General features: G+C 62.9%; 116 protein-coding genes and 1 tRNA gene (1 of these 117 only partly in view). 46 read left to right on the forward strand and 71 right to left on the reverse strand.

The features are described 5' to 3' along the window. Both dctP and GOX53_RS16485 read right to left on the reverse strand, forming a co-directional pair. On the reverse strand, positions 1 to 829 hold an 829-nt coding region (gene dctP / locus GOX53_RS16480), incomplete at its 3' end, for a TRAP transporter substrate-binding protein DctP (RefSeq protein ID WP_171178211.1). 100 nt (positions 830 to 929) lie between these two features. Continuing rightward, a complete protein-coding gene (locus GOX53_RS16485; RefSeq protein WP_171178213.1) occupies positions 930 to 2012 on the reverse strand; it encodes a Gfo/Idh/MocA family protein in 1083 nt (360 codons plus the stop codon). Positions 2013 to 2205: 193 nt separating this feature from the next. Here GOX53_RS16485 and GOX53_RS16490 point away from each other — a divergent pair, with 193 nt between their 5' ends. Beyond that, the gene (locus GOX53_RS16490) at positions 2206 to 2859 is read left to right on the forward strand and encodes a GntR family transcriptional regulator (protein ID WP_171178215.1); all 654 of its coding nucleotides are present in this window, start codon (positions 2206 to 2208) and stop codon (positions 2857 to 2859) included. Between the two features lie 53 nt (positions 2860 to 2912). On the opposite strand, the gene GOX53_RS16495 is transcribed toward GOX53_RS16490, so the two are convergent. Then, positions 2913 to 3722: a helix-turn-helix transcriptional regulator gene (locus GOX53_RS16495; protein WP_171178216.1), complete on the reverse strand. Its 810-nt coding sequence runs from the start codon at positions 3720 to 3722 to the stop codon at positions 2913 to 2915. A gap of 116 nt (positions 3723 to 3838) precedes the next feature. Between GOX53_RS16495 and GOX53_RS16500 the strand changes: the two genes are divergently transcribed. Both GOX53_RS16500 and GOX53_RS16505 read left to right on the forward strand, forming a co-directional pair. Next, a complete protein-coding gene (locus GOX53_RS16500) occupies positions 3839 to 4087 on the forward strand; it encodes a hypothetical protein (protein ID WP_174867711.1) in 249 nt (82 codons plus the stop codon). A 19-nt stretch (positions 4088 to 4106) separates the two neighbouring features. Beyond that, positions 4107 to 5228 carry an aminotransferase gene (locus tag GOX53_RS16505; RefSeq protein ID WP_171178218.1) on the forward strand — a complete coding sequence of 374 codons (1122 nt, stop codon included), beginning with the start codon at positions 4107 to 4109 and terminating at the stop codon, positions 5226 to 5228. A 104-nt stretch (positions 5229 to 5332) separates the two neighbouring features. Here GOX53_RS16505 and GOX53_RS16510 read toward each other — a convergent pair. Next, positions 5333 to 5422 (reverse strand) — tRNA-Ser (locus GOX53_RS16510). Between the two features lie 203 nt (positions 5423 to 5625). On the opposite strand from GOX53_RS16510, the gene GOX53_RS16515 reads away from it, so the two are divergent. The 8 genes from GOX53_RS16515 to GOX53_RS16550 all read left to right on the forward strand — a co-directional run bounded on the left by GOX53_RS16515 (position 5626) and on the right by GOX53_RS16550 (position 12883). After that, positions 5626 to 6516, forward strand: a complete 891-nt coding sequence (locus tag GOX53_RS16515; RefSeq protein WP_171178219.1) for an SPOR domain-containing protein — start codon at positions 5626 to 5628, stop codon at positions 6514 to 6516. 13 nt (positions 6517 to 6529) lie between these two features. Then, positions 6530 to 7696 carry a D-alanyl-D-alanine carboxypeptidase family protein gene (locus tag GOX53_RS16520; RefSeq protein WP_171178221.1) on the forward strand — a complete coding sequence of 389 codons (1167 nt, stop codon included), beginning with the start codon at positions 6530 to 6532 and terminating at the stop codon, positions 7694 to 7696. Further along, complete coding sequence (tmk, locus tag GOX53_RS16525) at positions 7693 to 8319, forward strand: dTMP kinase (protein WP_171178223.1); 627 nt, start codon at positions 7693 to 7695, stop codon at positions 8317 to 8319. The genes GOX53_RS16520 and tmk overlap by 4 nt, the downstream gene beginning before the upstream one ends. A 5-nt stretch (positions 8320 to 8324) precedes the next feature. Beyond that, positions 8325 to 9446, forward strand: coding sequence for a DNA polymerase III subunit delta' (locus tag GOX53_RS16530; RefSeq protein ID WP_171178225.1), 1122 nt, complete (start codon positions 8325 to 8327; stop codon positions 9444 to 9446). Beyond that, positions 9443 to 10258 carry a TatD family hydrolase gene (locus GOX53_RS16535; protein WP_171178227.1) on the forward strand — a complete coding sequence of 272 codons (816 nt, stop codon included), beginning with the start codon at positions 9443 to 9445 and terminating at the stop codon, positions 10256 to 10258. Before GOX53_RS16530 ends, GOX53_RS16535 begins: the two co-directional genes overlap by 4 nt. After that, the gene (locus GOX53_RS16540) at positions 10255 to 11055 is read left to right on the forward strand and encodes an MBL fold metallo-hydrolase (RefSeq protein WP_171178229.1); all 801 of its coding nucleotides are present in this window, start codon (positions 10255 to 10257) and stop codon (positions 11053 to 11055) included. Before GOX53_RS16535 ends, GOX53_RS16540 begins: the two co-directional genes overlap by 4 nt. A 64-nt stretch (positions 11056 to 11119) precedes the next feature. Continuing rightward, positions 11120 to 12052, forward strand: a complete 933-nt coding sequence (locus GOX53_RS16545) for an AEC family transporter (RefSeq protein WP_171178231.1) — start codon at positions 11120 to 11122, stop codon at positions 12050 to 12052. Between the two features lie 129 nt (positions 12053 to 12181). Then, the gene (locus tag GOX53_RS16550) at positions 12182 to 12883 is read left to right on the forward strand and encodes a CbiX/SirB N-terminal domain-containing protein (RefSeq protein WP_171178233.1); all 702 of its coding nucleotides are present in this window, start codon (positions 12182 to 12184) and stop codon (positions 12881 to 12883) included. A gap of 83 nt (positions 12884 to 12966) precedes the next feature. On the opposite strand, the gene GOX53_RS16555 is transcribed toward GOX53_RS16550, so the two are convergent. The 6 genes from GOX53_RS16555 to GOX53_RS16580 all read right to left on the reverse strand — a co-directional run bounded on the left by GOX53_RS16555 (position 12967) and on the right by GOX53_RS16580 (position 18964). Next, positions 12967 to 14250: a peptidoglycan-binding domain-containing protein gene (locus GOX53_RS16555; protein WP_171178235.1), complete on the reverse strand. Its 1284-nt coding sequence runs from the start codon at positions 14248 to 14250 to the stop codon at positions 12967 to 12969. A gap of 199 nt (positions 14251 to 14449) precedes the next feature. Further along, entirely contained in the window at positions 14450 to 15487 is a 1038-nt protein-coding gene (locus GOX53_RS16560; RefSeq protein WP_171178237.1) for a GGDEF domain-containing protein, read from the reverse strand. After that, positions 15484 to 16071, reverse strand: a complete 588-nt coding sequence (locus GOX53_RS16565) for a heme NO-binding domain-containing protein (protein ID WP_171178239.1) — start codon at positions 16069 to 16071, stop codon at positions 15484 to 15486. Before GOX53_RS16565 ends, GOX53_RS16560 begins: the two co-directional genes overlap by 4 nt. Positions 16072 to 16280: 209 nt before the next feature. Further along, complete coding sequence (locus tag GOX53_RS16570; protein ID WP_171178241.1) at positions 16281 to 17840, reverse strand: trimethylamine methyltransferase family protein; 1560 nt, start codon at positions 17838 to 17840, stop codon at positions 16281 to 16283. A 121-nt stretch (positions 17841 to 17961) separates the two neighbouring features. Then, complete coding sequence (locus GOX53_RS16575; RefSeq protein ID WP_171178244.1) at positions 17962 to 18651, reverse strand: HAD family hydrolase; 690 nt, start codon at positions 18649 to 18651, stop codon at positions 17962 to 17964. Between the two features lie 28 nt (positions 18652 to 18679). Next, on the reverse strand, positions 18680 to 18964 hold the full coding sequence (locus GOX53_RS16580; RefSeq protein ID WP_171178245.1) for a DUF3572 domain-containing protein: 285 nt from the start codon (positions 18962 to 18964) through the stop codon (positions 18680 to 18682). 95 nt (positions 18965 to 19059) lie between these two features. Between GOX53_RS16580 and GOX53_RS16585 the strand changes: the two genes are divergently transcribed. Beyond that, positions 19060 to 20451: a diguanylate cyclase domain-containing protein gene (locus GOX53_RS16585; RefSeq protein ID WP_171178246.1), complete on the forward strand. Its 1392-nt coding sequence runs from the start codon at positions 19060 to 19062 to the stop codon at positions 20449 to 20451. Between the two features lie 5 nt (positions 20452 to 20456). Here GOX53_RS16585 and GOX53_RS16590 read toward each other — a convergent pair whose 3' ends face one another. The 4 genes from GOX53_RS16590 to GOX53_RS16605 are packed head-to-tail and all read right to left on the reverse strand — an operon-like array spanning position 20457 to position 22368. Beyond that, positions 20457 to 20924: a periplasmic heavy metal sensor gene (locus GOX53_RS16590; protein WP_171178247.1), complete on the reverse strand. Its 468-nt coding sequence runs from the start codon at positions 20922 to 20924 to the stop codon at positions 20457 to 20459. After that, positions 20925 to 21287, reverse strand: coding sequence for a hypothetical protein (locus tag GOX53_RS16595; RefSeq protein WP_171178248.1), 363 nt, complete (start codon positions 21285 to 21287; stop codon positions 20925 to 20927). Further along, positions 21280 to 21843 (reverse strand): RNA polymerase sigma factor, encoded by a 564-nt coding sequence (locus GOX53_RS16600; RefSeq protein ID WP_171178510.1) that lies wholly within the window; start codon positions 21841 to 21843, stop codon positions 21280 to 21282. The genes GOX53_RS16595 and GOX53_RS16600 overlap by 8 nt, the downstream gene beginning before the upstream one ends. A 57-nt stretch (positions 21844 to 21900) precedes the next feature. Beyond that, a complete protein-coding gene (locus tag GOX53_RS16605; RefSeq protein ID WP_171178249.1) occupies positions 21901 to 22368 on the reverse strand; it encodes an EF-hand domain-containing protein in 468 nt (155 codons plus the stop codon). Positions 22369 to 22605: 237 nt separating this feature from the next. Between GOX53_RS16605 and GOX53_RS16610 the strand changes: the two genes are divergently transcribed. Both GOX53_RS16610 and GOX53_RS16615 read left to right on the forward strand, forming a co-directional pair. Then, the gene (locus tag GOX53_RS16610; protein ID WP_171178511.1) at positions 22606 to 22998 is read left to right on the forward strand and encodes a DUF983 domain-containing protein; all 393 of its coding nucleotides are present in this window, start codon (positions 22606 to 22608) and stop codon (positions 22996 to 22998) included. Positions 22999 to 23023: 25 nt separating this feature from the next. Further along, on the forward strand, positions 23024 to 23725 hold the full coding sequence (locus tag GOX53_RS16615; RefSeq protein WP_171178251.1) for an NUDIX hydrolase: 702 nt from the start codon (positions 23024 to 23026) through the stop codon (positions 23723 to 23725). A 102-nt stretch (positions 23726 to 23827) separates the two neighbouring features. On the opposite strand, the gene GOX53_RS16620 is transcribed toward GOX53_RS16615, so the two are convergent. From GOX53_RS16620 to GOX53_RS16795, 36 genes are all read right to left on the reverse strand, one after another. Continuing rightward, a complete protein-coding gene (locus GOX53_RS16620) occupies positions 23828 to 25495 on the reverse strand; it encodes a ribonuclease J (RefSeq protein ID WP_171178254.1) in 1668 nt (555 codons plus the stop codon). Further along, a complete protein-coding gene (locus tag GOX53_RS16625) occupies positions 25492 to 26271 on the reverse strand; it encodes a type III pantothenate kinase (protein WP_171178256.1) in 780 nt (259 codons plus the stop codon). The genes GOX53_RS16620 and GOX53_RS16625 overlap by 4 nt, the downstream gene beginning before the upstream one ends. A 10-nt stretch (positions 26272 to 26281) precedes the next feature. Further along, positions 26282 to 27031, reverse strand: a complete 750-nt coding sequence (locus GOX53_RS16630) for a biotin--[acetyl-CoA-carboxylase] ligase (protein WP_171178258.1) — start codon at positions 27029 to 27031, stop codon at positions 26282 to 26284. A 54-nt stretch (positions 27032 to 27085) separates the two neighbouring features. After that, positions 27086 to 28528, reverse strand: coding sequence for an NADH-quinone oxidoreductase subunit NuoN (nuoN, locus tag GOX53_RS16635; RefSeq protein WP_171178260.1), 1443 nt, complete (start codon positions 28526 to 28528; stop codon positions 27086 to 27088). 15 nt (positions 28529 to 28543) lie between these two features. Further along, positions 28544 to 30085: an NADH-quinone oxidoreductase subunit M gene (locus GOX53_RS16640; protein ID WP_171178262.1), complete on the reverse strand. Its 1542-nt coding sequence runs from the start codon at positions 30083 to 30085 to the stop codon at positions 28544 to 28546. Next, positions 30085 to 32283 (reverse strand): NADH-quinone oxidoreductase subunit L, encoded by a 2199-nt coding sequence (gene nuoL, locus GOX53_RS16645; protein WP_171178264.1) that lies wholly within the window; start codon positions 32281 to 32283, stop codon positions 30085 to 30087. Before nuoL ends, GOX53_RS16640 begins: the two co-directional genes overlap by 1 nt. 6 nt (positions 32284 to 32289) lie before the next feature. Continuing rightward, the gene (gene nuoK / locus GOX53_RS16650; protein ID WP_171178267.1) at positions 32290 to 32595 is read right to left on the reverse strand and encodes an NADH-quinone oxidoreductase subunit NuoK; all 306 of its coding nucleotides are present in this window, start codon (positions 32593 to 32595) and stop codon (positions 32290 to 32292) included. A 4-nt stretch (positions 32596 to 32599) separates the two neighbouring features. Next, on the reverse strand, positions 32600 to 33202 hold the full coding sequence (locus tag GOX53_RS16655) for an NADH-quinone oxidoreductase subunit J (protein WP_171178269.1): 603 nt from the start codon (positions 33200 to 33202) through the stop codon (positions 32600 to 32602). Next, positions 33199 to 33609, reverse strand: coding sequence for a carboxymuconolactone decarboxylase family protein (locus tag GOX53_RS16660; protein WP_171178271.1), 411 nt, complete (start codon positions 33607 to 33609; stop codon positions 33199 to 33201). Before GOX53_RS16660 ends, GOX53_RS16655 begins: the two co-directional genes overlap by 4 nt. Beyond that, a complete protein-coding gene (gene nuoI, locus GOX53_RS16665) occupies positions 33606 to 34100 on the reverse strand; it encodes an NADH-quinone oxidoreductase subunit NuoI (RefSeq protein ID WP_171178273.1) in 495 nt (164 codons plus the stop codon). The genes GOX53_RS16660 and nuoI overlap by 4 nt, the downstream gene beginning before the upstream one ends. A gap of 2 nt (positions 34101 to 34102) precedes the next feature. Continuing rightward, positions 34103 to 35140: an NADH-quinone oxidoreductase subunit NuoH gene (gene nuoH, locus GOX53_RS16670; protein WP_171178275.1), complete on the reverse strand. Its 1038-nt coding sequence runs from the start codon at positions 35138 to 35140 to the stop codon at positions 34103 to 34105. A 6-nt stretch (positions 35141 to 35146) separates the two neighbouring features. Beyond that, the gene (locus GOX53_RS16675; protein WP_171178277.1) at positions 35147 to 35533 is read right to left on the reverse strand and encodes a hypothetical protein; all 387 of its coding nucleotides are present in this window, start codon (positions 35531 to 35533) and stop codon (positions 35147 to 35149) included. Beyond that, positions 35530 to 37551: an NADH-quinone oxidoreductase subunit NuoG gene (nuoG, locus tag GOX53_RS16680; protein WP_171178279.1), complete on the reverse strand. Its 2022-nt coding sequence runs from the start codon at positions 37549 to 37551 to the stop codon at positions 35530 to 35532. The genes GOX53_RS16675 and nuoG overlap by 4 nt, the downstream gene beginning before the upstream one ends. Before the next feature lie 5 nt (positions 37552 to 37556). Next, on the reverse strand, positions 37557 to 37961 hold the full coding sequence (locus GOX53_RS16685; protein WP_171178281.1) for a DUF5333 domain-containing protein: 405 nt from the start codon (positions 37959 to 37961) through the stop codon (positions 37557 to 37559). Between the two features lie 98 nt (positions 37962 to 38059). Beyond that, positions 38060 to 38407 carry a hypothetical protein gene (locus GOX53_RS16690; protein WP_171178283.1) on the reverse strand — a complete coding sequence of 116 codons (348 nt, stop codon included), beginning with the start codon at positions 38405 to 38407 and terminating at the stop codon, positions 38060 to 38062. Between the two features lie 56 nt (positions 38408 to 38463). Further along, positions 38464 to 38967, reverse strand: a complete 504-nt coding sequence (locus GOX53_RS16695; protein ID WP_254446594.1) for a DUF3291 domain-containing protein — start codon at positions 38965 to 38967, stop codon at positions 38464 to 38466. Beyond that, positions 38964 to 39380: an MAPEG family protein gene (locus GOX53_RS16700; protein ID WP_171178287.1), complete on the reverse strand. Its 417-nt coding sequence runs from the start codon at positions 39378 to 39380 to the stop codon at positions 38964 to 38966. The genes GOX53_RS16695 and GOX53_RS16700 overlap by 4 nt, the downstream gene beginning before the upstream one ends. Positions 39381 to 39384: 4 nt before the next feature. Next, positions 39385 to 39792: a DUF5333 family protein gene (locus tag GOX53_RS16705; RefSeq protein ID WP_171178289.1), complete on the reverse strand. Its 408-nt coding sequence runs from the start codon at positions 39790 to 39792 to the stop codon at positions 39385 to 39387. Beyond that, positions 39789 to 41087, reverse strand: a complete 1299-nt coding sequence (nuoF, locus tag GOX53_RS16710; protein WP_171178291.1) for an NADH-quinone oxidoreductase subunit NuoF — start codon at positions 41085 to 41087, stop codon at positions 39789 to 39791. Before nuoF ends, GOX53_RS16705 begins: the two co-directional genes overlap by 4 nt. Positions 41088 to 41095: 8 nt before the next feature. After that, positions 41096 to 41323: a DUF5337 domain-containing protein gene (locus GOX53_RS16715; RefSeq protein WP_171178512.1), complete on the reverse strand. Its 228-nt coding sequence runs from the start codon at positions 41321 to 41323 to the stop codon at positions 41096 to 41098. A 60-nt stretch (positions 41324 to 41383) separates the two neighbouring features. After that, the gene (nuoE, locus tag GOX53_RS16720; protein ID WP_171178293.1) at positions 41384 to 42523 is read right to left on the reverse strand and encodes an NADH-quinone oxidoreductase subunit NuoE; all 1140 of its coding nucleotides are present in this window, start codon (positions 42521 to 42523) and stop codon (positions 41384 to 41386) included. After that, entirely contained in the window at positions 42524 to 42796 is a 273-nt protein-coding gene (locus GOX53_RS16725) for a hypothetical protein (RefSeq protein WP_171178295.1), read from the reverse strand. After that, on the reverse strand, positions 42793 to 44007 hold the full coding sequence (locus tag GOX53_RS16730; RefSeq protein WP_171178513.1) for an NADH-quinone oxidoreductase subunit D: 1215 nt from the start codon (positions 44005 to 44007) through the stop codon (positions 42793 to 42795). Before GOX53_RS16730 ends, GOX53_RS16725 begins: the two co-directional genes overlap by 4 nt. 78 nt (positions 44008 to 44085) lie before the next feature. After that, positions 44086 to 44223 (reverse strand): hypothetical protein, encoded by a 138-nt coding sequence (locus GOX53_RS16735; RefSeq protein ID WP_171178296.1) that lies wholly within the window; start codon positions 44221 to 44223, stop codon positions 44086 to 44088. A gap of 1 nt (position 44224) precedes the next feature. After that, positions 44225 to 44398 carry a hypothetical protein gene (locus GOX53_RS16740; protein WP_171178298.1) on the reverse strand — a complete coding sequence of 58 codons (174 nt, stop codon included), beginning with the start codon at positions 44396 to 44398 and terminating at the stop codon, positions 44225 to 44227. Beyond that, positions 44398 to 45003 carry an NADH-quinone oxidoreductase subunit C gene (locus GOX53_RS16745; RefSeq protein ID WP_171178300.1) on the reverse strand — a complete coding sequence of 202 codons (606 nt, stop codon included), beginning with the start codon at positions 45001 to 45003 and terminating at the stop codon, positions 44398 to 44400. Before GOX53_RS16745 ends, GOX53_RS16740 begins: the two co-directional genes overlap by 1 nt. Next, positions 45000 to 45533 (reverse strand): NADH-quinone oxidoreductase subunit B family protein, encoded by a 534-nt coding sequence (locus GOX53_RS16750; RefSeq protein WP_170494185.1) that lies wholly within the window; start codon positions 45531 to 45533, stop codon positions 45000 to 45002. Before GOX53_RS16750 ends, GOX53_RS16745 begins: the two co-directional genes overlap by 4 nt. Further along, entirely contained in the window at positions 45524 to 45889 is a 366-nt protein-coding gene (locus GOX53_RS16755) for an NADH-quinone oxidoreductase subunit A (protein WP_171178302.1), read from the reverse strand. The genes GOX53_RS16750 and GOX53_RS16755 overlap by 10 nt, the downstream gene beginning before the upstream one ends. Before the next feature lie 185 nt (positions 45890 to 46074). Continuing rightward, a complete protein-coding gene (locus tag GOX53_RS16760; RefSeq protein ID WP_171178304.1) occupies positions 46075 to 46863 on the reverse strand; it encodes a crotonase/enoyl-CoA hydratase family protein in 789 nt (262 codons plus the stop codon). Then, positions 46856 to 47386, reverse strand: a complete 531-nt coding sequence (locus GOX53_RS16765) for an AAA family ATPase (RefSeq protein WP_171178306.1) — start codon at positions 47384 to 47386, stop codon at positions 46856 to 46858. The genes GOX53_RS16760 and GOX53_RS16765 overlap by 8 nt, the downstream gene beginning before the upstream one ends. Beyond that, a complete protein-coding gene (locus GOX53_RS16770) occupies positions 47387 to 48241 on the reverse strand; it encodes a hydroxymethylglutaryl-CoA lyase (RefSeq protein WP_171178308.1) in 855 nt (284 codons plus the stop codon). A gap of 85 nt (positions 48242 to 48326) precedes the next feature. Beyond that, entirely contained in the window at positions 48327 to 50258 is a 1932-nt protein-coding gene (locus GOX53_RS16775) for an acetyl/propionyl/methylcrotonyl-CoA carboxylase subunit alpha (protein ID WP_171178310.1), read from the reverse strand. Positions 50259 to 50276: 18 nt separating this feature from the next. Beyond that, positions 50277 to 50747: a thermonuclease family protein gene (locus tag GOX53_RS16780; protein ID WP_171178312.1), complete on the reverse strand. Its 471-nt coding sequence runs from the start codon at positions 50745 to 50747 to the stop codon at positions 50277 to 50279. Positions 50748 to 50941: 194 nt separating this feature from the next. Further along, a complete protein-coding gene (locus GOX53_RS16785) occupies positions 50942 to 52549 on the reverse strand; it encodes a carboxyl transferase domain-containing protein (protein ID WP_171178314.1) in 1608 nt (535 codons plus the stop codon). Beyond that, entirely contained in the window at positions 52546 to 53022 is a 477-nt protein-coding gene (locus GOX53_RS16790; RefSeq protein ID WP_171178316.1) for a hypothetical protein, read from the reverse strand. Before GOX53_RS16790 ends, GOX53_RS16785 begins: the two co-directional genes overlap by 4 nt. Further along, positions 53019 to 54536: an AMP-binding protein gene (locus GOX53_RS16795; RefSeq protein ID WP_171178318.1), complete on the reverse strand. Its 1518-nt coding sequence runs from the start codon at positions 54534 to 54536 to the stop codon at positions 53019 to 53021. The genes GOX53_RS16790 and GOX53_RS16795 overlap by 4 nt, the downstream gene beginning before the upstream one ends. 188 nt (positions 54537 to 54724) lie before the next feature. Between GOX53_RS16795 and GOX53_RS16800 the strand changes: the two genes are divergently transcribed. Further along, complete coding sequence (locus GOX53_RS16800; RefSeq protein ID WP_171178320.1) at positions 54725 to 55330, forward strand: OmpW family protein; 606 nt, start codon at positions 54725 to 54727, stop codon at positions 55328 to 55330. Between the two features lie 65 nt (positions 55331 to 55395). On the opposite strand, the gene GOX53_RS16805 is transcribed toward GOX53_RS16800, so the two are convergent. From GOX53_RS16805 to GOX53_RS16820, 4 genes are all read right to left on the reverse strand, one after another. Then, a complete protein-coding gene (locus GOX53_RS16805; protein ID WP_171178322.1) occupies positions 55396 to 55926 on the reverse strand; it encodes a lysozyme inhibitor LprI family protein in 531 nt (176 codons plus the stop codon). A gap of 2 nt (positions 55927 to 55928) precedes the next feature. Then, positions 55929 to 57095 (reverse strand): isovaleryl-CoA dehydrogenase, encoded by a 1167-nt coding sequence (locus GOX53_RS16810; protein WP_171178324.1) that lies wholly within the window; start codon positions 57093 to 57095, stop codon positions 55929 to 55931. A gap of 190 nt (positions 57096 to 57285) precedes the next feature. Next, positions 57286 to 58476, reverse strand: coding sequence for a DegT/DnrJ/EryC1/StrS aminotransferase family protein (locus tag GOX53_RS16815; RefSeq protein ID WP_171178326.1), 1191 nt, complete (start codon positions 58474 to 58476; stop codon positions 57286 to 57288). Between the two features lie 61 nt (positions 58477 to 58537). Continuing rightward, on the reverse strand, positions 58538 to 59209 hold the full coding sequence (locus GOX53_RS16820) for an HAD-IA family hydrolase (protein WP_171178327.1): 672 nt from the start codon (positions 59207 to 59209) through the stop codon (positions 58538 to 58540). Positions 59210 to 59342: 133 nt separating this feature from the next. On the opposite strand from GOX53_RS16820, the gene glmU reads away from it, so the two are divergent. From glmU to GOX53_RS16840, 4 genes are read left to right on the forward strand one after another with little or no spacing between them, the layout of a single operon-like run. Next, the gene (glmU, locus tag GOX53_RS16825) at positions 59343 to 60695 is read left to right on the forward strand and encodes a bifunctional UDP-N-acetylglucosamine diphosphorylase/glucosamine-1-phosphate N-acetyltransferase GlmU (protein ID WP_171178329.1); all 1353 of its coding nucleotides are present in this window, start codon (positions 59343 to 59345) and stop codon (positions 60693 to 60695) included. 4 nt (positions 60696 to 60699) lie between these two features. Next, positions 60700 to 62523: a glutamine--fructose-6-phosphate transaminase (isomerizing) gene (glmS, locus tag GOX53_RS16830; RefSeq protein WP_171178331.1), complete on the forward strand. Its 1824-nt coding sequence runs from the start codon at positions 60700 to 60702 to the stop codon at positions 62521 to 62523. 3 nt (positions 62524 to 62526) lie between these two features. Next, entirely contained in the window at positions 62527 to 63069 is a 543-nt protein-coding gene (locus tag GOX53_RS16835; protein ID WP_171178333.1) for a pyridoxamine 5'-phosphate oxidase family protein, read from the forward strand. Between the two features lie 9 nt (positions 63070 to 63078). Then, on the forward strand, positions 63079 to 63765 hold the full coding sequence (locus tag GOX53_RS16840; protein WP_171178335.1) for a DNA alkylation repair protein: 687 nt from the start codon (positions 63079 to 63081) through the stop codon (positions 63763 to 63765). On the opposite strand, the gene GOX53_RS16845 is transcribed toward GOX53_RS16840, so the two are convergent. Continuing rightward, positions 63753 to 64187 (reverse strand): hypothetical protein, encoded by a 435-nt coding sequence (locus tag GOX53_RS16845; RefSeq protein WP_171178337.1) that lies wholly within the window; start codon positions 64185 to 64187, stop codon positions 63753 to 63755. The genes GOX53_RS16840 and GOX53_RS16845 overlap by 13 nt on opposite strands. Positions 64188 to 64277: 90 nt before the next feature. On the opposite strand from GOX53_RS16845, the gene moaA reads away from it, so the two are divergent. Continuing rightward, on the forward strand, positions 64278 to 65285 hold the full coding sequence (gene moaA / locus GOX53_RS16850; protein WP_171178339.1) for a GTP 3',8-cyclase MoaA: 1008 nt from the start codon (positions 64278 to 64280) through the stop codon (positions 65283 to 65285). A gap of 1 nt (position 65286) precedes the next feature. Then, positions 65287 to 66585 (forward strand): 3-deoxy-D-manno-octulosonic acid transferase, encoded by a 1299-nt coding sequence (locus GOX53_RS16855; RefSeq protein WP_171178342.1) that lies wholly within the window; start codon positions 65287 to 65289, stop codon positions 66583 to 66585. A gap of 72 nt (positions 66586 to 66657) precedes the next feature. Here the strand turns inward: GOX53_RS16855 and GOX53_RS16860 are convergent, their stop codons facing one another. The 6 genes from GOX53_RS16860 to GOX53_RS16885 are packed head-to-tail and all read right to left on the reverse strand — an operon-like array spanning position 66658 to position 73600. After that, positions 66658 to 67821: a M20 aminoacylase family protein gene (locus GOX53_RS16860; protein WP_171178344.1), complete on the reverse strand. Its 1164-nt coding sequence runs from the start codon at positions 67819 to 67821 to the stop codon at positions 66658 to 66660. Between the two features lie 22 nt (positions 67822 to 67843). Continuing rightward, the gene (locus GOX53_RS16865) at positions 67844 to 69007 is read right to left on the reverse strand and encodes a M20 aminoacylase family protein (RefSeq protein ID WP_171178346.1); all 1164 of its coding nucleotides are present in this window, start codon (positions 69005 to 69007) and stop codon (positions 67844 to 67846) included. A 15-nt stretch (positions 69008 to 69022) separates the two neighbouring features. After that, a complete protein-coding gene (locus tag GOX53_RS16870) occupies positions 69023 to 70189 on the reverse strand; it encodes a M20 aminoacylase family protein (protein ID WP_171178348.1) in 1167 nt (388 codons plus the stop codon). A gap of 20 nt (positions 70190 to 70209) precedes the next feature. After that, entirely contained in the window at positions 70210 to 70605 is a 396-nt protein-coding gene (locus GOX53_RS16875; RefSeq protein WP_171178349.1) for a nuclear transport factor 2 family protein, read from the reverse strand. A 3-nt stretch (positions 70606 to 70608) separates the two neighbouring features. Further along, a complete protein-coding gene (gene argE / locus GOX53_RS16880) occupies positions 70609 to 71775 on the reverse strand; it encodes an acetylornithine deacetylase (protein WP_171178351.1) in 1167 nt (388 codons plus the stop codon). A gap of 4 nt (positions 71776 to 71779) precedes the next feature. Next, on the reverse strand, positions 71780 to 73600 hold the full coding sequence (locus GOX53_RS16885) for an ABC transporter ATP-binding protein (protein WP_171178354.1): 1821 nt from the start codon (positions 73598 to 73600) through the stop codon (positions 71780 to 71782). Between the two features lie 285 nt (positions 73601 to 73885). Here GOX53_RS16885 and GOX53_RS16890 point away from each other — a divergent pair, with 285 nt between their 5' ends. The 3 genes from GOX53_RS16890 (at position 73886) to GOX53_RS16900 (ending at position 77668) form a co-directional block, all read left to right on the forward strand. Then, complete coding sequence (locus GOX53_RS16890; protein WP_171178356.1) at positions 73886 to 75592, forward strand: peptide ABC transporter substrate-binding protein; 1707 nt, start codon at positions 73886 to 73888, stop codon at positions 75590 to 75592. 95 nt (positions 75593 to 75687) lie between these two features. Further along, entirely contained in the window at positions 75688 to 76695 is a 1008-nt protein-coding gene (locus GOX53_RS16895; protein ID WP_171178358.1) for an ABC transporter permease, read from the forward strand. Further along, entirely contained in the window at positions 76688 to 77668 is a 981-nt protein-coding gene (locus tag GOX53_RS16900; protein ID WP_171178360.1) for an ABC transporter permease, read from the forward strand. The genes GOX53_RS16895 and GOX53_RS16900 overlap by 8 nt, the downstream gene beginning before the upstream one ends. Positions 77669 to 77766: 98 nt before the next feature. Here the strand turns inward: GOX53_RS16900 and GOX53_RS16905 are convergent, their stop codons facing one another. From GOX53_RS16905 to GOX53_RS16925, 5 genes are all read right to left on the reverse strand, one after another. Next, positions 77767 to 79056 (reverse strand): DUF3422 family protein, encoded by a 1290-nt coding sequence (locus GOX53_RS16905; RefSeq protein ID WP_171178362.1) that lies wholly within the window; start codon positions 79054 to 79056, stop codon positions 77767 to 77769. Positions 79057 to 79250: 194 nt separating this feature from the next. Then, entirely contained in the window at positions 79251 to 80684 is a 1434-nt protein-coding gene (locus GOX53_RS16910; protein WP_171178364.1) for an NAD(P)(+) transhydrogenase (Re/Si-specific) subunit beta, read from the reverse strand. A gap of 13 nt (positions 80685 to 80697) precedes the next feature. Next, the gene (locus GOX53_RS16915) at positions 80698 to 82269 is read right to left on the reverse strand and encodes a Re/Si-specific NAD(P)(+) transhydrogenase subunit alpha (protein ID WP_171178366.1); all 1572 of its coding nucleotides are present in this window, start codon (positions 82267 to 82269) and stop codon (positions 80698 to 80700) included. Positions 82270 to 82400: 131 nt separating this feature from the next. Continuing rightward, entirely contained in the window at positions 82401 to 82850 is a 450-nt protein-coding gene (locus GOX53_RS16920) for an isoprenylcysteine carboxylmethyltransferase family protein (RefSeq protein WP_171178368.1), read from the reverse strand. 193 nt (positions 82851 to 83043) lie between these two features. Further along, positions 83044 to 83994: an MBL fold metallo-hydrolase gene (locus GOX53_RS16925; protein WP_171178370.1), complete on the reverse strand. Its 951-nt coding sequence runs from the start codon at positions 83992 to 83994 to the stop codon at positions 83044 to 83046. 123 nt (positions 83995 to 84117) lie between these two features. Between GOX53_RS16925 and GOX53_RS16930 the strand changes: the two genes are divergently transcribed. The 3 genes from GOX53_RS16930 to kynU all read left to right on the forward strand — a co-directional run bounded on the left by GOX53_RS16930 (position 84118) and on the right by kynU (position 86777). Beyond that, the gene (locus GOX53_RS16930; protein ID WP_171178372.1) at positions 84118 to 84870 is read left to right on the forward strand and encodes an SDR family NAD(P)-dependent oxidoreductase; all 753 of its coding nucleotides are present in this window, start codon (positions 84118 to 84120) and stop codon (positions 84868 to 84870) included. After that, positions 84870 to 85502, forward strand: a complete 633-nt coding sequence (locus GOX53_RS16935) for a LysE family translocator (RefSeq protein ID WP_171178374.1) — start codon at positions 84870 to 84872, stop codon at positions 85500 to 85502. Before GOX53_RS16930 ends, GOX53_RS16935 begins: the two co-directional genes overlap by 1 nt. A gap of 81 nt (positions 85503 to 85583) precedes the next feature. Further along, the gene (gene kynU / locus GOX53_RS16940) at positions 85584 to 86777 is read left to right on the forward strand and encodes a kynureninase (RefSeq protein ID WP_171178376.1); all 1194 of its coding nucleotides are present in this window, start codon (positions 85584 to 85586) and stop codon (positions 86775 to 86777) included. Here kynU and GOX53_RS16945 read toward each other — a convergent pair. After that, positions 86770 to 87351 (reverse strand): TetR/AcrR family transcriptional regulator, encoded by a 582-nt coding sequence (locus tag GOX53_RS16945; protein WP_171178377.1) that lies wholly within the window; start codon positions 87349 to 87351, stop codon positions 86770 to 86772. The genes kynU and GOX53_RS16945 overlap by 8 nt on opposite strands. Before the next feature lie 101 nt (positions 87352 to 87452). Between GOX53_RS16945 and GOX53_RS16950 the strand changes: the two genes are divergently transcribed. The 3 genes from GOX53_RS16950 (at position 87453) to GOX53_RS16960 (ending at position 91175) form a co-directional block, all read left to right on the forward strand. Then, positions 87453 to 87917, forward strand: coding sequence for a (2Fe-2S)-binding protein (locus GOX53_RS16950; protein WP_171178379.1), 465 nt, complete (start codon positions 87453 to 87455; stop codon positions 87915 to 87917). Between the two features lie 3 nt (positions 87918 to 87920). After that, a complete protein-coding gene (locus GOX53_RS16955; protein WP_171178381.1) occupies positions 87921 to 90161 on the forward strand; it encodes a xanthine dehydrogenase family protein molybdopterin-binding subunit in 2241 nt (746 codons plus the stop codon). Between the two features lie 231 nt (positions 90162 to 90392). Then, positions 90393 to 91175, forward strand: coding sequence for a prephenate dehydrogenase (locus GOX53_RS16960; protein ID WP_171178383.1), 783 nt, complete (start codon positions 90393 to 90395; stop codon positions 91173 to 91175). A gap of 64 nt (positions 91176 to 91239) precedes the next feature. Here the strand turns inward: GOX53_RS16960 and GOX53_RS16965 are convergent, their stop codons facing one another. Further along, positions 91240 to 92019, reverse strand: a complete 780-nt coding sequence (locus GOX53_RS16965) for a gamma-glutamyl-gamma-aminobutyrate hydrolase family protein (RefSeq protein ID WP_171178385.1) — start codon at positions 92017 to 92019, stop codon at positions 91240 to 91242. 172 nt (positions 92020 to 92191) lie between these two features. Between GOX53_RS16965 and GOX53_RS16970 the strand changes: the two genes are divergently transcribed. Next, a complete protein-coding gene (locus GOX53_RS16970; protein ID WP_171178387.1) occupies positions 92192 to 93148 on the forward strand; it encodes a phosphatase PAP2 family protein in 957 nt (318 codons plus the stop codon). A 3-nt stretch (positions 93149 to 93151) separates the two neighbouring features. Here GOX53_RS16970 and GOX53_RS16975 read toward each other — a convergent pair whose 3' ends face one another. Both GOX53_RS16975 and GOX53_RS16980 read right to left on the reverse strand, forming a co-directional pair. Continuing rightward, positions 93152 to 93577: a heme-binding protein gene (locus GOX53_RS16975; RefSeq protein ID WP_171178389.1), complete on the reverse strand. Its 426-nt coding sequence runs from the start codon at positions 93575 to 93577 to the stop codon at positions 93152 to 93154. 82 nt (positions 93578 to 93659) lie between these two features. Continuing rightward, positions 93660 to 95807 (reverse strand): malate synthase G, encoded by a 2148-nt coding sequence (locus GOX53_RS16980; RefSeq protein WP_171178391.1) that lies wholly within the window; start codon positions 95805 to 95807, stop codon positions 93660 to 93662. A gap of 197 nt (positions 95808 to 96004) precedes the next feature. Here GOX53_RS16980 and pepN point away from each other — a divergent pair, with 197 nt between their 5' ends. The 8 genes from pepN (at position 96005) to GOX53_RS17020 (ending at position 104668) form a co-directional block, all read left to right on the forward strand. Then, on the forward strand, positions 96005 to 98557 hold the full coding sequence (gene pepN, locus GOX53_RS16985) for an aminopeptidase N (protein WP_171178393.1): 2553 nt from the start codon (positions 96005 to 96007) through the stop codon (positions 98555 to 98557). A gap of 50 nt (positions 98558 to 98607) precedes the next feature. After that, positions 98608 to 99132: a hypothetical protein gene (locus GOX53_RS16990; protein WP_171178395.1), complete on the forward strand. Its 525-nt coding sequence runs from the start codon at positions 98608 to 98610 to the stop codon at positions 99130 to 99132. A 132-nt stretch (positions 99133 to 99264) separates the two neighbouring features. Then, a complete protein-coding gene (locus GOX53_RS16995) occupies positions 99265 to 99696 on the forward strand; it encodes a hypothetical protein (protein WP_171178397.1) in 432 nt (143 codons plus the stop codon). 113 nt (positions 99697 to 99809) lie between these two features. Next, complete coding sequence (locus GOX53_RS17000) at positions 99810 to 101045, forward strand: hypothetical protein (RefSeq protein ID WP_171178399.1); 1236 nt, start codon at positions 99810 to 99812, stop codon at positions 101043 to 101045. Between the two features lie 108 nt (positions 101046 to 101153). Continuing rightward, positions 101154 to 102665 (forward strand): Asp-tRNA(Asn)/Glu-tRNA(Gln) amidotransferase subunit GatB, encoded by a 1512-nt coding sequence (gatB, locus tag GOX53_RS17005; protein WP_171178400.1) that lies wholly within the window; start codon positions 101154 to 101156, stop codon positions 102663 to 102665. A gap of 292 nt (positions 102666 to 102957) precedes the next feature. Continuing rightward, on the forward strand, positions 102958 to 103626 hold the full coding sequence (locus GOX53_RS17010; protein WP_171178402.1) for a hypothetical protein: 669 nt from the start codon (positions 102958 to 102960) through the stop codon (positions 103624 to 103626). Further along, positions 103623 to 104021, forward strand: coding sequence for a hypothetical protein (locus GOX53_RS17015; RefSeq protein WP_171178404.1), 399 nt, complete (start codon positions 103623 to 103625; stop codon positions 104019 to 104021). Before GOX53_RS17010 ends, GOX53_RS17015 begins: the two co-directional genes overlap by 4 nt. Positions 104022 to 104218: 197 nt before the next feature. Next, positions 104219 to 104668: a DUF4177 domain-containing protein gene (locus GOX53_RS17020; RefSeq protein WP_171178406.1), complete on the forward strand. Its 450-nt coding sequence runs from the start codon at positions 104219 to 104221 to the stop codon at positions 104666 to 104668. 223 nt (positions 104669 to 104891) lie between these two features. Here GOX53_RS17020 and GOX53_RS17025 read toward each other — a convergent pair whose 3' ends face one another. Then, positions 104892 to 105146, reverse strand: coding sequence for a BolA family transcriptional regulator (locus tag GOX53_RS17025; protein WP_171178407.1), 255 nt, complete (start codon positions 105144 to 105146; stop codon positions 104892 to 104894). Between the two features lie 106 nt (positions 105147 to 105252). On the opposite strand from GOX53_RS17025, the gene GOX53_RS17030 reads away from it, so the two are divergent. The 7 genes from GOX53_RS17030 to GOX53_RS17060 form a co-directional block, all read left to right on the forward strand. Next, positions 105253 to 105876: a DnaJ domain-containing protein gene (locus GOX53_RS17030; RefSeq protein ID WP_171178409.1), complete on the forward strand. Its 624-nt coding sequence runs from the start codon at positions 105253 to 105255 to the stop codon at positions 105874 to 105876. Positions 105877 to 106159: 283 nt separating this feature from the next. Then, the gene (locus GOX53_RS17035) at positions 106160 to 106600 is read left to right on the forward strand and encodes a hypothetical protein (RefSeq protein WP_254446595.1); all 441 of its coding nucleotides are present in this window, start codon (positions 106160 to 106162) and stop codon (positions 106598 to 106600) included. A 199-nt stretch (positions 106601 to 106799) separates the two neighbouring features. Then, positions 106800 to 107786: a cobaltochelatase subunit CobS gene (gene cobS / locus GOX53_RS17040; protein ID WP_171178413.1), complete on the forward strand. Its 987-nt coding sequence runs from the start codon at positions 106800 to 106802 to the stop codon at positions 107784 to 107786. Beyond that, on the forward strand, positions 107783 to 108181 hold the full coding sequence (locus tag GOX53_RS17045; RefSeq protein WP_217351812.1) for a hypothetical protein: 399 nt from the start codon (positions 107783 to 107785) through the stop codon (positions 108179 to 108181). The genes cobS and GOX53_RS17045 overlap by 4 nt, the downstream gene beginning before the upstream one ends. 46 nt (positions 108182 to 108227) lie before the next feature. Continuing rightward, entirely contained in the window at positions 108228 to 108929 is a 702-nt protein-coding gene (locus tag GOX53_RS17050; RefSeq protein WP_171178417.1) for an aspartate/glutamate racemase family protein, read from the forward strand. Further along, positions 108926 to 110803, forward strand: coding sequence for a cobaltochelatase subunit CobT (gene cobT, locus GOX53_RS17055; RefSeq protein ID WP_171178418.1), 1878 nt, complete (start codon positions 108926 to 108928; stop codon positions 110801 to 110803). Before GOX53_RS17050 ends, cobT begins: the two co-directional genes overlap by 4 nt. Before the next feature lie 303 nt (positions 110804 to 111106). Continuing rightward, positions 111107 to 112074 carry the 5' portion of a winged helix-turn-helix domain-containing protein gene (locus GOX53_RS17060; RefSeq protein WP_171178420.1) on the forward strand. It continues 199 nt past the right edge of the window, so only the first 968 of its 1167 coding nucleotides appear in the window; its start codon is at positions 111107 to 111109; its stop codon lies beyond the right edge, outside the window.

The following is a 112074-nucleotide window of genomic DNA, read 5'->3' on the forward strand; positions in this document are numbered from 1 at the left end:
GACCGGATTCGGCTGCAGCATCGGCGGCTTCCTGAACCTTCGCCTGCTGCTCTTCGGTCAGACTGTCCCAGACGCCCTTGCCGATCGCGATATAGTTGAGGTCGACCAGATGCGAGGTCAAAACGATCTGCTTGGTGACCTCGTAGAACTTGGCGTCCACGACAGTCGGAAGCGGGTTGTCCTGACCGTCAACCGCGCCGGTCGACAGGGCCGTGTAAACCTCGGAAAACGACATCGGCGTGGGGGCTGCACCAAGGGCACTGCCTAGGAACTGCCACGCATCCGTTCCGGGCATCCGCAGATTCACCCCTGCCAGATCCGCCGGAGTGCTTACGGTCAGCTCATCCTTGGGCTGGCGCAGGTTCACCTGACGGCGGCCCAGATACATGACCGACAGCAGTTTCACGCCCAAGTCGTTTTCAACGGTCGCTTTGAACGCATCCATCAGCGGATCGTTGAACACCGCCACCTGATGCGCCGCGTCCTGATGCACGTAGCCGGCGGTGAAGATCGAGAACTCGGGGAAGAACTGCGCCAGTTCCTGCGCCGAAGTGATCGACATCTCCAGATTGCCCCGGCTGATTGCATCAAGCTCGGTGCCCTGTGCAAAGATCGTGCCGTTGTAGCTCGGCTGGTAGTCGACGAAGTCAGCCACCATCGGGGCAAAGACCTCGGCCATCGCCACCGAGCGCTGATCCGTCTCCGACCCCGAGGTCGCCATCCGTAGTGTGACTTTGTCTGCGGCAAAAGTCGCGCCTGAGGCGGACACAAGAATACTTATTGCCGCGAGAACCGACATTGCGGCTCGCCGTGTGAATTTGATCGTCATGGTGTTCCTCCCTGCGACGTCACGTCTTGTTCTTGTTGCGATTCCAATCTTTGGCATATTACGTCGATTTTGCAATATTTTTTGCAAAATATCAGATATTTTAACCAGCAGCCTGTTTAGAACCACCCAGGCCATTCAGCGGTGAAATCCGAACAGCACGCCCGGATTTGCATGAGTTTTGAATGGCTTCTATAACCTGGAGCGTCCTCAGCCCCTCCCATCCGGACACAATCGGCGCAACGCCGTTACGTACGACGTCGGCAAAGTGCCTGAGCTGATTGACCAGCGGATCGGATGCGCCGCATTTCATCGCGGTCGCCGAAATGGGCGTCCACCAATCGCGTTGCCCATCCTGATGCGTCCACAGCCGCAGATCCGGAACTGACAGCGAACCATGCGATCCGCCAATCATATAGCTGCTTTCCGACGTCGGCGGATAAACCGGGTTCTCGCGTGAGGTCATTTCCCAGCTCCACGGCGCCACGATACTGTCCGACACGCTGATGGTCCCGATGGCCCCGGTCTCGAACGTCAGCAGCGCCGCCGCCACATCCTCGTTCTCAAACCCGCGTTCGGACCGCACGGATTGCGCCTGAACGCTGACGACCTCTCCGGCCAGATGCCGCATCAGATCGATGTCGTGCACCAGATTGACCGAGATCGGACCCGCCCCAACCTTCTTGCGCCACGGGGCCGCGTCGAAATACTCATCCGGTTTGTAAAACCAGCAATTGACGTGAACGGCCCTGACGTTTCCGATCTCGCCTGTTTCGATCGCGTCCTTTGCCGCCCGGATGATGGGATTGTGCCGCCTGTGATGGCCCACCAGCAACGGCACGCCAAGGCGATCCGCCTCTCTCACTAGGCTCAGCGCATCCGAGGCCTCAACCGCAATCGGCTTTTCGACCAACACCGGACAGCCGCGGCGGATACATTCGATCCCCTGCTCAACATGCAGCGTTGTGGGCGTCGCCAGAATGATACCGTCCGGTGTCTGGTTTGCGAACAGCTCATCCAGAGTGTCATAGCACGGCACACCGTTCTCGGTGGCAAAGGCGTGGCCCTGTGCGCTCGGGTCAACGGCTGCGATCAGATCGACATCGCGCAGGGTTCTGCTTGCGACCACATGGCGCCGCCCCACCAGACCTGCCCCAACGATCGCGATTGCAAAGTTCTTAGACACGTCTTCCCTTTCGAAATGCCTTGTCCGCGCGTCCGGCAACCGCGACTCGGTGACTTTCCCGGATCGTAGGCAGGTTTTTCAGCTTTCGCAATAATATCTGATATTTTTTGTTATGCCATATACACATCAAGATTGCTGACACCCCAAAAAAGTGTTACTCGGGGTGTTCAGGTCAAAAATATCGGACAAACCTATGGCCAAGGCCCCCTCGACCGTCGGCGCAAGCACATACCAGCGAATAAAAAAAGACATCATCTTCGGCAAACTTGAGCCGGGATCGAAGCTGAAGCTCGACACCCTCAAGGATCGCTATGCCGCCAGCCTGTCGACGCTGCGCGAAACCCTGAACCGGCTTGCCAGCGAAGGTTTCGTCGAGGCGCCCGAGCAGCGCGGCTTTCTGGTGACACCGGTGTCGCGAGAGGATCTGATCGAGATCGCCGAACTGAGGGTCCTGCTGGAATGCTACGCGCTTGAGCTGTCGGTCCGGAACGGAGATACCGACTGGGAAGGCAATCTGGTCGCCGCACATCACAAGCTGCACCTGACCGAACAACAATTGCTGCGCGGCGACGAGTCGGAAAAGGAAACCTGGAAACGCTATGACTGGGAGTTCCACCAGGCGATGATTTCCGCCTGCAACTCCCGAAATCTTTTGTCCGCACACTCGCTCATCTATGACAAGTACCTGCGGTATCAGATGTTGGTTCTGACCTATCGCGGCGCCGAGGCGGTGCAGGAACACAAGGACATGTTCGACGCCGCCCTCGCCCGCGACGCCCGCAAGGCCAAGAGCCTACTGGAGGCCCACATCCGCAATGGCCTGGAACACACGCTGAACGCCATGTAGAGCACTGCGCTAAGCGCTGTGACACTCTCCGCAGGGTGCCACCAGCCTGGACTCTATACAGCGGCCCCCTGCCATTTGAGGAAAGCGCTGAACAGCTGCTGCTGGGTGCTGATCCCAAGCTTGGCATAGGCGTTCTTGCGGTGGGTTTTGACCGTCGGCAGCGCGATACCCAAGGTCAGACTGATCGACAGGCTTGAATGGCCCTTCAGGATCAACTGCACAATCTCCGCCTCACGCGGGGACAGGGTGGCACGCGCGAAATCCTGCAGTTTCCGCTCGGACTCGGTTGGGATCTGGGCATCGCCCTGCCGGGCCCAGAACTGCCGAAACGCGGTAGCGAACAGCGGCAGGAAGGGGCGCAACCGGGTCAGAAGTTCCTCGGGAAATCCACCCGCATCTGCAGGCCGGGCAAAGCTGATCTCGCCCATCGCACCCCGCGGCAGATCCACTAGCAACGCCAGTTCCTGCAGACCGGCGGGCCAGCCAGGGGTGCGATAGCCGATCTCTTCTTGGTTCTCGACCAGAATTCCCAAGGGTTCTGGGACCGGGTTCCAGTTATCGGGCGCCAGGGCCGCCATCCGGTGCAGCCCTGACGGCACCCCATCGAGAATGGCGTTGTAGATCGGATTCAGCAGGTAGGTGCTGTTTACATAGAGTTGCACCGCGTCCTTGGCCGGGCCTTCGGGATAGGTGTCGGCCAGATAATGCGGGCGCTGTCCCTTGCGGTTCACCACGCAGAAGGCGGCGGTGAAGGGCAGCAGATGGCGGGCGGCGGCGATCATCTCCAGCGCGCCGCTGCGGCCTTCGATGACGTCTGCCAGCGCGGTGCTTACTGCTTCGATGTCAGGACCTTTGTCGCCCATTTCACCCTCCAGATCGTGCCGCAATACCACGCACATGCGGGCAGTGCATCATCCTTGGGGATGATGGAAAGACCCGTTGCGCTCTACTAAAACTCGCAATCAACGAGGAAAAACCCATGATGACCACCCCCCTTGTTCTTGATTGCGACTATCGTGAGACCACGCCCGCAACAGCCGGTGAGATGGCGCTGGCGGCGCAGCATCACGGCTGGAGCGCAGAGCAGGTCCGGGGTGATCTGGCCGGGCTGTCCGTCAGGGCGTGTCCACTTCCAGAGCCTGACCGCCCGGTCTTTTTCCGTTCGGTCGGGCTGGGGCTGGAAGACATCGCCATCGCCAATGCCATCTACCGCGCTGCCAGCGCCTGAAGACGAAGGAGAAACCCTCATGCATATCGAACCTTTCGGCGTCGAAATCTGGATGAATGAGTGGGAGACCAGGTGCGAATGGAACCTGGCCGAGACCTGCGTCGAAAGCCTGACGATTGAGGAACTGCTGCGGCTGGCGGGCAGGAACGAGAACAGCCTGTCGGAATTGCTGGGCATGAAGATGACCTATGGCGCCATCGAGGGCTCGGACCGGCTGCGCCGCGCGATTGCCTCGCTCTATGACCGGCAGGAGGTTGAGAACACCGTCGTCACCCATGGCACCATTGGCGCGAACATGCTGGTGCACAAGGCCCTGGTATCGCGCGGGGACCGGGTGGTGGCCGTGGTGCCGACCTATCAGCAGCACTATTCGATCCCCGTCAGCATCGGGGCGGATGTGCTCCAGCTCAGCCTGCGTGAGGAGAACGGGTTTCTGCCGGATCTCGACGAGTTGCGCGCGCTGGCGGTCCCGGGCACCAAGCTGATCGCCATCAACAACCCGAACAACCCGACAGGCGCGCTGATGGATCGGGCGATGCTGGAGGAGATCGCGGCCATTGCCCGCGAGGCGGGCGCTTGGATCCTGTGTGACGAGGTCTATCGCGGCACCGATCAGGAAGGGGCGGGCATGACCGCTTCGATTGCCGATATCTATGAAAAGGGCATTTCGACTGCCGGCATGTCCAAGGCCTATTCTCTGGCCGGGCTCCGGCTCGGGTGGATCGCGGGCCCGACGGAGGTGATAGAGGCGGTTTCGATCCACCGCGACTATGACACCATCTCGGTCGGGATGGTAGACGATCACTTTGCCGCGTTGGCACTGGAAAACCGTGAACAGGTGCTGGCGCGCAGCCAGCGAATTACCCGTGGCAATCTGGGGATTCTGGACGACTGGGTGGAGCGGGAGCCGCTTATCTCCTGGGTGAAGCCGCGCTCGGGCACCACCGCCTTGCTGAAATACGACCTACCGATGCCTTCGCGGGATTTCTGCGTGGCGCTGTTGAAAGAGACCGGGGTGATGTTCACCCCCGGCTCGGCCCTGGGTATGGAGGGCTATGTCCGCATCGGCTATGCCAACGGTCCGGAGATATTGAAAGAAGGCCTCGCGCGGGTGTCAGAGTTTCTTTCAGGAAAGCCGTAGGCTGAAAAGGTTCACTCAATTCAGCCATTCGCCAAAGCACCAATGGAGGCCTTATCGGCGTCTTGAAAGGTCCCATCTCCCGCTTGGCGGTGACCTATTCTGAGTGGCGGGGAGACAGGGATTCGAACCCTGGGAACGCTCTCACGTTCAACGGTTTTCAAGACCGCCGCATTCGACCACTCTGCCACCTCCCCGGCGCAGGCAGGGTCTAAGGCCAAGCTGCGGCGGTGGCAAGCCAAAAGAGGGAAATCTTGCCGAGCCTTCCGCAGCGGGCTTTCATTAGTAAGGGCTGCGCGCTATCATCTGCGCGGCGGGCCTGCAAAGGCCTATCAGACAACGTCGGTCAACCGGCGGCAGGGCGCGGAAAGTGGCCCGGGTTCAGGCAAGGGACAAGAAGATGAAGCGAGCGACAGCGACACGCAACAGGCCGTATCGTCTGGTGATGCTGGCCGTGGCATTTGGCGCATTGGCGGGCTGTGAAGAAGGATCACCGATGTCCTTTTTGAAACCCAAGGAAGAGCCTGCGACCGAGACCCCCGAAAGCAGCGAAAGCGAAAGTGGGAATGTGATCGAACGCGACGTCGAAAAGCCCGACGTGTTCGAGACCACCGAAAAAGGTCTGTGGGACGGGCGCCCGTCGCTGGGTGGCATCTGGGTTGCGCATCCGGACGCAGAAACGCCCGAGCGGGTGATCATCCGGAATACCTCCAACGGCAAATCGGTGAACGGCGCCCTGTTCCGGCGCGAACGCGATATTCCAGGGCCGAGCTTGCAGGTTTCATCCGAGGCCGCCGAAGAGCTTGGGATGCTGGCCGGCGCTCCGACCGAACTGTATGTGATCGTGTTGCGCCGCGAAAAAGTCGAAGTGGCACCGCCGCCTGAGCCCGCCCCTGCACCGGCAGATGCTGCCGCACCTGTCGAGGCGGCAGCGGTGGAAACAAGTGGTGAAATCACCGAGACCCCGCTTGATCCGATCGTCGGCGCAGCCGCCGCGATCGAGGCGGCGGAGCCAGAGGTTGCCGCAGCACCGGCTGCTCCGGCAAAAACCTCGTCGCTGATGAAGCCCTATGTCCAGATCGGGACCTATGGCGTGGAAGAAAACGCCAATCGCGCCGCGGAACAACTGCAGGCTGCCGGGCTGACCGCGACCGTGCGTGAAGGAACCCGGAGAGACAAACCACTCTGGCGCGTTCTGGCCGGACCGGTCCAGACCCGGGCCGAGCGCAAGGAGTTGCAGAAAAAGGTGGCGGAACTCGGGTTCTCGGACGCCTATATCGTAAGAAAATAAGGAGGAAGCCGCCGTGCTGTCTTCGCTTCGCTCAACTGCCCTTGCCTTAAGCCTTGCGCTGCTCGCGCTGCCGGCGCAGGCATTCGACACCTCGGCCAACGCGGCCTATGTGCTGGATCAGACCACCGGCACGGTGCTGTTGTCGAAAGAGCCGGATCAGCCCCTGCCGCCAGCATCGATGTCCAAGCTGATGACGCTCTATGTGGCGTTCGAGGCGCTGCGCGACGGGCGGCTGACACTGGATGAACGCCTGCCGGTATCGGAGCATGCGATGAGCTATGGCGGCTCGACCATGTTCCTGAACACGCAGGACCGGGTGCGGGTCGAGGATCTGTTGCGCGGCATCATCGTGCTGTCGGGCAACGACGCCTGCGCCGTGATCGCCGAGGCGCTCAGCCCCGACGGGACCGAAGCCGGGTTCTCCCGCTACATGACCCAGCGGGCGCAACAGATGGGCATGAACAATTCGACCTTCGCCAATTCCAACGGCTGGCCGGCAGCGGGACATATGATGTCGGTCCGGGACCTAGCGACACTGGCGGACCGGCTGATCGCGGATTTCCCGGAGTATTATCCGCTCTTTGCCGAGGAAGAGTATGAATTTGATGGCCGCGCGCCCTCGAACACACGCAACCGCAACCCGCTGCTCAAACTCGGGATCGGGGCCGACGGGCTCAAGACCGGGCACACGGTCGAGGCGGGCTACGGTCTGGTCGGATCGGCCAAACAGGGCGACCGCCGGGTGATCTTCGTGCTGACCGGGCTGGAAAGCACCGGCCGCCGCGCAGAGGAGGCCGAGGCCATCGTTAACTGGTCGTTTCGCCATTTTGTCGAGAAAACCATTGCCAAAGCGGACACGCCCGTCGCGCAAGCGGACGTCTGGATGGGGGCAGAGCGATCGGTAGGGCTGGTGCCCGCGCAGGATCTGAGCCTGCTGTTGCCCATTCTTTCGGGCAAGAGCGTCGAGGCCGAGGTGGTCTATGAAGGGCCGGTGAACGCGCCGGTGACCAAGGGCCAGCAACTTGCCGAACTGGTCATCAAGCCCGAAGGTCTACCCGAGATCCGCCGACCTCTGGTCGCCTCGCAAGACGTGCCGCTGGGCGGGTTCGTGATCCGCATGATGACCGTCGCCGGGATCGTGCTTGACGACATCATCAACGGTCCGCTGGAGGCGATGTGACGCAAAAAGGGCTGTTCCTGACCTTCGAGGGGATCGACGGATCGGGAAAATCCACTCAGGCGCGGCGTCTGGCAGATGTCTTGTGCGCGCAGGGCCGCGAGGTGGTGCTGACGCGCGAGCCCGGCGGCTCACCCGGGGCCGAGGAAATCCGGCGGCTGGTGCTGGAAGGCAACCCTGACCGCTGGTCCGCCGAGACCGAGATTCTGCTGTTCACCGCCGCCCGCCGCGATCATCTGGAGCGCACCATCCAGCCCGCGCTGGAGGCGGGCAAGGTGGTGATCTGCGACCGTTTTGCGGACAGCACGCGGATGTATCAGGGCCTCTCGCGCGGCGAGTTACGCCCGGTGGTGGACCAGTTGCATACGCTGATGATCGGGCGTGAGCCGGATCTGACCCTGCTGATCGACATGGACCCCGACACCGGGCTGTCCCGCGCCAAGGGGCGGCAGGGCACGGAAGAGCGGTTCGAGGATTTTGGCCCCGATCTGCAGCACCGCATGCGGGCGGGTTTTCTGGCGCTGGCCGAGGAATTCCTGGATCGGTTCCGCATCATCGACGGCAATCGTGACGTGGACAGCGTGGCGGCGGATGTGACAGATATCGTGATGCAGACATTGCGATAAATCTGATGAGCGACAACACACCGACCCCGGATCAGGCCCCCGGCGCCCCCCACCCGCGTGAGACAGCGCAGCTTTTCGGCCAGTCAGCGGCGGAAGAGGCGTTTCTGGGCGCCTACACCTCGGACCGACTGCACCATGGTTGGCTGCTGACCGGACCGCAGGGTGTGGGCAAGGCCACGCTGGCCTGGCGCATCGCGCGGTTTCTGCTGGCCACACCTCAGGCGGACGAGGGCGGGTTGTTCGGCGCACCGCCGCCTCCGACCTCGCTGGAGTTCGACCCGGAGCATCCGGTCTCGCACCGCATTCTGGCCGGAGCCGAGCCGGGTCTGGCCACGATCACCCGCTCGCTCAACGATCAGGGACGGCTGCGGGCCGAGATCGTGGTCGATGATATCCGCAAGCTGGGCCGGTTCTTCGGCCTGTCCTCCACTGATGGCGGGCGGCGGGTGGTGATCGTCGATTCGGCGGATGAGATGAATGTCAGCGCGGCCAATGCGCTGCTGAAGATGCTGGAAGAGCCCCCGGCGCGCACCACGCTGTTGCTGATCTCGCACCAGCCCTCGCGCCTGTTGCCCACCATCCGCTCACGCTGTCGCACCTTGCGCCTGTCGCCGCTGGGCGCCTCTGATATGCAGGCCGCCCTTGCGCAGGCCGGAACCGAGTTGCCCGACAATACCGATCACCTCGCGGCGCTGGCTTCCGGCTCGGTCGGTGCGGCGCTGCGGCTGATCAATCTGGGCGGGCTGGAACTCTATGCCGAACTGATCGGAATTCTGGGCACCCTGCCGCGCCTAGACCGCCAGCGGGCATTGCGGCTGGCCGAGTCCGCGGCGCAACGTGGCGCCGCCGACCGGTTCGAACTGCTCCTGACCCTGATCGACGTGGCGCTCGCCCGCCTTGCCCGTACCGGCGCCACCGGCCAGCCGCCGACGCCCGAGGCCGCCGACGGTGAGGCGCAGACCCTCGCCCGTCTTGCCTCGGACCCGCAGCGTGGCCGCAAATGGGCCGAGGTTGCAGCCACCATCACCGCCCGCGCCCGCCACGGGCAGGCGGTGAACCTTGACCCCGCCGCCCTTGTCCTAGATACGGTTTTCAAGATGCAGGAAACCGCCAGTTGGGGCACATGAGCGACGCCGTTCACACACCGGAAATCACCGACAGCCATTGCCACCTCGACTTCCCCGATTTCGAAGGGCAGTTGGGCGATATCGTCACCCGCGCCGCCGAGGCCGGCGTGACCCGCATGGTCACAATCTGCACCCGCCCGCGCAACGAACCGAACGTGCGCGCGATCGCCGAGGCGCACGCGCCCGTGTTCTACGCGGCAGGCACCCACCCGATGAGCGCCGCCGAGGAACCGATGACCACGGCAGACGAGTTGGTGACGCTGGCGCAGCATCCGAAATTCGTCGGCATCGGCGAGACCGGGCTGGATTACCACTACACGAGCGACAGCGCCGAGGTGCAGAAACAATCGCTGCGCATCCATATCGAGGCTGCCCAGCGCACCGGCCTGCCGCTGATTATCCATGCCCGCGCTGCCGATGACGACATGGCCCGCATTCTGACCGAAGAACATCGCAACGCGCCCTATTCCTGCGTGATGCACTGCTTTTCCTCCTCGGCGGAACTGGCCCGCGCCGCGCTGGATCTGGGATTCTACCTGTCGATGTCCGGCATCGCCGCGTTTCCCAAAAGCCAGGAGCTGCGCGATATCTTCGCCGCCGCCCCTGTGGAGCGCGTCCTGATCGAAACCGACGCGCCCTATCTGGCCCCGCCGCCCCATCGCGGCAAGCGCAACGAACCGGCCTATACCGCCCACACCGCCCGCAAGGGGGCCGAGGTGTTCGGCATGGACTATGCCGAGTTCGCCGCTCAGACGCAGACGAATTTTGACCGGCTGTTCTCCAAGGTCGCGGCCTACAAGGCGGCTGCATGACCAACGAACTGCGTTTCACCATCCTCGGCTGCGGCTCGTCGGGCGGGGTGCCCCGGCTGGGCGGCCATTGGGGAGATTGCGATCCGCAGAACCCGAAAAACCGCCGCCGCCGCTGCTCGATGCTGGTGGAGCGTGAGGGTCGGGACGGCACGACCTCGATCCTGATTGACACCACGCCGGACATGCGCAGCCAGTTGCTGGACACCGGCACCGGGCGGCTCGACGGCGTGGTCTATACCCATTCCCACGCCGATCATGTCCACGGCATCGACGACCTGCGCATGATCGTCTTCAACATGCGCTCGCGCATTCCAGTCTGGGCCGACGGCGACACCCAGAATGCGCTGCTGGGACGGTTCGGTTACGCCTTCATCCAGCCCGAAGGCTCGCCTTATCCGCCGATCCTCGACCTCAAGACCATCGACGGGCCCTTCGAAATCGACGGCCCCGGAGGCCCGATCCCGCTGCGGCCCTTTCGGGTCAATCACGGCTCGATCGACTCGCTGGGGTTTCGCATTCACGACCTGGCCTATCTGCCGGACGTGGCCGAGATCTATGACGACGCCTGGCCCGAGCTGCAAGACCTCGACTGCTGGGTACTGGACGCGCTGCGGCGCAGCCCACACCCGACCCACACGCATCTTGAGAAATCGCTGGGCTGGATCGACCAGATGCGACCGAAACGCGCCATCCTGACCAACATGCATATCGACCTCGACTATGCGGCGCTCGACGGCGAAACCCCGGATTACATCACGCCTGCCTATGACGGCATGGTGATCCGCTACCCGCTCTAGACCTCTTGCCAGGCCGACCGAGCATATCCCCGCCCAAGGCGTCCACCAACCCGAGGCGCGGGTCATGTTTCAAAGCCTGATCGACGTCATCCTGCCGGTCTTTCTGGTGATCGGCGCAGGGTATGCCGCGACGCGGGCGGGGTATTTCCGCACCGATCATATCGACGGGCTGATGCGGTTCACCCAGAGTTTCGCTATCCCCTGCCTGCTGTTTCACGCCATTGCAGGTCTGGACCTTGAGGCCAGCTTCGACCCCCGCCTGCTGGCCAGTTTTTACACCGGCGCTGCTCTGTGTTTCACCGCCGGTCTGTTCGGCGCCCGACTGATCTTTGACCGCGATTGGGAGGATTGCGTCGCCATCGGCTTTTGCTGCCTGTTCTCGAACTCGGTCCTGCTGGGGTTGCCGATTACCGAGCGCGCCTACGGCGCGGGCAACCTGACCGGCAACTACGCCATCATCGCCTTCCATTCGCCGTTCTGCTACGGCGTCGGCATCACGATGATGGAGATCATCCGCAACCGCGGCGATGGCGGGCGGCGCATGGCGCGCTCGGTGCTGACGGCGATGTTCAAGAACGCGCTGATCCTTGGAATCGCTCTGGGCTTTGTCGTCAACCTCTCAGGGCTTGCGGTGCCGCTGGTGGTGGACGAGGCACTGGGCCTGATCACCCGCGCTGCCCTGCCCGGGGCGCTGTTTGCACTCGGTGGCGTGCTGGTGCAGTACCGGCCCGAGGGCGATCTGCGCACCATCCTGTTCGTCTGCTGCATCTCTCTGATCCTGCACCCGACGTTGGTTTGGTTGTTCGGCAAGGCACTGTCACTACCACAAGACCTGTTCCGCTCGGCGGTGCTGAACGCCTCGATGGCAACGGGGTTCAACGGCTATATCTTCGCGAGCATGTATGGGCGGGCCAAACGGGTCGCGGCCTCGTCGGTGCTGATTGCCACCGGGGCGTCGATCCTGACGGTCTGGGTGTGGCTGACCATGTTGGAGTAATTTTCATGCATATTTATCATAATATTACGCGCCGGTCTTCATACAAAAAGCCACACGATTTCGATGTGTTTCAATTGACATGATAAGCTGTGGACGCATCTTTGCGGCAGACAAACAGGAACCCCAAGAATGCCACACGCTTTGATCGTCGCACATGGCCAACCCTCGGACCCGGCCCCTGCTGAGGCCGCCCTGTCCAGCTTTGCCCGCCGCGTGCAGGCAGCGACATCCGGTGTCACTGTCCATTCGGCCACGCTGGCCGCTCCGGGGCGGTTCGAGGCTGCTTTGGCAGACCTGCCCGAAGACGCGGTGATCTATCCGCTGTTCATGGCCAAAGGCTGGTTTGTCACCAGCGCCCTGCCCAAACGACTTGGAGACCGCCCGCTGGCCATTTTGGACCCGCTGGGAGTGGACACCGCCCTGCCAGATCTGGCAGCAGCCTCTCTTAAGGATGAGATCGCTGGACTGGAATGGACGCCCGAACAGACGCAACTGGTTCTGGCCGCGCACGGCTCGGGCCGCAGCCGCAACCCATCGCAGGTCGCCCGCAGATTTGCGGCAGAGCTGGAACAGCGGCTGCCGCTTGCGGGGCTTCATGTCGGTTTTGTCGAGGAAACGCCGTCAATCACCGATGCCGCGCATGGAACCGGGGAAACCGCCCTGTGCCTGCCCTTCTTCGCTTGTCAGGGCGGGCATGCGCAGGAAGACGTGCCCGAGGCGCTTGAGGCGGCTGGGTTTCAGGGCCGCACGCTGCCGGTTCTGGGTGAACTGCCGCCAATCCCGGCGCATATCGGTCAACGGCTGTCGGAGCACTTCGAGAGCGTCACCTGATGTCTATCGCCTTAGCTGGACAATACAAAACCCCCGCGAACGCAACGCCCGCGGGGGGTTCGCTGATTAAGCGTGTTTCAGGATCAGTTCCCTGACGAGGTCGAGAACACCGGCAGCGAGCCGCCGCCCGCGCCACCGCTTGCCTCGCTCAGCACCGCGATGCGGTCAGGTGTCTGTCCCAGTACTGTATTGCCGCTTTGGGCCGCGCCCAGTGCAAGCCGCATCCAGTCGCCGGGCTGCGAGCCGGTCGATTTGTTCACCCCAAGCCCTTCGCGCAGATGGTGGCTGACGACCTCGCCATAGCCGGACTGACCGGCAGCGGCGAGCAGCACGCCCGAGGCGAGCGCCATGTCGGCATCATCGAGACGATAACCGACGCCCAGACACACCTTGCCGCCCGAGACCAGTTGGTCCATCGGCTGACCTGAATTGCGCAGGAAGCCCGAGGTCTTGTCGATCACTTCACCCATGGCGGTGTATTCGATCCCCGAGACCTGCGGCTCCAGCGCCTCGGTCAGGCGCAGGCATTGATCCTCGATCTGCGGGGCAGTCATGTTGGGGATTGCCTCCTCCAACTGGCTGGCCTCGGCCATGGCTTGTACCCGCGCATGGCAGAACTGTTCGTTCAGCGCCAGCGCGGGATTGGTCACCGAACCGGGCTGTGCCGAACCGCCATTCGAAGCAGTCGCCACATTGGTCTCGTTGCAGAGCGCATTGGGCGATTTGCCGGTCGAGGCGAACCCGAAGGACGGCAGCTGACCGCCGGTATCCGCGCGCGCCGTCACGGTGCCCTGCGGGGCCGTGCCCTGCTGCTGGGTCTGCGGAACCACCGCGAGCTGGGATTGCGGCTGCGCGGGGGTGGCGATGCCCAGTTGCTCGTTCCGGTAGGTTCTGAGCAACCCGGCCTGCCCCTGGCTGGCCAGAATCTGGTTGTACGGCGCCACATGGGCACTGGACAGCGCGCGCTGATGCGAGGTCAGCAGGAAATTGCGCTCATGCGCGTCGAGATAGCCGTCGATGTTGTAGCCCATGTCAGCCTGGTAGCGGGAAATACCTGCCCGGCTGCGGCGCCCGAGCTGGCCGTCGACCACGCCGACATTATAGCCGAAGTAGTTCAGCGCGGACTGTACCTCGCGGTTTTGCTGGCGCTGCGCGGCGGTTGTACCGGAATAACCGGTTGCGCGTCTGGTCGACTGGCGCGCGGCCCGCTGCTGACGCTGCTTGTTCTTGTGAACCTCATTGACGATCAGACCCCCAACCAGCGCTCCGCCCAGAAATGCGGCGCCTTCGTCGGCTTGTGATTCTGTTGCGGGGGCGAGGACAAGGCCAGCGGCCACAGCGGTGGCGCACAGATACTTTGCAATCATAACAACAACCTCTCAGATTTCGGGACCCGCCGGCGGGCGGAATCCAGCATTACTTATTAATTCAAATGATAGCTCAAGCCCAACAAACCGCCCGCTGTTTGTCAAGTTTGCGCCCCTCTGCGCGGATGTGGTTCAGAAAAAGGAGATCAGCTTTGCGAAAAACCGCCGCGCCAAATCGGCCGGGTTTCCGTCGGCAGATTCACGCCTCGGGTTCGGCATTTGCGCGCGAAGGCACCCTGTTTTGATCCACGTTCTGATCAAGATCTTGGGAATAGAAGCAGTGGCAGGCGCGGCCCGCGCGTTTGGCAGCGTAGAGCGCCAGGTCGGCAGATTGCAGCAATGTTCCGGGATCTGGCTGTGTGACCTGTGACGACAGAACGGTGCCGATGCTGGCGGAAATCCGGCAGAGGTCACCGCCGAACGGCATTGGTTCCTCCAGGCGGGTGATCAGGCGGCGGGCGATGCTGTCCAGCCGCTCGCGGTCCTGAAGCAGCTTGAAGATCAGCACGAACTCGTCCCCGCCAATCCGCGCCACGGTGTCATCGCCACGGGTCTCTTCGACCATGATGCGGGCCACCTGCTGCAGGACATGATCCCCGGCTGCGTGGCCCAATGTGTCATTGATGGATTTGAAGAAGTCGAGATCCAGATGCATCAGCGCAAAGGGGGTGCCCGCCCTCAGCAGCCGTTCAAGTATGTGGTCCATTGCCCGGCGGTTCTTGAGGCCGGTCAACGTGTCGGTAAAGGCCTGCTCCTCTGCCGCGATCATCGCGCCCTGCAGGCGCAGGTTCAGGGTGCGCGATGCCTCCATGGCAGCGGATTTCGCCTCGACCAGGTAGAGCAGTTCGATGGCCAGATCGGTGCCGGAAAAATCGGCGCTGGTCAGGGCATAGTCGCGCACCGCATCCAGGATCGAGATACCGAAGGACAGGTTCACCACCGCGCCCTGCCGCCCGGGCAGAGGCACGATCAGGCCTTTCAGAGCGGTCTGCGGCTGATCTCGAAACCGCAGATGCAGCTTGGCGCCCGCCGAGGCCAACAGAGCCGGCATCGTCGTCACGGTGCGCGGTCGCAGCAGTTCGAACAGGTCCAAAAAGCGCTGCCCGGGCATCTCCTGATCCGTGCGCAGCTTTTGTAGGGTCGGTCCGACATTTTTGATATGCCCGGTTTCGTCCAACAACACGAACATCGGGCAGAGCCGTTCGAGCAACGCGGCGATGTCGCTGTCGCCAATCATACCGCCCGAGCCCCCAATTCGAACCGGCGCCCTTCGGCGAAGGCGGTTTCGATCAACTTGATCGAAATTGTCTCGGTTTGTTCCTGACTGTCATTGTGGTGCAGCATCACCAGGGCGCCGTAATCGTCTGCCATCGCGCGCAAGACACCGATCATCACATTGGCGTATCCCGGCAGACCCGGATAGCAGGTCAGAGTGAATTCGGCCGGGTTATGTTCATGTAACTCCAGCTCCGGCAGATGCAGGTCCGAAACCGCCAGAAGCGCACGGTCAGCTAAGTCGTCCAGCGAGTGCAGGAACTCGACATAGCTTACGCCGCCAAAGCGCAGCAACCGGCGCAGGGCCTCGGTGTTCGGGTTCGAGACTAGGTAGGTTCCAAGATCTTCGAGTATCTCATCGCGTGGGCGGCCCAGTTCGGCGCAAAGCTCGTGCAAAACCCTCTGAGAAGTTTCGTCGTCATAGACCAGCATCGCTTCAAACTCGACGAATCCCAGATGAGCGGCCTCGGTCACGCGAATCCACCGGCTTTGTCCATACGTGTTGCAGACAAAGGATTGGATGGCCCTGTTGATCAGCCCATGCATGCACGGTCCCCGAATTACTCTGCGGGCAGTTTCGCTTGGGAGTGCTTAACAAAACCCCAAGATTTGCTTCGTTAAATCGCTCCAATTCCGGCTAATCTCGGAATGAGGCCACTCAACGTCGATTGCTTGCGATGCGCACAACCGGCAGCAAAAGATGGAGGCCAGAATATTCAACACCGAGTTGTGTCGGACATTTGCTTAACGGGGGGTCAGAAATCGGTGGGCGCGCCGCCTTCGGCCTTGCGGCGGGCAACAAAATCGGCCAGCTCATCGCGGATCGCCTCATCCATCGGCGGTGCTTCGAAACTGCCGATGATCTCCTTGAACAGGTGGTGGGCGCGCTCGGGGGTCCAGATGCCTCCGGCGGCCTCCCACCCTTCAAAGTTCTTCCAGTCGCTGAGGAAGGGTTGGTAGAAGGCGGTGGTGTAGCGGTCCTGGGTGTGCTGGATGCCGAAGAAATGGCCGTCATTGCCGACGGATTTGATGGCATTGAGCGCGATCTCATCCGGCCCGGTGGCGGTCACTTCGGGCTGCATGTAGCGCTGAATCTGCTGCAGAATCTCGCAATCCATGATGAATTTCTCAGGGGACGCGATCAGCCCGCCCTCAAGCCAGCCCGCCGCGTGGTAGACCATGTTGGTGCCCGACTGCACCGCGGCCCAGAGCGAATTCGACGTCTCCCACATCGCCTGTCCGTCCGGCACGTTGGCGGCGCAGACACCGGACGAACGCATCGGCAGGCCGTAGAACCGGGCCATCTGGCCGGTCATCTGGGTCGAGCGCATATACTCGGGCGTCCCAAAGGCGGGCGCGCCGGATTTCATGTCAACATTGGACGTGAAGGTCCCGATAACACAGGGAATTCCGGGCCGGACATACTGGAACAGAGCGATGGCACAGAGCGCCTCGGCCAGCGATTGCGCCACCGCTCCGGCCATGGTCACCGGCGCCATGGCACCGGCCAGCGTGAACGGCGTCACCACGATGGCCTGCCCGCGCCGGGCCAGCCGCAGGCAGCCGTCGATCATCGGGTGGTCGTGCTTCAGCGGCGAGGTCGAGTTGATGTTGGAGTACATCCGCGGCGTGGCCTCGAATTCGTCATGGCTCAGGCCGCCCGCGATGCGGACCATCTCCATCACGTCCTCGACCCGCTCCTTGCCCAGGCAATAGGCGTGCATGGCCTTGTCGCTGAGCGTCAGCTTGTCGTAGAGCACGTCCAGATGCCGGATGCTGGCGTGGATATCCACCGGCTCCACCGGGTAACCACCGGCGAAGTGGATGCAGTTGAAATATTGGGTCAATTTCAGCAGGTTGCGGCACATCTCGCGATTACCCGGGACCTTCCTGCCGATCTCCATGTCCCAGTAGTTGGGGGGCGAGGAGACGTTGCCGAACAGGATCGTCTTGCCGCCAATCTCGATGGTGCGTTCCGGATTGCGCGGAGTGATGGTGAACTTATCCGGCGCCTTGCCAATCATCTCCATGACAAAGTCGCGGCCCAGGCGCACGACGTCGCCATCGACCGAGCATCCCGCTTCCTTGAAGAGGCCGAGCGCCTCTTCGTTATAAAAGGCGATGCCGATCTCTTCGAGGATGCGCATCGCGCCCTCGTGAATGGCCTCGATCCCCTCCTGATCCAGCGGTTCGGTCGGACGATCCGTGTTGATCGGAGGTGCCCAGGGCATCTGGTCGATGACGGCAGCGCCCCGGCGAGCTGCAGCTCCGGCGCGGCCGCCGCCGCGGCGTCTACGAGTCGCACTGTCTGCCATGGGAACCTCTTTAACTTGCTTCGCCATAAGCAAGCCTTGATGGACGGGCCGTGGCCGCTCTGTCCGCGACAGGTTTTGTCGTTTTTCGCCGACGGACCGGCGAATTCGGCGCGTTGGTGGTTTATGCAGCCAGCCAGCCCGGGATGTGGCCGATATCCGGCAGCACCACATCTGCCAGCGGCGACAGATCCTCAGGCCCCGCCAGACCGGTCAGAACGCCGATAGTGACCATCCCGGCGGCACGCCCGGCCTTCAGGTCGTGGGTACTGTCGCCCACCATCGCCACGCGCGAGGGATCGACCCCGACATGAGCGGCAAAGGCCAGCAATTGCCCCGGCCCCGGCTTGGCCCCGTGGCCGCTGTCGAAGCCGGCGATGAAGTCAAACCGATCTTCAATACCCGCTGCACCCAGATGCGCCAGCGCGGGAGACTCGGCGTCATTGGTCGCCACCCCCAGCTTGATCCCCCGCTGCCGCAACCCGTCGAGGAACGGGATCAGTGGCACCGCCTCGGCCTGCGGCGCGCGGGCGGCCTCTTCGTTGATCAGATCGACGATGGCGGCATGCTCCATCTCGGGCAGGCTCGGCATCAGCGCGTCGGCGATTTCGGACGGAGTGCCCGCGATCACGATGCTGTCCGGGGAGAACCGGTTTTCGATCATGCCAAAGCCGATGGTCCGGCCCACTACGGTCGCGCGGTCCAGATCGTTTTGCGTGATCCGCAGCAGGAAGGCGCGGGCAAAGGCCTCCCACGTGGCGGCGAAATCGAAAAGCGTGCCGTCCTTGTCGAACAGAAGGGCGTCGATGGGCATCCCGGTACTCCAGAGAATGGGCGTCGTTTCAGGTCCAGTGCATCCCGGCCGCCCCGGCAAGCATGGCCTGCGCTTGAACCGGCTGGTCGTAGGGCACCGAGTGAGCGTCACAAAACGCCACCACCCAGGCGTCGTCAAGCATCAGAAAGTCGAGAACCGAGGCCAGAAACTCCGACTCACCGGCGCGTACCCACAAATCGGCCTCGGACGCGCCGGTCGATCCCAGAAACACCGGCAGCAATTCGTCATTTCCAACCAGCCAGGTCAGGGCCCTGAGGGCCAGAGTCTCGGCTGCATCGGCGGAAATCGGCATATGCGGACCTCGGATCGGGCGTTGGAAAGGGTTTGTTAACCAGACTCATAAACACTTCGGAAAGGAATGGAAACAAATGCCGAAAGGTCAGGGCTGTGCAGGGAACGATACTGGTTCTCGACGGGGTGTCGACCAACCGCATCATGCTGAAGGTGCAGTTGACGTCGGCCTGGTACCGTGTCGCGCAAGGCGACCGGGTCGACGGCCTGTTGCCTCTGCTGCGACGGGTGCGGCCCGATCTGGTGCTAACGGCGATGTTCCTGCCCGATGGCAGCGCGCTGGACGTGCGTGCGCTGATGCAGACCGACGAGACGCTGGCGGATATCCCCGTCGTCGCCGTCGCCCCGCAGAACGACCGCGCAGCACGGCTTCGGGCGCTGGCCGCCGGGCTGGACGAGGTTCTGGTGCAGCCCTATGACGACGTGCTGCTGCTGGCGCGCATCCGCAGCCTGATCCGCTCCCATGCCAATACCGAGGAATTGCGGGCACAGGGCGGCCCCCAGGCGCTGGGCTTTGCCGAACCGGCAGCAGGGCTGCTGGCCCCTGCCCCTGCCGCTTCGGTGGCGCTGGTCACCCGCAAGTCGGGCACGGGGGCGGTGTGGCGGTCCAAGCTGCGCACACTGACGCGGCACCGGCTGAACATTCACCGGCTGGACGATATCCATTCGCTGCTGACCGAGCCTGTGCCGGATGCCATCGTGATGGAGCTGGGCGCGGGCGGCAAGGGGCTGAACCTGCTGGCCGATCTGCGCGCCCGCAGCGCCACCCGGCATGCCGCCGTGATCGCGGTGCCCGAGCCGTGCAATCCCAATCTGGCCGCCGAGGCGCTGGACCGGGGCGCGGACGACGTGATGCCCGCCGGGTTCTGTGCCGATGAGCTGGCGCTGCGGCTGGACACCCAGCTGGCCCGTAAGGTCCGTAGCGACGGTTACCGCGCCTCGGTCCGTGATGGGTGGCGCGCGGCGCTAACCGATCCGATGACCGGGTTGCACAATCGCCGCTACGCCATGCCTGCCCTGCAGCGAATCGCCGCCTCGGCCCGGGACCGGGGCGCAAGCTTTGCGGTGATGCTGGCGGATCTGGACCACTTCAAACGGATCAATGACCAATATGGCCATCCAGCAGGAGATGCAGTGCTGATCGAGACCGCCCGGCGCCTGCGCACCGCCCTGCGCCCGTCGGACATCGTGGCACGCGTTGGTGGTGAAGAGTTCATGATCGTGCTGCCTGATACCGGGCGCCGCAAGGCGCAGCACATGGCCGACGATCTGTGCCAGCGGATCAACGGGCAGAGCTTTACCCTGCCCGGATGTGGAAAGCCGATCCCGGTCACCACCAGCATCGGCCTGCTGGTCAGCGAACCGGGTGCCATCACTCTGCAAGGGGCGGAGGACGTGTCCGGCCTGATCGAACAGGCGGACCGGGCGCTCTATGTCGCCAAGGGCGCGGGCCGCAATCAGGTCTCGATGATCCAGAGCGCGGCCTGAGCCGGTCAGTCCCGATGGCGTCTGCGGCGATCGCCCTTGCGCACCACTTCCTCCAGACGGTCCGCATAGTCCGCGCGTTCGGTATCGCTCATGTCGGACACGCGCGCCAGCCAGGCCTGGTTGAGAGATTTGTGCACCTCGGCCCGGGCCTGTGCCTGCGCCTCGATGACCGCTTCGACGGCGCCCGGTTCGAACGGCACCGCCCGCAGCGCCTCAGCCAGCGCGCGGAAATCTTCACCCCGCGACTTTGAGCCGCCGTCGTGCCGGCCGCGCAATTCCCCGTGAAGCGCCTTGCGGTCGGCATCGGGCAGCGCGCGGTAGAGTGCCGGGCCAAAAGCGGGCGGATGCCGACCGTCGCCCCGGAACCGCAGTACAGTGCCGGCAACCAACCCGATCACCAGCAGGTTCAGCGCGAGAGACACCCCCAGCAAAATGCGCGGCCACCGCCGCTTTTTCGGGTTTGCGTCGCTCATCTACCCTTCCTCCGCATTCAGGTCCGACAGGCTCAGGTCGGCGAACAGGTCCGTATCGCTCTGCGGATACAGCAGCTCTGCCGGGTCCGGCAGAAAGGCGGGCGGCGCCAGCCCAATCCAAACCCCCGCCGCGCAGGCCGTTGCCAGACCGCCGATACCCCGCCAGCCGCCCAATGCGCTGCCGAGTTGCGACCACAAGCCGGGCCTCTTTGCCTGCTCAGGCGCGGTCTCGGATGCGGCACGCACGGCTTGCACCGCCTGCGCATCGGCCAGCATCCTGGCCGCCAGATCCTCGGGGAGAAAATCGCGTTCCTGCCGCGCCGCCGCGAACAGGGCGTCAAGGTCGGTGTCGTTCTCAGCCATCGTCATATCCCAGTTCTGTGCGCCGACCGGCCAAAGCCTTGGCCAGCGCCCGTTTGCCCCGGGCGGTCAGACTTTCGACCGCCTCGACGCTGATGTCCATGATCCCCGCGATCTCGGGGTTGGACAGCTCCTCGATGTGGCGCAGGATCACCGCTTGCCGCTGCCGCTCGGGCAGTTGCATCAGCGCCGCCTGCAGCGCATCGATCCGCGCCGCCTCCTGCAGCCGCTCCGGCGCGCTGAGGCTGTCGTCCTGCGGTTCAGGCACCGCATCCAGGTCTTCGGTCCGCCGCCGCCGTTTGAGATCGAGGCACAGGTTCAGCGTGACCCGGTATAGCCAGGTCGAGACCTTGGCCCGCCCCGGCTGCCAGTCCGGCGCCATCTGCCAGAGCCGCATCATCGCCTCTTGCGCCACATCCTCGGCCTCGGCCCGATTTCCCAACACGCGCAGCGCCACCGAATAGGCCCGAGGGCCCAGCCGCCCGGTCAGATCGCGCGCTGCCTGCCCGTCGCCATTGGCAAAAAGCACCAGCAACGCGTCGTCACCGGGGTCACCCATGGCGGCATCCCCGCCATGGGTCGTAGCGGATATGGAGGTCAAATCCTCCACCCCGGGTCAGTTCTGCTTGTGCCAGCGGTGGCCACGTTTGCCGCGATGCTCCTTCATCCGCTCCTGTGCCTCGGCGAATTCCTGTTCCGAGATGGCACCATTGCCATCCGCATCCATGCGGTCAAAGAACCGGCCTTCCCGGCGCGGTTTCGGCAACTCGTCCTCGGTCAGGAAGCCGTCCTTGTTGGCATCGTGCCGCTCAAGCATCTGCGAGGCGCGGTCCTTGGCCCGCTCCTGCGCGCTGGCCTGAACTTCCTCAAGGCTCAGCTTGCCATCATTGTCCGTGTCAGCCTTGGTGAACCGGGCAGCGCGATGCGCGTCCATCTCGGCCTTGCTCACCTCGCCATTGCCGTCGGTGTCAAGCTCCTGGAAGGTGACGTCCGCGCCCCGGCCCGGCCCCATGGCCAGTGCCGATGTGCCGGTCACGGCCAGAGCTGCCACGACGATCCCTGCGATAAAGCCTGCATGTTTCATATCGGGTGTTCCCTTGCTCTCAAGCGGCCCCATGCCGCCGATCATAGTTCTCAAACGCGGGCCCGCACGCTTTCCGTCGCGCTTTTTGGAACTTTTTTCACCCGGCCTCGGCGCCGGGGTTTGAAGCTGACTCGAAAACGCCTATTTTTGCGACATCGCGACGCAAAGGCCCCGCACCCCCTTTCGGCCCGGTGGAAAGCCCAGCTAAATGGCGGGCGGAAACGCATGAGTGACAAGATGACAGATCAGACCATCGAGACCACGCCGGACCGTCCCACCTGGCCCGCGATCGTCAGCGGCTTTCGCTGCAAATGCCCCAATTGCGGCAAGGGCCGGCTGCTGCACAGCTATCTCAAGGTGAACGATGCCTGCTCGGAGTGCGGCGAGGAGTTTCTGCATCACCGCGCCGACGACGGCCCGGCCTATCTGACCATCCTGATCGTAGGTCACTTGATGGCACCGCTGCTGCACATCGCCTATGTGCAATGGCGCCCCACGCCGCTGATGCTGTTCCTCATCTTTGCGCTTGGTTGTCTGGCGCTCTCGCTCTACCTTCTGCCCAGGCTGAAGGGTGTGGTCGTCGCCTACCAATGGGCGCGCCGGATGCATGGGTTCGACAAACCCCGCTGACCCCTTCCATCGGGCAGGAGGGGACATGACCGCAGACAAGACCGCAATTCGCAACGCCGCCACGGTGATCGTCCTGCGCGACCGCATGAGCGATCCGGCGATCCTGATGGGCCAGCGCGGCGCCAAGGCTGCGTTCATGCCCAACAAGTTCGTCTTTCCCGGCGGCGCGGTGGATGCGGGAGACGCGGATATCCCGCTGGCCAGCCCGCTGCCCCAAGTCTGCCTCGACCGGTTGTACGAAAACGCCCCAAAAGGTCTGCAAAACGCGCTCGCCGTGGCCGCCATCCGCGAACTGTGGGAGGAAACCGGCCTGATCCTCGGCACGCCCGGCACATGGTCCGGAGACATCCCCGCCGACTGGCAGAGCTTTGCAGCAACCGGCCACTGCCCCGCCGCCCATGCGCTGCAATTCGTGTTTCGCGCCCTGACCCCGCCGGGCCGTCCGCGCCGGTTCGACGCGCGCTTTTTTCTGGTGGATGCCGACGAGATTCAGGGCGACCTCGACGATTTCACCCATGCCTCGGACGAGTTGTCGCACCTGCAATGGATCAAGCTGAGCGAGGCGCGCCGGTTCGACCTGCCTTTCATAACCGAGGTCGTCCTCGCCGAGGTCGAAGGCCGCGTCACCGACCCCACACCGCCCGCCTCGGTGCCCTATTTCCACAACAACGACGAGGCCAGCCTGTTCCTGCGCCTGCGCGGCTACCCGATGCCCGAGGTGGACTAGACCACACGGCGGCCTCGGATAGAGCACCCCCATTCAAAGACGCCCCTCTTCCTCTTGCCAAAAAATATCCCCGCCGGAGGCACGCGCCGAGAGGCGCGTATCTCAGCGCATCCGGCTGACCACCACCGTAACCTCGGGCTTCTTGCCGATCTCGCCCTGCGCCGTCTGCCGCACGATCCGGCGCAGCGATTCCTCAAGCCGGTCGTCGTCACGCAGGGTCTTCGCCTCGGCCCGCATCAGGAACTGGTTCAGATCCTCTTCCAGCACCTCGACCAGCGCCGCGCGCGAAGTGCCGGTCTCGGGCAGACCCATCGTGTCGCACCAGGGCTCGCCCAGCGGCTCGTCCTCTTCATCGAGAATGACCGTCACCGTCACATGCCCGTTCAGCGCCATACGGATGCGGTCGCGCACGACGCCATCCATCGCACCGACCTTGACCGAGCCATCCAGATATGTGCGCCCGGTCTCGATATACTTGGCGACGCTTGGTGCATTGCCAGACAGATCCAGCATCATGCCGTTCACCGCCACGATGCCCGGGCGGCCCCCGGCCTCGGCCAGCTTGGCATGTTCACGCAGATGCCGGTGCTCACCATGCATCGGGATCACCATCTGCGGATCGACGACCTGATGCACCCGCTCCAGATCGGGACGGTTGGCATGGCCCGAGACGTGATAGAGGCCCGAGCTGTCATCCACCACATCCACGCCCTTTTCGCTGAACTGGTTGATGATGCGGATCACACCGCGTTCGTTTCCGGGAATGGTCTTGGAGGAAAACAGGAACAGATCGCCCTCTTTCACTTCAAGCCCACGATACTTGCCACGCGCGAGTTGGGCACTTGCGGCCCGGCGTTCGCCCTGACTGCCGGTCACGATCAGCATCAGGTTCTCGCGCGGTATATGCGCCGCCTCTTCCGGGCTGATCACCTTGGGGAAATCCCCCAGCACACCGGTCTCGATCGACGCCTCGATCATCCGGCGCATGGCCCGGCCCAGCAGCACGACCGAGCGGCCCGCCCGTTCGCCCGCCTCGGCCAGCGTTTTCACCCGCGCCACGTTCGAGGCAAAGGTGGTTGCGACCACCATGCCCGAGGCCCCTGCCACCAGTTTGGTGATCTCAGGCCCCACCTCGGATTCCGAGCGGCCCGGATGGGACGAGAACACGTTGGTGCTGTCGCAGACCAGTGCCCGCACACCAGGCTTGGCCACCTCGGCCCACAGGTCGGGGTCGAAGGCCTCGCCCACCACCGGATCGGGGTCAAGCTTGAAATCACCGGAATGCACCACCCGGCCTGCAGGCGTGTCGATCACCAGTCCCGCGCTTTCGGGGATCGAGTGTGACACCGGCAGGAAGCCCACCTTAAAGGGGCCCGCCGAGATCTGCTCGGGCCAGGACGAGGCGGTCATCACCGCATCCTCGGGGTGGCCATGTTCCTCCATCTTCCGCCGCGCGATATTGGCGGTGAAGGCACGGGCATAAACCGGCGCACCGAGCGCTTCGTAGCAATGCGCCACCGCGCCCACGTGATCCTCGTGGGCGTGGGTGACAAAGATCGCCTCCAACCGGTCGACGCGCTCTTTCAGCCAGGTGATGTCGGCAAAGATCAGGTCGACCCCGGGGGTGGTGTCCATGTCGGGAAAGGCCACGCCCAGATCGACCAGGATCAGCCGCTCCTCATCCGGTTTGCCGTAGCCGTAGACATAGGCGTTCATGCCAATTTCGCCCGCCCCGCCGAGGGGCAGGTAAATCAATCTCTCACTGCTCATGCGGAGCCGTTATCCTTGTTATAGCGATGGATCACGGTCAGGCCGTGCATCGTCAGATCGTCTTCGAATGCGTCGAACAGGTCGGCGGTCTGCTGAAACAGCGGCGCCAGCCCGCCCGTCGAAATCACTTTCATCGGCACCCCGGCCTCGCTCTTGATGCGCTCGCAAATCTCGCGCACGAGGCCGACATAGCCCCAGAACACACCGGATTGCATGCATTCGACCGTGTTGGTGCCGATCACCTTCTGTGGTTTCGAAATGTCCACATGGGGAAGTGCCGCCGCCGCCAGATGCAGCGCCTCTAGGCTCAGGTTCACGCCGGGTGCGATCACACCGCCGACATAGGCGCCATCATGGGCCACCACGTCAAAGGTTGTGGCTGTGCCGAAATCCACCACAATCAGATCGCCGCCGTATCGGTCAAAGGCGCCAGCGGTGTTGACCAGGCGGTCAGGCCCCACCTGCGTCCCCTCATCCACGCGCGGCTTGAACGGCAGCAGCGTTTCGGGCTTGCCCACCACCAGCGGGCGGCAGCCAAAGAAGCGGTCGGCAAAGACCCGCAGGTTGAACACCACGCGCGGCACAGTGGACGAAATGATCACATCGGTAATGTTCGCCTCAATCCCATAATGCTTCACCAGCGTCGAGTACCAGGTGAAATAGGCATCCGCCGTGCGCGCGTGATGGGTCGAGGTGCGCAGGGTGCACAGGAATTTCTCCCCGTCCCAGATCGAGAACACCGTGTTGGTGTTGCCGCAGTCGATGGCCAGAAGCATCCGCGCCCCCTCAGAAATACACATCCGCCGCGGGAATGCCGACGCGGCCTTTGGCGGTGTTTAAGACAAGGTTGCCGCCCGCGTCCACCGTTTCGAAGGTGCCGACGGTCTCGGACGCTGCGGTACGGGCGGTAATCACCTCGCCCAATCGCGCCGCACGGGCCAGCCAGGCGGTGCGGATCGGTTCGAACCCGTAGGTGGTGAATTGGGTCTCGTAGCGGGCGTAGGCCGTGGCCAGTTCGGTCAGGAAATCCTCCGGCCCCACTTGCGCGCCGGTTTCCGAGAGCAGCGAGACCGGGCGTACCGCCCCGGGTTCAACCGCGTCCGCCCCCGGCGCCTCGGCCAGATTGACGCCGATGCCGATGGCCAGATGCGTCACGCCATTCCCCTGCCCGGTGCTTTCCAGCAGGATGCCCGCCAGCTTGCCGCCGTTCAGCAACACGTCGTTTGGCCATTTCAACGCCAACCCCGCAGCTCGGCCCGTGACCGCAACGCAGGCATCGAACAGCGCCAGCGCGGCCACGAAACTGCGCAGCGCCGCCTGTTCTGGCGACCCCTCGGGACGCAGCAGCAGCGTGGCCGCCAGATTGCCTTTGGGATGCGCCCAGGCCCGGCCCCGGCGCCCGCGCGCCGCTGTCTGGCGACGCGCCATGATCCAGAGCGGCCCCGGCGCGGTGGGCGCGATCCGGGCGGCCTCGTTCAGGGTGCTGTCCACCTCTTGCAGGACCTGCAGCCCGTATCCGTGCGGCCATTCTCTCATGGCAAAAAGGCCCGGTCCTGCGACCGAGCCCTCCGGTATTTCCTGTGTCCGCGGTCAGTTGACAAGCGTTGCCGCCGCAGCTGCCGCCGCGCCTTCGACACCGAACTGATAGAACACGCCGATCAGCATCAGCGCGGCCGAGCCCATCAGCGCGCCCCACAGAACGGGGGAGGAGCGGGTCTCGATCGGGTCCTCGTTCTCTTCCCCGAAATACATGTAGAACACGATCCGCAGATAATAGAACGCGCCGATGGCCGAGGCGATGGCCGACGCGACGACCAAGCCGGTCAGGCCCGCATCCACGCCCGCCTGCCAGACGCCGAACTTGGCGAAGAACCCCAGCATCGGCGGCACGCCCGCAAGGCTGAACATCAGGATCAGCACCGCCAGCGCCTTGCCCGGATCGCGACGGGAATACTGGCGGAGCGCGTCGATATCAGTGACTGGCTGGCCATCCCGCTCCATCATCAGGATAAAGGCGAAGGTGCCCACATTCATGGTCACGTAGATCGCCAGATACATCAGCATCGACTTGACGCCCAGCTCGGTGCCCGCGGCAAGGCCGATCAGGGCATAGCCCATGTGCGCAATCGACGAAAACGCCATTAGCCGCTTGATGTCGCGCTGCCCGATGGCGGCGATGGCGCCGAGGAACATCGACAGCACCGACAGCAGCACGATGACCTGCTGCCAGTCAGCCACGGCGGCGCCGAAGGCATCATGCAACACCCGGGCGAACAGGCCCATGGCAGCCACTTTCGGCGCGGTGGCGAAGAAAGCGGTGATCGGCGTGGGCGAGCCTTCGTAGACGTCGGGCGTCCACATGTGGAACGGCACCGCCGAGACCTTGAACGCAAGACCCGAGATCAGGAAGATCAGGCCAAAGAGCAGACCCAGAGAGACCTCGCCCGCCTGCGCGGTCTGGATGATGCCGGAAAACAGCGTGGTGCCCGAGAAGCCATAGATCAGCGAGGCGCCATAGAGCAGCAGGCCCGAGCTGAGCGCGCCGAGTACGAAATACTTAAGACCCGCCTCGGTCGATTTCGCGCTGTCGCGACGCAGCGCCGCCACGACATAGAGCGCCAGCGATTGCAGTTCGAGCCCCATGTAAAGCGACATCAGGTCGCCGGCGCTGACCATCATCATCATACCGACGGCAGACAGTGCCACTAGCAGAGGATACTCGAACCGCAGCAGACCCCGGCGGGCCATGTAGTCCTGGCTCATCAGCAGCACGGACGCCGCCGAGAGCAGGATCGCCACTTTAGCGAAGCGGGCAAATCCGTCATCGACGAACATGCCGCCGAACGCCTCGCGCGTGCCGCCGCCCTGCGTGGCAATGCCGAAGGCCAGCAGTGCCATCAGCCCCGCCGTGGTCCAGACCAACAGAGGCCCCAACCCGTCCTTCGAGGTGTAGACCGCCCCGATCAGCGCCACCATCGCATAGATCGCCAGAATGATTTCCGGCAGGATTACAGTCAGATCAGCCTGGATCATGTCTCCAAAGCTCCCTTAATGCGAGGCGACCTGGGTCGCGGCCTCAGCCGCGGCCAGAGCCATGTCGTAATTCGAAATCAGCGCGGCGGTCGAGTTGCCGATCACATCCGTGACCAGCGACGGGTAGACGCCCAACAGGATGGTCATCACGACCAGCGGGGCAAAGATCGCGCGTTCCCGGCTGCTCATGTCGGTGATCGACTTCAGGCTTTCCTTGATCAGGTCGCCAAAGACCACGCGGCGGTAAAGCCACAGCGCATAGGCCGCCGAGAAGATCACGCCTGAGGCCGCCACCGCAGTCACCCAGGTGTTGACCTGGAACGCGCCCATCAGGGTCAGGAATTCCCCGACAAAGCCCGAGGTGCCGGGCAGACCGACATTGGCCATAGTGAACAGCATGAAGACCAGCGCATAGGCGGGCATCCGGTTCACCAGACCGCCATAGGCCTCGATATCGCGGGTGTGCATCCGGTCATAGATCACACCGACGATAAGGAAGAGTGCCGCCGAGATGAAACCGTGGCTGAGCATCTGGAAGATAGCGCCGTCGATCCCCTGCTGGTTCGCCGCAAAGATGCCCATGGTGACAAAGCCCATGTGAGCCACCGAGGAATAGGCGATCAGCTTTTTCATATCCTCCTGCACCAGCGCCACCAGTGAGGTGTAGACCACCGCAATCGCGGACATCCACAACACCAGATCGGTCATCACCGCCGAGCCAACCGGGAACATCGGCAGCGAGAAGCGCAGGAAGCCATAGCCGCCCATCTTTAGCAGGATCGCGGCCAGTACCACCGACCCGGCGGTCGGCGCCTGGACGTGCGCGTCCGGCAGCCAGGTGTGGACCGGCCACATCGGCATCTTGACGGCAAAGCTGGCGAAGAAGGCCAGGAACATCAGCGTCTGCATGCCACCGACGATATAGATGCCCAGCACACTGAAGCTCTCGGACGAGAACTGATGGGTCATCAGCGCCTCGATATCGGTGGTGCCCGCATCCGCATACATCGCCACCATCGCCACCAGCATCAGTACCGACCCGAGGAAGGTGTAAAGGAAGAACTTAAAGCTCGCGTAGATCCGGTCCTTGCCGCCCCAGATGCCGATGATCAGGAACATCGGGATCAGGCCGGCCTCGAAGAACAAGTAGAACAGCACCAGATCTAGCGCCATGAAGACGCCCAGCATCAGCGTTTCCAGAAGCAGGAAGGCGATCATGTAGTCCTTGACGCGATCCGTGACCTGCCAGCTGGCCAGAATGGTCAACGGCATGATGAAGGTGGTCAGCAGGATGAACAGGATGCTGATGCCGTCCACGCCCATCTTGTATTTCAGGCCCATCAGCCACTCACCTTCTTCCACCATCTGGAAGCCGGTGTTCGAGGGGTCAAAGCCGGTATAGATGCCAATCGAGACCAGGAAGGTCACCGTGGTCGCAAACAGCGCCACCCATTTGGCGTTGCGCTGTGCGGCGGCATCCTCACCCCGCAGGAACAGCGCCAGGATCAGCGCGGCCAGTGCGGGGATGAAGGTGACAATGGAGAGGATATTATCCATTACTGTGCGCCTCCGCCGATCGACATCCAGGTGACCAGGGCAGCGATCCCCAGAACCATCCAGAAGGCGTAAGTGAAGATGTAGCCCGACTGCGCCTTGCCTGCGAGACGGGTGAAATAGGGAACGATGCCCATCGCTACTCCGTTCAGGAAGCCGTCGATTGTGTTGCCGTCGCCGTGTTTCCACAGGAACCGGCCAAGGGCCACGAAGGGTTTGACGAGAATCGCGTCATAGATCTCGTCAAAGTACCACTTGTTCTTGAGGAACAGGTAGAGGGGCCGCTGGTTCGCCGCCAGCCGCACCGGCAGAGACGGGTTCACGATGTAGAAGAGATAGGCCAGTGCAAAGCCCAGCACCATGGCGACGAAGGGTGAAACTTTGACCCATTTGGGTGCGGCATGCGCGTCATCCAGCACGGTGTTGTCGGGGCCCATATAGATGCCGCCCTCGCCCGGCTTGCCGGCAAACACATAGTGATGCTCGCCCTCGGCCATGGCCTCATCATGGCTGTCCTCAGCGGCGGCCTCACCATGACCATCATCGGCGGTTGCGGCGGCGGTGTTCTCGCCATGCGCGCTGTCCTGCGCCTCATCGTGATGTTCGGCGGCGGTGCCGTCGGCGACATGTTCGGCATGGGTATCGGCGTCGTGCCCCTCGGCATGTGCTTCGGCAACCGGGATGCCGTAGAACTTGCCCACCTTGTCAGTGTGGCCGAAGAACTGGCCATACCAGATCATGCCCGCAAAGATCGCGCCCAGCGACAGCACGCCCAACGGCACCAGCATGGACATCGGGCTTTCATGCGCATGCTCATGCGTGTGCTTGTCGCCCCGCTCTTCGCCGTAGAAGGTCAGGAAGATCAGGCGCCAGGAATAGAACGAGGTCATGGCAGCGGCGATAACCAGCAGCCAGAAGCCATAGCTCGATCCGCCCGCGTAGGCGCTTTCGATGATGGCGTCCTTGCTGAGGAACCCGGCAAAGCCGATTGTGGTCAGCGGGATGCCGACGCCGGTGATGGCCAGTGTGCCGATCATCATCGCCCAGAAGGTATAGGGGATCTTTTTCCGCAGATTGCCATAGTTCATCATGTCCTGCTCATGGTGCATCGCATGGATGACCGAGCCGGCGCCAAGAAACAGCAGCGCCTTGAAGAAGGCGTGCGTGAACAGGTGGAACATCGCCGCCGAATACATGCCCACACCGGCGGCCACGAACATATAGCCCAGCTGCGAACAGGTCGAATAGGCGATGACGCGCTTGATGTCGGTCTGCACCAGACCAACGGTCGCGGCGAAGAACGCGGTTGAGGCGCCCAACACGGTCACGAAGCCAGCAGCGCCCGGCGCGAATTCATAAAGCGGCGACATGCGGCAGACCAGGAACACGCCAGCGGTCACCATGGTCGCAGCGTGGATCAGTGCCGAGACCGGCGTCGGGCCTTCCATCGCGTCCGGCAGCCAAGTGTGCAGGATCAGCTGCGCAGACTTGCCCATGGCACCGATGAAGAGCAGCACGCAAACCAGCTCGATTGAGCTCCACTCGCCCCACAGGAAGGTCAGCTGGCTTTCGGCCAGCGAGGGCGCGGCCTCAAACACGTCCGACAGGTTGATGCTGTCGGTCAGGAAGAACAGCGCGAAGATCCCCAGCGCAAAGCCGAAATCGCCCACGCGGTTGACGATGAACGCCTTGATCGCTGCGGCATTGGCCGAAGGTTTGCGATAGTAGAAGCCGATCAGCAGGTACGAGGCGACGCCGACACCCTCCCAGCCAAAGAACATCTGCACCAGGTTGTCCGAGGTCACCAGCATCAGCATCGCGAAGGTGAAGAAGCTGAGATAGGCGAAGAAACGCGGCTTATAGCTCTCGCCCTCGCGCCATTGCGGGTCGTGACCCATGTAGCCAAAGCTGTAGAGATGTACGAAAGCCGAAACGGTCGTCACCACGATCAGCATGATGGCGGTCAGCCGGTCCAGACGGATCGCCCATGAGGTCGACAGCGAACCGCTTTCGATCCAGCGCAGGATCTCAATCTGCTGGGTATGGCCGTCAAAGACGAAGAACACGATCCAGCTGAGCAGACAGGCGAGGAACAGCAGGCCCGTGGCGGTCCACATGGCAGCCTTTTCGCCGATGAATTTCCAGCCGAACCCGCACAGGATGGCGCCCACCAGCGGGGCAAAGAGGATGGTTGTTTCCATGATCTCTTACCCCTTCATCATGTTGACGTCTTCCACCGCGATGGAGCCGCGGTTGCGGAAGAAGCAAACCAGAATGGCGAGCCCGATGGCAGCCTCGGCAGCGGCAACGGTCAGCACGAAAAGCGTGAAGACCTGCCCCACCAGATCGTCAAGGAAGCTGGAGAACGCCACGAGGTTGATGTTCACCGCCAGCAGCATCAGTTCGATGCTCATCAGCAGGATGATGACGTTCTTGCGGTTCAGGAAGAGACCGAAGATGCCGATGACGAACAGCGTCGCCGCGACCGTAAGATAGTGTTCAAGTCCGATCATCGTCTTATAGTCCCTGCCCCGGTTTCACGTCCTTGAGTTCCATCGCCTGCGCCGGGTCGCGCATCATCTGGCCGATGATATCCTGACGCTTGATGTCCTGACGGTGGCGCAGTGTCAGAACGATGGCGCCGATCATGGCCACCAGCAGGATCAGGCCCGCCAGTTGGAACAGAAGGAAGTATTGATCATAGAGGATAAGCCCCAACGCCTCGGTGTTGTGGCGGTCCGTCGGGATCGGCTGGGCCAGTTGCCCCGCCGCGCCTTCAGCGGTTTCCCAGGCTCCGAAGGCCATGACGAACTGCATCAGGATCACCAGCCCGATCAGCAGCGCCAGCGGCATGTAGCGTGCCATCTCGGCCTTGAGCTCGGCAAAGTCCACGTCCAGCATCATCACCACGAACAGGAACAGCACCGCGACCGCGCCCACATAGACGATGATCAGCAGCATCGCGACGAACTCGGCCCCCAGGAGCACGAACAGCCCCGCCGACGAGATGAAGGACAGGATCAGCCACAGCACCGAATGCACCGGCTGGCGGCTGATCACGGTGAACAGCCCCCCGGTGATGGCGCTGATGGCAAAGAGGTAAAAGGCAAATACGCTCATTGGTCATCGTCCCCTTGTTCGCCCATGGCCTCCTGCGCCAGTTCCAGCGCGCGGGTCATGGCCGGGATGCCAGCGAATACCGACATCTGACCGATCGTTTCCACGATCTCCTGTTTCTTGGCGCCCGCCTCGACGGCGTGGCGCACGGTCTGGCGCACGGCGGTGTCGGCTTGCGCGCCTTGGCAGGTCAGCCCGGCCAGCGTCAGCAGCAACCGGGTCTTGGCATCCAGACCGTCGGTGTTGACGGCATTGCCGAACATCATCTCCATGACCTCTTTGGGCATGGTCGGCCACAGCGCCTCGAACCCCTTGGGCGAGAAGTTCTCGAGCCCCGGGTTGAACGCCCTGGCCATGTCCTGGGCCTGCTTGAGCATCTGCTCGAATGGGTTTTTGGCCGTCTCACTCATCTGTACGGCGCGTCCAGTTCGAGGTTGCGGGCGATCTCAGCCTCCCAGCGCTCGCCATTCTCAAGCAGTTTGGCCTTGTCATAGAACAGCTCTTCGCGGGTCTCCGTGGCGAATTCGAAATTGGGGCCTTCGACGATGGCATCGACCGGACAGGCCTCTTGGCAGAAACCACAATAGATGCACTTGGTCATGTCGATGTCATAGCGCGTGGTGCGGCGGCTTCCATCCTCACGCGGTTCGGCGTCGATGGTGATGGCCTGCGCCGGGCAGATCGCCTCGCAGAGTTTGCAGGCGATGCAGCGTTCCTCTCCGTTCGGGTAACGGCGCAGCGCGTGTTCACCACGAAAGCGCGGGCTGAGCGGGCCTTTTTCATGCGGGTAGTTCACGGTGGCCTTGGGCGCGAAGAAATACTTCAGACCCAACTTCATGCCGACCCAGAAGTCCTGAAGCAGGAAGTATTTGGCCGCGCGGGTGTAGTCGATATTTGCCATTGTCAGCCTCCCACGCTCCAGCGGGCAAAGGCGCCCCAGAACCAGTCGAATTTCGCCGCGAAGGCCACGAAGACCACCCAGGCCAGCGAGAAGGGCAGGAAGACCTTCCAGCCCAGCCGCATAAGCTGGTCATAGCGGTAGCGGGGGGTGATGGCCTTCACCATCGCGAAGATGAAGAAGAAGAACGCCATCTTGGCGACCATCCACAGCACGCCGTCGGGCAGGCCCGGGATCGGCGACAGCCAGCCACCGAAGAACAGCAGCGACGTCAGCGCGCACATCAGGAAGATGGCGATGTATTCACCTGCCATGAACAGCAAGAACGGCGTGGCCGAGTATTCCACCTGATAACCCGCAACCAGTTCCGATTCCGCTTCCGGAAGGTCAAACGGAGGCCGGTTAGTCTCGGCGAGCGCCGAGATGAAGAACAGGAAGACCATCGGGAAATGCGGCAGCCAGTACCAGCTGAAGAAGCCGAAACGGCCATCCTGCGCCTGAACGATGTCGCCGAAATTCATCGATCCAGTTGAGATGATCACACCGATGATGATCAGACCGATGGAGACCTCGTAGGAAATCATTTGCGCGGCCGAGCGCAGTGAACCAAGAAACGGGTACTTTGAGTTCGACGCCCAACCGCCCATGATCACGCCATAAACCTCCAATGAGGAGACGGCGAAGACGTAGAGAATGGCGACGTTGATATCGGACAGCACCCAGCCGTCATTGAATGGGATCACCGCCCAGGCGATCATGGCCAATACGAAGCTGGTCAGGGGCGCGAGGATGAATACGGTGCGGTCGGCCCCGGCGGGAATGACCACTTCCTTGACCACGTATTTCAGCGCATCCGCCACCGATTGCAGCAGGCCGTAGACGCCCACCACGTTGGGGCCCCGGCGCATCTGGACAGCGGCCCAGATCTTGCGGTCGCCATAGACGAGGAAAAGCAGCGAGATCATCACAAAGGCAACAACTGCAAGCACTTGCGCCAGGATGATGATGGCTATGCCGCCTGGGGTGTCAAAGAATTCAGCCATTGGTCCTCACACCGTGGGTATTCCGTTTTCCGCGCAGGCTTCGACCTCGACGCGCGCGTCGATGATCTTCAACCCCTGCGGCTGGGCGGGCGAGATGGTGTAAACAGCATCTGCCGTCCATACGCCACCCTTTTCGTTCACATTCGTCCGCAAATGCCGGGCATAGCCAAAGCCATTGTCCAGCGCATATTGCGCGACCGCGCATTGGGCGTAGGCCACCACATCCTCACCCTGATCGGTCCCCGAGACCGAGACATCCATCTGCACCAGATCGTCGTCCAGCGGCACCGCCTGGGCCCCCAGATATTCCGGGGGCTCCCGCGTCTCGTCCGCGCCGGGTTGCTCGGCGCAGGCCGCCAGAGCCAAGGGAGATATGAGCGCCAGCCGGATCATTCTGCCGCGATCTTCTCGGCGCCGCGTGCCTTGGCCTGAGCCGACAGCTCGGCCATGAGTTGCGAGGCGCGCGCGATCGGGTTGGTCAGGTAGAAATCCTTGACCGCGTTGCGGAAGGTGGCCTGACCCAGCGGCGCGGCGTCGAGCGCCTGCACCTCGTTCTCGATGACCTGATCGATCTTGGCCAGATGCGGCACCACCTCAACCAATTTCTGGCGCAGTTGCGCCAGCGAGTCATAGGGCAGTGCTTCACCCAGCTCAGCAGAGAGAGCGCGCAGGATGGCCCAGTTCTCCTTGGCGTCGCCTGGGGCAAAACCGGCGCGCATGGCCAGTTGCGGGCGGCCTTCGGTGTTCACGAACAGGCCGTTTTCCTCGGTATAGGCCGCGCCCGGCATGATCACATCGGCACGGTGAGCACCACGGTCGCCATGGCTGCCCTGATAGATCACGAAGGCGCCCACGCCGATCTCGATCTCATCGGCGCCGAGATTGTAGATCACGTCCGCCTCGCTGACCGCGCCCATGCCGCGTTCGTTGGTGGCGTCCACATCCATCGCGCCCACGCGGGACGCGGCAGTGTGCAGGATCAGCAGGCCGCTTTCGGTGTTGGCGGCAATGGTCTGCGCAGCGGCCAGAACAGCGGCACCGTCAGCCTCTTGCAGGGCGCCCTGCCCCACGATGACCAGTGAGCGCTTGGCCCTGATCTCATCATCGCCGCCCATGTCCACGACTTGGTTCAGCGCGGCTCGGTCGTTGCCCACATGGTAGTAGTCATAGGTCAGATCGGCGGCAGGCCCGACCAGCGCCACCTCGGCACCATGCGCCCAGGCCTTGCGGATGCGAGCGTTCAGCACCGGCGCCTCGTCGCGCGGGTTGGTGCCGATCAGCAGGATGCGTTCGGCGCTGTCGATATCCTCGATGGCGGCGGTCCCGGCATAAGCGCCGCGATTGCCCGTAGGCAGTTTGGCACCATCGGTGCGGCATTCCACGACACCGCCCTTGCCCTCGACCATCTGCTTCAGCGCAAAGGTGGCCTCGACCGGTGCCAGATCGCCGACGATCCCGGCCAGCTTTTTCGCACCGTTGATCGCCTTTGCCGTTGCCGCCAGCGCCTCAGGCCAGGTGGCCGGTTTCAGCTTGCCGTCGACGCGCACATAGGGCTTGTCCAACCGCTGGCGGCGCAGGCCGTCCCAGACAAAGCGGGTCTTGTCGCTGATCCATTCCTCGTTCACGCCGTCATGGTTGCGCGGCAGAAAGCGCATCACTTCGCGACCCTTGGTATCCACGCGAATGTTCGAACCCAGAGCATCCATCACGTCGATGCTCTCGGTCTTGGTCAGTTCCCATGGGCGGGCAGTGAAGGCATACGGCTTGGAGGTCAGCGCCCCCACCGGGCACAGGTCGATGATATTGCCCTGCAGGTTCGAATCTAGCGTCTGGTTCAGATAGGACGTGATCTCGGCGTCTTCACCGCGCCCGGTCTGGCCCATCTGAGTGATCCCGGCCACTTCGGTCGTAAAGCGCACGCAGCGGGTACAGCTAATGCAGCGCGTCATCGCAGTACCAACTAGCGGGCCGAGGTCGAGATCATCAACCGCCCGCTTGGCTTCCCGGAAGCGCGTGCCGGACAGACCATAGGCCATTGCCTGGTCCTGCAGATCACACTCCCCACCCTGATCGCAGATCGGGCAGTCGAGCGGATGGTTAATGAGTAGGAACTCCATCACCCCCTCGCGGGCCTTCTTCACCATGGGTGAGTTGGTCTTGACCACCGGCGGCTGACCTTCCGGTCCCGGGCGCAAATCGCGCACCTGCATGGCGCAGGAGGCCGCCGGTTTCGGCGGGCCGCCCACGACCTCGACCAGGCACATGCGGCAATTGCCCGCAATCGACAGACGCTCGTGATAGCAGAAGCGCGGCACCTCGACCCCGGCCTGTTCACAGGCCTGGATCAGAGTCATCGCCCCGTCCACTTCGATCTCTTGTCCGTCGATATTGATCTTGCGAAGGTCAGACATGGCTTTCAGTTCGCCCTCAAATACACGCCGATCGCGCTGTTTCTTTTGATCTCCGCGCGTCCCAGCGCGCAGAAAGTTTCCGGTCTTTCGTAAGTGACGCCTTTCTGCGCCAGATACGCCTCACCCTTGGCCCGCATCCGCGCCTTTTCCGCGTCCGATTCGACATAGGCACGGATCTCGGAATCCGAGTAGCCCAGCGAATTTGCCTTGGACCGCAACCTCCACATCACCCCGATCGCTTTCATGCGCCGTCCCGCGATCGCGTCGCATTGCTTGGAAATCTCGTTTGCGATGGCGATGTAGTAGAGCTCGTTGTCGATCTCCTTGACTTCGCGCAAGGACGGTTTGGCCTGAGCCAGCGTGGGCGCAGTCAGCAGGAGCGACAGGGCAACGGTTTTGAGAACTGACATGACATATCCCTTCGATCTGGAAGCACCAGATCGAGGCGTTGCGGGCGCGTTATTCAATAACGAGAGGCCCGAAAGGCGGGGATATGCCGTAACAGATCTCATGGCCGCTGACAGGTTCCCGCAAAGGTCATCTTGTCATCGACGACACGCAGTTGCTCGGTGTCGGGTCCGGTTTTCCAGTCGATCTTGGACGTACCGTAGTTTTCGATGCAGTATCGGGTGCCGGCATAACGCCCGGCCTCGCGCGCACCGTCGAGCGAGGCCGAAACCCCGTTGATCGACACAGTGAAGTCGGCGCGGCTGACCTTCTTGTCCACCACCTTGGCCTTGGTGCGGAAGGCGTGGCCATCAAAAAGAACCCGGTCCTTCTTGCGCTGAATAGAGCAGCCGGCGGTCACAGCCAATGCGCCAATCAGCCCGAGCATTATCGCGTGCTTGCGTGTCATTCCGTGCCCTCCCGCTCCGGCGGCCTGTTGGATATGCGAATCCTGCGTCATCGCGTTCACTCCGCCGCTACCGGCGCGCAGCCATGGCTGCGCCACATGGTGGCTTCTTTCACTTCGTTCCAGCCGAATGCATGGTCGCTGGGACCATGGGCCCGCAGGTGCTTCAGGCGTTCCAATGCCTCGCTCAACGTTGGCTTATGGCCCTTCGGCACCCACCACATGACGAAATGCATCTCGCCCAGAAGTTCGAACCACTCCTGCCGACGCTCATAGAATTGCCGGTGGATGGTTCCCCAGACGAACCGTTCCAGGCTGGGCGTATCCTCCCAGACCGTAAGATTGGCAACGAATTGCGGATCGTCCCCGATATTGTTTTCGGTGTTGCCGGTCCCCGGCTCGCCCGAGCCTTCCATCATCCAGACGAAACCCGGCATGCGCTTGCCCAGCCCGTTCACACGGTCGAGCGCCTCCATGAACTCGGTCACGCGCGGATCGTCCGTCGGGGCCAGCAGGCGACCGACGTTCAGTTCGGCCAGGTGATATCCGTCCGGCTGAATCAAAACGCCGCCACCAATGCCATGAGGCCCAGAACCGCCATACAGGCCCATCCCGCCACGTAAAAGATCGAGCGCACCCCGCCATGCGGATTGCCTGTGCCGCGCAGATGAATGATCAGCATCAAGATCCGCGCCAGCAGCGCGAGCGAGGCCAGAAGGTTCACCCAGAACGGGCTGGCGCCGGCAAGGATCGCCGCCACGGTCACCGTCAGGAATGCCGGCAGCGTTTCGGTGCCGTTCAGATAGGCCCGGTTCAGGCGATAGGCCTTGTCCGCATAGTCCTGTTCAGGCGTAGCTCCAGGGGCCAACCCCTTGCCCTGTTTGGCCAGCGCCGAGAATGGCGACATGGCCAAAACGATCAGCGTGAAGATCACCAGTGAGGCAATCGCGTGGGAATATGCGTCAAAGCCTTCCATCAACTCACTCCTTGATCAGAAATCGCCCGATCGTGTCATTCTTGCCCGCCACTTCCTGCGCAAAGGCACACATCTTGCCGGTATTTCCGGGATCGACGCCCCGAGCACTCAGAACCGCTGCCGCCTGTTGTTCCAGCCAGGCTGTCTTTCCGTAAATCAAAAGCCGCCGCATCATGCGCTTGTTCAGCCCCTGTTCTGCCGCCATGTCGGACGCAGCGTGAACGAACTGCTGATAGTCCGAGCCACCGATCCGGCCGATCCCCTGGCATGAGCTGCTGATCATGTCCGCCGCGAAAATCTGGCCGACAGCCTGGTCAAGCGCGGCGGTGCTGTCGGCAGACGCAGAGCCTGCACCCGCCGTGGCAGCGACTGCGGCAAGAGACCGGAGGGTATTTCTGGGACCATTGGTCATTCGGCTGCCATCGCTCCCATGCGGCCAGATTTCTGCGCCTTGATGCGGTCCTCGATCTCTTCGCGGAAGTTGCGGATCAGGCCCTGGATCGGCCAAGCCGCAGCGTCGCCAAGCGCGCAGATGGTGTGGCCCTCGACCTGTTTGGTGACATCGAACAGCATGTCGATCTCTTCCAGTTCGGCTTCGCCGCGCACCAGACGGTCCATCACGCGCATCATCCAGCCGGTGCCTTCCCGGCAGGGTGTGCACTGACCACAGCTTTCATGCTTGTAGAATTTCGACAGACGCCAGATCGCCTTGATGATATCGGTGGATTTGTCCATCACGATCACCGCAGCCGTGCCAAGGCCCGAGCCCAGCTCGCCGCGCAGATAGTCGAAATCCATGAGCGCGTCGCGCATGTTCTCGCCGCGCACGCATGGCACGGACGAGCCGCCAGGGATCACCGCCAACAGGTTGTCCCAGCCGCCGCGAATGCCGCCGCAATGGGTCTCGATCAGGTCTTCGAATGAGATCGACATCGCCTCTTCGACTACGCAGGGATTGTTCACATGACCCGAGACGGCGAACAGCTTGGTACCCGCATTGTTGGGGCGGCCAAAGCCTACGAACCAATCAGCGCCGCGCCGTAGGATGGTGGGTACCACGGCGATGGATTCGACGTTGTTCACCGTGGTCGGACAGCCATAAAGGCCCGCGCCCGCCGGAAACGGGGGCTTCATGCGCGGCATGCCCTTTTTGCCTTCCAGGCTTTCGATCAGGGCGGTTTCCTCGCCGCAGATATAGGCGCCTGCGCCGTGGTGCAGGAACAGGTCGAAATCCCATCCCGAACCGGCAGCGTTCTTGCCCAGCAGCCCTGCATCATAGGCTTCGTCAATCGCGGCCTGAAGCGCCTCGCGCTCGCGGATGTATTCACCGCGGATGTAAATGTAGCAGGCATGCGCGTTCATCGCGAAGGACGCAATCAGGCAACCCTCGATCAGCGTGTGCGGATCATGACGCATGATCTCGCGGTCCTTGCAGGTGCCGGGCTCGGATTCGTCCGCGTTCACAACAAGATAGGCCGGACGCCCGTCGCTTTCCTTGGGCATGAACGACCATTTCAGACCAGTGGGAAAGCCGGCGCCGCCGCGCCCGCGCAGACCTGAGTCCTTCATCGTCTGAATGATCCAGTCACGCCCCTTTTCGATCAGGCCAGCGGTGCCGTCCCAATGCCCCCGGGCCTGCGCGCCTTTCAGCGTGCGCTCGTGCATCCCGTAGATGTTGGTAAAGATCCGGTCCTGATCCTTCAGCATCGCTCGACTTACCTTTGGCTATCCTGACGCATGCGCCAGAGTTGAAAAATGTTGACCCCCGCATAGATAAACCCCGCCAGCGCGGCGAAGTCGAACAGCAGGGCATACCGGCCCGGCAGGCCGATGGCGGGACCGATGAACAGGGTCAGCGCAAGCCAAGCCAGCATGGTCACCGCGATGACCAGTCCGATGTAGCGGCCCTTGCGGGCTATGGCGTGTTCCTTGTCCGTGCTCATCGCTTCCGGTTCATCCCGGCGCCCATCGGATGAGGACGCCCATTGTCTCATTCCCGGCCCCTATTTCTCGTAGGTGCCTTCATCCTTGGCGCGTTTGGCGAAATCGGTCTCTTCGCCCGCTGCCAGTTGTGCCGCCTGTTCGATCCAGCCATCACGCTCGATCCGGCCCTTGAACTTGAGCCGGGCATCGACCCAGGCCACATGCGCCGGGGTCCAGGCCGCGATCTGGTCGAAATGGTAAAAGCCCAGTTCGTTCAGCGTCTGCTCCAGCTTGGGGCCCACGCCCTTGAGCAGTTTCAGATCGTCCGCCCCGCCTTCACGCGCGGCTTGCAGGGTGTGGGGCTGCTCCTCGGCGGTTGCATCCGCCTTTTCGGCCGGTTTCGCGGCAGGCTTGGCCGCCTTGGCTTCTTCGGCCTGTTTCACGGCGGGTTTCGGCGCCGCTGGCGCTGCTGGCGGTTTTTCCGACGCCTTCGTGCTAGCGGTTTTGCCATCCTCGCCCAGCCAAGGGGTCAACAGCGGCACTTCGGTCCCGTCGATCCGTTTGACGCTGTCGCCAATATCGGCGGCCAGTTGCACCGAGGCGTTGTATTGTGTCCGGCCGCTTTCATACTCGGTCAAGCTGGTCAGCCCCTTGAGCGGTTCCGCGCCGTAGCGGCCATTCTGCGGACCCGGTACCGGCACCTTGCCTGCGGTCAGATCGTCAATGATCCGGGCAAAACTCTCGGAGGTCAGATCCTCGTAGTAGTCCTTACCGATCTGCGCCATCGGCGCGTTGGTGCAGGAGCCGAGGCATTCCACCTCTTCCCAGCTCAGCTTGCCATCGGGGGACACCACATGCGGCTTGTCGGCGATTTTCTCGCGGCAGACCGCGATCAGATCCTCGGCGCCGCAGATCATGCAGGACGTGGTACCGCAGACCTGAATATGTGCAACGGAGCCAACCGGTTGCAACTGAAACATGAAGTAAAAGGAAGCAACCTCAAGCACGCGGATATAGGCCATGCCCAGCATGTCGGCGACGGATTCAATCGCCGGGCGGCTCAGCCAGCCCTCCTGCTCCTGCGCACGCCACAAGAGCGGGATGACCGCGCTGGCCTGACGGCCCTCGGGGTATTTGGTGATCTGCGCTTCGGCCCAAGCCTGATTGGCGGAGGTAAAGGCAAAGCTGTCGGGTTGTTCGGGATGCAGACGGCGCAGCATTTACTTTTCAAGCTCCTCAATCGGAATGCAGACCACGCGGTCTGCGGCCTGCTTCAGCTCGCCGCTCGCGGCAAAAGCCTGAAAGTCCTCGTCGCTGACATCGAAGCGGCAGATGAATGTCCCCATGGATTCCCCTTCCAGCAAAACCACACCGGGCCGGATCGTCGTGTACCCGATCGTATCGGTCACCAGATCGCTGATATCAGGCTGCGTGCCCGCAAAGGCGGGAAGCCCCGCAACGGAGAGAGCACTCAGAGTAAGAAGGCGGTTCATCGGTCGATCTCTCCAAAAACGACGTCCATGGTGCCGATGATGGCGGCAACGTCGGCCAGTTGGTGGCCCTTGGCAACGTGGTCCATGGCTTGCAGGTGCAGATACCCCGGCGCGCGCAGCTTGGCGCGGTAGGGTTTGTTGGTGCCGTCGGCGACCAGATAGACGCCGAACTCGCCCTTGGGCGCCTCGACAGCGGCATAGACCTCGCCCGCGGGCACGTGGAAGCCCTCGGTGTACAGCTTGAAGTGATGGATCAGGCTTTCCATCGAGGTTTTCATGTCCGAACGGCTCGGCGGGGTGATCTTGCCGCGTGCCAGCACGTCGCCGGGGCAATCGCGCAGCTTGGCGATGGCCTGCTGGATGATCGAGAGCGACTGACGCATTTCCTCCATGCGGACGAGATAGCGGTCGTAGCAGTCGCCGTTCTTGCCGACGGGGATCTGGAACTCGAACTCATCATAGCATTCATAGGGTTGCGCCCGGCGCAGGTCCCAGGCCAGACCCGAGCCGCGCACCATGACGCCCGAGAAGCCGTAGTTCAGGATGTCTTCCTCGGTCACCACGCCGATATCGGCGTTGCGCTGTTTGAAGATGCGGTTCTCGGTCAGCAGCCCGTCGATGTCGTCCAGAACAGCCGGGAATTCGTGGCTCCACGCTTCGATATCGTCCAGCAGTTCCGGTGGCAGGTCCTGATGCACACCGCCGGGACGGAAATAAGCCGCGTGCAGGCGGGCGCCGCAGGCGCGTTCGTAGAAGACCATCAGCTTTTCGCGCTCTTCGAAGCCCCACAGAGGCGGGGTCAGCGCGCCGACGTCCATCGCCTGCGTGGTCACATTCAGCAGGTGGTTCAGGATGCGCCCGATCTCGGAATAGAGCACCCGGATCAGAGAGGCCCGGCGCGGCACCTCGACCCCGGTCAGTTTTTCGATGGCCAGACACCAGGCATGTTCCTGATTCATCGGCGCCACATAGTCGAGCCGGTCGAAATAGGGCAGGTTCTGCAGGTAGGTGCGGCTTTCCATCAGCTTTTCGGTGCCACGGTGCAGCAGGCCGATATGCGGGTCGCAGCGCTCGACGATCTCTCCGTCCAGTTCCAGCACCAGACGCAACACGCCGTGGGCCGCAGGGTGCTGCGGGCCGAAGTTGATGTTGAAGTTGCGGATCTTCTGCTCGCCCGTCAGAGCGTCTTCGAAGCCCTTGCCGCCATCCATCATCGTGTCTCTCCTGTCCGAGCGCAGTGCCCGGCTTGTCATTCGGTCCGGCCCCGGAGGCCGGTGCTCAGGGTCGGCTCAGCGCCGCCCCCGCTTGTTCTTTTTCGCCTCGGCCGGGACGCGGGCCTTTTCCGCCTGCGCGGCCTTGGCAGCCGCCCCCGCCAGCAACAACCCCAACGCGCCGAGGGCCGCTAGTTCTCCAAGCAATGTCAGCATGTCAGCGGCGCTCCAGCTCCTGCAGTTTCATCCCCATCCACCACAACAGCGCAATTGTGCCGAACGGGATCAGACAGACCAGACACCAGTATTTGTTGATCCCGAAGAACGGCAGCAGCTTGACCATCGGAATGATAGTCAGCGCAGAAAGGATCAGCCACCAGATGCTTCCCATCACGTGTTCTCCTGTTTCTCATCTCCCGGCAGAATGTAGTTCGCACCGTCCCACGGGCTCATGAAGTCGAATTGGCGGTATTCCTGCACCAGGTTGACCGGCTCATAGACGACGCGCTTTTGCGCCTCGTCATAGCGCACCTCGGTGTAACCGGTGGTCGGGAAATCCTTGCGCAGCGGATAGCCGCGGAAACCATAGTCGGTGAGGATGCGCCGCAGGTCCGGATGGCCCGAGAACAGGATGCCGAACATGTCGAACACCTCACGCTCGAACCAGTTGGCCGAGGGGTGCACATCGATGATCGACGGCACCATGTCATCCTCGCGGATCGACACCCGCAGGCGGATGCGCTGGTTCTGATACATCGACAGGAAGTGATAGACCACGTCGAACCGCTTGGCCCGCTCCGGATAATCCACACCTGTGATGTCCACCAGGCTCGAGAACTGGCAGTTCCGGTCGGATTTCAGATACTCGACGAATTCCACAAGGTTGGATGGCGCCACGTCGATGTTCAACTCGCCATACGTCACATCCCAGGCCAGCACGCAATTGGGGCGCTTGAGTTCGATATGCTGCCCGAGTTCGTTCAGTGCTTCGCTCATCGTACAATCGTCCCCGTGCGGCGGATCTTGCGTTGCAGCTGCATCAGGCCATAGAGCAGCGCCTCGGCGGTCGGCGGGCAGCCGGGGACGTAGATGTCCACCGGAACGATGCGGTCACAGCCGCGCACCACTGAATAGGAATAGTGATAGTAACCACCGCCATTGGCGCAGGAGCCCATCGACACCACGTAACGCGGCTCGGGCATCTGATCATAGACCTTGCGCAGCGCCGGGGCCATCTTGTTGGTGAGCGTCCCAGCCACGATCATCACGTCAGACTGGCGCGGGGAGGCGCGCGGCGCGATGCCGAACCGTTCCGCATCGTAGCGCGGCATCGAGGTGTGCATCATCTCGACCGCGCAGCAAGCCAGACCGAATGTCATCCAGTGCAACGAACCGGTGCGCGCCCAGTTGATGATGTCTTCGGTCGAGGTCAGCAGGAAGCCCTTGTCCTGCAGTTCTGCATTCAGGGCCTGGGTGGCGACTTCCTTGTCGACGCCGGCGGTGTTTGCACCCGTCATCACTCCCATTCCAGGGCCCCTTTCTTCCATTCATAGGCAAAGCCGATCGTCAGCACCGCCAGGAACACCATCATCGACCAGAAGCCGACATCCGAAATGTCGCGGAACCCGACGGCCCAGGGGAACAGCATGGCAATCTCGAGGTCGAAGATGATGAAGAGGATCGACACCAGGTAGAACCGGACATCGAATTTCATCCGCGCATCGTCGAAGGCGTTGAAGCCGCATTCATAGGCGCTGACCTTTTCGGGATCGGGGTTGCGGACGGCCAGAACCACCGCCGCGAGAATCAGGACAATTCCAAGGCCGACGGCGACGACCAGAAACACCAGGATGGGGAGATACTCCCGCAACAGCTCTTCCACGAGTGGCTCCTTTCCTGCGCGCGGCTCTTAAGCGCGCCGTCAATTGGCGTGTTGACTGGACATTCTCTACCTGCGCGGGGTCAGAGGGTCAACCAAGCGAAAACGCGCAGCGGCGGTTTAGTCGCGGCGCTAGCCGCCCGGAATTTCGGATGATTTCGCAAACGGCGCCCGCTGCGCAACAGACGTCAAACCTGACTGTTCCATGAAGGTTTTCTCTTGCCGAAAAACGCCGCGATCCCCTCGCGCGCCTCGTCGGTCTTCCACCGGTCCACCAGCGCCTGAATCGTCCGGTCGATCACGTCTTCGTCGATCCGGGGGCCAAGGTCGCGGGCCAGTTGCTTGGCGGACGCCACCGCGCCCGGAGCGCAGGCGAGATAGGGGGCCACCTCGGCCTCGACCGCCTCGGCCAGCTGGTCGGCAGGCACGGATTTGGCCAGCAAGCCCAGTCCCACCGCCTCGGCGACGTCAAAGAGCCGCGCCGACATGAACACCCGCCGTGCCCGCGCCTCGCCCATCCGGGCGATGACATAGGGCCCGATGGTGGCCGGGATCAGACCCAGCCGCGTCTCGGTCAGGCCCATCTTCAGACTGTCCACCCCAATGGCGATGTCACAGACCGAGGCCAGCCCCACCCCACCGCCAAAGGCATTGCCCTGCAAGGCCCCGATCACCGGCTTGGGCAGTGTGTTGAGCGCCTGCAACATCTCGGCCAGCTTGCGCGCTTCGACAAAACGCGTCTCCGGATCCGCAGCCATCTGGTCCTGCATCCAGCCCAGATCGCCGCCGGCGCAGAACGTCTTACCTGCACCGGTCAGCACCACCACCCGCACAGCGTTATCCGCAGCCAGCTGGCCCGCCGCCGCGCTCAGATCGGCCAGCATCTGCGCTGACATGGCGTTGTGTTTTTCGGGACGGTTGAGGGTCAGCGTCGCGACGCCACGCGCGTCGGTGGAAACATCAATGGTTTCAAACATCACCATTCTCCTGAGTTTCATTCCGGATGGCCGTCCCAAGAAGGGCGACAGCCTCCCGCAGAGTTGTCCTGGCCGTGTCGATGCGGAAATCGGGGGCCGGAAAAGGCTCGTATCGGCGCGCCTGCACCGCCTGCCAATCAGGACCAACCCGGCCCGAAAGATCGACCGAGCGCGTCTCGACACGCTTGCGGTGTTCCACCTCATCAGAGCACCAGATCTCCACGTCCAGATGCCGCGCGCCGATTTTCCGAGAAACCTCCCGCCATGCATCACGCGACAGGCCAATCGGGTTCACGCAATCGGCAATGACGTCAAATCCCTGCTCCAGAGCGCCCTGTGCCACCGCCTGCGCCGCCGCATAACCGCCATCGGCAAGATCGTTGGTCTGCATATGCGAGGCCTTTATCGCGGTTTCGATCTGATCGATCCAAAGCCACAGCGCGCCCGTCTGCCGCGCAACCTGGCGGGCAATGGTGGTCTTGCCGACGCCCGGCAAGCCGGACAGGCACATCAGCACCGGCACCTAAGCCCCACGCATTGCCCGGGCCATCCCGGCGGCTTCTTCCAGCACCTCCGCATTCAGCCCGGTTTCATAGCCCAGCCGCTCCAGATGCGCCGCCACCGCCTCGGTCGCCACATTGCCCGCCGCTCCCGGAGCGTAGGGACATCCGCCCAAGCCCCCGACGGCGGCATCAAACACCCGCACGCCCAGCGCCAGTGAAGCGTCGATATTGTCAATGGCTCGCCCGGCAGTGTCATGATAATGCCCCGCCAGCCGCGTCATCGGTACGCGCTCGCGCACCGCCAGCAGCATCTGGGCAATCGAGGCCGGCGTTGCCTGCCCGATGGTGTCGCCCAGCGAAATCTCGTAGCAACCCAGTGCAAACAACCGGTCCGCCACTTCGGCCACTTTTTCCGGCGGCGTCGGTCCGTCATAAGGGCAATCGGTCACGCAGGAGACATAGCCCCGCACCGGCAGATCGATATGCCGCGCGGCCTCGAGGATCGGCACGAAGCGCTCAATCGATTCGTCGATGCTGGCGTTGATATTCGCCTTGGAAAACCCCTCGGAGGCTGAGGCAAACACCGCGATCTCATCCGCCTTCGCTGCTAGCGCATCCTCATAGCCACGCATGTTTGGCGCCAGCGCTGCATAGCGGATGCCGTCCGCCCGGGAAATCCCCGCCAGCACCTCAGCCGAGCCGGCCATCTGCGGCACCCATTTCGGAGACACGAAACTGGCCACCTCGATCCGGTTGAACCCGACCCGGCTCAGACAATCGACCAGCGCCACTTTCTCGGTCACCGGGATCTCGCGCGCCTCGTTCTGCAGCCCGTCGCGCGGCCCCACTTCGAATATCTCGACCCGTTCGCTCATCCCGGCGCCCTTCCCTGCTTCTTCTTGCTGCAAATACGCAAATCCCACCGCCGCAGCCTGCGCCGCCGCCGGAGGGGAAGCAACCTCATTCCTCTTCCAGCCGCACCAGCGCCGCCCCGGCCTCGACCTGAGCCCCTGCCCCGGCCAACACCTCGGCCACCACCCCGTCGCGGGCGGCCAGGAGGGAATGCTCCATCTTCATCGCTTCCAGAATGGCCAGCCGGTCACCTTCCTTCACGGCCTGCCCGGCCTCGGCAAACACCGCCTTCACCAGCCCCGGCATCGGCGCCTCGATCACGTTGGTATCGCCGCCTGCGGAGGCATCCCGGTCCAGCGGGTCGATCACGTCAAAGGCCAGTCCATATCCGTCGAACACGGTCACAACCGAACCGGCCACGGCCACATCCGGCATCGCCTGCCCGGCGATCCGCCAGCCTCCGTCGCGACGCTCGGCAAGCACTTGATCCTCGCCCCACTGCCAGAGCTGCCGGTCCGGCCCGGCAACTTGCACATCCATCGGGAAAACCTCACCCTGCCAGGCCAGATCCACAGCTCGGTGTAGCGGCGCCCAGAGCGAGAAACCGGTTTCCTCACCGGTCTCGAACAGCCCCAAAGCCGTCATCGCTGCCGCCACCTTGTGCCGGGGCTCGGGCGCGGGCTCCCGCACCAACGTGTCCAGATCACGCGCGATCAGGCCGGTATCCACGTCGCCCGCCGCAAATCCCGCATGCCGGGTCAGCGCGCCAAGGAAGGCCAAATTGGTGACGGTGCCGCCTACCTGCGTGCCGCTCAGCGCCCGGTCCAGTTTCGCCAGCGCCACCTCGCGCGTGGCCCCGTGCACGATAACCTTCGAGATCATCGGGTCATACCACGGGCTGATCGTGTCGCCCGCCCGCACGCCGCTATCAGCGCGGCAGCCCGCCGGGAACCGCAGATGGGTCAGTGTACCTGTGGCGGGCAGAAAGCCCTTGGGCACGTCCTCGGCATAAAGCCGGGCTTCGAAAGCGTGGCCGGTGATGGTCAGGTCTTCCTGCCGCTTTGGCAGGCTTTCCCCGGCAGCGACGCGCAGTTGCCATTCCACCAGATCGACGCCAGTGATGGCCTCGGTCACGGGATGTTCCACTTGCAAACGCGTGTTCATCTCCATGAACCAGAACCGGTCGGGCCGCAGCCCGTCCGAGGCATCGACGATGAATTCCACCGTGCCCGCGCCCTTGTAGCCGATGACCTCGGCGGCGCGCACGCCCGCCTGCCCCATCGCCTCGCGCATCTCAGCCGTCATACCCGGCGCCGGAGCCTCTTCGATCACCTTCTGGTGCCGCCGCTGCAACGAGCAGTCGCGTTCGAAAAGGTGCACCGCATGGGTGCCGTCGCCAAAGACCTGCACCTCGATATGGCGGGGCTTGGCGACGTATTTCTCGACCAGCACCGCGTCGTTGCCGAAAGCCGTCCGCGCCTCGCCCCGGGCGCTGTCCAGCGCGGCAGCAAAGTCCTGCGGACGCTCGACCAGCCGCATCCCTTTGCCGCCACCGCCCGCTACGGCCTTGATCAGCACCGGATAACCGATGGCGTCCGCCGCGCCGGACAGATGTTCCGGATCTTGATTATCTCCATGATAACCCGGCACCACGGGCACACCTGCCTGCTCCATCAGCACCTTGGCCGCGTCCTTAAGCCCCATCTTGCGGATCGCATCCGCCGAAGGGCCAATGAAGACCAACCCCGCCGCCTCGACGGCACCGACGAATTCGGGGTTCTCAGAAAGGAAACCATAACCGGGATGGATCGCCTGCGCGCCATTATCGAGCGCCGCCTGAATGATCACCTCGCCCCTCAGGTAACTCTCCGCCGGAGCCGCACCGCCGATGCGGACGGCCTCATCGGCCATCTGTACATGCTTGGCCGAGGTGTCGGCGTCCGAGTACACCGCTACACAAGCCACCCCCATGGATTGAGCCGTTTCGATGACGCGGCACGTAATCTCACCCCGATTGGCGATCAGGATCTTGTCAAACATTGCTTTTCTCCTGCTGCGTCAGTGACACCAACTCGGCCAACCCCGACCGGAATGCGGCCGGGCGTGGCCCGTTTCCACCATGAGACTGGCGAGAGATCGACCATCCAACCACACCTTGATCAGGGCCCGTTTGTCCACGTCCTTTCCTTCCCGGACGATTGTCACGTCCTTGGCCCCCATGACGGCCAGACGTAGCGCCCGACGCGCGGCAAAGGCCTCGAGAAACTCCGACTTGCATCTGGCATAGTACAATTTTGGCGCGCTGAACCCTTGCAGCCGCCCGACTTCGACACCGCGCGCCGGACACCAGGTACGCACGGTGTTGCCATCGACAACCGACACGATCCGGCATCGGTCGTCCTGATCGGCGTCCTTCGACCACAAAAACAAGTCCGGCAGTATCTGAAACAGAACGAACGACACAACTATCGCGGCCAATACTGCCCTGAGATAAAGTCGCGGGTTCAGGATGCTTGGCAGCAAAGGCATGTTCGCCGCCCGAGGGTCTGCATCCGGGCGCCCTTGAACGTCGCCATTTCGGCCTGATGTACGCCCGGCGAACAGTCTTGTCTTCATCGCAATCGCTTAAGTTAAAAGTTGAACCCCGGCACCCCTGATCAAACAGGAGTTGTGTCAGGGCAGAGTGCGGTGCCTTTCGTTTCGATGCAAGCATGTCGAGCCCCTTACATCCGGAACACGCCAAAACGTGTCTCCTCGATCGGCGCGTTCAGCGCCGCACTCAGGGAAAGCGCCAGCACGTCACGGCTCTTGCGCGGGTCGATGATGCCGTCATCCCAGAGCCGCGCCGAGGCGTAAAGCGGGTGGGACTGGTGTTCGAACATCTCCAGCGTGGGGCGTTTGAATTCGGCCTCCTCCTCGGCAGACCAGGTGCCGCCCGTACGTTCGATCCCGTCGCGTTTGACGGTGGCGAGAACCCCGGCCGCCTGCTCGCCCCCCATGACCGAGATGCGCGAGTTGGGCCAGGTCCACAGGAAACGCGGCTGATAGGCGCGGCCCGCCATGCCGTAATTGCCCGCCCCGAACGAGCCGCCGACCAGCATGGTAATTTTGGGCACATTCGTGGTAGCCACGGCAGTCACCATCTTGGCGCCGTGCCGGGCGATGCCTTCGTTTTCATATTTGCGGCCGACCATAAAGCCGGTGATGTTCTGCAAGAACACCAGCGGGGTTTTCCGCTGCGAGCACAGCTCCACGAAATGCGCCCCCTTCTGGGCGGATTCCGAGAACAGCACACCATTGTTGGCGATGATGCCGATGGGGCAGCCCTTGAGATGAGCAAAACCGGTCACAAGCGTCTCGCCAAACCGCGGTTTGAACTCGTCAAAGCGCGAGCCGTCAACCAGCCGTGCGATCACCTCGCGGATGTCGTAAGGCGTGCGCAGGTCGGCGGGAACGACCCCCAGAATTTCCTCGGGATCATACGCCGGGTCCTCCGGCGCCTCCAACCGTAGGCCGGGCTTCAGCCCGGCACCCCCGAAAGACCCAACCGCCCGCCGCGCCAGTGCCAGCGCATGGGCGTCATCCTCGGCCAGGTAGTCGGCCACGCCGGATAGACGCGTGTGGACGTCGCCGCCGCCGAGGTCTTCGGCGCTGACCACCTCGCCCGTCGCTGCCTTCACCAGCGGCGGACCGGCGAGGAAGATGGTGCCCTGTTCCTTGACGATGATCGTGACGTCGGACATGGCCGGAACATAGGCGCCACCGGCAGTGCACGAGCCCATGACGACCGCGACCTGCGGGATGCCCTTGGCGCTCATCCGCGCCTGATTGTAGAAGATGCGGCCAAAGTGGTCGCGGTCGGGAAAGACCTCGTCCTGATTGGGCAGGTTCGCGCCACCCGAGTCCACGAGGTAGATGCAGGGCAGATGGTTTTCCTCGGCAATCTCCTGCGCGCGCAGGTGTTTCTTGACCGTCATCGGATAGTAGGTGCCGCCCTTCACGGTGGCGTCGTTGCAGACCACCATGACCTCCTGCCCCGCGACCCGGCCAATGCCCGCGACGACACCGGCGCAGGGCGCGGCTCTGTCATACATGTCATGCGCCGCTGTCGCGCCGATTTCGAGAAAGGGGGAGCCCGGGTCCAGCAGGTTCGCCACCCGCCTGCGCGGCAGCATCTTGCCGCGGGATTCATGCCGCGCGCGGGATTTCTCGCCGCCTCCCATGCGTGCGTCCTCGGCAGCGGCAGAGATCTGAGCCAGCGCGTCGAGATGCGCGGCGCGGTTTGCCTTGAAACCTTCAGAGGCGGGCATGGCTTTGGATGTGAGTTTCATTCCTTAACCTCCAAGGCAAGTCGCTGCAAATAACGCCATTGTACCCAATCACCAGTTTTCAGATAAATGTCGCACCACGTTTCTATTGGGATTTCGTCAATGGGCGATGCGTCACAGACATCAAACACGTCTTCGACTAACTGCCGGTATTTACGTTCATAGTTACGCGCGGTCCAAGTCGATCCTTCAATTCTTTGAGGTATTCTGTCTTTGATCGCGAGAGAAACCGAAACCACATGATCGCCAAAATCAGTAAGGCACTGTAGTTGTTTATCTTTAGTGCGACCGGCCACACAGTATTGGACGGCCAGATCTGCGCAGTTGATGTCCATGACCATCCCATTGCCTATCTGCGTAAGTTGGGCGCAGCCGTCGAACCAATCAATAACGTCGATTGGCAATGGATCGGTTTCCGCATTAGCTTTGCAGACGAAGGACATAGAAAACGAAATGGCAACCAGAAAGTACTTCATTCAGCAGTCTCCTCCGCCGCCAAACGTTTTAGTTCCTTCCGAATAACCTTCCCCGTCATCGTCATCGGTAGTTCCTCCAAAAACGCGATCTCGCGCGGGTAGGAATACTGCGCCAGACGGTCCTTGACCCAGCCCTGCAACTCCTCCACCGAGGCTTCAGCCCTCGGTTTCAGCACGACATAAGCCTTCACGATCTCGGTCCGCAAAGGATCGGGTTTACCAACCACTCCAACTGTCGCGACCGCCGGATGGGTCAGCAGGCAATCCTCAATCTCCGCCGGACCGATGCGGTAGCCGGATGAGGTGATCACGTCGTCCTCGCGGCCCACGAAGCGCAGATAATCGCCTTCCCATACACCCCGGTCACCGGTGATCAGCCAGTCTCCACGGAATTTCTCGGCAGTCGCATCAAGCCGATCCCAATATTCCAGCAGCATCGAGGCCGAACCCCGGCGGATGGCCACGTCGCCCTCATCCGTCGTCGGGGTGCCGTCCTCGTCGATCACCGCCACCTCGTGCCCCGGCACCGGCTTGCCGATGCAGCCCGGGCGCACCGGGAAGTCCTCGGCACAGGAGGACACCACCATGTTGCACTCGGTCTGGCCGTAGAACTCGTTGATCGTCAGGCCGAACGCCTGTTCGCCCCAAGCCAGCATCTCGGCGCCCAGCGGCTCGCCGCCCGAAGCGACCGAGCGCAGCCCCGGAATCGCCTTATCCGCCGCCTTGAGCATCCTGAGCGCCGTGGGCGGGAAGAACACGTTGCGCACTCCGCCGCGTGCGATCACGTCGGCGCAGGCCTGCGGGTCGAACTTGTCAAGCCGGGACGCGACCACCGGGATGCCCAGCGCCAGACCCGGCATCAGCACGTCGAACAGCCCGCCGATCCAGGCCCAGTCGGCCGGGGTCCACAGGCAATCGCCCTCGCGCAGGTGATTGTGGCTGATCGACACGCCGGGCAGATGACCCGTCAGCACCCGGTGGCCATGCAGCGCGCCCTTGGGGCTGCCGGTGGTGCCGGAGGTATAGATCAGCACCGCCGGGTCCTCGGGGCCGGTATCCGCGAAATGCACCGGCCCGCCCTCCTCGCCGATTTCATCAACCATCAGCGGGGTGGCCAGATCGCCCAGCACCTGCGCCCCCTCGGCGTCGGTCAGAACGATCCGCGCCCCGGCATCGCCCACACGGGAGTGCAGCGCGTCCCTTTTGAACAGCTTGAATAGCGGCACCGAGATCGTGCCGGTCTTCCAGATCGCTAGATGCGCGGCGGCGCACCAGGGGGACTGGCTGAGCAGCACGCCAACCCGGTCACCCGGCGCAACCTCGCGCAGCAGGCGGCGTGACAAGCGGTCGACCATCTGGCGAAGCTGCGTGTAGGAGACATCCACCCGCTCCGGACCGGTCAGGTCGATGATCGCCGTTTGGCCATCCCCGCCCCGCAGGCATTGCTGTGCCATGTTGAGGCGTTCGGGGATGTCCCAGCCTCCCGCTTGATGCAGACCCGGTATGCGCCTCATGGATAGCCCCTCGCGCACTCACAAAAATGTTTTTTACTTTCAAAGCCTTGCCAAAGTTTCCCCAACCGCCTCGGCCGCAAGTACGGCTTCTGGCCACTCGGCACTTGATCCAGATCAGAGCCGCAGTCCGGTCCGGTGTCCAGAACGGGACCGGCACCAATTAATGCAGTATGAGAATAGGAGTTCCCATGAAACGCACAGCCGCCGCTCTGGTTCTGACCACGGCCCTGACCGCCCTTGCCGCCCCTGTCGCGGCGCAATCGCAGGGCGACTGGACGGTTGGCGTCGGGTTTGGTTACCTGGATCCGAAATCCGACAACGGCACGCTGGCGGGCGCGGCTGCGTCCATCGACGACGACACCCGCCCGATCTTCACTATGGAGTATTTCATCCGCGACAATATCGGGATCGAACTGCTGGCCGCGACGCCGTTCGAACATGACGTCACGCTGGCGGGTCTCGGCAATGCCGGTTCGGTCAAGCACCTGCCGCCCACCCTGTCGGTCAACTACCACTTCGCCACCCAAAGCGCGTGGAAGCCTTATGTCGGGCTGGGACTGAACTACACCACCTTCTTCGACGAGCAATCGCCGCTCGGAAACCTTGAGGCGGACGATTCCTTTGGCATCTCGGTGCAGGCCGGCTTGGACTATCAGATCACCGACAGGGGCGCACTGCGCCTGAACGTGCGCTGGTTCGACATCGAAAGCGACGTTACCCTGAACGGCGCGCCCATCGGCACCGCCGATATCGACCCCATTCTGGTGGGCATTTCCTACGTCCACAGCTTCTGATCCCTCGGTACCGGCGGCCCCGCGCCGCCGGCGAACGGCCCGCTTGCCATCTGGCGCGCGGGCCGTCATTTCACCAACCCCAGATTGCGCAAATCCGAAACCCGCTCGGCCCGCAGGCGGATTCTGCATACGTATTGCGTGCTGCTGGCAGCCGTTCCGGCACCCCGATGGGCGCTTTCCAGAAAACACTGCTCTTGCGCATAGGTCAGCCATGCGGCTTCGGTTCGCAGAAACAACTCCAGCCTGTCGTCGGCTGCACTCTCAAACCGGATTGAGTCCGCATCAAAGGCAATAGCCGCGTCGACAACCCCGGACACGGTCTCGCTGTAAAGCTGGTCCCAGATGCGCATCTCCGCCACCAGGCACTGCTCCATATCCAGGCGCGAGTAAGGTTCGATCAGCCTGTCCCGGCAGTCCTGGACCGTGATCTCTGAACAGGCCGAACCGGCCTTGGTGAATGCGTCTGTCTGCATGCAGTCGCGGATCGCGGCGATGTCCCGCTCAAACTGCGCGCGCTTCCTGTCCAACTCCGGATCAGCCGCCAAAGCGGGCCACGCAACGGAAGCCACCAGAGCCAATGCAAGCGCCGCGCGCATGGTCAGACTCCCATGGTGCCCATCATCTCGCGCCCGATCAGCATCCGGCGGATTTCCGAGGTGCCCGCGCCGATCTCCATCAGCTTGGCGTCGCGGAAAATGCGGCTCACGGCGGCATCGGACAGGAAACCGGCCCCACCCATCGCCTGCACCGCCTGATGCGCCTGCGCCATCCCCTGCTCCGAGGCATAGAGACAGCAGGCCGCCGCGTCCTGGCGGGTCACATCGCCCCGATCGCAGGCCTTGGCGACCTCGTAGACATAGGCTCGGGCCGAGTTCATCGCCGTGTACATATCCGCGATCTTGCCCTGCATCAGTTGGAAGGTCCCGATCGGCTTTCCGAACTGCTTGCGCTCGGCCAGATAGGGCATGACCTCATCCAGACAGGCCGCCATGATACCGGTGCCGATCCCGGCCAGCACCACACGCTCATAGTCGAGGCCCGACATCAGCACTGCCACGCCCTTGCCTTCTTCGCCCAGCACGTTCTCGAAGGGCACCTCGACGTCTTCGAAGATCAACTCAGCCGTGTTCGACCCGCGCATCCCCAGCTTGTCGAAATGGGGCGAGGTTGAGAAACCTTTCATCTCCTTCTCGATCAGAAATGCGGTGATCCCCTTCGACCGGGCCTCCGGATCGGTCTTGGCGTAAACCACCAGAGTGTCCGCGTCCGGCCCGTTGGTAATCCAGTACTTGTTGCCGTTCAGCCGGTAATGATCATTCCGCTTCTCGGCCCGCAGCTTCATCGACACCACATCCGACCCGGCCCCCGGCTCGGACATCGCCAGCGCGCCCACATGCTCACCCGAAATAAGGCGCGGCAGATACTTCTTCTTCTGCTCGTCATTGCCGTTCAGCTTGATCTGGTTCACGCAGAGGTTGGAATGTGCACCATAGGACAGCGACACCGACGCCGAAGCCCGCGCGACCTCTTCCACCGCAACCGTGTGGGCAAGATAAGACATCCCCGCGCCGCCATATTCCTCGGGAACGGTGATGCCCAGAAGGCCAAGCTCGCCCATCTCCTTCCACAGATCGTTCGGGAATGCGTTGGTCCGGTCGATCTCGGCGGCCATGGGCTTGACCCGCTCCTGTGCCCAGCGATGCACCACCTCACGCAGGGCGTTCACATCCTCGCCAAGGTCGAATTGCATGGTTGCGGTGAACATCGCGGCCTCCTCTCACGTTAATGAACACTTGTTCAATAACCGGGATAACAGCGAATCCGCCACCGGTCAACGCCAAGCCTTTCACACGACCCGGCGTTTCCGCACACGCCAACGGAAAATGGCGCCGCTCCGCTGGGGAAGGGCGCCAATCCAAAGACTCGAGCGTGCGCTGCAGGCGCACTCAATCTGGTTATGATTGATAGACCGCGCCGACCTCGGCCCGGATGATGCGAGCGATCAGCTGGCAATCGGCAAGGCTGAAGGTCAGCGGCACCCGCATGTCGATGATCCCGGCCAGAACGCGATCGCTTGCAGGCATTCGCTTGCTTTCCACGTAACGCCAGCTGTCATAGCGCGAGGTGAAACCGGTGGGCTCGGCGCCGCCGAACCATTTCAACTCAACCCCCCGCGCACCACAGCGCCGGATCACCTCGTTCACTCGCTCCGTTGCCCAGTCGAGCAGCAGGAACTGGATCGACGAGCCCACATAGGTCTCGGCTTCGGGCCGTTCGACAACAGTCAAGCCCGGCGTGCCGCGCAGGCCCTCCTCCAGCACCCGGTAACGTTCGTTCCAGCGCGTCACCTGCGCGTCCAGATCGCAAAGCTGAGGCCGCAGGATCGCCGCGCGCAGATTGTCCATCCGGCCCGAGACATTGGGGGTGTGATACTTGATCCGCTCGAACACCTCCGGCGACGGCGCCGCAAGATGGCGTTCGTAGAGCATATACGACCCCGACAGCATCACCGCCTTTGCCGCCAGCTTCTCATCATCGGTGATGAGAAGCCCGCCCTCGCCGGAATTCACATGCTTGTAGGTCTGGCAGGAATAGCAGCCGATGGCCCCTTGCCGCCCCGAGGCGACGCCGTTCCACGCGGCCCCCATCGTGTGGGCGCAATCCTCGATCACCGTGATGCCCGCCGTATCGCAGATCTGCATCAGCCGGTCCATGTCACACAGATGCCCGCGCATGTGGCTGAGCATCAGCACCTTCGCCTGATCCGCCTTGGCCGCGAGATCGTCCAGATCGATTGTCAGGCCCTCAGTCACACCGACAAAAATCGGCTGCGCCCCCACGGACGCAATCGAGCCCGGCACCGGCGCCAGCGTAAACGCATTGGTCAGAACCGGATCGCCCGGCACCACGCCCACCGCGCGCAACGCCGTGGCCAGCGCATAGCCACCCGAGGCAACGGCGAGGCAGTATTTCACCCCCATCCACGCAGCGAATTCCTGTTCCAGCAACGCAGTTTCGCCCAGCTCTCCGGGCGCCACATTGTAGCGGTGCAACCGGCCATGGCGCAGGACCGAGACCGCCGCCTCGATCGCCTCGTCCGGAATGGGTTCCTGCTGGGTGAAGCTGCCAGAAAATATCTCAGTCATGCGCCGTTTGTGCGGCGCGCTGTGCAGGTGGTCAAGGGGCGCGATGCAGAAATCGCCCGCCTCACGCGGCCTGACCGATGAGCCCCGGCACCAGCCCGGGCAGGTCGTCGAAATGATCCAATAGCGCCTCGGGCTGCAACGCGGCCATATCGGCGCCCGAGGGCCCGAAGGTCACCAGCACCGAGGGCACCCCCGCCGCACGTGCCGTGTTTCGGTCAGTATCGGAATCCCCGATCAGCACGCAGAGTGCCGGATCGCCTCCGGCCCGCCGTGCCGCCTCCCGCAGTGGCTCGGGGTCGGGCTTTCGCACTGGCAACGTGTCCGCACCGATCAGCGAGGCAAAGGCGCCGCGCACGCCGAGCCGTGTCAGCAGCAAATCGGCGAGCCTTTCGGGCTTGTTGGTGCAGATGCCGACGCCATAACCGGCGGCCTTCAGCGTCTCGACCGCTTCCAGCGCGCCGGGATAGAACTCTGTGTGATGGTCGATGGCCTGCGCATAGGCGTCGAGCAGCACCGGATAATACTGATCGACGGTCGCCGCCTCATAGGCATCCACCCGTTTCAGCCCATGGGTCAGCATCATTCGCCCACCCCGCAGGGCCACGGCGGCGTCATCCCCATGCACCAGCACATCGCCATGCCCCATGTCCCGAAAACAGTGATTGGCCGCGGCCAAAAGGTCGCCCGACGTGTCCGCCAGCGTGCCGTCCAGATCGAAGATTACTGTGCGCATCCTGCCCTCATGTTCGGCGGGTTTCCGCCACGCCTTGTTGCAAACGGCAACCTTGTTTGATCGCTCAACCGCTTGCGCCTTTGCCCTCAGCGGATAAAACGGACCGCAGCAAAACAAAAGAGAAATCATTTTCATGACCACTGCCCTTGTCATCCTCGCCGCTGGAAAAGGCACCAGGATGAAGTCGGATTTACCAAAGGTTCTCCATCCCATCGCCCACGCTCCGATGCTGGTGCATGCCATGCGCGCGGGCGCCGTTTTGTCGCCCGAGCGTACCGTGGTGGTCGCGGGGCACGGCGCCGATGACGTGCGCAAGGCGGTCGCGGTTGAGGATGAGACCGCGCAGGTCGTGCTGCAGGAGGAACAGCTCGGCACCGCCCATGCCGTGGATCAGGCGCGCGAGGCGCTGACCGGGTTCAGCGGCGATGTGGTGGTTCTCTATGGCGACACCCCGTTTCTACAACCCGATACGCTGGAACGTATGGTGGCGGCGCGGGCGACCCATGATCTGGTAATCCTCGGGTTCGAAGCGGCGGACCCCGCGCGCTATGGCCGCCTGGTGATGCAGGGCGACACGCTGGAGCGGATCGTCGAGTTCAAGGACGCATCAGATGAGGAACGCGCCATAACCTTCTGTAACTCAGGCCTTATGGCTTGCGATTCAAAAACGCTGTTCTCTCTGATCTCCGAGGTCGGCAACGGAAATGCTGCGGGCGAATACTACCTGACGGATATCGTCGAGATCGCTCGCAGTCGCGGCCTCAAGGTCACCGCCGTGGCCTGTGACGAGGAGCAGACGCTGGGCGTCAACTCCCGCGCCGATCTGGCAGCCGCGGATGCGGTGTTTCAGACCCGCGCACGAGTCGAGCTGCTGGATTTGGGCGTGACCCTGATGGCGCCCGAGACCGTCTATCTGGCCGCCGACACCGTGATTGGCCGCGACACGGTGATCGAACCCAACGTGGTCTTCGGCCCTGGCGTCACCGTCGAAAGCGGCGCCACGATCCGCGCCTTTTCCCATCTCGAAGGCTGCCATGTCAGCCAAGGCGCCGTGGTCGGCCCCTATGCCCGCCTCCGCCCCGGTGCGGAACTGGCCGAGAACGCCAAGATCGGCAATTTTGTTGAGATCAAGAACGCCGAGATCGGCGAAGGTGCCAAGGTCAATCACCTGAGCTATGTGGGCGATGCCTCGGTCGGAGCGGCGACAAATATCGGCGCGGGCACCATCACCTGCAACTATGATGGCGTGATGAAACACCGTACCGAGATCGGTGAGAAAGTGTTCATCGGCTCGAACACGATGCTGGTGGCGCCGGTCACGCTGGGCGACGGCGCCATGACCGCCACCGGCACGGTCGTCACCAAGAATGTGGACCCCGATGCCCTGGCCGTGGCGCGCGCCAGGCAGGAAAACAAACCGGGTTATGCGCGCAAATTGTTTGATATGTTGAAGGCGAAAAAGGCTCGCCAGAATAAAGGGGCCTGAATTTATGTGTGGAATTGTTGGAGTTCTGGGGAGCCACGAAGCGGCCCCCATTCTTGTCGAGGCGCTGAAGCGGCTGGAATATCGCGGCTATGACAGCGCCGGGATCGCGACCGTGAATGACGGCGCATTGGGCCGCCGCCGTGCGGTGGGCAAGCTGGTCAATCTCAGTGACCTGCTTGTGCATGACCCGCTGCCGGGCAAGGCCGGGATCGGCCATACCCGCTGGGCGACCCATGGCGCGCCCTCGGTGACCAATGCGCACCCCCACCGCGCCGGACCGGTGGCCGTGGTCCATAACGGCATCGTCGAAAACTACCGTGAGCTGCGGACGGAACTGGCCGAGAACGGCATCGCGTTCCAGACCGAGACCGACACCGAGACCGTCGCCCTGCTGACCGAGCATTACCTGCAATCCGGCCTCGCGCCGGTTGAGGCCGCGTTCAAGACCATCGACCGGCTCGACGGCGCCTTTGCGCTGGCCTTCCTGTTCGACGGGCAGGAGGATCTGATCGTTGCTGCCCGCAAGGGCTCGCCTTTGGCCATCGGGCATGGGGATGGCGAGATGTATGTGGGCTCGGACGCCATCGCGCTGGCGCCACTGACGAACAGGATCACCTATCTGGAAGAGGGCGACCGTGCCGTGGTCACCCGAACCTCGCTTGAGATCCGCACCGAGCAGGGTGAGCTTGCCAATCGCGAAATGCGCAAGATCAAGCTGGATCAGGCGCGCACCGACAAGGGCGAGCACAAGCACTACATGTCCAAGGAAATCGCCGAGCAGCCGGTGGTGGTGGCCGAAGCGGTACGCTCCTACCTGCCCACCGGCAGCGACCGGGTGCGCCTGCCCGGAGAAGGGCTGGATTTCACCAAGATCGACCGGCTGACCATGGTCGCCTGCGGCACCGCCTTTTACGCCTGTCTCACCGCCAAATACTGGTTTGAGCAACTGGCGAAACTGCCGGTTGAGGTCGATATCGCCAGCGAGTTCCGCTACCGCGAACCGCCCGTCACCGACCGCACGCTGGCGCTGTTCGTCAGCCAGTCGGGCGAGACCGCCGACACGCTGGCAGCCCTGCGTTATTGCGAGGGCAAGGCGGACAAGATCGTCTCGGTGGTCAACGTGCCGGAAAGCTCGATTGCGCGGGAGAGCGACATTGCGCTGCCCATTCATGCGGGGGTTGAGATCGGCGTGGCCTCGACCAAGGCGTTCACCTGCCAGCTGAGCGTGCTGCTGATGCTGGCGCTCAAGGCTGCTGCCGACCGCGGCACGCTGAGCGATGAGGAACTGTCAGATCACGCCGCCGCTCTGCGTGGGCTGCCCTCCGTGCTGAACGCCGCCCTCGATCAGAATCGCCCGATCCGCAAGGCCTCACAACGGCTGAGCGAGGCGCGGGATGTGCTGTTCCTGGGCCGCGGCTTGATGTATCCGCTGGCGCTGGAAGGGGCGCTGAAACTCAAGGAAATCAGCTATATCCACGCCGAAGGTTATGCGTCGGGCGAACTGAAGCATGGGCCCATCGCGCTGATCGACAAGCACATGCCGGTCGTGGTGATGGCGCCCCGCGATGCGCTGTTCGACAAGACCGTGTCAAACATGCAGGAGGTGATGGCGCGCAAGGGCAAGGTCATCCTCATCTCGGATGACGAAGGCATCGCCGAGGCCGAGGATGGCGTCTGGTCCACCATCCGTATGCCGCATATCCACCCCAGCCTCACCCCGGTCCTCTACGCGGTTCCGGCGCAGCTGCTGGCCTATCACACGGCGGTGGCCAAAGGGACGGATGTGGATCAGCCGCGCAATCTGGCGAAATCCGTGACGGTGGAGTGAACCATGGCCAAGCAGTTTCCTGCCCTCGATGACGCCCATCGCAAGTTCATCGAAGAGCAGCACATGTTCTTTGTCGGGACAGCCGGGACCGACGGGCGGGTGAATATCTCGCCCAAGGGCATGGACTCGCTGCGGGTGATGGGGCCGAGCCGGATCTTGTGGATGAACCTGACCGGCAGCGGCAACGAAACCGCCGGGCACCTCCTTGAGGTCAATCGCATGACGCTGATGTGGTGCTCATTCACAACGCGCCCGATGATCCTGCGCGCCTATGGCACCGCCCGCACCGTGCAGGCGGGTGACGCCGACTGGGAAAAGCTCGCACAGCACTTCCCGCCCCATCGCAGCGCGCGGCAGATTTTCGACGTGGAACTGGAAATGGTTCAGACATCCTGCGGCTATGCGGTGCCGTTCATGGACTACCGCGCGGACCGCGACACCATGCAGAAATGGGTGGACAACAAGTCCGACGCCGATATCCGCGCCTATTGGGTCGAAAAGAACCAGACCACCATCGACGGCAAACCCACCGGCGTCCCTGTCTGAGGCGGCACGATGCTCACCGCCTATTTTGACCAAATTAAAGCTCACGCCGACCCTGAACGCGCAACGCAGGTCGCCGCCTATCACAAGGCCGAGCGCTCCTATCTGGGTGTGCCGGTACCGGTCCTGAACGACCTGACCAAGGCGTGGCGGCGGGAGCTGTCGGTGGAGGATCGGGTGACGCTGGCCGACGCACTCTGGCAGACCAACATTCACGAAGCCCGTGTCGCCGCCTCCAAACTGCTGACGCAGGCGCGCATCCGCCCCGATGACGCCGTTTGGGATTTGCTGCAAGGCTGGGTGCCCGATTTCGACGGCTGGGCGGTGGCCGATCACGCGTGTTCAGCAATCCAGAAGCGGCTAATGGCCGATCCCGCGCGGCTGGATCAGGTCGAACTCTGGACCCAGTCGGATCACATGTGGACCCGCCGCGCGGCGCTGGTGGCCACCCTGCCCTGGACCAAACAGAACCACCCCAAGCCCGAGGATCTGGACCGCCGCGACCGCATCCTGGGCTGGGCGGCGGGCTATGTGCCTGACCGCGACTGGTTCATCCAAAAGGCCATCGCCTGGTGGCTGCGGGATCTGTCAAAACACGACGCCCTGCGGGTTCACGCCTTTCTGAAGGAACATGGGGATCAGATGAAGGCCTTTGCCCGCAAGGAAGCAGGCAAATACCTGAAGGTTCAGTTGGCGTAGACGTCCAACTCGACCAGTTGGTCGATCGGCTCCAACAGCGCCCGCATCGCATCCAGCGACAGCCTGCTGCCGGCGCCCGGATCACCCGGGACCGGGATCAGCGTCACATAAGCCTGCGCGCCAGTTTTCCGCGACACCACCCGGCCATTACGCTCAACCTGAACCAGCGGCGTCTCCATCCAGCGGCCCGGCTTGGTGGGGTCGCCAAGCCCGGCGATGGTCTGGCGTGCCCCGGTCCATCCGGGGCCTGCTGCGACTTGCTCAATGCCCCCGGCATCATCCACTTCGACAGCATCAACCGGCGCTTCGGCCACAACCGGTTCGGGCTGCGCGCCCGCACCGCCAAACAAACGATCAGAGGTCGCGCGGATGCTGTCGCAACCGGTCATCAGAACCAAAGAAACCAAAGCAACATATCTCATGCAACGGAGCCTAGCTGTGCCGTTGCCAATGTGCCAGCCAAATTGCGGTTGGCCCTTGCCGCAGGCATCCGCCCGCTTTACCTATGGCGCATGACTGCCCCACTGATCGATCCCTTCGCCCGCGCCATCACCTATCTCCGTGTCTCGGTCACGGACCGGTGCGATTTCCGCTGCGTCTATTGCATGTCGGAAAACATGACCTTTCTGCCCAAGAAAGACCTTCTGACACTGGAAGAATTGGACCGCATGTGTTCGACCTTCATCGGCATGGGGGTGGAAAAGCTGCGCATCACCGGCGGCGAACCTTTGGTGCGGCGGGATATCATGACCTTTTTCCAATCGATGACCCGGCATCTGGACAGCGGCGCGCTGAAAGAGCTGACGCTGACCACCAATGGATCACAGCTCCACCGCTTTGCCGATCAGCTTTATGCGGCGGGCGTGCGGCGGGTGAATGTCTCGCTTGACACGCTGGATGAGAAGAAATTCAGCGATGTGACCCGTTGGGGCCGCCTAAAACAGGTGCTGGGCGGCATCGACGCGGCGCAGAAGGCGGGGCTGAGGATCAAGATCAACGCGGTCGCGCTCAAGGGCTTCAACGAGGATGAGTTGCCCTCCATCACCGAATGGTGCGCCGAGCGGGGCATGGACCTGACCTGGATCGAGGTCATGCCGATGGGCGATATTGGCAACGAGGACCGGCTGGATCAATACTGGTCGCTCAAGGACGTGCGGGCCGAATACGAGAACCATTATCAGGTAACCGATCTGGCCGAGCGCACCGGCGGACCGGCCCGCTATGTGCGGCTGGAGGAGACCGGGCAGAAGATCGGCTTCATCACGCCGCTGTCCCACAATTTCTGCGAAAGCTGCAACCGGGTGCGCCTGACCTGCACCGGTGAGCTCTATATGTGCCTCGGGCAGGAAGACATGGCCGATCTGCGCAAACCCTTGCGCGATCACCCGGACAGCACCGAGCCGCTGCAGGCCGCCATCCGCGCCGCCATCAGCCACAAGCCCAAGGGGCACGATTTCGACTACTCCCGGCAACGGGCGGACGGTCAGATGTCGCGTCACATGAGCCATACAGGCGGCTGATATGTCCGCTGACGGCAGCCGCCCGACGCTGCTCTACTCCGTTTATCGCGGCGCAACGGCGGTACTCGCCCCGTTTGCCTGGACCACCGTGCGGCGCAAGCTGAGCCGTGCCGGAGTACCAGTCGAACGCCAGCAGGAGCGCCTCGGCCATGCCAGCCTGCCCCGCCCGCCGGGCCAGCTGATCTGGTTTCACGCCGCCAGCGTCGGCGAAAGCCTCTCGGTCCTGCGCCTGATCACCCTGCTTGGCGAACGGCTGCCGGGCGCGGAGTTCCTGATCACCTCCGGCACGCCCACCTCAGCAGCGCTGATCGCAAAACGCCTTCCGCCGCGCACCCGCCACCAGTACCCGCCGCTCGACGCCGTAGGGCCGGTCCGCCGCTTTCTCAGCCACTGGCGCCCCGACGCGGGCATCTTTGTGGAAAGCGAGTTATGGCCCCAGCTCATCGTCGAGGCTGATGCCGCTGGCATCCCGCTGGCCCTGCTGAACGCCCGGCTCTCGGACACATCGGTTGCGGGCTGGAAGAAACGCCCTAATACCGCCCGTTTCATCCTGAGCCGCTTCAGCCTGTTTCTTACCCAAAACGACAAGACCGCAGACAATCTCGTGGCCATGGGTGCCGACCCCAAGCTGGTGCGCCCCGGCACCAACCTCAAGGCCATGGCAGGCCCCTTGCCCGTGGATGAAACCACACTCGCAAAAATCCGCAGCGAGATCGGCACCCGCCCGGTCTGGGTCGCCAGTTCCACCCACTACGGTGAAGAAGAGGTGGTCCTGACCGCCCATGCCGAATTGCTGGAACACCACCCGGACCTGCTGCTGCTGCTGATCCCGCGCCATCCCGAACGCGGCGACGCGGTCACCGGGCTGATCGCAAAGGCAGGCCTCACCTGCGCAAGGCGCACGGAAAACGAGCCCGTCACCGAAAATACCCAGATCTATCTCGCCGATACGCTGGGCGAGACCGGCACCTGGTACGCGCTCTGCCCGCTGGTCTTCCTCGGCGGTTCCCTGCTGCAGATCGGCGGCCACAACCCGTTCGAACCGGCGCAGGCGGGCGCGGCAGTGATCACCGGCCCCGGCACCTACAATTTCGCCGAAACCTTCGCCCCGCTCATCGCAAACGGCGGCGCCGTCGAGGTCAAAACCGCCGAAGATCTAACGAACGCCGTCTCCCATTGGCTGCAGGACGAGGCATCCTTCTCCGCAGCTCGCACCGCCGCCAGCAGCTGCGTCACCCAGCAACAAGCCGCCCTCGACACCGTCATCGACACGCTCTGCGATCAGTTGTCCCTCAAATGACCCCACACCTTCATCTTTTTACAAGTACTCCGGGGAGCGCGAGGGGCTGGCCCCTCGCACCCGACCTCTCCATCACGCCGCAGGCATCCGCTGTTCGACAATCTCGGCCCACCAGCTGCACCCGGCCGGAATCGCCTCGTCGTTGAAGTTGTATTCCGGGTGATGCACCATCGCGGTGTCGCCATTGCCGACCAGAATGTAGGCCCCCGGGCGCTCCTCGAGCATGAACGCGAAATCCTCGCCCCCCATGACCAGCGGCGCCTCTTCGCACTCGCCCGAGACGGCCCGCGCCACAACAGCGGCGAACTCGGTCTGCTCGTCGCTGTTCACCATCACCGGATAGCCCCGGATATAGGTGATGTCCGCCGTACCGCCGAAGGTCGCCGCGATGCCGTTGCAGATCTCGCCAATCCGCTTTTCGGCCAGATCGCGCATCTCCTTGCTCATCGTGCGCACGGTGCCTTTAATCTGCACCGTCTGCGGGATCACGTTGAACGCCTTGGACGAGGTCTCGAACGAGGTGACCGAGACCACCACCTGATCGATCGGATCGGCATTGCGCGACGCAATCGTCTGCAGCGCCAGCACCGTCTGCGCCGCCATCACCGTGGTATCGACGGTTTCCTGCGGCTTGGCCGCGTGCCCGCCACGCCCCTCCAGCGTGATGTCGAATTGATCGGTGGCGGCAAAGAACGCACCGGGACGGATGGCGAACGAGCCAACCGGCCTGCCCGGCCAGTTGTGCATCCCGTAAACCTCTTGAATGTTCCAGCGCTCCATCATGCCGTCTTCACACATCTCGCGGCCACCGCCGCCACCCTCTTCGGCGGGCTGGAAGATCACCACCACGGTGCCGTCGAAATTGCGGGTCTCGGACAGGTATTTCGCCGCGCCCAGCAGCATCGCCGTGTGGCCGTCATGACCGCAGGCATGCATCGCGCCCGGCGTTTTCGAGGCATAATCCAGCCCGGTCGCCTCAAGGATCGGCAGCGCATCCATATCGGCGCGCAGACCGATGACCTTGCCCTTGCTGTCGGACTTGCCCTTGATCACGCCGACCACACCGGTGCGGCCAATGCCGGTGACCACCTCGTCACAGCTAAACTCCTTCAGCTTCTCGGCCACCAACGCGCTTGTGCGATGGGTTTCGAACAGGATTTCCGGGTTCTCGTGAATGTCTTGTCGCCATGCGGTGATTTCACCCTGCAACTCGGCAAAACGATTCTTGACTGGCATATCTTGTCTCTCCTTGGAATTCTCAAGCCGCCGGCATCCGGCGCTCGACCATTTCGGCAAACCACGAGCATCCCAGCGGGATGATCTCGTCGTTGAAATCGTATTCGGGGTGGTGCAGCCCGGCGCTGTGGCCATTGCCCAACATGATGAAGGCGCCCGGGCGTTCCTCGAGCATGAATGAGAAATCCTCGCCCCCCATCACCATCGGCGCCTCGTCGCAGCTGCCACCTACCGCAATCGCGGCCTCGGTGGCATGTGCAGTCGGCTCGGCGGCGTTGATCGTCACCGGCACGCCGCGCGAATAGGTGACTTCGGCATTGCCGCCGAACGTGGCGGCGATGCCCTGCACTACCTCACCAAGACGTTGCTCGATCAACTCGCGCATCTCGTTCGAATGGGTCCGCACCGTGCCGCGCAGACGGGCCGATTGCGGGATCACGTTGAACGCGTTCGAGGAGGTTTCAACCGACGTCACCGACAGCACCGCCTGCAGAATAGGATCGGCATTGCGCGACACGATGGTTTGCAGCGCGACGATGACCTGAGACAGCATCACGGTGGTATCTATCGTCTCCTGCGGTTTGGCGGCGTGACCGCCGCGGCCTTCGAGGTGTATGTCGAACTCGTCCGCTGCGGCCAGCAATGGGCCAGAGCGGATGGCGAACTGTCCGGTGGGCAGCCCCGGCATGTTGTGCATGGCATAGACCTCCTGAATGCCGAACCGGTCCATCAGCCCGTCCTTGCACATCGCCCCGGCGCCATTGCCGCCCTCTTCGGCGGGCTGAAAGATCACCACCGCCGTGCCGTCAAAATTCCGCGTCTCAGCCAGGTATTTCGCAGCCCCCAGCACCATTGCCGTGTGGCCGTCGTGACCGCAGGCATGCATCGCGCCCGGCGTCTTCGAGGCGTGGTCCAGCCCCGTCTGCTCCTGCATCGGCAGGGCATCCATGTCGGCACGCAGGCCGATCACCCTGCCTTGTGTATCCGTCTTGCCACGGATCACGCCGACCACACCGGTTCGGCCAATGCCGGTCACCACCTCGTCACAGCCGAAAGCAGCCAGCTTTTCCGCCACCAGCGCGCTGGTACGGTGGGTGTCATAGAGGATCTCGGGGTGCTCGTGAATGTCGCGCCGCCAGGCGGTGATCTCGCCACGCATCTCCGCAAGGCGGTTCTTGATCGGCATATCTGTCTCTCCCTGTCACGCCACCGGCATGCGCCGTTCCACCAATTCCGCAAACCAGCTGCACCCGGCGGGAATGGCACCGTCATCAAAGTTGTAGGCGGGGTGATGGCACATGGCCGTGTCCCCGTTCCCGATGAAGATATAGGCGCCGGGCCGTTCTTCCAGCATGTAGGCGAAATCTTCTGACGGCATGATCGGGTCGGTGTTCGAATTTACCTTGCCGGCAACCGCTTCGGCCGCTTCGGCGGCGTGGCGCGTCTCGGTCTCGGAATTGACCGTGACCGGATAGCCAGGGGTCCAGGTCACCTCGGCCCTGGCCCCGAAGGCAGAGGCGGTGTCTTCGGCGATCCGGCGCACCCGTTCCTCAGCGATGGCGCGGTATTCCGGGTCCAGCGTGCGCACCGTGCCAAGAAGGCGCGCGGTATGGGCGATCACGTTCGAGGCCACGCTGTCGGTTTCGAACGTGCCCACCGTCAGCACCACCCGCTTGACCGGATCGACCGTGCGCGCCACCACCGATTGCAGGGACACCACGATCTGCGAGGCGACCAGCGTGGTGTCCACCGCGTCATGAGGCGCCGCCGCATGGCCGCCCTTGCCAGTCACGACGATCTCGAACTCGTCGGACGAGGCCAGCAGCGCGCCGGGTCGGATGGCAAACTCGCCCACCGCCATGCCGGGCATGTTGTGCATGCCATAAACCTCCTGAATACCCCAGCGCTCCATCAGCCCGTCCTGACACATGGCAAGGCCTCCAGCGCCGCCTTCTTCGGCGGGCTGAAAGATCAGCACGGCGGTGCCGTCGAAATTGCGCGTCTCGGCGAGGTACTTCGCAGCACCCAGCAACATCGAGGTGTGGCCGTCATGGCCGCAGGCGTGCATCTTTCCGGGCACGCTCGAGGCATAATCGAGCCCCGTCGCCTCTTCGATCGGAAGCGCGTCCATATCGGCGCGCAGGCCGATCACGCGGCCCTTACTGCCGCTCTTGCCCTTGATCACTGCCACCACACCGGTCTTGCCGATGCCGGTGGTGATGTCATCGACGCCAAAGGATTTCAGCCGCTCGACCACGAAGGCCGCGGTTTCATGCACGTCATACAGCAGTTCCGGATGGGCATGCAGATGGCGGCGCCAGCCGGTAATCTCGTCATGCATATCGGCCAGTCGGTTCTTGATCGGCATATCCGGTCCTCCCTCCTCGTTTACCTTGAACTTCCGGCGTATTTGTCACCAACATCTTCGCGCACCGGATGGGTGTCGTAGTAGATCCGCATGGCCACAAACCTGTCGCCGGGCCCAAAGGTGAAATGATCCACGCCTTCAAATACGATCTGCTCGCCGCTGTTCAAAACCCATTCGTATTGAAAACGAGCCGCTGCGGTTCGACCGCCTTCACCGAACAGAACATCCAGGACCGTAAGCTTGCTTGATGCCGAAGCTGCATCGAGTTTGGCGAAAAACTCAGGTGCCTTCATGATCCCCAGAAACGGAGAATGAACGTCGGCATCCGGCGCGAAGAGCTGCAGAATAGCGGGGATGTCACCGGCGGTCAGGGCTTCGAAATAGGAGTGTATTCTTTCTGACCGCGCCGCTGACATGCCTCACTCCACTAATCGGTCCAGCAATCGTTCCATGAACTCATGGCCCGCGTTGAATTGCTCCACCGTGATGAACTCGTTTGGCTGATGCGCCTGTGCGATGTCGCCGGGGCCGCAGATGACGGCGGAGTAGCCTGCTTCCTGGAACTGCCCGGCCTCGGTGCCGTAGCTGACCACATGCGTGGCGTTGTCGCCGGTCAGGGTACGCACCAGCGTCTCTGCCTCGCCGCCATTCTCGGGCTGTAAGGCGGGGACGGCGAATTTCTCGGTCACGTCGATGCGGGCCTCGGGATGCACCGCCTGCATCTGAGCCTCGACCTCGCGCACCTGATCCAGATAGGCCTCACGCCAGATCTCGGGCACCTCACCGGGCACGGTGCGGAAATCCATCATGAAACGGCAATCCTTGGCGGTGATATTATGCGCGGTGCCACCTTCGATCATGCCCACATGGCAGGTGGTCCAGGGCGGATCGAACATGGCCGCGACGCCCATCGGCTGGGCCGCCATGTTGCGCGCGTTTCTCTGGTTGGCCCAGTCGATCAGCGGCGCGGCGGACATGACGGCATTGACGCCCGTGTGCATGATCGAGCTGTGAACCTCATACCCCACCACATGAGTGTCAAAGCCGAACCCACCCTTGTGCCCGGTGACCGCCTGCATCATCGATGGCTCGCCAACGACAACCGCCGAACCCTTGGGCAAGACGTCTTGCATCGCAACAATCATCGGCGGGGCACCGGTGCAGCCCACCTCTTCGTCGAAACTCAGCGCCAGTTGCAGCGGGCGCTTGATCCCGCGGTGCTGTGCCTCGACCAGAGCCCATATCGCCAGCGCGTCGAAGCCTTTCATGTCGCAGGTGCCGCGCCCGAAATACTTGCCGTCGCGCTCGGTCACGGTGAACGGATCGCTGTCCCAGGGTTGGCCATCGACCGGCACCACATCGGTGTGCCCGGAAAGGACAATCGCACCCTTTTCCACAGGCCCGACATGGGCAAACAGCGCAGCCTTGTGCGGTTGATCCGGGTCGGGCCAGCGATGCGCGGTGATGCCGTGGCTGACCATATAATCCTCGACCCAGTCGATCAGCGGCAGGTTGGTGTCGCGGCTCACGGTGGGAAAGGAGATCAGCTTGGTCATGATCTCCAGAGGCGTCAGGCGCTGGGACATCGGATCAATACCCGCTGTCAGTGGTCAGGATGTAGTGCCCCGGCTCGACCTCGCGGTATTCCGACGGTTCCGGCTTGTAATCCAGAGGATGAATTGGCGACGGGATCGGTTTGAAATTCAAGTCTTTTTCCGATTTCCTCTTGTTCGGGTCGGCGATCGGCACCGCTTTCATCAGCGCCTGCGTATAGGCATGCTGTGGGTTCTCGAAGACGCGCGCACGGGGGCCAAGCTCGACGATGCGGCCCAGATACATGACACCCACATGATGGCTGACGCGCTCGACCACGGCCATGTCGTGACTGATGAAGAGATAGCTGAGCCCCAGCTCGGCCTGCAACTCCATCATCAGGTTCAGCACCTGCGCCTGCACCGACACGTCCAGCGCCGAGACCGCTTCATCCGCGATGATCAGCTTGGGGTTCAGCGCCAGAGCCCGCGCGATGGCAATCCGTTGGCGCTGGCCACCCGACATCTCATGCGGAAAGCGGCGCATGAAGCTGCGCGGCAAGTGTACCCGGTCGAACAGGTTCGCCACCCGATCCTGCAACTCCGATCCCGAGGCAACGCCATAGTTCCGCATCGGCTCGGCCACCTGATCGACCAGCTGCATCTGCGGATTGAGCGAGGCGAACGGGTCCTGAAAGATCATCTGCATGTCCAGACGGGCCTGCCGCAGGCCTTTCTGGTCCAGCTTCATGATATCGACGCCGTCCAGATTGACCTCACCCGCCATCGGCTCGACCAGCCGCAGGATCGAGCGGCCCGCCGTCGACTTGCCGCAGCCGGATTCGCCCACGAGGCTGAGCGTCTGGCCCTTGTTCAGCGTAAACGACACATCCTCGACCGCGTGCACGTTCGAGATGGTGCGCCGCAGCAGCCCGCCTTTGACCGGGAACCTTGTGGTCAGGTTCTTGACCGTCAGCAGCACCTCTTCGGTGCCTGGGATCGGGTCGATATTCTGGCCTTCGACCCCCAGCAGCTTCATCGGCTCGGGTGCCGCCTTGCCGCGCATTTCGCCCAGCTTCGGCACTGCCGCCAGCAGGGATTTGGTGTAGTCGTGCTGCGGGTTCTCGAAAATCTCGTTGACCGTGCCCTCTTCGACCTTGTTGCCGCGGAACATGACCACCACGCGGTCGGCCATCTGCGCCACGACGGCCATATCATGGGTGATGAACATCACCGCCGTGCCGGTCTCGCGCTTGAGCCGGTCCATCAGAGCCAGAATCTCGGCCTGAATGGTCACGTCCAGCGCCGTGGTCGGCTCATCCGCGATCAGCAGGCGCGGCTCACAGGCCATCGCCATGGCGATCACCACCCGCTGACGCATCCCGCCCGACAGCTCGTGCGGATACTGCCGCAGCCGCCGCTCGGGTTCGGGAATACGAACCTGCCGCAGCAATTCCAGCGCGCGCGCCTCGGCATCGGTCTTGGACATGTCCCTGTGGATGCGCAGACCTTCGGTCAATTGGCGGCCCACGGTAAAGACCGGATTCAGCGCCGTCATCGGCTCCTGAAAGATCATTCCGATCTCGTTGCCGCGAATCTGCTTCATCAGATCCTGATCCATATCGGCCAGATTCGCCTCGCCGCCGTCACGGCGATCAAAGAGCAGTTCACCACCCGCAATCTCGCCACCGCCGAATTCCACAAGCCGCATCAGAGACAGAGACGAGACCGACTTGCCTGACCCGGATTCGCCAACGATACAAACCGTTTCACCCGGTTTCACCTCAAACGAAACATCTTCGACGCCGACAACAGGGCCGTCCTTGGTCTGAAATTCGACACGCAGTTTCCTGATCTGTGCAATAGGCTGATCCAGCACGTGTGCGCTCCCCTTGGCCGCCCCTGATGGTTGAGAGCCAAACGCTAAGGCCGCGAGGCGGGGAAAGTCAAATCCATTGCGGTTTTTCCCGACGGCAAGGCTTGCAATTTTCCAAAACTCTGTTTCGATACAGCTCGTAACCGTTCTGGGGGAGAGAGCGACATTCACGGAACGCAGCCTGCGTTTCGATTTTGTTTCAACAGTTTGAACCCGAAACGGCAACGCCAAATCCGCAGGCACTGCGGAGATAATCGAGACACGTAAGTGTCCAACATGGAGTGTATAATGAAAGTCAAAGCTCTTTTACTCGGCGCGATTGCGAGCACGGCGCTGGCCCCCGCGGCCTTTGCCGAGCGCGGATCGGACGGCAATGTCAGCATTATCTACTGGCAGGCCCCGTCGATCCTGAACCCGTTCCTGTCGGGCGGCACCAAGGACGTCGAATCCTCGTCGCTCGTCATCGAACCGCTTGCCCGTTACGACCAGGACGGCAACATGGTGCCTTATCTGGCCGCCGAGATTCCGACCGTCGAGAATGGCGGCGTGAGCGAGGATCTGACCTCGATCACCTGGAAGATCGCGCCAGGCATCACGTGGTCCGACGGCACTCCGTTCACCTCGGCTGACGTGAAATTCACTGCCGATTACTGCATGCATCCCGAAGGCGGCTGCGCGCAGGTGACCAAGTTCGAAGGCGTGACCTCGGTCGAGGCGCTGGACGATCTGACCGTCAAGGTCACCTTCGACAAGCCGACCCCCTTCCCATACGGACCCTTCGTGGGCGGCGAAAGTCCAATTATTCAGGCCGCTCAATTCGCTGAGTGCATGGGCGCCAAGGCCCCCGAATGCACCACCGAGAACTTTGGCCCTATCGGCACCGGCCCGTTTGTCGTCACCGAGTTCAAGCCGAACGACGTGATCACCATGAAGGCCAACGACAACTATCGTGACCCGAACAAGCCGGCGTTTGCGACGCTGACCTTCAAGGGCGGCGGCGATGCGACTGCGGCCGGCCGGGCCGTGATGGAAACCGGCGAGTTTGACTATGCCTGGAACCTGCAACTGGCGCCGGAAGTGATCGCGCAGATGGAAGCAGGCGGCAAAGGCGTTCCGGTGGCAGGCTTCGGCCCGCTGGTTGAACGCATCATGCTGAACCAGACCAACCCCTCGCCCGATCTGGCCGAAGGCGAACGCTCGACCGCCACACATCCGCATCCGTTCCTGCAGGATCCGGCCGTTTACAAGGCGATGTCGCTGGCCATCGACCGTCCGCTGCTGGTTGAAATTGGCTATGGCAAGGCCGGTCAGGTGACCTGTAACTGGGTTCCCGCGCCTGCTGCGGTGAACTCGACCACCTTCACCTGCGACCAGCAGGACATCGAAGGTGCCAAGAAGCTGCTGGACGATGCGGGCATCGTCGACACCAATGGTGACGGCGTGCGCGAAAAGGACGGCGTGCCGCTCAAGATCGTCTATCAGACCTCGACCAACGCGGTGCGTCAGGACTTCCAGGCGCTGATCAAGGAGTGGTGGAGCCAGATCGGCATCGAAACCGAGCTGCGCAACATCAACGCATCCGTGTTCTTCGGCGGTGACCCGGGTTCGCCCGACACCTTCCAGAAGTTCTATGCCGACGTTGAAATGTACGCCAACACCTTCAACGGCACCGACCCGCAGTCCTATCTGGGCAACGGCCTGTGCGACAAGGCACCCAAGCCGGAAAGCCAGTGGCAGGGTGAGAACATCAGCCGCTTCTGCAACGAAGAGTTCGACCAACTGCACGCGCAACTGGCCGAAACCGCCGATGCAGACGCCCGGGCCGAGATCGCCCGTCGTCTGAACGACATCATGGTGGAAAACGGCGGCATGATCCCGCTGGTGCACCGTGGCCGTATTTCCGCACACTCGACCACGCTGGGCGGTGTGGTTCTGAATGTGTGGGATAGTGAGCTGTGGAACGCAGCTGACTGGTTCCGCAAGACCGGTTCCTAAGCGTTAGTCTTGCAATGCCGCGCTCCGGTCTCTTTCGGGGCGCGGCCTCTGGCATCTGACTCAAGAAAAAGACTCATAAACAAAGGCGCACCCGAATGCTGACCTTCACCATCCGCCGTCTGGTCCTTGCCGTTCCGACGCTTTTGTTCATCAGTCTTGTGATCTTCCTGTTACTTGAGCTTGCCCCGGGCGATCCCATGGCGCAGGTGCCACTGACGGTGCCTCCGGACGTCAAGGAAAAGATGCGCGAGGCGCTGGGGCTGGGCCAGCCGATGCATATCCGGTTCTGGAAGTGGATCGTGCAGTTCTTCTGGATCGAGCCGCAGGTGCTGATCGATTCGATGTTCGGCACCACCTTCTCGCAAGGCGACTTGCGGGTGATCTCGTGGCAGACCCGCTCGCCGGTGATGGACATCGTCGTGCAGCGCATCCCGCAGACTCTGTGGGTTGTCGGCACAGCTTATGTCGTCGCCATCCTGATCGCCCTGCCAATCGGCATCTATTCGGCCTACCGCCAGTATTCATGGTTCGATCAGGCCGGTACCTTCGTGTCAATGGTGGGCTTTTCTGTGCCGCCCTTCTTCTCCGGGGTTCTGGTCATCGTGATCTTCTCAGTTCAGTTGGGTTGGTTCCCGTCGATCTATGACACGACGCACCGGGTCGACGACTGGGACAGCTTCGTCTACCAGCTCAGGCAGATGATCATGCCGGTGATGGTGCTGGCGCTACAGATCACCGCGCAGCTCAGCCGGTTCATGCGCGCCTCGATGCTGGACAACCTCAACCAGGACTATGTCCGCACCGCGCGCGCCAAGGGTCTGAGTGAATATACCGTGGTCATGGTGCATGTCCTGCGCAACTCGATGATCCCGGTTGTCACTGTGATCGCGCTGGGAATTCCGGCCATTTTCGGCGGTGCCATCATCACCGAGCAGGTGTTCAAGGTGAATGGCATCGGCCAGTTGCTGATCGGCGCCATTCAGGCCAATGACCTGCCAATGGTGCAGACGCTCACCTTTATCTTCGCCGTGCTGATCGTGCTTTTCAATCTGATCGCCGACGTTCTCTATGGTATTCTGGACCCGAGGATCCGCTATGACTGATAAGGATCGCACAGACACACTGGTCCCCGACGAGGGGCTCGCCCCGGCCTCGACCGCCCTGCCGACCACCGACGTGATGGAGGAGTTGGCGACCCCACCCCGCAGCCAATGGCGGGATGTCTGGGATCAATTCAAATCGCACAAGGGCGCGATGCTGGGCGCGATGCTGTTCATCTTCATCGTCGCTGGCGTCTATCTGGGGCCATACCTGTGGAGTATCGATCCCACGCAGATCGACATCCGCGCACGCAATCAGGGGCCAAGCTGGGCGCACCCGTTCGGAACCGACCAACTGGGCCGCGATATCCTGGCGCGGATGATGTCCGGCGGGCAGACCTCGGTCTCGGTGGGCATCACCGCGATGCTGCTGGCGCTGTTCCTGGGCTCGTTCATCGGGGTCGTCGCCGGTTTCTTCAGACGGCTGGACGGGCCGCTGATGCGCCTGACCGATCTGTTCCTGGCCCTGCCCCTGCTGCCGCTCCTGCTGGTCATGATGCTGCTCTTCCGCGAGCCCCTGTCCGCCGCCTTCGGCTTGGAGCGCGGGATTTTCATCCTGATCGTCTGTGCCATTGGCATCACGTCCTGGATGCCGACCGCAAGGATCGTGCGTGGCGATGTTCTCGCGATCAAGGAGCGTGAGTTCGTGCTGGCCGCCCGATCTATCGGCACCAGTAACTCGCAGATCATCACCCGGCACATCCTGCCCAACGTGCTGTCACCGATCATGGTGTCGGCAACGCTGGGGATTGCAACCGCAATCATCACGGAAAGTGCTCTGTCCTTTCTGGGTCTCGGCTTCCCGCCTGACTTCCCGACATGGGGCCGGTTGCTGTTCGACGGTGTCGACTATCTGCAGCAGTACCCCGAGCGGGTGTTCTGGCCCGGTCTGGCGATCTCACTGACCGTGCTGAGCGTGAACTATCTTGGCGACGGGCTACGCGATGCGCTGGACCCGAGGATCCGGGGGCGCTGAGCCGAAGCATTGCGAAGACATGGCGGCCGCTCCGCTTGGGGCGGCCGTTTTCTTTTGCGTATTTTTGGCAAGAAGAAGCAGGGGGTGGGTAAGGCCGGTCAGGTTTGCCGCGTGTCCAGCCGTTTGCGGATACGCCGGATCGACCACCAGACGGCGGCAACGACCGGCAGGGTGATCAGGGCCGTGAGTGTGCCCTTGCTGATCCCGGCCGCGGTGAGTGGGTAGAGCAGATAGCCGGCCAGTGACACAGCGTAATAGCTGATCGCCACGACCGACAACCCCTCGACCGTGTGCTGAAGGCGCAGCGCCAGTGCGGAGCGGCGGTCCATGCTTTCCAACAGCGCCTGATTCTGGGCACTGCGCTCCACATCGACCCGGGTGCGCAGCAACTCTCCAGCGCGGATGGCCCGGTCTGACAGCGCGCGCAGGCGGGTTTCCGTGGATTTGACGGTGCGGATCGCGGGCTCGTATCGCCGCACCATGAAGTCGGAGAACGTCTGGCGCCCCTCGAACCGGTCTTCGCGCAGGGCCTCGACCCGCCGGGTCACGATGGCCTCATAGGCGCCGGTCGCGCCGAAGCGGAAGGTGCAGCGGGCTGCCATGGTCTCAAGCCTTGTGGAGGTCGAGAGCAATTGCGGCAGCAGTTCCTCGGGGCCGGCGTCGCCATCGGTCATCTCGGTCATCAGCTCCGTCAGCCGGCTATCGAGCTCACCGAGTTCAGGGGCCAGTTTCTTGACCCGGGCAAAGCCCAGCATCGACATCGCCTTGTAGGTCTCGATCTCGCACAGGCGCTGGATGATCTGCCCGGTACGCTGACGCCCGGTGCCTTCCGAGGTAAAAACGGCGAAACGCATATGCCCCGCCGGGTCGATGCGAAAGTCACTGGCGGCGACTGCCGCATCGTCCAGCACCCGCGCGGCGGCGAGGCTTTCGGCAGCGAACCACTCCGACAGGCTCGCATTGATCTGATCGTTGGCGGGGCACGGTGCCACCCGCATCAGGATCGAAGTCACCCGCTGACCGGGGCTGTCCGCCAGCCAGTCGGGCGGGAAGATCTCGAAATCGGCGGGGTTGAAGGCGCGGTCGCTGACGCCTTGGGAAAAGGCGGTGTAGGTGACGAACTCGGTGTGCTGTTCCCATTTCAGCCAGTGCCGCCCGATTTGCCCGGAATAATGCGTGGCACCGGGCTGAGGATGCGGGGCACCGTGCCGGTCGAGCAGGCTCAGCAGATGTGCCCGATCCTGCTCGCGATCGCGCCCGGCGGCGTTGACCGGCTGTTTGATGGCCAGAAACACAACCGTGCACGGGGCCGCAGACGACGGAAAGGGCCGCGCGTGCAGCTCGTTGGCCAGCGCATAGCGCAAGGGATGGTCGTCTATCGGTGTCATCGGCGGCTCCTGCAGATCCGCGCCACTATACGCAGTATCGGAAATACATCAATTCTCTTTTGTTTCAGTTACTTACCGGGATACCAAAGTATACACCCCATGTGAGCGCCACCAGTATGGGATCAGAGCGGGTGAGACTCCCGAAAGAAAAAGGGCGCCCCGAAGAGCGCCCTGATTAAATCACTGCCCTGCCGTCAGTTGATCATGGGCAGCAGCTTGTCGAGGCTGGCCTTTGCATCGCCGTAGAACATGCGGGTGTTCTCCTTGAAAAACAGCGGGTTCTCGATGCCGGAGTAGCCGGTGCCCTGACCGCGTTTCGACACGAAGACCTGCTTGGCCTTCCAGCACTCCAGAACCGGCATCCCCGCGATGGGAGAGTTCGGGTCATCCTGCGCCGCCGGGTTCACGATGTCGTTCGAGCCGATGACGATGGCCACATCTGTTTCCGGGAAGTCCTCGTTGATCTCGTCCATTTCCAGAACGATGTCATAGGGCACCTTGGCCTCGGCCAGCAGCACGTTCATGTGCCCCGGCAGACGGCCCGCAACGGGGTGAATGGCGAACCGTACCTCTTTGCCCTGCGCGCGCAGTTTGCGGGTCAACTCGCTGACCGCCTGCTGCGCCTGCGCCACCGCCATGCCGTAGCCGGGGATGATGATGACGCTATCGGCGTCGTTCAGCGCCGCAGAAACACCGTCGGCCTCGATGGCGATCATCTCGCCCTCGACCGCCATCTGCTCACCCTGCGGGCCGCCGAAGCCGCCGAGGATCACGCTGACGAAATGCCGGTTCATCGCCTTGCACATGATGTAGCTGAGGATCGCACCGCTTGAGCCCACCAGCGCGCCCACCACGATCAGCAGGTCGTTACCCAAGGAGAAGCCGATGGCGGCCGCCGCCCAGCCTGAGTAGGAGTTCAGCATCGACACAACCACGGGCATGTCGGCGCCGCCGATACCCATGATCAGGTGATAGCCGATGAACAGTGACGCCAGCGTCATCAGGAACAGCGGGAAGAAGCCGCCGGTGTTGAAATACCAGATCAGGCAGAGGAACGAGAGCGCCGCCGCGCCCGCGTTCAGCATGTGACCGCCCGGCAGTTTCGTGGCCGCCGAGGTTACCTTGCCCGCCAGTTTGCCATAAGCGATGACCGAGCCGGTAAAGGTGATCGCACCGATGAAGATACCAAGGAACAGTTCGACCCGCAGGATGCTGATCTCGGCGCTGCTTTTCTTGGCCAGAAGCGCGGCAAAGCCCTCAAGCGCCTTCTTCCCGGTGTCGTCCATGAGCAGAACGCGGCCTAGTTCGAAATGCGCGTTGAAACCCACGAAAACCGCAGCCAGACCGACCAGCGAGTGCATCGCCGCCACAAGCTGCGGCATCTCGGTCATCTGCACACGCTGCGCAACATAGGTGCCAATAAAACCGCCGCCCGCGATCAGCAGCAGCGACAGCAGCCACAGGCCCGAGCCCGGACCAGCCAGCGTTGCAAAGACCGCCAGCGCCATGCCGACGATGCCGTACCAGACCGCACGCTTGGCGCTTTCCTGGTTCGACAGGCCGCCGAGCGAAAGAATGAAGAGAACAGCCGCGACAACATAGGCGGCGGTGGTGAAGCCAAATTCCATCTACCCGGCCTCCTTAAGATTTCTGGAACATGGCGAGCATGCGCCGGGTTACGAGGAAGCCGCCGAAGATGTTGATCCCGGCCATGAAGACGCTGAGCGCCGCCAGCAGGATCACCAGGAAGGACCCCGACCCGATCTGCATCAGCGCACCCAGAATGATGATCGACGAGATCGCGTTGGTCACCGCCATCAGCGGAGTGTGCAGCGAATGCGACACGCCCCAGATCACCTGAAAGCCCACGAATACGGCCAACACGAACACGATAAAGTGCTGCATGAAGCTGGCCGGCGCGATGGCCCCCACCAGCAGCATCAGCGCACCGCCGACGGCCAGCAGCGTCACTTGGCTTTTGGTCTGCTGCTTGAACTCGGCAACCTCCTGCGCCCGCTTTTCTTCCGGCGTCAGCTCCTTGACTTCCTTTTTGGGCTGAGCGGCGATCGCCTGCACCTTGGGCGGCGGCGGCGGGAAAGTGATCTCGCCGTCAAACGTCACAGTCGAGCCCCGGATCACGTCGTCTTCCATGTCGTGATTGACCTGCCCGTCCTTCTCGGGCGTCAGGTCGGTCATCATGTGACGGATGTTGGTGGCATACAGTGACGAGGATTGCGCCGCCATCCGGCTGGGGAAGTCGGTGTAGCCGACGATGGTCACGCCATTGTCGGTGACAACCTTTTCGTCGGCCACCGTGCCTTCGACATTGCCGCCACGCTCGGCGGCCAGATCAACGATCACCGAGCCCGGCTTCATCGCGGCGACCATATCCTCAAGCCACAGCTTGGGCGCCTCGCGGTTGGGGATCAGGGCGGTGGTGATGACGATATCCATTTCCGGAGCCAGTTCGCGGAACTTGGCCAACTGTGCGTTGCGGAATTCTTCCGACTGCACGCTGGCATACCCGCCGGTGGCGGCGCCATCCTGCTGCTCTTCCTCGAAATCCAGATAGACGAACTCGGCGCCCATGGATTCGACCTGCTCGGCCACTTCGGGGCGCACGTCGAAGGCGTAGGTGATCGCACCCAGCGAGGTCGAGGTGCCGATGGCGGCCAGGCCGGCCACGCCCGCGCCCACGACCAGCACCTTGGCGGGCGGCACTTTACCGGCGGCGGTCACCTGACCGGTGAAGAAACGGCCAAAGTTGTTGCCCGCCTCGATCACCGCGCGGTAGCCCGCGATATTGGCCATGGATGACAGCGCGTCCATCTTTTGCGCGCGCGAGATACGTGGCACCATTTCCATGGCGATCACGTTGGCGCCCTTGGCTTTGGCGGCCTCCATGCCCTCTTCGTTTCCGGCGGGATTGAAGAAGGAAATCAGCGTCTTGCCCTTGGTCAGGCGTTTCAGCTCGGTGGCGTTCGGCTGGCGCACCTTGGCGACGATATCGGCCGTTTTCCACAGGCTTGCCGCCGTCTTGACGACCTCGACACCGGCGGCCTTGTACGCCTCGTCCGAGAACCCGGCAGCCGCACCGGCCCCGGTTTCGATGGCGCATTCATAGCCCAGTTTTTGCAGCTGCAGCGCACTGTCCGGGGTCATCGCCACCCGGTTCTCGCCGTCAAAGATCTCTTTCGGTGTCCCTATCTTCACCAGTCGGGTCCCCCTAATTTTCAGTCAGGCCAAGCAGAAGGTCAGTATTGTTTGCCAAGCAAACATGTATCTCGCGCAAGATTATTTCGCAAGTGCAGCATTCGGAACGTCAGATCATGGTCCGATTTCCCCTACACCCAGCGCCGCGTCTTGCGTTCATAGCGGGCGAAATCGGCCCGGAACGTGCGGCGCAGACGGTCCTCTTCAGGGAGGATAAAGCGGCGTTCCAGCACCCAGGCAAAAACCGGAATCAGTACCAGCGACAGCACCGCATCAAAGCGCAGGACAAGGCCGGTCAGGATCAGCACGTCCCCCAGATAGATCGGGTTTCGGCTGCGCTTGTAGATGCCGGTCTGCACCATGGCCGACGGTGTTTCATGCGGGATGATGGTGGTGCGGTGGCGGCGGAACTCGACCACGGCGAGGACCATCAGCAGCACCCCGCCGCCGATCAGCAGACCGCTCACAAGATCGGTAAACCCACCCTCCAGAGACAGACCGAACGACAGGTGACGCGACTGGAGCCAGGCCAGAACGGCAAAGCCAACCAGCCAGACCGGCGGCAGATCAATTCGGCGCATGCGCGGTCTCCGTCGCCCGAATTGCAAATGTCTTCATGCCGTTCATGCGGGCCTTCTTATCTGTTTCAGTGGGGGAAGTGCATGTCGCGTGCCCGGGATCGCCAAGAAAAGAACGGTTTTGCCGGACCGGAGGGACAAGCAGGATGATCTCCTGCCGTTGACGTGACGGCAGAACACCGGTTTGCCTGCGGACCTATTCCCACTCCATCTCTTCAAAGACACGCCCCGCATTCTTGGTCGCCAGTTCTTCGAACGTGTCCAGATGGGCCCAGTTGGACTGATCCACATAATAGGCCTCGGCCAGATCACCGCCCGCATCGATATGCGCGCCCACTTTTGCACGCAGGTCCTTGAGATACGCGAGGGTATAGCGCCGCACCTGTTCGAAATTGGTCGGGTGGCCGTGGCCAGGGATGATGTAGGTGGGGGCGATGGGTTCCAGCCGGGTCTCCCAGGTCTCGATCCAGCAACTGGTGCAGGTGTGTTCGAAGATCGGCAGCATACGCTCGTGAAAGGCGATGTCGCCGGCGATCATGATCTCCCATTGCGGGATCCAGACCTGCGTATCACCGGGATCATGCGCGGGGCCAAGGTGCAGTGCCCTGATCTCGATCCCACCCAGAGTGAGCACGTACTCATCCTCAAATATCAGGTTGGCATGTTCGACCCGCGTGCCCTCGGCCCGTTCCTTGTTGTAGCGTCGCATCCCCTGCAGGATGAAATCTCCGTTCTCGCGCGTCTCAGTCACCGCGTCCGCATGGGCCAGAACATCCACCCCCTGATCGCGCCAATAGCCGTTGCCCAGCATGGCATGACCCTGCCCGTTCTCGTTGATGACCAGAACCACCGGCTGATCGGTGACCAGCCGGATCTCGTCATGCAGGGCGGCGGCAAGTCGGTCGGAGGCGCCGGAGTTGATCACCACCACGCCTTCGCCGGTCACGATGAACGAGAGGTTGTTGTTGTGCCCGGCATTCTCGTAGGTCGGCGGCGCGGTAGCACCGATGGCGGAATAGACATGCGGGATCACCTCGACCGGTTTCGAGTACAGCTCGGATTGCGGGTACTGGTCGGCAATGTCTTCGCTGGCAAAGGCCGGAGCGGCGAGTGCGGCCAACAGCAGGACGGACAAGGTTTTGGTCATCAGACCTCCTCAGGGATTCACAATTACATTCACATCTTTGCATTTAATGTGCACCCGTGGGACGGCGCGTCTTGTCACAGGCAGCGCAACCTATAGGGTTCGGGTCAGCAAGGAGGAGCACAGATGACACTCGACGGGAAACACGCGCTGGTGACCGGCGGCGGCACCGGGATCGGTCTGGCCATCGCGCGGGCACTGGCAGCCGAAGGCGCGACCGTGACCATCACCGGGCGGCGACAGGAGGTGCTGGATCAGGTCGCAACCGACCGCATCACTGGCATGGCGATGGATGTCCGTGACGAAGAGAGTGTGGCTAAAGGCATCGCTACGGTCGCTGAAGCGCGCGGGCCGATCCAGATCTGTGTCGCCAATGCGGGCATCGCCGTCGGCAAGACGCTGCAAAAGACCGACATGAGTTTTTGGCGCGACATCATGGCCACCAATCTGGACGGCGCGTTCCTGACCATCCGCGAGAGCCTGCGGTCTATGCTTGAGACGGACTGGGGCCGGGTGATCTCGGTCGCCTCGATCGCCGGGCTGCGCGGCACGCCGGGAGCTGGAGCCTATGCGGCCTCGAAACATGGGCTGATCGGGCTGACCCGCAGCTATTCCGAGGAATTCCTCGGCACCTCCTACACGTTCAACGCGCTCTGCCCCGGTTATGTGGACACCCCGATTGTCGAGCGCAACATCACCTCGATCTCTCAGCGCGCGGGGCTGTCGCAAGACGATGCGCTCAAGGTCATGACAGATCAGAACCGCCACAAGCGTCTGATCCTTCCGGAAGAGGTCGCGGCGGCGGCCCTGTGGCTGGTCCGCCCCGGCTCGCAGAGCATCAACGGGCAGTGTATCGAGATCGCGGGCGGTCAGACCTGATGGGCACGACCGAGGCCATCGTGGGGTTTCTCGTTGTGAACGTGCTGGCCTGGATCACACCGGGGCCGAACATGATCGCGGTGATCAGCGCCTCGCTCAGTGGCGGGCTGCGGGCGGGGCTGGCGACCGCGGCCGGGCTGGCGCTGGCCTCGGTGATCTGGGCCTCGCTCGCGGTTCTGGGGGTCTCGATCCTGTTCGAGCTTTTCCCATGGGCGGTGCAGGCGTTGCGGCTGACAGGCGCGGCCTATCTGTTCTGGATCGGGGTCCGCTCCTTGCGGTCCGCTTTACAGGATGTACCACCGAGCACACCGGAGCGTGCACGCCTGTCCTGGCGCAAGGCCTTTCGGCGCGGGCTGCTCGTCAGCATGGGCAATCCCAAGGCGGCGCTGTTTTACGGCTCGATCCTTACTGCGTTTGTTCCGGCCCATGCCTCGGCACCGGTTCTGATCGGTGTGGTGGCGGTCTGCGGGGTGCTGGCCATGCTGCTGCACACGATCACCGCGACGCTGTTCTCGACGCCGCAGGCCATGGCGGCGTTCGCACGCGGGCGGCGGGCCATTGATGCTCTCTTTGGCCTGATCTTGACCGGGCTGGGCGGCACAGTGATCTGGTCGGTCCTGCGCCGAAGTTGAGGCCGCCGTAGTAGACAGACCGCGCCCAATCGGCTAGGTCAGGAAGCAATTACTTCAAGCTTAAAATATCACGAGGCCATCATGACCGATTTTGCCGCCACCAAGGCGATGTTCGATCTGCCTAAGGGCGTGCTCTATCTGGACGGCAACTCGCTTGGCCCCCTGCCCCGCGCGGCGCAGGCGAGGGTGCAGGAGATGATGGCGGACGAATGGGGCCAGATGCTGATCACCGGCTGGAACAAGGCCGGATGGATGGCGCTGCCCACAGGGCTGGGCGACCGGATCGGACGGCTGATCGGGGCCGAGCCAGGCCATGTGGTGATGGGCGACACGCTGTCGATCAAGGTCTATCAAGCACTCGCCTCGGCACTGGAGTTGAACCCCGACCGCAAGGTGGTGCTGTCGGACAACGGCAACTTTCCCACCGATCTCTACATGGCCGACGGGCTGCTGCGCTCACTGGGCGGCGATTACGAGTTGCGGGTGGTCGACCCGGAGGCGGTCGAGGACGCCATCACCGATGAGATTGCGGTGCTGATGCTGACCGAGGTCGACTACCGCACCGGCCGCCTGCATGACATGAAACGGCTGACCGAAAAGGCCCATGCGCAGGGCGTCCTGACCAACTGGGATCTGGCCCATTCCGCCGGGGCGTTTCCGGTGGATCTGGCGGGCTGTAAGGCCGACTTCGCGGTGGGCTGCACGTACAAGTATCTCAACGGCGGCCCCGGCGCGCCCGCCTTCATCTATGTCGCGCCGCGCCACGCGGACACCGCACGCCCGGCGCTGTCGGGCTGGCTGGGGCATGAGGCACCCTTTGCCTTCGACCTCGACTATCGTCCCGGCGAAGGGATCGAGCGGATGCGGGTCGGCACGCCGCCGGTGATCCAACTGACCGCGCTGACATCGGCCATGGATGTCTGGGACATGGCCGATATCGCCGATGTGCGCGCGAAATCCGTTGAACTGACCGAGTTGTTCATCGCCGGGGTCGAGGCCACCTGCCCTGAGTTGCAACTGGCCAGCCCGCGCGATCCGGCCCTGCGCGGCAGTCAGGTCTCGTTCCGCTTCCAGGAAGGCTACGCCGTCATGCAGGCCCTGATCGCGCGCGGTGTGATCGGCGATTTCCGGGCGCCGGACATCATGCGCTTCGGCTTTACACCGCTTTATATCGACGAGAGCGATGTGCAGGGCGCCGTCGACATCCTTGCCGACATCATGACCAACCGACTGTGGGACAAGCCGGAATACAAGATCCGGCAAAAGGTCACCTGACCTCCAGCCCTGCCCCGATCAAAGCCGCCAGTTGGGCCACGCGGGTGGTGTAGTCGTCATAACTCGGCACCGCGGCCTTGATCCCCTTGAGAGCGGCGGTGATCGTCGCGGCCACATCCTGCGCCTCGCCGGTCAGCCGCACCCGGCCTTGCGCCGCCTCACGCTCCAGCCAGTCCGCATAAAGATCGCGCAGCCGCGCCTCGCCCGCGTCGGAAATATCCGAGGACGTCGCGTTGCTCGCATCCAGCAACTCCATTCCATGCGGAGAGCTGAGCATTGCCGCCATCACGTCGCCGCCCTGCGCCGAAAAGGCACGGGCGATCAGATCCCGTATGGTTCCCTCCCCGCCCAGCGCCTCGGCCACATCCGCCGCCGCCATGTCGTAATAGTGCTGCGCCAGACTGCGAAAGATCGCCTCTTTGTTCTTGTAATGCAGATACACCGCCGGGCGGGACATCCCCGCGCCGCGCGCTATGTCATCCATCGAGGTCTTGCGGAATCCATATGCCGCAAAGGCCTGCCAGGCCGACATCAGAATCGCCTTCTGTTTGGGATCGACATCCAGATCTTTCATGATCCGACCTCTGACAGTTCGAACACTATTTGTCAATTGACATGCTGACACTTTCAATTAATTATGTCAGCAACCCTAGCTTCAGCGGAGACAAACGCGCCATGGCAACCTCTCTCACCATCAACGGCACGGCGCATCAGGTGGACCTGCCTGACGACGTGCCCCTTTTGTGGGTCCTGCGGGACGAGATCGGACTGACCGGCACCAAATTCGGCTGCGGTGTGTCCGCGTGCGGCGCCTGCACCGTGCATATCGACGGCGAGGCGGTGCGGTCCTGCCAAATCGCGCTGTCGGATGTGCAGGGCGAGGTGACCACCATCGAAGGCGTCGGCTCCCCCGACGCCATGTCCGCGATCCAGCGGGCCTGGGTCGCGCATCAGGTGGCGCAATGCGGCTATTGCCAGTCGGGCCAGATCATGCAGGCGGCCTCGCTGCTGGCACAGAACCCGGCGCCGACGGATGCCGAGATCGACGAGGCGATGCAGGGCAACCTGTGCCGCTGCGGTACCTACCCCCGCATCCGCGCCGCGATCCATGATGCGGCCGCCCGGATGAAGGAGGCGTAAGAGATGGCAAGCATTGGTAAAATCGTACGCCGCACCTTCCTGATCGGCTCAGCCGCCATCGTCGGCGGTGTGGCCTTCGGCGCCTATTACGTCACTCGCCCCGCCGCCAACCCGCTGAAACCGGGCGAAGGCGAGGCCGCGCTGAACCCCTTTGTCCTGATCGACCAGAACGGCGTCACCCTGTTCGCGCCGCGTGCCGAAATGGGTCAGGGGGTCAAGACCACCTGGGCCGCACTGATCGCCGAGGAACTGGATGTGGAACTGGATCAGATCACCGTCCTGCACGGACCGGCGGCAGCGGCCTATTACAATACCGCGATGATCGGCGAGGGTCTGCCCAACAAGGGCTATGACATCTCGAACTTCCAGCACAACCTGGCCGAGGCGCTTGGGGTGATCGGCAAGGTGCTCAGCCTGCAGGTCACCGGTGGCTCGACGTCGATGAAGGACGGGTTCGTACGCATGCGCGAGGCCGGCGCTTCGGCCCGCGAGACACTGAAACAGGCCGCGGCCGAGCGGCTGGGTGTGGACCGGTCGCAACTGACGACCGAGGCGGGGCACGTGATCGCGCCAGACGGCAGCAAGATCCCCTATCCCGAACTGGCAATGGATGCCGCAAAGCTCGACCCCGTCGAGGCGCATCTGCGCGACCCCGGCGAATGGCGCTATCTGGGCAAGAACCTGCCCCGCCTCGACATGGTGGGCAAATCCACCGGCACCGCCGAGTTCGGCATCGACGTACGCCTGCCCGGGATGAAATTCGCCTCTGTCCGTATGAACCCGAAACTTGGCGGCAGTATGAAGAGCTTTGACGACAGCGCCGCCAAATCCATGCCCGGTGTCGAAAAGGTGGTCGATCTGGGCGATGGCGTGGCCGTGGTCGCCTCGAACACATGGCTGGCCATTCAGGCGGTCGAAGCGATTGAAGTCGAGTGGGAGGACGCCCCTTACCCGCCCGAGACCGACGCGATCTTTGCTAAGATCGCCGAGGCTTTCGACGAAAGCCCCAACTCGACCATGCGTGACGATGGCGATGTCGGCGTGATGCCCGAAGGCGCCACCGAGATCACCGCCGAATACACCGTACCCTATCTGGCCCATGCCACGATGGAGCCGATGAACGCCACCGCGCTGTTCTCGGGCCGCAAGCTGGAGTTCTGGGGCGGCAATCAGGCGCCCACCTTCATGCAGATGAAGATCGCCGCCGCCGCCAATCTGGACAGCGAACAGGTCGAGGTGCACACCACCTATCTGGGCGGCGGTTTCGGCCGTCGGGGCGAGTTCGACTTCGGCGTCATCGCCACCAAGGTCGCCATGGCCATGCCCAACGTGCCGGTGCAGACCACCTGGAGCCGGGAAGAGGACATGCGCCACGACTTCTACCGCCCCGGCGCGATGGCGCGGATGCGCGGCGCGGTCAAGGACGGCAAGGCGGTGCTGATCGACGGTCGGGTGGCCTCGCAATCCTGCACTCACCAGGCGGTCGAGCGGATCACCGGCTTCGCCGGCGGCGGCCCTGACAAGGTGCTGGTCGAAGGTCTGTTCAACCAGCCCTATGCGGTTCCCAACTATCGCATCAGCGGCCATATCGCAGATCTGCAGATCCCGGTCGGCTTCTGGCGCTCGGTCGGCAACAGCCACAACGGATTCTTCCACGAAACCTTCATGGATGAGATGGCCCATACCGCCGGCCGCGACCCGCTGGAATTCCGGCTGGAGCTGATGAAAAGCGAACACGCCCCCTCGGCAGGCTGTCTGGAAGCGGTGCGCGAGATGTCCGGCTGGACCGGCCAAACGCCAGACGGCGTGGGCCGCGGCGTGGCCTTCACCTACAGCTTCGGCACGCCTGTGGCGCAGGTCATAGAGGTGTTGGACGAAGACGGTACCATCCGCATCAACAAGGCCTGGATCGCCTGCGACATGGGGCTGGCGCTGGACCCGGAAACGGTCAAGGCGCAGATGTTCGGCGGCATGATCTATGGCCTGTCGGCGGCCTGCTATGGCGCCATCACCTTTGCGGATGGTGAGGTGGAGCAGTTCAACTTCCCCGACTACGACGCGATCCGGATGCATACATCGCCGCAGGTCGAGGTCCGGGTGCTTGAAACCAACCGCCACATGGGCGGCGCGGGCGAGCCCGGCACGCCGCCCTCGATGCCTGCGTTGGGCAATGCGCTGTTCGACCTGACCGGCAAGCGCGTGCGCACACTGCCATTTGCCGATCACTTCGACCTGCTGGTCTGACGATGCACATAGGCCCCACCCGGCAACGGGCGGGGCCTCTTCCTGTTCCCGGCTGTTGACTTCGCCCATCCTGATCCGCTAACGGGCAGGCATGAGCAACCGGACCTTCATCCGTAATTTCTATTATATCCCGTCCAGATAACGGCGGGCGCTCACTCATGTTCAACCGCCGCGACAGGCGGTTCGAACGAAACACATCCCTGCATCGCGGCTTTCTCCCGGAGTATCCCGATGCAATCCCGACCCCTCATTCGTTCTGTTGGCCTGATCGGCTTTGGCGCCTTTGGCCGCCTCATCGCCCGGCACCTCGCGCCGCTGACACCGCTGGTGGCGCATGATCCCCGCCCGGTCCCGGCGGATATGGCAGGAGTGTCCTTTGGCACGCTGCCACAGGCTGCCGCCTGCGATCTGGTCATCCTCGCGGTCCCGGTGGCGCAGTTGGAACCCGTCCTGACCGACCTCGCCCCGCATCTGCGGCCCGACGCCGTGGTTGCGGATGTCAGCTCGGTCAAGGTCACACCCGTCCAGCTGATGGAGCGCCTACTGCCCGCGCATGTGAGCATTGTCGGCACCCATCCCCTGTTCGGCCCGCAAAGCTCCGCTGACGGCATCGCGGGCCGCAAGATCGCCCTCTGCCGGGTACGCGGAAATGCCTGCCTGACACTCGCCGCCCTCTGCCGCAAACTGCTGGGTCTGCGCCCCCATCTGGTCTCGCCCGAGGATCATGACCGGGAGGCGGCGGTGGTGCAGGGCCTGACTCATTTCATCGCGCAGATCGTGTCCCGGATCGACCCGCTGCCCGACCGCCTGACCACGGTCAGCTTCGACAAGCTGCGCGAGGCCATCGACATGGTCCGCCACGACCCACCCGGCGTGTTCGAAGCTATTGAGCGCAGCAACCCGTTTGCCGCCCCGGTCCGGGACCGTTTTCTAAGCGAAGCGCTGGAACTGGCAGGTGACCTGGACCGGCCCATAGCACTTCGCGAAATACCTGAAGCACCTGACGCTGCCTGAAATCAAAGATTTCGGGCACGTTCGGCGATGCCGGATGGATCCAGTTCTCTGCGAAGTTCTGTAATCAGGCAGATTTCTGGAACAAACCGGTGCGCTTACCCTCGACCCAACCGCGCGCCGCATCGCCAAAGGCCTGAAACAGCGGGCGCGAAACCGGATCGTTGGCCGCATCCCACTCCGGATGCCACTGCACCGACAGGGTAAAGCCCGGCGCATCCTTGACATAGGTGGCCTCGGGCGTGCCGTCCGGGGCATGACCATCGATCACGATCCCCTGCCCCGGCACCTTGATCCCCTGCCCGTGCAGCGTGTTGGTCATCACCTCGGGCGCCCCGAACAGACGGTGGAAGACGCCGCCCTCGGTCAACGTCACCACGTGGCGCAGGGCAAATTTCTCTTCTAGAGTGCCATCTGGCGGCATCCGGTGGTTCATCCGCCCCGGAAGCTCGCGGATCTCAGGATAAAGCGTGCCGCCCAGCGCCACGTTCACCTCCTGAAACCCGCGGCAGATGCCCAGAAACGGCTGGCCGCGCTCAACGCAGGCCCGGATCAGCGGCAGGGTTATGGCATCGCGCGCCCGGTCGAACTCCCCATGCGCCTCGGTCGCGGCCTCGCCGTATTCCTCAGGGTGCACATTTGGCCGTCCGCCGGTCAGCAGGAACCCGTCACAGATCTCCATCAGTTCGGCAACCGAGACAAAACGCGGATCGGCAGGAACCAGCAGCGGCAAACATCCCGACACATTGGCCACCGCGTCCGAGTTCATCGTCCCCCCCGCATGGGTGGGGTACTGGTCGTTCATCAGATAGGAGTTGCCAATGATGCCAACAACCGGACGCGCCATTCAATCCTCGTACACAATCAAACCGTTCAGACCTTCATGCCAAAACCAGCCCGGGTTTCAAAGTGCGGTTTCGCAGCCTCGACTGTGAATTTCTCAACAATCCCGCAAAAGTAACAAAGATTGGACACAAAGCCGGTGGAAATTGCGCCAAACAGCAGGAGTGTGGCATCACATGACCGAGTTGTCGGTTCAGACCAACGTGACATCCCCCACGCAAGGCGCGCGTATCGTTCTTGACCGGAATGAGCGCGTCCTGATCGGGCTTCTCGCCGGGGCGGCAATGCTATGCGTGGCTCTGGCGGCGCTAAAGGGGCAGGCGGTGGCCTGGGGGGCGTTCGGGCTGACTCTGGTGCCATCTCTGGGTTTGTTTGCCGCTGGCCTGTACATCCGCATGAAAAAGAACCAGCCCAATCTGGCCCATCTTGCAATCGCCAACAGCCTCTATCTGGGTTTTACGGGCGCCACGACACTGCTGATCTATCTGCGCTTCCCGATGACGGGTGCCTTGTTTGATCAACAATTGGAGCGCGTCGACGCCGCTCTTGGCTATTCCTGGCCCGATTTCGTGCAATCCGTGGCCACCTACCCCGAAATCGCCCGCGTTCTGGCGCTTGTCTACCACAGTTCCCTGCCGCAGCTCTTCGTGCTGATCGCAGTTCTGGCACTGACGGGCCGGATCGGGCAGCTCCACCGCGCGCTGCTGGCCGGTAGCCTCGGCCTACTGCTTACCACCTTGATCTGGTGGTTGGCCCCCAGCATTGGCCCCTCGGCGTTCCACAATATCCCGGCCGAGACGGCCGAAGCCATGAACCTGGTCACCAATATGCAATATGGCGCGTATCTGAGACAGTTGGTGGATCATGGCCTGCCAGTGATTTCACCGACCGACATCGTCGGCACCATCGCTTTTCCGTCTTATCACACGGTCATGGCGCTACTGATGATCTGGTATCTGCGGGGCACGGTGCTGTTTTTGCCGGCGCTCGCCCTCAACCTCGCCATGGTGCCGGCGATCCTGTCACATGGCGGCCATTACCTGACGGACATGGCGGGCGGGATCGCGACCTTTGCCATCGCCGCCTGGCTGGCCGGAAAACTGGCCAGCGATCCCCGTCCGGCTGCGCGTTAAGGATCAGATTTCGCCGCTCAGCCCAGCGCCTTCGATCCCGGCCAGAGCCGCCGCGGCATCGTTGTCCGACGTGTCGCCGGTGACCCCAACCGCCCCGATCACCGCACCCTTCTTATCACGCACCAGCGCGCCGCCCGGCACCGGCACCACCTGCCCGCCATAAACGCCATTCACCGCAGCCATGAAATACCCCTGTGCCTCGGCCCGCTGCATCTGGGCAGTGCCAGCCATGCCCAGCATCACCGAGCCATAAGCCTTGCCATGCGCGATCGCGAACCGCCCCGGCGCCGCACCATCCTCGCGCTCGAACGCGATGACATGCCCGCCCGCATCCAGCACCACGACCGAGAGCGGCTTCAGCTCCATCTCCCGACCCTTGTCCAGCGTCTTGCGAATGATCGTGCGCGCCTTGCGCAAAGAAATCACCATCCCTGCTTCCTTCTTCTGTTCAAAAATATCCTCGGGGGAGCGCGAGGGGGCAGACAGCCCCCTCGTTCCCGTCCCTTGCCGCTCAGCCCAGGCTGGCCTTCAGTTCCAGACGCCGCCCATGCAAAACCGGCTCGGTATAGCCCGAAGGCTGCACCCGCCCCTTGAAGACCAGATCGCAGGCCGCCTGGAACGCGATCCCGTCAAACCCCGGCGCCATCGGCCTGTACGTCGGATCATCCGCATTCTGCCGATCCACCACGGCGGCCATCTTCTGCATCGCCGCCATCACCTGCGCCTCATCGACCACACCGTGATGCAGCCAGTTGGCCAGCGCCTGGGACGAGATCCGGCAGGTCGCGCGGTCCTCCATTAGCCCGATATCGTGGATATCCGGCACTTTCGAACAGCCGACACCCTGATCGACCCAGCGCACCACATAGCCGAGGATACCCTGCGCGTTGTTCTCCACCTCGCGGGCGATTTCCTCGTCGCTCGGGTTGCGCCCACCCAGCAGCGGAATGGTCAATAGATCGTCCAACGTACCACGCGCGCCACCAGCGGCCAGCTCGTCCTGCCGGGTCAATACGTTGACCTTGTGGTAATGAGTTGCGTGCAGCGTCGCGGCGGTGGGCGACGGCACCCAGGCGCAGGTCGCGCCCGACATCGGATGGCCGATCTTGGCCTCCAGCATATCCCCCATCCGATCCGGCATCGCCCACATGCCCTTGCCGATCTGCGCCCGGCCCTTCAGCCCGCAGGCCAGCCCGATATCGACGTTGCGATCCTCGTAAGACGCAATCCACGGCGTGTTCTTGATATCGCCCTTGGGCAGCATCGGCCCGGCCTCCATCGAGGTATGGATTTCGTCGCCGGTGCGATCCAAAAAGCCAGTATTGATAAAGGCCACCCGCGACTTCGCAGCGCGGATGCACTCCTTGAGGTTCACCGAAGTCCGCCGCTCCTCATCCATGATGCCCAGCTTCACCGTGTTGCGCGGCAGACCCAGAATGGCCTCGACCATATCGAAGATCTCGACCGAGAACGCCACCTCCTCCGGCCCGTGCATCTTGGGCTTGACCACATAGACCGAGCCATGGTCCGAGTTGCCGCCCTCGCGCTGCAGATCGTGCATCGCGATCATGGTGGTGCAGAGCGCATCCAGCAGCCCCTCACCGATCTCGTTGCCTTCGGCATCGAGCACCGCCGGATTGGTCATCAGGTGGCCCACATTGCGCACCAGCATCAGCGAGCGGCCCTTGAGCATCACCTCAGAGCCATCAATCGCCGTGTAGTTCAGATCATCGACTAGTTCCCGTGTGAAAGTCCTTCCGCCCTTGGTCACCTCTTCGGTCAGGTTACCCTTCATCAGACCCAACCAATTGCCGTAGGCCAGCACCTTGTCCTCGGCATCAACAGCCGCCACAGAGTCCTCACAGTCCATGATGGTGGAGAGCGCGGCCTCCAGTATGACATCAGCGATGCGAGCCGGATCTGTTTTGCCGATAGGATGGTTGTCGTCCAAAACGATCCGAATGTGCAGATCGTTGTTTTTGAAAACGATTTCCTGACAGTCCTGCTTAAACCCAACAAGCTGTTCGCTCCGAAGCAGTTTGCGTTCAGCGTCTTCCGTCCTAAACACAAGCCCATCCGGTTCCAAATCGAATCCTGTCACGTCGGCCCAATTGGCGCCCGCCAACGGCACGGCCTCATCTAGGAACCCTTTCGCCCACGCGATCACTCGCGCACCACGGGCTGCGTCATAGCCCTTGCCCGCAGGCACATCGCCCATCGCATCGGTGCCGTAGAGCGCATCATAGAGGCTGCCCCAGCGCGCATTGGCGGCGTTCAGTGCAAAGCGGGCGTTGGTGATGGGCACCACTAGTTGCGGGCCGGGGATCGCGGCAACCTCGGGGTCGGTATTGGCGGTGTCGATGGCAAAATCCGGCCCCTCATCGACCAGATAACCGATCTCGCGCAGGAAGGCCTCATAGGCAGCAGGGTCATGTGCCTCGCCTCGGCGCGCCACATGCCAGGCGTCGATCCGGCTTTGCATCTCGGCACGTTTGGCCAGAAGCGCGCGGTTCTTCGGCGCCAGTTCGGTCACCATACGCGCCATTCCGGCCCAGAAATTTTCGGCGTCAATCCCGGTTCCGGGCAAGGCATGATTTTCTATGAAATCCACCAGTTCCGAGGCCACCTGCAACCCGCTCCGGTTCTGTCTGCCGCTCATATCCGCCGTCCCTCTTGCCATTGTGTGCCACTGCATGCAGCCCAATTAGAACGAATGTTTCCGATAGGCAACGTGCTCCGCTGCGTCCTGCCCGCCGGAACCCGGCATCCGCGCACCCGCAGCACACGTGCACCCGCTTGCAGCCCCCGCGCGAACTCCATAACGTCGCGCCTGAGACCAACGCGATGAGGCCCCCAATGCGCGACGCTTCCCCCACCACGATCTATCTCAAGGACCACACTCCGTTCGGCTATATCGTGGACAGCGTCCACCTGACCTTCGACCTTGTGCCGCACGCCACCCGCGTCACCTCGCGCATCGCGTTCCGTCCGAACCCGGACGCCGAGGACAAAACCTTCTTCCTGCATGGCGAAGAGTTGAAACTGATCCGCACCGCCATCGACGGGCAAGAGGTCACGCCGGAACTGACCGATAAGGGCCTCACATGCCCCGTCCCCGACGCACCTTTCACGTGGGAAGCCGAGGTTGAAATCGACCCGGGCAACAACACCGCGCTCGAAGGGCTCTACATGTCCAACGGCATGTACTGCACCCAGTGCGAGGCCGAGGGCTTCCGCAAGATCACCTATTACCCCGACCGCCCCGACGTGATGTCCACCTTCTCCGTGCGCATCAACGGCCCCCACCCGGTGCTGCTGTCGAACGGCAACCCAACCGGATCGGGTGACGGCTGGGCCGAATGGACCGACCCGTGGCCGAAACCGGCTTATCTGTTCGCGTTGGTCGCCGGAGAGCTGGTAGCCCATTCCGACCGCTTCACCACCCGCTCGGGCCGCGACGTGGCGTTGAATCTCTATGTCCGCCCCGGCGACGAGGGTAAATGCGCTTTCGGCATGGAGGCGCTGAAGAAGTCGATGACCTGGGACGAAGACGTCTATGGCCGCGAGTACGATCTGGACGTTTTCAATATCGTCGCGGTGGACGATTTCAACATGGGGGCGATGGAGAACAAAGGGCTGAACATCTTCAACTCCTCGGCCGTTCTGGCCAGCCCCGAAACCTCGACGGATGCCAATTTCGAACGCATCGAAGCCATCATCGCGCATGAGTATTTCCACAACTGGACCGGCAACCGCATCACCTGCCGCGACTGGTTCCAGCTCTGCCTGAAAGAGGGGCTGACGGTGTTCCGGGACGCCCAGTTCACCTCCGACATGCGCTCGGCCTCGGTCAAACGCATCCACGACGTGATCGACCTACGCGCGCGGCAATTCCCCGAGGATCAGGGGCCGCTCTCGCACCCTGTTCGCCCGGAAAGCTTTCAGGAAATCAACAACTTCTATACGGCGACCGTCTATGAAAAAGGCGCCGAGGTCATCGGCATGCTCAAGCGGCTAGTGGGGGATGAGCCCTATGCCAAGGCGCTGGATCTCTATTTCGACCGTCACGACGGGCAGGCCTGCACCATCGAGGATTGGTTACAAGTTTTCGAGGATGCCACGACCCGCGACCTGAGCCAGTTCAAGCGCTGGTATTCGCAGGCGGGGACGCCACGGGTGAAGGTCGAAGAGGATTGGGCCGATGGCACCTATACCCTGACCCTCAGCCAGAGCACCGCCCCCACCCCGGGCCAGTCCGAGAAGCAGCCGCAGGTGATCCCGGTCGCGGTTGGCCTGCTGGGGCCAAATGGTGACGAGGTGCTGGGCACGCAAATGCTGGAACTGACCAAGGAAAGCCAAAGCTACACCTTCGACGGGCTGGCGGCCAAACCGGTGCCCTCGATCCTGCGCGGCTTCTCAGCGCCGGTGGTTATCGACCGAGACACCACCCCCGCCGAACGCGCCTTTCTGCTGGCCCACGACACCGATCCTTTCAACCGGTGGGAGGCCGGACGCGCGCTGGCGCAAGACACGCTGTTACGCATGATCACCGAGGATGCGGCCCCGAATGCCGACTATCTCGACGGCCTGCTCGCCGTGCTGCGGGATGACAGCCTCGACCCGGCCTATCGCGCCCTGATGCTCGGCCTGCCCACCCAGTCGGAACTGGCCGCCGCCCTGCACGAGCGCGGCACCACGCCCGACCCGATGGCGATCTGGACCGCGGTCGAGACGTTGCGACAGGCCACCGCCCAGCACATGCAGGACCTGCTGCCACGCCTGCACGGCCAATCGCTGATCGACGCCCCCTACCGGCCCGATGCCGAACAATCCGGCAAGCGCGCCCTTGGCAGCGCTGCGCTGGCGTTGATCTCGCGTCTCGATGGCGGGGCGCAGGCGGCGGGAGAATACGCGCGGGCCGACAACATGACGCTGCAACTGAGTGCGCTGTCCTGCCTGTTGAAGTCCGGCAAGGGTGAAACGGAACTGGCCGCCTTCTACGACCAGTGGCAACACGACCGTCTGGTGATCGACAAGTGGTTCGGCCTGCAGATCGCGCTGGCGGCGCCGGACAAGACGCCGGGGTTGACCAAGACGCTGACCGAACACGCGGATTTCAACTGGAAAAACCCCAACCGCTTCCGCGCGGTGATGGGCGCGCTGGCGATGAACCACGCGGGCTTTCACCATGAAAGCGGCGCGGGGTACGAGTTGCTGGCCGACTGGCTGATCCGCCTCGACCCGGTCAACCCGCAGACCACCGCCCGCATGTGCACCGCCTTCCAGACCTGGAAACGTTACGATGCGGACCGGCAGGACCTGATCCGGGCGCAGCTGATGCGCATTCTGGCCCAACTCGATCTGAGCCGCGACAGCCGGGAAATGCTTGAACGGATCAAGGCGGCCTGATCTAAACCCAAGTGTGCTGTACGCGAGTAGATCATTCAGGAGTTGATTTCGTGCCCATCCTCATTGCCGCCGTTGGCATCCTTGCCGCTGTTTTCTTTTTTCTGATACACGCCCGCCGTACTGCCGAAATGGCGGGAGAGCTGGCAGATATGGCCAATGACGTGCGCCTCGCGGCCCGCCGCTTCGGTTTTCGCCGCAATAGCAGCCTGCACCCGGTCGAAGCGATCGACGATCCGGACCTCGCAATCGCCGCCATGGCCATCGCGTTTCAGGAGCTCGACGGCCTGCCCACTCAGGATCAGCGCGACCGCCTGCATGTGCAACTACGCAAAACGCTGAGCATGGATGCAGAAACCGCAGAAGAGGCCATCGTCCTGTCGCGCTGGCTGGTTGCGCAATGCGGCGGCGCCGATCCGGCGCTATCGCGTATCGGGCGCAAACTGTTCAAACTCGCGGGAACAGAAACGCTGCAACCTCTGTTGAGTGTAATCCGGGGCAGTTTGGATGCGGACGCCGATCTGACAGTGCGGCAGAAAGAGGCGCTGGGGGACATCCAGCGTGTCTTCAAGCTCTGAGAAAGTGCGCGTGCGCAAGACCCCACCGATCACCACGGCAAGCGCCGATGAGGTTGCATGTAGCGGTCCAATCCCGCCACTGGTCTTGCACGTCCACATCATGTTGACCACAGATAACGTGACGGGCGATCAGTGACAGAGCCCTTTCGCTTTACCCGCCACAACCGTGCCCCGCGCACGGTGGCGATCTTGATCCTGATCTATGCCGCGCTCATTGCCGCGATCATCCTGTTCGACGCCGCTTGGTGGCTGATGGCGCTGCTAGCGCTGCCCACCCTGCCCGCGCTCTGGGATCTTTATGCCGATACCAGCGCCGGGCTCTCGATCGAGGGCGGAGAGCTGCGCTGGTTCACCGGCAGCCGCAGTGGCGCGGTGCGGCTGGAGGAAATCAAATACATGCGGTTCGACACCCGCTGGGACTTCTCGGTGCGGGTCTCGGCCTGCCTGCGCTCGGGCAAACGTATCCGGCTGCCGGATGAAGCCCTGCCACCACACCGCGCGTTCGAACAGAGGCTAACCGATCTGGGCCTGCAGGTGGTGCGCCATCATTTCAGGGTGTTCTGACCCAAATTCGAACCGCAATTTCACCAAATCCCCCGGCCCCGGCCATCATTCCGCCCTAAAGCCCGGTCACAAATGCCCGCAAGTTGCGAGTGACATTTCATGCGGGTTCCAAGATGATCGGTTTTGCCAGAGACATCCTTGCCAGACTGACGGCACGGCCTGACCCACACCCCGCTCTGCCCCCTTCTCCCCTGATCCGCGCCGAAGACCGCCTCTCGATCCCTGTTGCCGAGCGCAATGCCGAGGGTCTGGCCGGTCTTGACGCCCTGAAACGCGGACGTCATCTGGCCCGGCAAGAGATGTGGGCAGAACTCTCGGCCGAGATGCGGGCCGCCGACCAGGCCCGGGCCGCAGCCCAAGGAGGCATGCCGGTTGCCGAGCTTCTGGCCCTTGGCGCGCACTCGGATGTGACGCTGGCTGTGGATCACGCGCTGGCCGAGGATGTTGACCCCGATGACCCGCGCCTGGTCGCAGGTATAAGGGCGCTGGAGGCGGTGCTCAACGAACATGACGGCGATCCGATGATCGCGCTCGTGGTGGCGCAGGCGCATATGGAGATCGGCGGGGCATGGCGGGGCACCGGCTGGGACGCCACCCTGTCACAGCTCAACCGCGAGCGTTGCGCCGCCCATTTCGACCGCGCGGCCGAGATCCTGGCCCCTCTGCTTCACGCCGAACCGGACAGCACCGCGCTCGCCTCGGCGCGCTGTGCGCTTCTGGCTGGGTGCCCTGCCCCGGACACCAATCTGGCCGATGCATATGAAACCCTGATTGACCTCGACCCCGGGAACCCCCGGCACATGCGCGCTCTGGGCATACATCTGCTGCCCCGCTGGTCCAGCAGCTTAGACGCGCTGGAGCTTGAGGCCCGCCGCACTGCCGCCCGCACGCAGCAAATCTGGGGTGCCGCAGGCTATGCTTGGGTGTATTTCGACGCGATCACACAGGATGAAGAGGCCTGCGCCCGCGTCGATGTGGCGTTCTTTCTGGACGGCCTGCGCGACATTCTGCAACGGCACCCTGGGCAGGAGATGATCAACCTGCTTGCCGCCTATTGCGCGATTGCCCTGCCCGCCGGGTTGGGCCTGCATGAAGAGGCCGATCTGGTCCGGGTTCAGTTGTGCGAGGCGGCGGACTGGCTGATCCGCGATCACCTGACCGAGCTGCATCCGCTGATCTGGGCCCATGCCGCCGAGGGGTTCGATAACACCGCGCGTCTCTCCTCGCCCCGCCGTTTTGCCGCGCGCGGGCGGGCCGACGCACTGCAGGCCCTCGCCGGGCATTTCCGCGCCGAGCTGCGCCGGGGACAACACATCACCTTTACTCCGACCGGTCTGCGCTGCGCGTAACCGGCGGCGGGTTGGCCGGGAACCAACGCAAAGCGCCTTTGCCCCTTGCCCCTGTCGCGCGCCGGGCCTAATACGCAGGCTTAGACTTCTGCGGACAAGAGGCGCGCCATGCTCGACCTGACCTATGAAATGCCCAAACCCAAGACCATTGCCGGTGCCAAGCACGATTGGGAACTGGTGATCGGGATGGAGGTGCATGCGCAGGTATCCTCGAACGCCAAACTGTTCTCGGGCGCATCGACGCAGTTCGGGGCCGAGCCGAACTCGAACGTGGCCTTTGTGGACGCAGCAATGCCGGGGATGCTGCCGGTGATCAACGAGTATTGCGTGGAACAGGCGGTGCGGACCGGGCTGGGTCTGAAGGCGGATATCAACCTGAAATCGGCCTTTGACCGCAAGAACTATTTTTACCCCGATCTGCCGCAGGGTTACCAGATTTCCCAGCTTTATCAGCCTATTGTGGGCGAAGGTGAAGTGTTGGTTGAGATGGGTGACGGCACAGCGCGCAAGGTGCGGATCGAGCGCATCCACATGGAGCAGGACGCGGGCAAATCGATCCACGACATGGATCCGAACATGTCTTTTGTTGACCTGAACCGGACCGGTGTCTGCCTGATGGAGATCGTCTCGCGCCCCGATATTCGCGGGCCGGAAGAGGCTGCGGCCTATATCGCCAAGCTGCGCCAGATCATGCGGTATCTGGGCACCTGCGACGGCAACATGCAGAACGGCAACCTGCGCGCGGATGTCAACGTGTCGATCTGCCGTTCGGGTGATTACGAGAAGTATCAGGAAACACAGGATTTTTCGCATCTGGGCACGCGCTGCGAAATCAAGAACATGAACTCGATGCGCTTCATCCAGCAGGCGATCGAGGTCGAGGCCCGCCGCCAGATCGCTATCGTCGAAGCCGGTGGTATGATCGATCAGGAGACCCGTCTTTACGATCCCGACAAGGGTGAGACCCGTTCGATGCGGTCCAAGGAAGAGGCGCATGATTACCGCTATTTCCCCGACCCCGACCTTCTGCCGCTTGAGATCGAGCAGGCCTGGGTGGACGATATCGCGGCCCGCCTGCCGGAGCTCCCGGACGAGAAAAAAGCACGTTTCATCAATGACTTCGGGCTGACCGACTATGACGCCTCGGTGCTGACGGCCGAGGTGGAATCGGCGGCGTATTTCGAGGAAGTGGCCAAGGGACGCAGCGGGAAACTGGCGGCGAACTGGGTGATCAATGAGCTGTTCGGGCGCCTGAAGAAGGAAGATCACGACATCACCGAAAGCCCCGTGAGCCCGGCGCAGCTGGGCGGCATCATCGACCTGATTTCCTCGGACGCCATTTCCGGCAAGATCGCCAAGGATCTCTTTGAGATCGTCTATACCGAAGGTGGCGATCCTGCTGAAATCGTTGAGAAACGTGGCATGAAACAGGTGACCGACACCGGCGCCATCGAGGCCGCGCTGGACGAGATCATCGCCGCCAATCCGGCGCAGGTCGAGAAGGCCAAGGTGAACCCGAAACTGGCCGGCTGGTTCGTCGGTCAGGTGATGAAGGCGACCGGCGGCAAGGCCAACCCGAAGGCGGTGAACCAGTTGGTGAGCCAGAAGCTGGGCCTCTGACCGACCCGAGATCTTCCGTTTTGTACACGCCCGGCAGGCCCCCCTGTCGGGTTTGTACGTTTTGTACATGAGCCGGTTCGGCACCTGAACCGCCGTCGATCCGCTGCCTCTCAGAGCGGGGACGGCACCCTGGGCAATGGTGGAAAGCCATAGTTGTGACAGAACCGGTTCTGTGGTAACCCCAAGGCGTTTTTGAACAAATTTTTATCATTTGGGCGGCCCGCTATTCGCATTTCGACCCGCCCGAAACCAACATTTGAAACCGGTTCCTCTGCAGCCGGGGAGATTGATTATGGGCGACAAAGCCATTGACCTTGTTCACAAGAAGAAAACCAAACGCATGGATTTCCGCATCGACGGGAAAAAGGGGCAGGTCTGGGTCCGGCAGACCTGGAACTACGTCTATGTGACCAAGAAGAAAGCCTCGAAATGGACGCCGAAGGAAAAGAAGGATTTCCATGTCGCGATTGAAAAGACGATCCGGAAAGCCTGGAACGGAAAGTTCGTTCTGACGGTCAAGGGCAAGTCCGAGTTTGCCGCGCATTACAAGGGCAAGACCCTGACGGTTCACTTCGACGTGGACCCGGTCTCGTCGGGTGCGCACTGGACGGTGACCGCCGCCAAGATCCCGAAGGGCGATTTTCACGGCAGCAAGGTGAACTGGGGCAATCAGACGATCGAGTTGGATACCGAGGACATGAATCCTGCCAAAAAGAAAGGCGCGCCCAAGGGCGTGACCCAGGACCCGGCGGCGCATGAGTTCGGGCACGCGATCGGCAACGCGACGGGCTCACCCGCCGGGCATGCCGACGAATACAAGAAAACCAGCGCTTACAAGCATCACAAGAAGAGCATCATGAATGTCGGCATGAAAGTGAAGAAACGCCATGCCGACTATCTGGTCATCGAACTGAACAAGATCATTCCCGACACCACCTTTGTTGTGAAGAGCGTCAAGTGACGCCCACCAAACTGGCCATTGCGATGGTGGCCATGGCCGCCATCGCCGCCGGGTGCACCCAGGCGCAAACGACACAGCAAGACAACGGAGATGACACCATGACCGAGCCAGAGATCGTGATGGAGTTGATTACGCAAGACTATGAGGCGGCGGTTGCCAAGCTGGGCCCGCCCGCAACGCAGGAGGATTTCAGACTGTCGCGGGGCGAGACCGAGTTTCGCATCGAGTTGCTTAACTATTACACCGAAGCTCAGTTGAGAGACGCGCCGCCCTTGATGCGGGAGGCGACCTGGACCCTGTCGCCCGAAAGCAACCTGACCATCTGGTTTGCCAAGCGGAACGGGGCCTGGCCGTTCCTGCATTATCAGTCCTGGCATCCCGAGGATGACTTTTGATGCCTTGGGCCGGGAGGCCCTGCCTTGGCGGCGCCTGCCCTCTCTGACCCCTGTGCTTCCTGACCCGTTGAGCCATGTGAATGACCGCGAACCGTCGTCCCTCGCGGGTCGTTGCTGGTTTCCGGGCGCACAAGACGGCCTCTGGTCTTTGCATCGCAGGTTGCTATAAGCTGCGCGCAAATAACAGAGGCCCGAGCATGACCCTTTACGAATACAAGGTTGTTCCCGCTCCGCAAAAGGGAACCAAGGCCAAGGGCATCAAGACGCCCGAGGCGCGGTTTGCGTTGTCGATCGAGCAGGTGTTGAACCAGTTGGGGCTGGAGGGCTGGGAGTATCTGCGGGCCGAGTTGCTGCCGAGCGAGGAACGCACCGGGCTGACCGGTTCGACCGTGAACTGGCGCAATGTTCTGGTGTTCCGCAGAACCGCCGAGGACGCGGCCGAGGCCCATGCGCATCCGGTCGAAATGCCCAGCCACACGCCCGAGGGCGTACCCCTGGCCCGGCCGGTGCCGGGGCCTGACGCGGTAGAGGCCCCTGCCCCGATTTCCGAGGAGGCGGAAGACCCGCCATTGTCTTTCAAGAGCGCTCAGGACCCCGAAGCAGCCGACACCGAGACGGACGCAAAGCCCGGGGACAAACCGGAATAATAGGCCCGGTTGCGCTGCGCGCGGCAATCTTCGATATCCGTGGCACACGGCGAGACTGCTTGAGACGCGCTGCGGCGCCATTGCCGCTGGGGTCACACTTCCGATCAGCGCGGCCCGGTTTGTTGCGTCTCGCGATACGCCTGACTCACCCAACGCCGCCCGAAATCAAAGATTTTGGGCGCGTCAGGAGATGCTGGGTGTGTGAAGTTTCTCGCGCGGTGCCCTAGTCGCCGATATCCAGCGCCAGCGCGTGGATGCGGGGCACGATGTCGCCCAGCGCCTTGTGCACCGCCCGGTGGCGCGCCACGCGCGATTGCCCCTGGAACGCGTCGGCGCGGATGCGGACGTTGAAATGGCTCTCGCCGCCTTCGCGGTAGCCGGCATGGCCCCGGTGGCTTTCGCTGTCGTCCACCACCTCGAGCTCGCGCGGGTCGAAGGCGGAATTCAGCCGGTTGCGGATGTCATCGGTCAGGCTCATGTCAAAAATGGCGGCAAATAATTTGCCGCCCCCTCTTCTATCTGTCGCCACATAGATTAAACTGCTGCCTCCGAGTCGAAAAGCCGAGTTCGTAAGGATCAGTGCGATGACGAAACCAGACCCGTTCGGGTTCGATATGTCGGTCTCGAGTGCCAAGAAGAAGAACCCGCGCGGGCGGCGGGGCATGTCGGGCGCGTCCGAGACCTCGGTCCGTGTCTGCGATCACGAGGGCTGCCAGGAGGCGGGCAAGTTCCGCGCGCCCAAGGCGCCGGACGTGCTGGATGATTTCTACTGGTTCTGCCAGCAGCATGTGCGCGAGTACAATCAGAAGTGGAACTTCTTCGATGGCACCACCGAGGCCGAGCTGAATGCGCAGCGCTCGAAGGACAAGGTGTGGGAGCGCGAGACCAAGCCGATGGGCGATCCCGAGGCGCGCGCCTGGGCGCGGCTGGGCATCGAGGACCCGCATCAGGTGCTGGGCGAGAACGCCACCAAGAACCCGGGCCGCAGCGCCGGCGGCGGGCGGCGGCTGCCTCCGACCGAGCGCCGGGCGGTCGAGATCCTGGAGGCCAAGGACACCTGGACCAAGGCCGAGGTGCGCAAGGCCTACAAGAAGCTGATCAAGGTGCTGCACCCGGACATGAATGGCGGCGACCGCAGCCAGGAAGAACAGCTGCAGGAAGTGGTCTGGGCTTGGGACCAGATCAAGGACAGCAAGAACTTCAAGTAGGGTTTGGACAGGCCGTGCCCTGCGGGGCTGGCCGTCTCTCTTAAAACGAGTTCGGCTAATCAGGGCTGTTGTCGAGCGCGGCCTGATCGGAATTCCTGTCTGGCACTCGGGGGCGTTTCAAAGCATAGTTCCGGTGCTTTGATATCCCCTCTGGCAACGACCCGTCCTGATGCGCATCCCCTTGATTATTTGTGCCATTTCCCTGTGCGGGTTCCTTGCGGCACTGCTTTACCCTGCCGGGTCCGATTGGCTGTTGCTGGTCCTCCCCTGTTTGGCGGCCAGTTTGATACTGCTTGTCAAAGCGTGGCGCATCCGTATCCGGGTGTCCGGCAATTGGGTGATTGTGGACGGGTCGAATGTCATGCACTGGAAAGAGGGCACACCAGATATCGGAACCCTGCACGAAGTGTTGTCCGCGCTTGTAGACGCTGGCCTGAAACCGAGTGTCGTCTTCGATGCCAACGCAGGATACAAGCTCGCCGACCGGCATATGAATGATCGCGTATTGGCACGCGCGCTGGGCCTGCCGGTGAGCCGCATCATGGTCGCACCAAAAGGAACGCCCGCGGATCCATTGATTTTGCGCGCCGCAAGGGAGTCCGGCGCTCAGATCGTGACGAACGACCGGTTTCGAGACTGGGCCGAAGACTATTCTGATGTGTTGAAATCCAGAGCCCCGGTTCAGGGTGGATACAGGCAGGGCAAGCTCTGGCTGTCGCTTTGAGCGGCTGGTGCGACATCCTCGCCTGTATCAGGGCGTGAGCGGAAAAAGGTTACGCTCCAATGATCATAAGGCCAGTTTGAAATAAACATCTGGCTAGCTCTGCGCAGGCGGCGCACTTCCCCTTGCTCTCCCCGGCTATATGTTGCACCACACACGGGTTCAAACCCGGTGAACGGGGCAAAGGATAAGGACGAAACCCATGGCCGACGGATCGATTGATATCAATGCAAAACCCACCGAGGATATCTCGGTCCGCGAAGTGTTTGGCATCGACTCGGACATGGCGGTCAAGGGCTTTGCCGAGCGCAGCGACCGGGTGCCGGTGATCGACCACACCTACAAGTTCGACCCCGAGACCACGCTGGCGATTCTGGCCGGTTTCGCCCATAACCGGCGGGTGATGATCCAGGGTTATCACGGCACCGGCAAGTCGACCCATATCGAGCAGGTGGCCGCACGTCTGAACTGGCCTGCGGTGCGGGTGAACCTGGACAGCCATATCAGCCGGATCGACCTGATCGGCAAGGACGCGATCAAGCTGCGCGACGGCAAGCAGGTGACCGAGTTTCACGAGGGCATCCTGCCCTGGGCGCTGCGCAATCCGGTGGCCATCGTGTTCGACGAATATGATGCCGGCCGCGCGGATGTGATGTTCGTGATCCAGCGGGTGCTGGAGCATGACGGCAAGCTGACCCTGCTGGACCAGAACGAGATCATCACGCCGAACCCCAACTTTCGCCTGTTCGCCACCGCCAACACTGTGGGTCTGGGCGATACGACGGGCCTGTATCACGGGGTGCAGCAGATCAACCAGGCGCAGATGGACCGCTGGTCGCTGGTCTCGACGCTGAACTATCTGAGCCACGACGCCGAGACCATGATCGTGCTGTCGAAGGCGCCGCATTACAACACCGCGCAGGGGCGCAAGACCGTGAGCCAGATGGTGACGGTGGCCGACCTGACGCGGACCGCGTTCATGAACGGCGATCTCAGCACCGTCATGAGCCCGCGGACGGTGATCAACTGGGCCCAGAATGCCGAGATCTTCCGCAATGTGGGCTATGCCTTCCGTCTGTCGTTCCTGAACAAGTGCGACGAGTTGGAGCGGCAGACCGTGGCCGAGTTCTATCAGCGCTGCTTTGACGAAGAGCTGCCGGAGAGTGCGGCGAGTGCGAGCTTGGGGTGAGACAGGGAGCAGCCATAGCTCTCGCGACAGCGGCTTTGCTGAGTTTCACCTCAGCCTCGCCCGCGAGAGCGATGAATTGTGGCTATCCTTTTTCGAGCGGCGCCCTTGCGCATGCGCAGTGGAACCTGCTGCCTAACTCAATTGCGTCGTGTCTGGTTTTTGCGGGACAGCCTGCACTCTACTATGAGCCGGATGGCGATGGTGGTCTGTCACCGCTGGGCTGGAGAGTTGGTGAGGGTCCGACCTACTTTCTTTTCGACGAGGTTCGTAGTGTCGATGGCAAGATCTACCTGGGCACCGTACCGGGCAACTCTGAAAGATGCGCATATTCCGGCCGGCTGTTCCTGCCGGCGGCTGGCATGACCTGTTACTTCCGCGACGAGCAACCGGGATGAGCAAGGTTCAAACGGCTACACCGATCCTGTTTGGAAGGTAATGAAGATGCATATCGGCTTGATTGGCGGGATCGGAGTTGCGGCGACGGTGGTTTATTATCAGCGGCTGAGTGCGGCTGTGGCTGCGCGTGGCAAGCCGTTGGAGCTGACCATCGTGCAGGCGGATGTGCAGGAGCTGATCCGCAACAATCTGGCGGATGAGCGGGAGGCGCAGGCGCAGGTTTATGCGGGGCTGATCGACCGGCTGAAAGCGGCCGGGGCGGATTGCGCGGCGATCACCTCGCTGGGCGGGCATTTCTGTTACGCAGAAACCGTTGCGCGGTCGTCCCTGCCGATGGTGTCTGCGGTCAAACCGCTGGATGCGTATTTCGCGTCGCAAGGGTACGGGACCGTGGGGCTGCTGGGCACGCGGGTGGTGATGCGGACGAAGCTCTACGGGCAGTTGGTGCAGTCCCGGGCGGTGGCGCTTGAGGACGAGATCGAGACCCTGGGGCAGACCTATCTGGATATGGCCGTGGCTGGCGCATGCTCTGACGCGGATCGGGCGACGTTTCTGAGCGCGGGACAGCGCATGGTGGATGATCTGGGCGCGGATGCCATCGTGCTGGCGGGCACCGATCTGAATCTGGCCTTTGACGGGCAGAGCCCGGGGTATACTGTGGTTGACGCGCTGGATGTGCATGTGGATGTGCTGGCGCGGCTGGCAACCCGTGAGATGACGCTTGAGCAAGCAGGGGCAGACAGATGAGCAAACCCTCCGACAACCCTGCCGATCCGTTCAAGAAGGCGCTGGCCGAAGCCACCAAGGTGATGGCCGACGACCCGGAGCTGTCCGTCAGCTATACGGTCGATCCGTCGGGCATGTCGGGCGACTCGATGCGCCTGCCGCAGGTGAGCCGCCGGATGAGCCGCGAAGAGGTGCTGCTGGCGCGCGGGACGGCGGATGCACTGGCGTTGCAGCGCAAATATCACGACGACGCGACGCACAACCGCTATGCGCCCCCCGGTGACATGGCGCGCGATCTCTATGAGGCGATGGAGACGGCCCGGTGCGAGGCGATGGGCGCGCGGGACATGCCCGGGACCGCGTCCAATATCGACGTCAAGATCAGCCACGAGGCGATCCGGCGCGGCTATGACCAGTGCAAGCAGCCGTCCGAGGCGCCCTTGCCGGTGGCGGCGGGTTATCTGATCCGGCATCTGGCCACCGGGCGCGATCTGCCGCCGGCCGCCGAGAACGTGATGAACTTGTGGCGCGGCTTCATCGAGGAGCAGGCGGGCGGGACGCTGGAGAACCTGGCAGACATCCTGTCGGATCAGACCGAGTTCGCCCGGTTCGCCCGGCAGGTGATCGACGATCTGGGCTATGGCGACCAGTTGGGCGAGGACCCCGACGAGTTGGACGAGGATCAGGAGGATCAGGCCGAGGACGACGCTGACGAACAGCCCGATCCCGACAGCACCGGGCAGGACGATCAGGACGAACAGGACGCCGACGCCAACCCGGAACAGACGCAGGAAGAGCAGCAGGACCAATCTCAGGCCCAGGTCTCGATGGACGAGATGGCCGAGGATGAGATGGGCGATGAGGCCGAGATGCCCGAGGGCGAGGCGCCGCTGGAGCCGCCTGCCCCGCCGCCCGCGTCCGAGGCGGACCCGGATTACAAGGTGTATCTGAACACGCATGACGAGGAGATCGACGCCGAGGATCTGGCGGAGCCTGCCGAGCTGGAGCGGTTGCGGGCCTATCTGGATCAGCAGTTGGAGCCTTTGAAAGGCGCCGTGTCGCGGCTGGCCAACAAGCTGCAGCGCCGGTTGCAGGCGCAGCAGAACCGGTCGTGGGAGTTTGATCGGGAAGAAGGCATTCTGGATGCAGGCCGCCTGGCGCGGGTGGTGGCGAACCCGACGACGCCGCTGAGTTTCAAGGTCGAGAAGGATACCGAGTTCCGGGACACGGTGGTGACTTTGTTGCTGGATAACTCAGGCTCGATGCGCGGGCGTCCGATCTCGATCGCGGCGATCTGTGCCGACGTGCTGGCGCGGACGCTGGAACGCTGCAATGTGAAGGTCGAAATTCTGGGCTTTACCACCCGGGCGTGGAAAGGCGGTCAGGCGCGCGAGGCGTGGTTGAACGATGGCCGTCCGCAGCAGCCGGGGCGGCTGAACGATCTGCGTCATATCGTCTACAAGGGCGCCGATGCGCCCTGGCGGCGGGCGCGGCCCAATTTGGGCCTGATGATGAAAGAGGGCCTGCTGAAGGAAAACATCGACGGCGAGGCGCTGGAATGGGCGCACCGGCGGATGCTGGCGCGGCGCGAGCAGCGCAAGATCCTCATGGTGATCTCCGATGGCGCGCCGGTCGACGATTCAACTTTGAGCGTCAACCCCGCGAATTACCTGGAAAAACACCTGCGTGACGTGATCGCCATGGTCGAAAAACGAAAGATGGTCGAGCTGCTGGCCATCGGCATCGGCCACGACGTGACGCGGTACTATGACCGGGCGGTGACGATCACGGATGTGGAGCAACTGGCCGGTGCGATGACCGAACAACTGGCGGCCCTGTTCGACAGCGACCCGCGGGCGCGGGCCCGGGTGATGGGGATGAAAAAGGCCAGCTAGGTTTGCTGGCCCTGCCGTGTCGGGCGGAGCACGAAACTTGAGAGCCATCTGAGCGCGATCTGCATGATCCGCATTTCCGGTTTGAATTGTGGACCGGCGTGCTTGGGTCTGTGCCGGACGGCGGGATGGCGCAGCAATGCGGTATCGAAGGGAGGCATCATTTGGGGGTCTCCTGTCTGGTTGCCTCCAATGTGGCGATCGCCCGGCCTGCCCGCTTGAAGGCGGTCCTGAGAAACGCCCGAGAAACCCTTGGGAAAGCTATTCAACCTTGTGACCCCGGGTGAAACGGAGTGTATTCGGCCCATGCGCTATGAATTTGCAGATTGTGTGCTGGACGTCGACCGCCACGTGCTGCTGCGCGGCGGCAAGACGGTTCCGGTAGAGCCGCAGGTGTTCGACCTGCTGGAACTGCTGGCCGAGAGCCCGGGCAAGCTGGTTGCGCGGGACCAGATCATCGAACGGGTCTGGAACGGCCGCTTTGTCTCGGACTCGACGATCAGCGCCCGGATCGCGGCGGCCCGCAAGGCGGTGGGCGACGATGGCAAGGCGCAGCGGATCATCAAAACGGTTGTGCGGCGTGGTCTGCAGATGGCGGCGGAGGTCAGGAACGATGCCGGGCCGGCGCGTGACAGCAACCGGAGCACGCAGCAGCTGAGATATGCGCGCGGCAGCGGCGGTCAGGCGATTGCGTTTGCTCTGTCGGGAGACGGCCCGCCGGTCCTGCGGGTCGGCTCGATCGTCTACGATCTAGAGGCCGAATGGCGGCTGGCCTCGGAACGCGCCTATCTTAGGGCGATGGAGGCCAGGTTCACCATGCTGCGCTACAACAAGCGCGACCAGACCCATTGGGACGATCCCTGTCACACCAATTACGAAGGCGTGGCCGAAGATATTCTCGCGGTGACCCAAGCTGCGGGGTTTGACCGTTTTGCCATCGTATCCGAGTTCGGGGGCATATTCTCGGCGCTTCGGTTTGCGACCCGGTATCCGGATCGCGTCAGCAGGCTGGCCATCGTCGGCGGCTGGGCCGAGGGCCGTGACCACCGCGAGGATGTGGAGGGGCCGGATTCGATCCGCACCCTCATCATCGAAGGCTGGAAGGACCCCGGCAGCGGATATGCCGTCGGCTCGTTGCTGAGCTATTTCCCCGAGGGGCCGCTGGACACCGTGCGCGAGATCGTGCGCGAGATGCAGGCGCTCTATTCGGTCGAGCAAAAGCTGTATCAGCGGGACAGCGGGAACACCGCGTCGGTGCTGCATCTGCTGCCTCA

The sequence above is a fragment of the Ruegeria sp. HKCCD8929 genome (assembly GCF_013031405.1).
In the GTDB taxonomy this organism is placed as follows: Bacteria; Pseudomonadota; Alphaproteobacteria; order Rhodobacterales; family Rhodobacteraceae; genus Ruegeria.

What these genes read in the sequence shown, in the direction of transcription:
- GOX53_RS16490 (WP_171178215.1), top strand. Translation starts at nt 2,206, where the DNA reads ATGGCCAAGGCCCCCTCGACCGTCGGCGCAAGCACATACCAGCGAATA.
- GOX53_RS16495 (WP_171178216.1), bottom strand. Translation starts at nt 3,722, where the DNA reads ATGGGCGACAAAGGTCCTGACATCGAAGCAGTAAGCACCGCGCTGGCA.
- GOX53_RS16500 (WP_174867711.1), top strand. Translation starts at nt 3,839, where the DNA reads ATGATGACCACCCCCCTTGTTCTTGATTGCGACTATCGTGAGACCACG.
- GOX53_RS16505 (WP_171178218.1), top strand. Translation starts at nt 4,107, where the DNA reads ATGCATATCGAACCTTTCGGCGTCGAAATCTGGATGAATGAGTGGGAG.
- GOX53_RS16515 (WP_171178219.1), top strand. Translation starts at nt 5,626, where the DNA reads ATGAAGCGAGCGACAGCGACACGCAACAGGCCGTATCGTCTGGTGATG.
- GOX53_RS16530 (WP_171178225.1), top strand. Translation starts at nt 8,325, where the DNA reads ATGAGCGACAACACACCGACCCCGGATCAGGCCCCCGGCGCCCCCCAC.
- GOX53_RS16535 (WP_171178227.1), top strand. Translation starts at nt 9,443, where the DNA reads ATGAGCGACGCCGTTCACACACCGGAAATCACCGACAGCCATTGCCAC.
- GOX53_RS16540 (WP_171178229.1), top strand. Translation starts at nt 10,255, where the DNA reads ATGACCAACGAACTGCGTTTCACCATCCTCGGCTGCGGCTCGTCGGGC.
- GOX53_RS16545 (WP_171178231.1), top strand. Translation starts at nt 11,120, where the DNA reads ATGTTTCAAAGCCTGATCGACGTCATCCTGCCGGTCTTTCTGGTGATC.
- GOX53_RS16550 (WP_171178233.1), top strand. Translation starts at nt 12,182, where the DNA reads ATGCCACACGCTTTGATCGTCGCACATGGCCAACCCTCGGACCCGGCC.
- GOX53_RS16555 (WP_171178235.1), bottom strand. Translation starts at nt 14,250, where the DNA reads ATGATTGCAAAGTATCTGTGCGCCACCGCTGTGGCCGCTGGCCTTGTC.
- GOX53_RS16560 (WP_171178237.1), bottom strand. Translation starts at nt 15,487, where the DNA reads ATGATTGGCGACAGCGACATCGCCGCGTTGCTCGAACGGCTCTGCCCG.
- GOX53_RS16565 (WP_171178239.1), bottom strand. Translation starts at nt 16,071, where the DNA reads ATGCATGGGCTGATCAACAGGGCCATCCAATCCTTTGTCTGCAACACG.
- GOX53_RS16570 (WP_171178241.1), bottom strand. Translation starts at nt 17,840, where the DNA reads ATGGCAGACAGTGCGACTCGTAGACGCCGCGGCGGCGGCCGCGCCGGA.
- GOX53_RS16575 (WP_171178244.1), bottom strand. Translation starts at nt 18,651, where the DNA reads ATGCCCATCGACGCCCTTCTGTTCGACAAGGACGGCACGCTTTTCGAT.
- GOX53_RS16580 (WP_171178245.1), bottom strand. Translation starts at nt 18,964, where the DNA reads ATGCCGATTTCCGCCGATGCAGCCGAGACTCTGGCCCTCAGGGCCCTG.
- GOX53_RS16590 (WP_171178247.1), bottom strand. Translation starts at nt 20,924, where the DNA reads ATGAGCGACGCAAACCCGAAAAAGCGGCGGTGGCCGCGCATTTTGCTG.
- GOX53_RS16595 (WP_171178248.1), bottom strand. Translation starts at nt 21,287, where the DNA reads ATGGCTGAGAACGACACCGACCTTGACGCCCTGTTCGCGGCGGCGCGG.
- GOX53_RS16600 (WP_171178510.1), bottom strand. Translation starts at nt 21,843, where the DNA reads ATGGGTGACCCCGGTGACGACGCGTTGCTGGTGCTTTTTGCCAATGGC.
- GOX53_RS16605 (WP_171178249.1), bottom strand. Translation starts at nt 22,368, where the DNA reads ATGAAACATGCAGGCTTTATCGCAGGGATCGTCGTGGCAGCTCTGGCC.
- GOX53_RS16610 (WP_171178511.1), top strand. Translation starts at nt 22,606, where the DNA reads ATGACAGATCAGACCATCGAGACCACGCCGGACCGTCCCACCTGGCCC.
- GOX53_RS16615 (WP_171178251.1), top strand. Translation starts at nt 23,024, where the DNA reads ATGACCGCAGACAAGACCGCAATTCGCAACGCCGCCACGGTGATCGTC.
- GOX53_RS16620 (WP_171178254.1), bottom strand. Translation starts at nt 25,495, where the DNA reads ATGAGCAGTGAGAGATTGATTTACCTGCCCCTCGGCGGGGCGGGCGAA.
- GOX53_RS16625 (WP_171178256.1), bottom strand. Translation starts at nt 26,271, where the DNA reads ATGCTTCTGGCCATCGACTGCGGCAACACCAACACGGTGTTCTCGATC.
- GOX53_RS16630 (WP_171178258.1), bottom strand. Translation starts at nt 27,031, where the DNA reads ATGAGAGAATGGCCGCACGGATACGGGCTGCAGGTCCTGCAAGAGGTG.
- nuoN (WP_171178260.1), bottom strand. Translation starts at nt 28,528, where the DNA reads ATGATCCAGGCTGATCTGACTGTAATCCTGCCGGAAATCATTCTGGCG.
- GOX53_RS16640 (WP_171178262.1), bottom strand. Translation starts at nt 30,085, where the DNA reads ATGGATAATATCCTCTCCATTGTCACCTTCATCCCCGCACTGGCCGCG.
- nuoL (WP_171178264.1), bottom strand. Translation starts at nt 32,283, where the DNA reads ATGGAAACAACCATCCTCTTTGCCCCGCTGGTGGGCGCCATCCTGTGC.
- nuoK (WP_171178267.1), bottom strand. Translation starts at nt 32,595, where the DNA reads ATGATCGGACTTGAACACTATCTTACGGTCGCGGCGACGCTGTTCGTC.
- GOX53_RS16655 (WP_171178269.1), bottom strand. Translation starts at nt 33,202, where the DNA reads ATGAGCGTATTTGCCTTTTACCTCTTTGCCATCAGCGCCATCACCGGG.
- GOX53_RS16660 (WP_171178271.1), bottom strand. Translation starts at nt 33,609, where the DNA reads ATGAGTGAGACGGCCAAAAACCCATTCGAGCAGATGCTCAAGCAGGCC.
- nuoI (WP_171178273.1), bottom strand. Translation starts at nt 34,100, where the DNA reads ATGGCAAATATCGACTACACCCGCGCGGCCAAATACTTCCTGCTTCAG.
- nuoH (WP_171178275.1), bottom strand. Translation starts at nt 35,140, where the DNA reads ATGGCTGAATTCTTTGACACCCCAGGCGGCATAGCCATCATCATCCTG.
- GOX53_RS16675 (WP_171178277.1), bottom strand. Translation starts at nt 35,533, where the DNA reads ATGATCCGGCTGGCGCTCATATCTCCCTTGGCTCTGGCGGCCTGCGCC.
- nuoG (WP_171178279.1), bottom strand. Translation starts at nt 37,551, where the DNA reads ATGTCTGACCTTCGCAAGATCAATATCGACGGACAAGAGATCGAAGTG.
- GOX53_RS16685 (WP_171178281.1), bottom strand. Translation starts at nt 37,961, where the DNA reads ATGTCAGTTCTCAAAACCGTTGCCCTGTCGCTCCTGCTGACTGCGCCC.
- GOX53_RS16690 (WP_171178283.1), bottom strand. Translation starts at nt 38,407, where the DNA reads ATGACACGCAAGCACGCGATAATGCTCGGGCTGATTGGCGCATTGGCT.
- GOX53_RS16700 (WP_171178287.1), bottom strand. Translation starts at nt 39,380, where the DNA reads ATGGAAGGCTTTGACGCATATTCCCACGCGATTGCCTCACTGGTGATC.
- GOX53_RS16705 (WP_171178289.1), bottom strand. Translation starts at nt 39,792, where the DNA reads ATGACCAATGGTCCCAGAAATACCCTCCGGTCTCTTGCCGCAGTCGCT.
- nuoF (WP_171178291.1), bottom strand. Translation starts at nt 41,087, where the DNA reads ATGCTGAAGGATCAGGACCGGATCTTTACCAACATCTACGGGATGCAC.
- GOX53_RS16715 (WP_171178512.1), bottom strand. Translation starts at nt 41,323, where the DNA reads ATGAGCACGGACAAGGAACACGCCATAGCCCGCAAGGGCCGCTACATC.
- nuoE (WP_171178293.1), bottom strand. Translation starts at nt 42,523, where the DNA reads ATGCTGCGCCGTCTGCATCCCGAACAACCCGACAGCTTTGCCTTTACC.
- GOX53_RS16725 (WP_171178295.1), bottom strand. Translation starts at nt 42,796, where the DNA reads ATGAACCGCCTTCTTACTCTGAGTGCTCTCTCCGTTGCGGGGCTTCCC.
- GOX53_RS16730 (WP_171178513.1), bottom strand. Translation starts at nt 44,007, where the DNA reads ATGGATGGCGGCAAGGGCTTCGAAGACGCTCTGACGGGCGAGCAGAAG.
- GOX53_RS16735 (WP_171178296.1), bottom strand. Translation starts at nt 44,223, where the DNA reads ATGCTGACATTGCTTGGAGAACTAGCGGCCCTCGGCGCGTTGGGGTTG.
- GOX53_RS16740 (WP_171178298.1), bottom strand. Translation starts at nt 44,398, where the DNA reads ATGGGAAGCATCTGGTGGCTGATCCTTTCTGCGCTGACTATCATTCCG.
- GOX53_RS16745 (WP_171178300.1), bottom strand. Translation starts at nt 45,003, where the DNA reads ATGAGCGAAGCACTGAACGAACTCGGGCAGCATATCGAACTCAAGCGC.
- GOX53_RS16750 (WP_170494185.1), bottom strand. Translation starts at nt 45,533, where the DNA reads ATGGGAGTGATGACGGGTGCAAACACCGCCGGCGTCGACAAGGAAGTC.
- GOX53_RS16760 (WP_171178304.1), bottom strand. Translation starts at nt 46,863, where the DNA reads ATGTTTGAAACCATTGATGTTTCCACCGACGCGCGTGGCGTCGCGACG.
- GOX53_RS16770 (WP_171178308.1), bottom strand. Translation starts at nt 48,241, where the DNA reads ATGAGCGAACGGGTCGAGATATTCGAAGTGGGGCCGCGCGACGGGCTG.
- GOX53_RS16775 (WP_171178310.1), bottom strand. Translation starts at nt 50,258, where the DNA reads ATGTTTGACAAGATCCTGATCGCCAATCGGGGTGAGATTACGTGCCGC.
- GOX53_RS16780 (WP_171178312.1), bottom strand. Translation starts at nt 50,747, where the DNA reads ATGCCTTTGCTGCCAAGCATCCTGAACCCGCGACTTTATCTCAGGGCA.
- GOX53_RS16785 (WP_171178314.1), bottom strand. Translation starts at nt 52,549, where the DNA reads ATGAAACTCACATCCAAAGCCATGCCCGCCTCTGAAGGTTTCAAGGCA.
- GOX53_RS16790 (WP_171178316.1), bottom strand. Translation starts at nt 53,022, where the DNA reads ATGAAGTACTTTCTGGTTGCCATTTCGTTTTCTATGTCCTTCGTCTGC.
- GOX53_RS16795 (WP_171178318.1), bottom strand. Translation starts at nt 54,536, where the DNA reads ATGAGGCGCATACCGGGTCTGCATCAAGCGGGAGGCTGGGACATCCCC.
- GOX53_RS16800 (WP_171178320.1), top strand. Translation starts at nt 54,725, where the DNA reads ATGAAACGCACAGCCGCCGCTCTGGTTCTGACCACGGCCCTGACCGCC.
- GOX53_RS16805 (WP_171178322.1), bottom strand. Translation starts at nt 55,926, where the DNA reads ATGCGCGCGGCGCTTGCATTGGCTCTGGTGGCTTCCGTTGCGTGGCCC.
- GOX53_RS16810 (WP_171178324.1), bottom strand. Translation starts at nt 57,095, where the DNA reads ATGTTCACCGCAACCATGCAATTCGACCTTGGCGAGGATGTGAACGCC.
- GOX53_RS16815 (WP_171178326.1), bottom strand. Translation starts at nt 58,476, where the DNA reads ATGACTGAGATATTTTCTGGCAGCTTCACCCAGCAGGAACCCATTCCG.
- GOX53_RS16820 (WP_171178327.1), bottom strand. Translation starts at nt 59,209, where the DNA reads ATGCGCACAGTAATCTTCGATCTGGACGGCACGCTGGCGGACACGTCG.
- glmU (WP_171178329.1), top strand. Translation starts at nt 59,343, where the DNA reads ATGACCACTGCCCTTGTCATCCTCGCCGCTGGAAAAGGCACCAGGATG.
- glmS (WP_171178331.1), top strand. Translation starts at nt 60,700, where the DNA reads ATGTGTGGAATTGTTGGAGTTCTGGGGAGCCACGAAGCGGCCCCCATT.
- GOX53_RS16835 (WP_171178333.1), top strand. Translation starts at nt 62,527, where the DNA reads ATGGCCAAGCAGTTTCCTGCCCTCGATGACGCCCATCGCAAGTTCATC.
- GOX53_RS16840 (WP_171178335.1), top strand. Translation starts at nt 63,079, where the DNA reads ATGCTCACCGCCTATTTTGACCAAATTAAAGCTCACGCCGACCCTGAA.
- GOX53_RS16845 (WP_171178337.1), bottom strand. Translation starts at nt 64,187, where the DNA reads ATGAGATATGTTGCTTTGGTTTCTTTGGTTCTGATGACCGGTTGCGAC.
- moaA (WP_171178339.1), top strand. Translation starts at nt 64,278, where the DNA reads ATGACTGCCCCACTGATCGATCCCTTCGCCCGCGCCATCACCTATCTC.
- GOX53_RS16855 (WP_171178342.1), top strand. Translation starts at nt 65,287, where the DNA reads ATGTCCGCTGACGGCAGCCGCCCGACGCTGCTCTACTCCGTTTATCGC.
- GOX53_RS16860 (WP_171178344.1), bottom strand. Translation starts at nt 67,821, where the DNA reads ATGCCAGTCAAGAATCGTTTTGCCGAGTTGCAGGGTGAAATCACCGCA.
- GOX53_RS16865 (WP_171178346.1), bottom strand. Translation starts at nt 69,007, where the DNA reads ATGCCGATCAAGAACCGCCTTGCGGAGATGCGTGGCGAGATCACCGCC.
- GOX53_RS16870 (WP_171178348.1), bottom strand. Translation starts at nt 70,189, where the DNA reads ATGCCGATCAAGAACCGACTGGCCGATATGCATGACGAGATTACCGGC.
- GOX53_RS16875 (WP_171178349.1), bottom strand. Translation starts at nt 70,605, where the DNA reads ATGTCAGCGGCGCGGTCAGAAAGAATACACTCCTATTTCGAAGCCCTG.
- argE (WP_171178351.1), bottom strand. Translation starts at nt 71,775, where the DNA reads ATGTCCCAGCGCCTGACGCCTCTGGAGATCATGACCAAGCTGATCTCC.
- GOX53_RS16890 (WP_171178356.1), top strand. Translation starts at nt 73,886, where the DNA reads ATGAAAGTCAAAGCTCTTTTACTCGGCGCGATTGCGAGCACGGCGCTG.
- GOX53_RS16895 (WP_171178358.1), top strand. Translation starts at nt 75,688, where the DNA reads ATGCTGACCTTCACCATCCGCCGTCTGGTCCTTGCCGTTCCGACGCTT.
- GOX53_RS16900 (WP_171178360.1), top strand. Translation starts at nt 76,688, where the DNA reads ATGACTGATAAGGATCGCACAGACACACTGGTCCCCGACGAGGGGCTC.
- GOX53_RS16905 (WP_171178362.1), bottom strand. Translation starts at nt 79,056, where the DNA reads ATGACACCGATAGACGACCATCCCTTGCGCTATGCGCTGGCCAACGAG.
- GOX53_RS16910 (WP_171178364.1), bottom strand. Translation starts at nt 80,684, where the DNA reads ATGGAATTTGGCTTCACCACCGCCGCCTATGTTGTCGCGGCTGTTCTC.
- GOX53_RS16920 (WP_171178368.1), bottom strand. Translation starts at nt 82,850, where the DNA reads ATGCGCCGAATTGATCTGCCGCCGGTCTGGCTGGTTGGCTTTGCCGTT.
- GOX53_RS16925 (WP_171178370.1), bottom strand. Translation starts at nt 83,994, where the DNA reads ATGACCAAAACCTTGTCCGTCCTGCTGTTGGCCGCACTCGCCGCTCCG.
- GOX53_RS16930 (WP_171178372.1), top strand. Translation starts at nt 84,118, where the DNA reads ATGACACTCGACGGGAAACACGCGCTGGTGACCGGCGGCGGCACCGGG.
- GOX53_RS16935 (WP_171178374.1), top strand. Translation starts at nt 84,870, where the DNA reads ATGGGCACGACCGAGGCCATCGTGGGGTTTCTCGTTGTGAACGTGCTG.
- kynU (WP_171178376.1), top strand. Translation starts at nt 85,584, where the DNA reads ATGACCGATTTTGCCGCCACCAAGGCGATGTTCGATCTGCCTAAGGGC.
- GOX53_RS16945 (WP_171178377.1), bottom strand. Translation starts at nt 87,351, where the DNA reads ATGAAAGATCTGGATGTCGATCCCAAACAGAAGGCGATTCTGATGTCG.
- GOX53_RS16950 (WP_171178379.1), top strand. Translation starts at nt 87,453, where the DNA reads ATGGCAACCTCTCTCACCATCAACGGCACGGCGCATCAGGTGGACCTG.
- GOX53_RS16955 (WP_171178381.1), top strand. Translation starts at nt 87,921, where the DNA reads ATGGCAAGCATTGGTAAAATCGTACGCCGCACCTTCCTGATCGGCTCA.
- GOX53_RS16960 (WP_171178383.1), top strand. Translation starts at nt 90,393, where the DNA reads ATGCAATCCCGACCCCTCATTCGTTCTGTTGGCCTGATCGGCTTTGGC.
- GOX53_RS16965 (WP_171178385.1), bottom strand. Translation starts at nt 92,019, where the DNA reads ATGGCGCGTCCGGTTGTTGGCATCATTGGCAACTCCTATCTGATGAAC.
- GOX53_RS16970 (WP_171178387.1), top strand. Translation starts at nt 92,192, where the DNA reads ATGACCGAGTTGTCGGTTCAGACCAACGTGACATCCCCCACGCAAGGC.
- GOX53_RS16975 (WP_171178389.1), bottom strand. Translation starts at nt 93,577, where the DNA reads ATGGTGATTTCTTTGCGCAAGGCGCGCACGATCATTCGCAAGACGCTG.
- GOX53_RS16980 (WP_171178391.1), bottom strand. Translation starts at nt 95,807, where the DNA reads ATGAGCGGCAGACAGAACCGGAGCGGGTTGCAGGTGGCCTCGGAACTG.
- pepN (WP_171178393.1), top strand. Translation starts at nt 96,005, where the DNA reads ATGCGCGACGCTTCCCCCACCACGATCTATCTCAAGGACCACACTCCG.
- GOX53_RS17000 (WP_171178399.1), top strand. Translation starts at nt 99,810, where the DNA reads ATGATCGGTTTTGCCAGAGACATCCTTGCCAGACTGACGGCACGGCCT.
- gatB (WP_171178400.1), top strand. Translation starts at nt 101,154, where the DNA reads ATGCTCGACCTGACCTATGAAATGCCCAAACCCAAGACCATTGCCGGT.
- GOX53_RS17010 (WP_171178402.1), top strand. Translation starts at nt 102,958, where the DNA reads ATGGGCGACAAAGCCATTGACCTTGTTCACAAGAAGAAAACCAAACGC.
- GOX53_RS17020 (WP_171178406.1), top strand. Translation starts at nt 104,219, where the DNA reads ATGACCCTTTACGAATACAAGGTTGTTCCCGCTCCGCAAAAGGGAACC.
- GOX53_RS17025 (WP_171178407.1), bottom strand. Translation starts at nt 105,146, where the DNA reads ATGAGCCTGACCGATGACATCCGCAACCGGCTGAATTCCGCCTTCGAC.
- GOX53_RS17030 (WP_171178409.1), top strand. Translation starts at nt 105,253, where the DNA reads ATGACGAAACCAGACCCGTTCGGGTTCGATATGTCGGTCTCGAGTGCC.
- cobS (WP_171178413.1), top strand. Translation starts at nt 106,800, where the DNA reads ATGGCCGACGGATCGATTGATATCAATGCAAAACCCACCGAGGATATC.
- GOX53_RS17050 (WP_171178417.1), top strand. Translation starts at nt 108,228, where the DNA reads ATGCATATCGGCTTGATTGGCGGGATCGGAGTTGCGGCGACGGTGGTT.
- cobT (WP_171178418.1), top strand. Translation starts at nt 108,926, where the DNA reads ATGAGCAAACCCTCCGACAACCCTGCCGATCCGTTCAAGAAGGCGCTG.